Here is a 115,343-nt window from a genome sequence, read left to right as displayed (position 1 = left end):
CGTTGGCAGCACTGTTAAATGATCATTTTATCTCAATTAAGGTGGATCGTGAAGAACGACCCGACCTTGATTCAATATACATGAGTGTATGTCAATCCATGGCAGGACGTGGAGGCTGGCCGCTAAATGTCTTTTTGAATCCAGATCAGACACCTTTTTACGCAGGTACTTATTTCCCCAAAGAATCAAGGTACGGACGGCCAGGATTCATTGATGTCATTACACAGCTTTCGGATATCTTCAAAAACAATCCTGGAAAAGTGAATCGAATCGGGAAACAGGCAGTAGAAGCCCTTCAAAAAAACCAGGAAATCCTTCGCAAAGCAACAGTTCCAGAAAGTGTTATTCATAATGCTTACAGGCAGCTAGAAAGCAAGTATGATCCTGTAAATGGCGGGTTTTCAGCTCCTCCTAAGTTTCCATCTCCACAGAACTTCTTATATTTACTAATGTATTACAAACAATCAGGAGAGAAAAAAGCCCTTGAAATGACAGAAAAATCTTTAGAAAACATATATAGAGGGGGCATTCATGATCTCTTAGGTGGAGGATTTGCCCGTTACTCTGTTGATGAAAAATGGCTTGTCCCACATTTTGAGAAAATGCTTTACGATAATGCTCTTCTTGCCTCTGCTTATGTTGAAACATGGCAATTGAATAAAAAAGAGCTTTACAAAGAAGCTGCCGAGGATATTTTTTCTTATGTCCTAAGGGACATGAAAGGAGCAGAAGGAGCGTTTCATTCGGCAGAAGATGCAGATTCTGAAGGAATGGAAGGAAAATTTTACGTCTGGACGCCAAAGGAAGTGAAAGACGTACTGGGGGAGGAAGAGGGGAAACTGTTTTGTAAAGCATATGATATAACAGAGGAAGGGAATTTTGAAGGGAAGTCGATTCCTAACAGTCTTCGCTTCGATCCTCAGTATCTATCAGATGAATATAACATCAGTAAAGAGGAAGTAAATGAAAGACTGAATATAGCTCGAAAAACTCTCTTTGAACACCGGAATAAAAGAGTGCGTCCCCACAAAGATGATAAGATACTGACCTCCTGGAACGGTCTGATGATTGCAGCCTTGGCGAAAGCTGGACGTGCTTTTGGAGAAAGTAAATATACAAAGTCAGCTCAGGAAGCTGCTGTCTTTCTTGATGAGAATTTATTTGAAGATGGTCGTCTGAAGGTTCGCTATAAAGACGGCGAGACAGCTAATCTTGGTTTTATCGAAGACTACGCTAATCTACTATGGGGGTATATTGAACTGTATGAATCAACCCAGCAGCTTCAATGGCTGGCCAAAAGCAAACAGCTTGCGGATGATATGATTGAATTATTCTGGGATGCTGAAAACGGTGGTTTTTTCTTTTATGGTAAAGACCAGGAACAGCTTCTTGTAAACCCTAAAGAAATGTATGATGGAGCAATGCCGGCAGGTGGAAGCGTAGCTGCAGTACAATTCCTCAGGCTTGCCAGACTGACCGGGGAAACAACTTACGAGAAAATTGTAAGTGAGCTTCAGGAAAGTTTCGCCCCATCCCTGGCAAGGTACCCAGCCGGTCATGCTTACTTTATGATAAGCGTTCTCCTTCCTAGGATGCCCATGAAGGAAATAGTACTTTTTACCGGGGAAAGAAAAGAGGACTATGAGCCATTAATTAAAGAGCTTCAGCAAAATTATCATCCTGAATCTACCTTTCATATCGTAGGACAAAAAGAGCCCTTAGGGGAAGTGGTCCCCTTTATTCGGGATTTTGAACCTGACAATGAAAAGCCCACGTTGTATGTTTGTGAAGACTTTGTCTGTAAACAACCAATAACTTCTGTGGAAGAAGGAATCAAGATGATTACCAAAGATTAATTTGGTATTTCCTAAGGGGTTGGAGGCGTGCCGCTCCTTAGGACAATTTCACTTACAAATATCAGAATATTCTGTTGTTTAGAGGAGTAGAATGAGACAGGAAGAATAATTTTCATAGGAGGCGAAAAGGTGAAAACGATCCAGCGTGAAGATATGGTTTCTTCCCTTGAGATCTTTTGCGGCATACCCCGTGACCTGCTCATTCGGCTGAACAATCAAGAATTACTTACTCTTTATGAAGAAAGAATAGGATTAAAACAGCTTTCTCTAGAAAAAGAGAAAGGTCCAAGAACGATTAGAATGAAGACTGCAATGAACAAAACTAGAAACCCATCATAAAAAGACGCTGTTCTTAGTGGAAATGCTGAGATTGGCGGCTTTTTTTTGTTTTAGAGAATCAATATAGAAAAAGATCGATAGATTAAGATTTTTTCTTTTTTTCATAGAAAGTCAAACATATATTCGCTACAATAAAAGCATTAGAGGTGAGCGGTATATGAGAAAACAAACATTACGTGAATTAATCACATATATGAAACAGACAAAAGAAATTAGTGAAAACATTGCCTACTGGCATACGATTGATGAAACTCCGGCCCAAACGGAAGATTTTCCCCAAACCATTGATTCAAGGTTAAAAAAAGCGCTGGTAAACAGAGGAATTACCCAGCTATATACTCATCAAAAATCAGCCTATGACAAAGCGGTAACAGAAGGTGAAAATTTTGTGGCGGTGACTCCGACAGCTTCAGGAAAAACGCTGTGCTACAATCTTCCTGTGCTTCAATCGATTCTTGACAATGAAGACAACCGGGCGTTATATATTTTTCCAACAAAAGCACTTGCCCAGGATCAAAAGAGTGAAATTAATGAGATCATTGATGAAATGGGCGTACAAATAAAAAGCTATACCTATGATGGTGATACGGCCCCCAATATCCGCCAGATTGTAAGAAAAGCCGGCCATGTCGTCATTACCAATCCTGATATGCTTCATTCAGCGATGCTTCCTCACCACACAAAGTGGGTATCTTTATTTGAGAACCTGAAGTACATTGTGATCGATGAACTTCATACGTACAGAGGAGTGTTTGGAAGTCACGTAGCAAATGTCATTCGACGCTTAAAGAGAATTGCGAACTACTATGGCAGCGATCCTGTATTTATCAGTACGTCCGCAACCATTTCCAACCCAAAGGAGCTTGCTGAAACATTAACTGGAAAACCGACGGCTCTTATAGATAATAATGGAGCGCCAAGGGGAAAAAAACACTTCGTTTTTTACAATCCCCCCGTAGTCAACGAAGCTCTTAATCTTCGCAAAGGTGCTACTTCTGAAGTGAACAGGCTGGCAGCCATGTTTTTAAAAGAAAAAATTCAAACGATTGTGTTTGCCAAAAGCAGGGTTAGAGTGGAAATTATTTTAAGTCATCTCCAGGAGCTGGTGAAAAAGCAGCTGGGACCGAAAACGATCCGTGGCTACAGAGGAGGTTACCTGCCGAAACAAAGGCGGGAAATCGAACATGGTCTTCGCCAGGGAGAAATTATGGGAGTAGTGAGTACGAACGCCCTGGAACTAGGTGTCGATATTGGCCAGCTTCAAGTTTGTATCATGACTGGATACCCGGGAACCATTGCCAGTGCCTGGCAGCAGGCAGGCCGAGCAGGCAGACGGAAGGATGAATCTTTGATTCTGCTTGTGGGAAGTTCCACGCCGATGGATCAATACATTCTTCAGCATCCTGATTACTTTTTTGAAAAAAGTCCTGAGACCGCCCGCATTCACCCAGATAACCTTGTTATATTGGTAGACCACTTGAAATGCGGGGCTTTTGAGCTTCCTTTTCAGGAAGGAGAAACCTTCGATGGCGTGGAAATTGAAGAGGTTCTTGAATACTTGGAAGAAGAGCAGGTCCTTCACCACCGGGGTAAGAAATGGTACTGGATGAATGACACTTTTCCGGCTCACGGAATCAGTCTTCGCTCAGCTTCCCAGGAAAACGTCATTATTATTGATCAGTCTGATGTGGCAAATGTGAAAGTGATTGGGGAAATGGATCGTTTCAGCGCAATGACTCTTCTCCATGATGAAGCCATTTATCTTCATCAAGGGATTCAATACCAAGTAGAAGAATTAGACTGGGAAGAAAAGAAAGCTTATGTTAGAGAAGTACAGGTTGAGTATTATACCGACGCAAATTTAGCTGTTGAGCTCAAGGTGCTGGAAATGGATAAAAACTCCCTCTCTCCTTCTTTTGAAAGCGGATTTGGAGATGTGATGGTGAACGCCAAAGCTACCATTTTTAAGAAAATTAAGCTTTCTACCTTTGAAAATATTGGTTCGGGTCCCATTCATCTGCCTGAGGAGGAGCTTCATACCAGTTCCTGCTGGATAAGCTTTTCAAAAGATGTTTTGGAAAGATTTGGAAGGGAGCCTTTGGAACAGGGGCTGATGGGGACAGCAAATGTATTAAGGCACGTTGCTCCTGTACATGTCATGTGCGACCAAAGTGACCTGCATGTTGTTCCTCAAATGAAAGCTACTCATTCAGAGCTTCCAACCATTTTTTTATATGACCGTTATCCTGGAGGTATTGGTTTGTCTGACCAGGTATATAAGGATTTTGACACGATTCTTCAAGAATGCAGGGTGCTGATTAAGGCCTGTCCTTGTGAAAGCGGGTGCCCATCCTGTGTGGGCTCAGATTTAAACCTTGGGGAAGATTCCAAAAATTTCACTCTTCGTTTACTGAATTTACTGCTCAAGGAGGGCATCAATGGGTCTTAAAAACAAGTTGAAAAGAATGCAATCTCATCTTGGTGCCAAAGAAATAAGTAGCAAAGATAACCAGCGATCTGTTTTCTCTCGTGAAGAAACCGACAAGGAGGATAAGGAAAAAAAGGAAGTCTCTCACCGGGAAATATGGGAGAGATTTGATACGTATCCTCGTTTTTTGGATGGAGAATACATGCTGTTACGGAAGGTCGTCTATCCGTTGTCTCATTTCCATGGAAAATATCAGTTTAAAGAATTGTATGATGTTTTTCAGCAGTGGAAGACGACAGCATGTGAGCACCCTTTAAATCCTTCTTTTATGAATCCTGAAGAGCTGTTATTTTTTGATACGGAAACGACAGGCTTAAGCGGAGGAGCGGGAAATACTATCTTTCTTTTAGGGACAGCATGCGTCCAAAAGGACCAGGTCACAGTCAAACAATATTTTCTCCCCGGACCGGAAGCGGAGGTTGCTTTGTACCATACGTTCCTGAGTGAAGTATCCTCGTTAGATCATCTGGTTACCTATAATGGCAAGTCCTTTGACTGGCCTCAGGTTAAAACGAGACATACATTTGTCAGAAATGAGGTTCCAAAGCTGCCTTCTTTTGGACATTATGATCTTTTACATGGAGCGAGGAGGCTTTTTAAGCATACTCTCGAATCATGTAAGCTGTCTCAGGTTGAAAAAGAAATCCTGCAATTCAAAAGGCTGGATGATACTCCTGGATACCTTGCTCCAATGCTGTATTTTGATTATTTACAAGAAGGGCACCCAGAGATTATAAAAGGAATCCTGACTCACAATGAGTGGGATGTTTTATCTTTAATTTCTCTGTATATTGATATTTCCAAGCGAATAATCAGCAAGGGAACGGATCAACGTGAGGCTTTGGAAGTTGGACGCTGGCATGAGAGTACTGGAAATATCGACCACGCCATACAATGCTTCCATAAAGCAGAAAAATTCAGCAAAGGCGAAAATGCTGAAGCTTTATATTACCTTGGAAAGCTTTATAAAAAGAAAAAAGACCTGGAAAACGCAGTGTATTATTTCCACAAGGTAGAGGACCGTAAAGGGCTCTTTGTCTCAGAAGCCTCTATAGAGCTTGCAAAAATTTACGAGCATAGCAGAAAAGACTATGAAAAGGCTCTTTATTATACCTGGCGCTCCCTTGAATATTGGAAGGAAAGACAGCGAATCGTAAAAAGTCATAAGGCACTGGGCAATAAAGAGGAATTTACGAAACGGATCAACAGGCTTGAAGGAAAAATAAAAAAGAGATAGCAAGGAAATATTTTGGAGGCAAGCCCATTGATATTTCCCGGGTAAGCGCAAAAAAAGTGTTATTTCCCTTTAATCATTCTTTAATTGACAAAGAAAAGTCAATTTTTAGGGAAAAACGTAGTTTTTGTCGCTCGCCGAATGAAGAAAGTGTTGAAAATAGGTGAATTCCCTAGTACAAGTTCACCGGCTCCTACATAGGTTGATAGTAACTTGATATAGGAGGTCAATGAACATGTTTGGAAGACACCACAGACCAAGACCAAAAGTTTTGCCGACTGTTATGCATCCAACTAAGTGTCACGTAAAACATCATTGCTGTGAGTATATTGTTCCAGAAGTGCACCCAAGCCACACGACGAATGTAACGCATCATAACTATAAGCATCTTCATTCGTTCCCGCATACTGAATCTGCGGTAGATCAAATTACTCATCAGCATTTTGTTGCCGGACCAGGTGCGCCTGGCCCTCAAGTAGCCGGAGCCCATATGCCAGGGCCAGGGATGATGGGACCGCAAGTAGCCGGAGCCCACATGCCAGGGCCAGGGATGATGGGACCACAGGTAGCTGGAGCCCATATGCCAGGGAAAAAAGGACCAATGGGACCACAGGTAGCTGGAGCCCATATGCCTGGACCTAAATGCCATAATAGGCCAAAGTTTTTTTAAGTCATACCAACAAGCCGGCATAATTTATTTCTATGCCGGTTATGTTTCCTTTACTTTGTAGACAAGCTCAGGAGGAGAAGGATGGACGTTTTAGCTGTAAGTGGTTACAAGCCTCATGAATTAGGTATTTTTAAGCAGGATGCAAAAGAAATTCATTATATAAAAAAGACTATTGAAGGGAAACTCATCTCTTTCATTGAGGAAGGACTGACATGGGTAGTTATATCAGGACAGCCGGGAGTTGAGCTGTGGGCAGGAGAAGTGGTGAGTGAGCTGAAAAGGGAGTACTCGCATATTAAACTGGCCATTCTGGCTCCTTTTTATAACCAGGAGCAGATATGGAATGAGCATCAGCAAGAACAGTACCAGCTTTTATTGGAAGAAGCTGATTTTGTTGACGTCATCTCTAAAAAAGAATATGAGGGTCCGGCCCAGTTAAAAGCCAAAAATGACTTTATTATTACAAAAACAGACGGCCTTTTACTCCTCTATCATGAAGAACAGCCTGGTACGCCTTCCTTTTACTTAAAGGCGGCTGAAATCAAAGCTGCTCATAAGGAATATCCCATTTACTTTATTACGCCTGATGACCTCCAGCAAACGGTGGAGGAAGAAGATGAAAGACTACGTGATTATTGGGAATAAAGATATAATGTGAAAGATAGGGAAAGAGCAAATTGACTTTTTTTCATTCTTTTGAAAAAATATAAAGTGAACGTTTTATGATTAAAACAGGGGCGGGGGAAACGATATGCAGCCGATTAAATTAAGCGCAAAAGATATTTTAGATAAAGAATTCAAAACAAGCATGAAAGGTTACAACAAAGATGAAGTTGATCAATACTTAGATACCATTATCCAGGATTATGAAGCTTTCCAGGAAAGAATTGATGAGCTTGAAAAAGAAGTAAGTAAGTTTAAAAAGCAGCCAGTTTCAGAAGGGCCTGTACAACAAGCAAAACAAGAGCCAGCTCAGACTACCGGAAGCACGAATTATGATATTTTAAAACGGTTGTCAAACCTGGAGAAAGAAGTGTTTGGCAAAAAGTTATATGAATAAGCTTCTTTCTACTGCCATGGTGCAGATGAATGTGCAGCCAGGAGAAGTGGAGGAAAATGTAAGGACATGCATTCAATTTATAGAGGAGGCAGCCTCAGCAGGGGCTGACCTTATCCTTTTTCCTGAACTCGTGTTAAGCGGGTATCATTTATCTCAAGATGAGTTTTCCAGAGCAGCTCTCCCGGAAAGAATCTCTGATGCCCTGGATAAACTGGCAGTGAAAAGCAGGGAAGTGGATGCAGGACTCGTTATTTCTTATCCCGAGCAGCAAGAAAGCGGTTTGTACATAACGAGCTCTTTTATTGACGGGAAAATGAAGCAACTTTTCTCAATCCAAAAGACGATGCTCTGGGGAAAGGAAAAAGATATCTTTAAAGCAGGTTTCGGGAACTTCACTCCCTTTGATACAAGGTTTGGAAAAATAGCTTTACTAATTTGTTATGACTTAGAGTTTCCCGAACCAGCAAGAGCTGCTGCTTTACAAGGAGCAGAGCTTATTATCTGCCCCTCTGTATGGAGCCAGGAAGGAAAGAAAAGGTGGGAAATACAGATTCCTTGCAGGGCTCTGGATAACCTTTGCTTTGTGGCTGGAGTGAACCGGATAGGGGAAGGAGCGTGCGGTTTGTCACAAGCTGCTGCTCCTGACGGCTCCATTCTCGTCAAAGCACAAGAAGCACAAGAAACGATTTTGTACGCTGATATGGATCTTTCATTAATAAAAAAGACAAGGGCTTCTATTCCATACTTTCATGATTATCCTGATTCCTTTGCTCCGCAGGGGCTTTCAGGAAACTCCTGGCGGGAGAAGAGCATGTAATGAGGAATGAGAAGGATGTAAGGAGGATACACTTTCTTTGATCAAGCTTTTTATTGATGGTGCGAGCGCCGGTAACCCTGGCCCTGCCGGTGCAGGTGTCTTTGTTAAAAAAAACGATGGCGAGGTGGAACGCTACAGTATCCCACTAGGCCAGGCAACGAATCACGAAGCCGAGTTTTATGCCCTTATTGAAGGATTAAAGCTTTGTGTCGCTAATCAGTGGCATGTTGTTTCGTTTTCAACTGACTCAAAGCTCGTTGATGAGTCATTCGAAAAAAGATACACTAAAAAAAGCGAATACCGCGACTTACTTGAAGAAGCATTACAATTGAGCGATCAGCTGGATTTATGTTTTGTCAAATGGATACCATCGACAAAGAACAAAGCAGCCGATCAATTATCAAAAGAAGCGGTAAGCAAATCCAAGGGAAACAAATGATCGGTTTCTCTTGTTTTGTTTTTCAGGATATGTTATATTTATATCTGTCACAAAAAATGATGCTCAAAGTGTTCGGGCAATCGCTGCGTAATTTGCGCAGAGGAAAGTCCATGCTCGCACAGCCTGAGACGGCTGTAGTGTTCGTGCCTGACCAAACAATAAGTCAGGGCAGTTTGGCTGTTAGCTGAACTGACGGCGGAGAAAACACCTACGTTCTTGAAAATGAATAAGGTGTGAATATCCTGAAAGTGCCACAGTGACGGAGTCTTGCCAGAAATGGCAAGAGTGGAACGAGGTAAACCCCGCGAGCGAGAAACCCAAAATTATGGTAGGGGCGCCTTCCTGCAGGAATTAAACTAAAGGGAAGGGCAAAGGAAAAGCATTTCCTTTTGCAGATAGATGGTTGCCCCCTGAGTGCAAGGTGATAAACCGTAGGAGCACAAAGGGACAAAACATGGCTTATAGAACACTTTGGGCCTCTGGCTGACCCCTTTATAGGGGTTTTTTGTGTATAAAGACTTTTTCATGAGTAGAACAAAGGTTTCTTCTTTACAAAAGAAGAAATCTTTTTTGTGTACTCTTTTTTCTAACGTTTATAAGTAAGATTAAGACGGGAATTGATAGCAATACCTAATTCCCTGGCGTAAGGAAAGGAGATGCTTTATGGAAAGGCTGAAAGCGTTATATATAAACACTTCTTTAAAAAGAAGTAATGAACCTTCCAATACAGAAGCGTTAATTGAAAAGTCTTCAGAATGGATGAAGTTAGAAAACATTGAGACTGAAGTGGTTCGTATAGCGGACTATACCATTATAGCGGGTATAAGCGATCACATGGGGGATGGCGACGAGTGGCCTCTTCTTATGGAAAAGGTGAAGGGGGCAGATATCATTATACTTGGGACCCCGATATGGAACGGAGAAAAGAGCAGCTTAGCATCCCTGGTCATGGAACGTTTATATGCTCAAAGCGGGGAAACGAATGAAAAAGGACAGGCGATCTATTATAACAAAGTATTTGGGTGCTTAGTAACTGGAAACGAAGACGGAGCAAAAGAAGCGGGTAAGTCCATTTTATTTGGAATGGCGAATATCGGCTTTACGATCCCTCCTAATTCCCTTGCCTATTGGGTTGGAGAAGCCGGGCCGGGACCGTCTTATATGGAAGCCGGACAAGACAGCGAATTCACGAAAAAAAATACAAAAATGATGGCGTATAACCTGATTCACTTTGCTCGTATGTTTCAACAATACCCCATTCCCGCTGTTGGAAATACGTAAAAAAGGATGAGCAGCTGCTCATCCTTTTTTAGTCATGGGAAAGATAAATCATGGCGTCATATATGAGCATGAAAAGCTCCATACAACAACCTCTCTGTCAGAAAAGAAATCGAAATAGGAAAATCAGTACAAAAAGCATACAGCCAACCTTTAAACATTTTAAACAGATATTCTTATTTATCCCGAAACTTCATTTAATTCTTTTTCCAAATCCCCTTTAATATCTTTTTTAATTTCTTTTACTTTACTCTTTGATAGTTTAGCTTTCTTTCTCGCTTTATCGATACGGTCAAGTCTGTCACGAAGGCTGATGATCTTTCCAAATTCTTTTTGTATGTCCTCATATTCATTTACTTTGTCTTCATACTCTCCATCTTTCATTTTATTAAGAAAAGTGTATAAAGAACGCAAATGCTTTGCTTGCACATATACGCCTTTAATCACTGGCAGGCCATTTTCTAAAGAATCGTCTTCTTCTTTCGCTTTTTTATATTCTTCAAGTTTTTTATGGAATTTATCTTCTTCCTCTTTAAGTTTCTCATTAGTATCGATTCCTCTTACATACTCAGGAAGGCCTTCATTCAGAAACGTTTCCCACTGTTTCTTTAAGTCATTATTTACCGTTTTTGGAAGCTTTTTATTCAGCTTTTCTTGAGATTCATTACGCTTATTTTGCGCAAAAGAAGTTAACTCTTCGTAGACCTCAGGAATGTCCTCATCACTTTCTTCCTTATTTTCATTCATTTTTTCCAGGTCTGTAAGAAAGACATCATACTTCCCTACATCTCCTAATAACTGATAAGACTTTTTAATTTGCTCAAGAAGCTCATTGTCATCCTCTACGCCTATAAATTCCAGGACTGTCTTCAAGCGTCTTCCATCCATTCTTGCCTGAAGAATGTGTTTGCGATTTTCTTCATTTTCTATACTATCGTGACAATGGTCAAAGTAATTCTCAAAGATTGGGTTAAGGTTTGTCTTCCATGCTTCTGTCGCTTCCTCATTTCCCATTACCAGACATTCTTCACATAGTAGACGCTGTTTTACTGGATAAAGATAGGCATCGCTGCGCCCACATATAATACATTGTTCGTTAGCCTCCTGGAGAATCACTCTATCCTTGTCTGTTGAAAATTTTATTTCTACGCCTTTTTGCCACCCAATATAATCTCTTAGATCGCTTGGGAGAAGGAGACGCCCTTCATCATCAAGGGTTTTTACGTGCTTTTCTTCCGTTTCCTCTAAATTTGTTTTTATTACTGATATTCGTCTTTTTTCTTCTTTTATACGAAGCTGCTGGTCATTTAGTTCTAATTCTTCTCTAATTTCTTTAGGTATGACGATTCTGCCGGAACCGTCTAACTGTCTTATTAGTTCTTTACTCACGATTAACACCTCACACGTCTTATTTAACAAGGGTTTTCCCTTTTCATAACTACTTTAATCCTTTTGCTTCAATCAGGAAGGTGGAAGGTAATGTTATAGAAAATATGAGGAAGGGTATAGACCATTATTTATTAAGAATAGAACAAGCAAGGAGGTCTATATGAGTACGAAACAAGTATTTATGACCAGTGAAGTTAGCACCCTTATAGGCAAATATACTGAAACCCGAAAAGAAACAATGAATCTTGTAAGGCCTCTTGAAATTGAAGACTTTGTGATTCAGTCCCATGAAGATGTGAGTCCCCCAAAATGGCATCTTGCCCATACGACCTGGTTTTTTGAGCAGATGATTTTAACCGCATATAAAAGGGAGTACGAAGTCTTTTCAAAAAATTACCACCGGTTGTTTAACTCCTACTATGAATCACTCGGCACCCCATTTCCAAAACATCAAAGGGGGCTTCTCTCAAGGCCAACCGTACAAGAAATCATAAACTACCGAAATCATGTTGATAGAGCAATTGTAGAGATGTTGACCACGGAGGAAATTTTACCAGATAAAATAAAGGAATTAATGATTATAGGGATCAATCATGAACAGCAGCACCAAGAATTACTGGTAACAGATATAAAATATAATTATTCTATTCACCCGCTGGAGTACCCATACTTACAGGAAGAGACGCAGGAGAGACCTGCATTAACTCTTCCGCCAATAAAATGGCACAGCTTTGAAGAAGGAATAAGTGAAATCGGCACGAATAACGAAGACTTTTCCTTTGATAATGAAAGGCCGGTCCATAAACATTGGCAGCATGCTTTTTCTATTGCCTCCCGCCCTGTATCAAACAAAGAGTTTATGGAGTTTATAGAGGACAGAGGATATGAGCGACCTGAACTCTGGCTTGCAGAAGGTTGGGATCTGGTACAAACTAATGACTGGAAGGCTCCTCTTTATTGGCGAAAAGAAGAGGGAATATGGCGTACTTATACGGTGCGTGGAGTAGAGAGCGTGAATCCAAGTGAGCCTGTCACTCATATAAGCTATTTCGAAGCAGACGCCTACGCAAGGTGGGCAGGGTACAGACTTCCGACAGAACAGGAGTGGGAGTGGGCTTTCAGAGATAACGACTATGAAGGCAACTTTTTAGAATCTGGACTGCTTCACCCCTCATCTTTTGGAGAGAAGGAAAGTGGAAAAGAGTTTGGAGATGTGTGGGAATGGACAAGAAGCCCCTATACCCAGTACCCAAGAAGCAGCCCTTTAGAAGGTGCGTTAGGAGAATATAATGCAAAGTTTATGAGTAATAAAATGGTGTTAAGAGGCGGGTCTTGCGCGACCCCTGCCTCCCACATCCGTTTGACATACCGGAACTTTTTCCCTCCGGAAAAAAGGTGGCAGTTCAGCGGATTCCGTCTTGCCAAAGACGGACAATAGTTCAAGTGATGTAAAAAAGGGCTTCTTAGCAGGCCCTTTTCTTTTCTTTAAGGCAACTTAACAGCTTCAGAGTAAGAAATGTACCTTGATAGATATTTACATAGGAGAGAACAATAATGAAAAATAAAATACATTGGCCTGTTTTTCTTCCCACTTCAATTATCCTTATTTTTACTGTAATTCTTGGCGCATTGTGGCCTTCTTCCTTTTATGAATGGCAGACAATTATTGTGGATTTTGCCTTTATTCATTTCGGCTGGCTGTTTAATCTGACGGTGTTTCTATTAATATTTATTTGTTTATACCTTGGATTTTCAAAATATGGAAATATCAGATTTGGCGGAAAAGAGGCAGAGCCGTTTATTACCAAATGGCAGTGGTTTGCAATTTCTCTAACAGCTGGTATTGGAGTAGGGATTTTATTTTGGGGTCTTGCCGAGCCGATCACGCATTTCAGTGGTCCTCCACAAGTGCTGGGAATCGAGCCTTTCACTGAAGAAGCTGCTGTTTTTTCGATAGCTTCCAATCTTGCCCATTGGACACTAGCACCGTACTCTGTGTATGTCATAGCAGGAATCGCAGTCGCCTACAGCCATTTCAATCTTAAGCTTCCTTATACAATCAGTGCCACCCTTTATCCCTTTCTAGGTAAAAAAGCCCTGGGAACAGGAGGGACGATCGTAGACATTCTGTGTATCTTTGGAATAGCAGGTGGAATGGCCGCAGTTCTTGGTGAAGGAGTTCTACAGATAGGAAGCGGAATGGAATATATTTTTGGCATTGAGACAGGGGTCTTCCTTTGGAGCATCCTGGTTGTTGTCATAACAGCTGCCTATATTATTTCAAGTTATACAGGACTGAAAAAAGGGATACGGTTCCTGGCAGACCAAAATGCCAAAGTCTTTTTGTTCTTGCTCATATTTGTTTTTGTAGCGGGGCCGACGACATTTATTCTGAATTTAGGTGTTCAGGGTACCGGAGCTTTTTTAAGCGGGCTTCCAGAACGCTTCTTATGGACAAGCCCGATGGAAGGTTCAGAATGGCCGAGGTGGTGGCCGATCTTTCATTGGTCCATCTGGCTGGCCTATGCTCCAATTATCGGTATGTTTCTTGCAAGGCTTGCTTATGGAAGAACCATAAGAGAATTTGTGCTGTTTAATCTTTTGCTGCCTGCAGGATTTGGTATGCTTTGGTTTTGGGTATTTGGAGGAGCGTCCATTTTTTATGATTGGCAGGGAGAAGGACAGCTTTGGGAAATGATTTCAAATGAAGAAGGAGGGCTTGAACTATCCTTATTTGTATTCTTGGAATCCCTTCCTTTCACAGTAATCATTAGTATTCTCATGCTGGTTTCTATCTTTATTTCCTTTACAACACTTGCGGACTCCTTAACAACTACTGTTTCATCTCTTACAACCAAAGGCTATTCCTTTGACCACCCTGAACCTCCTGCCACAATGAAAGTGTACTGGGGAGTCCTCCTTGGGACTTTGGCTCTTTTAACAATCACAGCAGGTACTGGCGGGGAAATCACAGGCATTGAAGCAGTAAAACAAATGGCTACGGTGGCAGGATTTCCAATACTCTTTTTTATTATCTTTCAAACAGCAGCCACATTGAAATCTGTCATAAAAGGAAATTGATGGAAATTAGGAACATGTTCTTAAAAAGAAACAAAACAGTATGGCAGGATCATTTTCCCTTTCCCTTTGTTTATGGTAAAGTTTGACTGGATGTGTAAAAGAGAACCATGTATAGTAAGAGTCTAGTCAATTTGAGTCGTGTAAGGAGAAATAAATATGAACAAGATTACATTAGTCGCTACAGCAACAATGGGACTGGAAGCTCTGGTCGCCCGAGAAGTGAAAGACCTGGGTTATGAAAATGTTGAAGTCGAGAACGGAAAGGTGACTTTTACGGCTGATCCCCTCGCTCTATGCCGTGCAAATTTATGGCTTCGCACAGCTGACCGTGTCAAAGTCCAGCTAGCTGAGTTTAAAGCCACGTCCTTTGAAGAATTATTCCAAGGAACCAAAAGTGTGCCATGGGAGCAGTTTCTTCCTGAAAATGCCGAGTTTCCCGTAATCGGCCGTTCGGTGAAATCAAAGCTCTATAGTGTTCCAGACTGTCAGGCGATCGTAAAAAAAGCAGTCGTTGAGCGCTTGAAGGAAACTTATAAAACAAGCTGGTTTAAAGAAGATGGCCCATTTTTCCGCATTGAAGTTGCTCTTCATAAAGATACAGCTGTGCTGACAATCGACAGCTCTGGAGAGGGGCTGCACCGCCGTGGATATAGGCCATTACACAGTAAAGCACCACTCAAAGAAACACTGGCTGCAGGCTTAATTAAGCTTACCCATTGGACCCCGGACAAACCTTTTGCTGATCCTTTCTGCGGGTCTGGCACTTTACCTATTGAAGCGGCACTGATCGGCCAAAATATAGCTCCTGGGTTTAACAGAGAGTTTGCCGCTGAAAGCTGGGATTGGGTTGGCAAGGAAAATTGGGAAAAAGCTAGAGAAGAAGCTGAGGATCTTGCGAATTATGACCAGCCTTTGGATATCCAGGGAAGTGACTTAGATCCTAAAATGATTGACCTGGCCAAGGATAATACGATGGAGGCAGGTCTTCATGGATTGATTGAGTACAAACAGATGCAGGTAAAGGATTTTACCTCTAAGAAGGAGTACGGCACGCTCATCTGTAATCCGCCGTATGGTGAGCGGCTAGGGGAAAAGCAGGCGGTGGAAGAGATGTATAAGGATATGGGCAGGACTTTTTCTGCTCTTGAAACGTGGTCTGTATATGTTATTACTTCCCATGAAGGCTTTGAAAATTTATACGGAAAAAATGCCACGAAGCGAAGGAAACTTTATAACGGAAATATTAAAACCCAATACTATCAGTATTGGGGACCAAAGCCGCCAAGGCGGTAACACTCATGATATGAAAAGGCTGTTGAGAATAATCTCAGCAGCCTTTTTTTGGAACACTTCTAAAGAGATCAAGCCAATAGAGTAGAACAGGGTGCAAAACTATCGGAAACGCTCAAAGCGACTCCCGATAACGAATTGGATGAAAATAACAGGTTTCGATGGTTGTTATGTCTGCTGTCTTTTATATTTCCACATCATGTAACGGTATCTGATTGTGCATCCGATACAATAGCCCGTTAAAGCGATGCCTGCTGCCAGAAGAACCATAACGGAAAATGCTATGCTGATGGCAGGGAAACCGAGAAAATAAAAAAGCAGAGATAATCCTAAACATACTGTGGCAATCCATTGGTTAAAACGCTGCTGCTCAGGGTCCTCCAACACATACTGGATCGGCTTTTTCTTTAAAAAATTTCTGCCCAGCCTGATGACGGGGTTTGAATTTGTAATCAAACTAACCATTCCGTTTATGAACGGAAGAAAAAGAATCCATATGGAAAAAATAAGAGAAAGAAGAACTGTGCTAACAATAAACGCTTGGTTTGCCTGTACAAGTGGTTTTGGGATACCCACAAATAATCATTCCTTTGTCATTTATCTTCTTCCATTGTACCATTTAGCATGCAAGTGTTTAAGAAATTCGTTTTGATTCGTTGGAATAAATGATGAGCTCTCTGGATATGCTGTAGGTATATTCTTTTACTTGCGAAGGGGGCTTCTCATTGACTCGATCATATGACGAAAATCAATATAATGATTTAATGCAAGTGAAAATGTCGATTAAGGCAGCGGAGCGTGCAGTGGGTCATGCCACTGAGAGTCTCGATGAAGATCAGCTGGAAGCTGCGTCCAATGCAGTCAGGTTTGCCAAACAACAGTATCAACAAGCCTTTACTCACCAGACAGGGGTAGATTCTCATTTTTTAGAGGTTTCCGAAGAATTGCTTGAAAATATCGACCATCAGCTTAAAGAAGCGAAAAAGAAATAAAATAGATTTGTTAGGCGCGAAGACGTTCTTCGCGCTTTTTTTGATGAACCAGGAAACGTAGAAGGGGTCTATACAGTACCATGTTTGAAGAAGAGGAAGCTTTGTCAGGGAGTATACATACAAATATAAATGGATTCTCCTCTGAAACTACACGTTACCGCCCGCTCTGAGACCTTGGGGCAGAAAGAATCACCGAGGGTAAGATCCGACTCCACCCTCGTTTTGAAAAACAGCATGATACTTACATATCAAACAGTTCACTTATTCTTAGCTTGATCATTCTGCTGGTAACAGGAAAGTGATGAGTACATGGGTTTCTCAAGCAAAAATAGAGGAGTAATGGAAGCGAATATCGAAAAATATAGAAACCTGGTGTTAAAGAAAAGATTCGCTGAGAACGATTATACGACTTGGGGGAGGAATCTACTAATGAGAGAAGTAGTGATTGTAAGTGCTGCACGCACACCGATTGGCAGCTATGGGGGAAGCTTATCTTCCGTCAATGCAGTAGATTTGGGTGTGGCAGCTGCTAAGAGCGCGATTGAGAGAGCGGGAATACAACCATCAGACATTGATGAGGTTTTAGTTGGGAACATTTTATCCGCAGGCCTTGGTCAAAACGTTGCCCGTCAGGTTGGAATATTTTCTGGCCTGCCTGATACTACGCCTGCTGTAACTATTAATAAATTATGCGGATCAGGTTTGCGTACGGTAAGCATGGCTGCCCAGTTTATTTCGTTAGGGGATGCTGATGTCGTGCTTGCCGGTGGAGTAGAAAGTATGAGCAATGCTCCGTATGTCGTTCCTTCTGCCCGTTGGGGTCAGCGGATGGGGGATGCAAAAATGATTGATACGATGCTTAATGACGGGCTAATGGATAAATTTCATGGCATCCACATGGGTATTACTGCAGAAAATATTGCTGAACAATGGAGCTTTACGCGAGAAGAGCAGGATGAATTTGCCCTTGAGAGCCAAAGAAGGGCAGAGAGAGCTCAACAGGAGGGGTTATTTGCTGAGGAAATCACACCGGTTTCTGTGCCGCAAAGAAAAGGAGACCCTTTGGTTATAGACAAAGATGAATTTCCTAAACCTGGTATGACAATGGAAAAGCTCGCTAAACTTAAGCCGGCCTTTAAAAAAGAAGGAACAGTGACAGCCGGAAATGCATCGGGGATTAACGACGGAGCGGCTATGCTCATTGTTATGGCAAAGGAAAAAGCCGAAGAGCTTGGAGTGGTACCGTTAGCGACAATTAAATCTTATGGAAGCGCTGCCCTGGATCCTAAAATCATGGGATATGGCCCTGTACCTGCTTCTGAACAGGCATTAAAGCGAGCAGGGCTTAAGGCTGAGGACCTGGACCTTATAGAGGCTAACGAGGCGTTTGCGGCTCAGTCGCTGGCAGTGGTGAAGGATTTAGGACTGGATAAAGAGAAAGTAAACGTAAACGGTGGAGCGATCGCTCTTGGCCATCCGATTGGTGCATCAGGTGCACGCGTGCTGACAACCTTACTATACGAAATGAAACGGCGGAAAGCCAGGACAGGCTTAGCCACCCTGTGTATTGGCGGTGGACAAGGTACCTCCTTAATCGTGGAAAGAGAGGGAGAATCCTTCTAATCTTTTGATATTACTAATGAAATGAAGAGTCCCGTCTTCACATACAGAGACATAAAGAACCCTGAGCTTGGCTGATGTGCCTTACTCAGGGTTAATTACATCTTTTATTTTTGGGTTTTCGAAATGGAAATAGTCAATGCCAGGTTCATAGGAAATGGTCATGCCATCGACATACCATTGGTCTTCTTCAGTAACAAAGAACGTGACTCCTTCCTTGGTTACCTGAAAGGATGTTGGAGATGGTGTTTCTTTTGCTACACCAATGGAAAATCCTCCTGAACCGACTCCTCCTACTCTTACAAACAGCCTGACAGCATCTCCCTCTTTTAATTCCATTTCTTTTTTGTAATGTTTTGCAGCTTCAGAAGAAATTGTAAAGTCCATAGAGATGCCTCCTTCTTTACGTTTATAACACGAGTCAAAGAAAACATCAAAACATACAAATGGTTTTACTTAACATGACATATAATATCCACTATAATAAACGTTACATTTCTATAGGCGAAACAAATGCTTTTACTACATAACAAGAAGGGGTTGTATGAATGTCTGACGTAAAACAAAGTGAACAGCAGCTTCATGAGCTGATGAGGAAAATGACAGCTTATCGTCAAGCAATTGGCTTGATGAATTGGGATGCCAGAACTGGTGCCCCTAAAAAAGGGATCAATCAAAGATCAGAGGCTCTCGGTTATTTATCTACAGAGGTATTTAAACTTACAACCTCAAATGAAATGGGAGAGCATTTAGAAGCTGTTCTAAGTGATGAAGGCAGGGCGCAAGTCTCAGAAATTACTAGGAAGTCAGCTGAGGAACTTAAGAAAGAATATGACCGCTTTAAAAAGGTTCCAGAAGAGGAGTATAGAGAATATAACATTTTAAAATCTAAGTCAGAAGCACAATGGGAGCAGGCCAAATCAGAAGCCGATTTTGAAACCTTCCGTCCCAATCTCGAAAAGCTGGTCGAATTCAAGCGAAAGTTTGTAAATTACTGGGGCTATGAAGGTCATCCATATAATACGTTATTAGATGACTATGAACCCGGCGTAACCGTGGATATTCTGGATGATGTATTTGGTAAGGTTAGAGAGGGACTGATCCCTTTAGTCAAAGGGGTAAAAGAGTCCGAAAACAAACCGAAAACAGGGTTTTTATTTGAGCATTTTCCAAAAGAAAAGCAGCGGGCATTCAGTCTTGAAATCCTTAAAAAAATGAACTATGACTTTCAAGCAGGCCGTTTAGATGAAACAGTACATCCCTTTGCCATTGGGCTTAACACCAATGATGTCAGAGTTACAACGAAGTACGATGAAAAAGACTTCAGAACAGCTGTGTTTGGCACCATCCACGAAGGCGGCCATGCTCTTTATGAGCAAAATATATCAACTGATCTTGAAGGTACAGTCTTAAGTGACGGGACCTCTATGGGTATTCATGAATCTCAGTCCTTGTTTTACGAGAATTTTGTAGGCAGGAATTATGCTTTTTGGGAAAACAATTACGACTTGCTTAAGTCATACTCAAATGGTCAATTCGACAATGTGAGCATTGATGCTTTCTACAAAGCGATCAATGAAGCAAAACCGTCTTTAATTCGAATTGAAGCCGATGAAATGACGTATGCTCTTCATATTATTCTTCGATATGAGATTGAAAAAGGTTTAATTACCGGAGATATTCAAGTCAAAGATCTTCCTGCCATCTGGAATGACAAAATGCAGGAGTTTCTTGGCGTGACTCCTCCCCATGACGGAGTAGGAGTCTTGCAGGACGTTCACTGGTCTTTTGGAGCGTTTGGTTATTTCCCTTCCTATGCTCTTGGTTACATTTATGCAGCCCAGCTGAAGAAGTCTTTAGACCGTGATCTTCCTGACTTTGATAACCTTCTTCGTGAAGGCGAGCTTTCCCCGATCAAAGACTGGATGACCAAGCACGTCCATCAGCACGGTTCCTTGAAGAAACCCGTAGAAATTCTAAAAGATACAACCGGAGAAGGAATTAATCCAGATCATTTATTATCTTATTTAACAGATAAATATAAGGAACTGTATAAATTCTAATGTCCCGATCGTAATTCAGTCGCTGGGGTCAAATTGTATACTGGAAACAGCCTCAGGGAATACAGCTACTACACGTATTCTTTTAGCAAGGAGGTTTTCCCATGAACAAAAAAATATTATATAAAGGAGCCGCTGCCATGCTCGCGGCAGGTATGATCGCAGGCTGCGGGGAAGCAGAAGATGACCTCGGTGATAACGGCGGCGAGGAACAAGAAGAACCTGCCGGAGGCGAAACCGATGTGGACGGTACAGGCGGTGACGATGATCCTTTATATGAGGATGACATTGATGTAGAAAATGAACCAGACGGCACAGAAGATGAAGATACAGGGATTGAAGAAGAAGATGAAGGCATGGAAGGCCATGGATGATGATGTAGATGCTGAATTAGATGATACAGATCAAGAAGTAGATGATGATCTAGACATTGACCTAGATGAAGATGAGGAAATGGAAGAAGAAGATGACTCTTAACAAGTAAGGCTGGCCATTGGGTCAGCCTTTTCATGTAGAAGGAAAAAAAGACCATTGAATTTATAAAAGCTGGAAAATAAAATATGTAAGTATAGAGATTTTTTTGTTTAGTGCTATAGTATAAAATAGATGTTAAAGGTTTGGAAAACTTTGAGTAACAATGAATAATAGCTATGGGGGTTAGCTCTTTATGAGCATTGATGTTAAAAATTCAGTGATTACAGATATCTTGCAAATAGCAAGTGAATTAGTGGATACGAAGACCTTTTTTATAGGATCATTAGAAAGTGACTTTTCAGTTCTCCGGGTGCTTCATACAAGCACAAACCAGAGCTGCAGTATTTCTCAAGGAATGGTTCTGCCTCTTGAAAAGTCTTTATGACATATTATTTCTTGTAGTGGTCGGGAACCACTTATCATAAATAATATACAAACTGACGAGCGGGCAGCCCATGTTAAAGAAGATCTAGAAAGCATTTCGCTTGCTTCTTATTTAGGGGTGCCGATTATTTTGGAGAATGGTGAGCTGTTTGGCACGCTCTGTGCAAGTGACACGGAACCATATGATTTTACAGAAAAAGAAATTGAGAGTGTAAAAAGGCTTGCTAACGTATTATCCTCGGTGATCTCTCAAGAGCAGCAGGTTACTCTGCCAGTTATTGAGGACAAAATGAAGCTTTTAGACAAGCAGGCGATGGTTGGGAAGTTGGCAGCAGGTCTGGCTCATGAAATTCGTAACCCTATGCAGACAATTAAAGGATTTATTGAGCTGTTGTTTGCCGACAACAAGGAAATGGCTCATTATCATGAAATAGTAATTGAGGAGCTTAACCGCTTGAACAAGCTGGTCAGTGACTTTTTACTTACAACACAGCCCAGTGCACCCAAAAAAGAAAAGATCTCTCCTTATGAATTGCTGCGGCAGACAATGTATTTCATGGAAAGTGAATTCCATCTACACAATATTGAATTTAACTTACTGGCAGGAAATGAACCACCCTCCATATATTTAGACCCATCGCAAATGAAACAGGTTTTTCTTAATATTTTTAAGAACTCCATTGAAGCAATCGAAGAGAATGGAAAAGTAGATATAGAACTTACTGCCGATATCAACTGGGTTACCGTCTTTGTAAAAGATAACGGCAGGGGAATACCCCTTTCTTTGGTAAATAAAATTGGTGATCCATTTTTCTCTACAAAAGAGGAAGGGACAGGTCTTGGTTTATCAATATGTAAAACCATTATTAAAGAACACCAGGGATCTCTAGATATTGAAAATCACCCGGAAGGCGGTACGCTGGTATCCGTTCGATTGCCAATCAATGCAGGCAAGTTTTAAGATAATAATGAAGGATCTTGGACCAATCCTCCTAATAGAAAAGGGACTTACTATCATAGGTGAGTGCCTTTTCTTATTTTCAGAGTAGGACTCCTTATTACTTCTTAAATAGTTACAGTTATTATTTTTGTTCCCATAAAGTTTTGAAGTGAGCCAGATCAATTTCCACTTACGACTCCTTTCACAAACTTGAAATTTTATAGGTGTTTTCCAAGACAGTGGTTGTTCACATCTATCGTTTGAAAAAACAAATCATAGATTTGTGTCAGCCAATAGGTGAAATACAGAGGACATGCCCCTGTCTACTACACAGACCTAACAACTTACCTTTCACGCCATCTCTATCACTGGTTACAGTTTTTTGATCATACTCTTTTCCATACGCTGTCTTCCCTGTATCCGATATTATCAGAAATGCTGGACTGAACAGTTAATGTTATGTAGCCCGGGGGAGGGGCGTCATGGTGCAGGAATTGTTTTACTTCTACAAGACACTTAGAGGGAAAATTTGTAAAAAGAGACTTAAAGAAAATTGTGTAAGAAGAAGGGCAAACTTTTTGGTGAAAGGTCAATCCCTGTCAATGATTCCTTTGTTAAGACCAATGCTAATAAACCTAACCTTAAATAATCTGCAAGTGTTTGTTGATAAGGTACAGAAAAATTGGGGAAAAGGTGTATGAAAGAACACCCTAACTCTTACAGGTCAGGGTGCTTTTATAAAAGAGCTGTTTTAGCTCCTATAGGCATGGGGTCCACACCAGGCATATTGATTGTAGATTCCAAACGGACGAGGGTATATATCAAGTCGAGGGTCATAAGCATGAACAAAATCATCATCTGTTTGGGAGATCATTACTTGGCTCCATGGTGGGGTAGTCTCTCCAGGCTCTTTTGTATCTTTTGGCATACGGATGCCAAATAACCTTCGTGTTTCTGCTTCTACTACATCAGTTAATCTCATGCCGAGGCGTAAACTTTCAAGAAGACGTTGATGAACTTTCGTTGAAATTAATTGCCTGGCTTCTTCAAATTGATTGTTCTGCCACAAGGAGAGAAACCTTTCTTCTAAACTTCTTCTTTCCAGAAGCATAATTTGTTCGAAACACTCTATGTTCCCTGTCACGTAAGGTAGAAAACACAGAGGGTGTTCACTAGTAAAATACATCAGTCTTTTAAATTCTCTGAATGCATACCTTGTCGCTTCCTGAGGAGCATAATCTTTACTTAAAAATTCCGAATCAGAGTATTTGGTCATGTACCGATGTTGAACAAATTCCGGTGGAACCGCTAGGGAATTGGTAACAATTGGGATTGGCACATAAGGTGTAGTAACTGCTCCGGTAATAGCGATCCATAAGGTCTGCAGTTCATTCGGGACGTTCTGTCTAAGATGGGCGACTTGGCCATAACCTGCACGATCATTAGACCAACGCGGATCCCTAACCAGTGCAAGCATATCTTCAAGACTTATCGGTACAAGTGACATTAGCTCTTCTTCTCTTTCTGGAGGGACACGAGCAGCTGTATAGTGATCTTCTTGTTTCTCTACGCCTTCTCCGGGAAAAGGTTCTCCATAAACATCTTGCAGGTTTAAATATTCCGGGTTATCAGTTTCAGGATCCCACCATCCTTGTTCTCTTGCAAATTCTACAATATTATCTGACCCCATGTAGTTCTCATTGCTCTGAAAATCGACAGGGAAATTGTGTATATACCCAGGGTAAGACACTCGTACCTCGTCAGGTCCTAACCGCTCGGCTGCCCATAACCCCTGTCCACCGGCATATTCGATAACTACCCACCCTTCGTCTTTATCCGCAAAGAGATGGGAGTTACCGCCGTATGTCGAATAACCATAGGTGGCAATAAGGTCACCGATAATTTCTACAGCTTCCCGGGCTGTTTTCGCTCGTTCCATGACAATACGAGCCAGGTCACTGTAATTTGGACCCTGCTGCGGTTCGGGTGTCATTTCCACTAATTCTTGGCGGGAAGGTGACCAAATGTCACGCCCGGCCACACCGTACTCGTTTAGGCCACCATTGGTTAACGGTGGAGGAAAGCCTGCATATTCGGAATAAGTTGAACTAATATACTTATTTGTATATTGAACCTGGGGAATATCAATAATCCTTCCCGGAATATTTGCCTCCTCCGTCACACCGACCTTCATAGTTGATCCAGGTGGGTGGTGCTGCCCCGGTACTATATCAATCCAGTGACTAGAAGGCTCATGTCCAAAACCACCAAGTAACGTCGAACCATCTTTTGTTAATTGGCTTCCCACGAAAAATCCAATGCTCATTAAAACACCCCTCCCAAAAGCAATATCCTTTCATTTTATGAATCATAGCTTATTCCTTATGTAGCAAATATAGGGGAGGGTTTGAGAGCATCAATATATTAAGAATGAAGACATTGGTAAGGAAAATCCAATAGGGGGGACGTTTGGAGTCAGAGTAAAGTATATTGAAGTGGTATAGTTCTTATATTCTTCTACACCTCAAAACCATAGTTCTCATACTTTATAATAAAGAACCTTAATTATTGAGAAGGGGTTGAAAAGATGGAGAAGCAAAAGCCCTGGTCTATTCCTCCTAAATGGTCGGAGTTGAGCAGGGGTGGTTTTGGAGGAGTAGAACCTGAAGCGGGCTCGTGGCCAATGTTCTTTTTTAAAAAGCACATGTTTAGAGGGATGATTACCTTATACGGAGAGCCTGTTAGCTTAGATCCAGTGGATCCATATACAATTGATTTTAAAGGAGAGCAATTAGAGGTTGTTAAACAAACTCTTCGAAACCTAACACCCCAACAAATAAAAATGGCGAAACTGTATGCAGAGACCACCCCAACAGAGGATTGGGCCTTTGTAATAAATGAGTTAATAGAAAAGTATGATATTAACCCTCCTCGCGCAGCACGAATAATGGGGATTTGTAAAGCTGCGTTGAACGATACAATGATTGTTACTTGGGATATTAAATATTCTACTGATATTGCCAGGCCAGATCAAATTGATCCAACAATACAAACTGTTATTCCTACACCCCGTTTTCCTGCCTACCCATCAGGACATTCAACAATGGCCGGTTGCGCTGAAGTAATATTAAGTCATTTTTTTCCTGAAGAAACGGTAAGATTAACACAAAAAGCAAATAACATCGCTCAATCAAGGTTATATGCAGGAGTCCATTTCCCAATCGATAATGAAGAAGGTCTTCGATTAGGCAGGCAAATCGGGAATCATGTTATAAAGTTAATATAATATGGTGTATGCAAATATTAAATATTTGCATAAGGAAATTAGTTTATGAAACCTAATCCGTTTTTCCCGACGATGATAAAAGTAGGTTTTAAATGACTACAGAATTTCGTGAAGGTATTATAATATTATCGTGACAAAAATAGAATAGTTTTCATATATAGTTAATACACACCGTGCCTATCCAAAAAGGGGTTATCTCAAAAGTAAGAGTTTTGAGGCAGCCCCTTTATGTATTACTCGGATTTTTCACATTTAATCTAAATCAGACCATTACCCTGATGGGTCTTCAGCCTTACTTTACTATCAGGTCTCGTTTTAACGTTTGCTTCATTTCATCATTTACGTTATTTCCAAAATTTCACATACCGTAATATATATACATTTAAAACTTGATTAATTAATAAATAAAAAGGGAAAACAGACAAAGAGTACTTATTGGAAATAATAAGAAGGAGGAATATAACAATGGCTTATGAGCAACCAACAAAAGAAGAAATTAAGGAAATTTTCGATCATGCTAAACGTATAGCGGTTGTAGGATTATCCGAGAAACCTGAAAAAACTTCATATGAAGTAAGTAAAGTCATGCAGGAAGAAGGATATGAGATTATACCCGTGAACCCTAACGCAGAAGAAGTTCTAGGTGTGAAGGCAGTCAATTCTTTAGAAGATATCGATGGTCATATTGATATTGTTAATGTATTTAGACGTAGTGAACACTTACCTGAAGTAGCCAGAGAAGCAGCAAGCATAGATGCAGACGTATTTTGGGCACAGCTTGGTTTGGAAAACGATGAAGCTTACCAAATAGCAAAAGAAGCAGGTATGAAAGTAGTCATGGATCGCTGCATTAAAGTAGAGCATGCAATTACACGATCATAAAAATCTAAGGCTTCTCTTTAAGTACCGGTGTTCAAGGGAAAAAAAGGGAAGTCTATTTAAGTATGTTGACTTGGTGTTCTTCCTCTAAATAAAAAAAAGCCTCGTTGAAGTTATTTCGGCTTATGCTTTGCATTCTGCGGACGCCCTGCAGGAAAATGTCCTGACGGTACATCCCGCTTTGAAAGTCCTGGGTTACGGCACCTTCAGCAAAAGGACCCTGCATGTACTCCCTTGCGTTTTGTCCGTATGATCCGGCTAATTGTTTGTCAATATAATAAGGTACTCCTAATGTAATTGCGCCAGGACCAAGGTCGTCTTCGGGGAAAATTCTTTCAAACGCTGCACTCAGCACACGAAAATCTTCCTGACGTTTAAAAAACATTCTTGCTTCTGTGTAGTCATTGGCCGGAGCGTGATCATGCGCTTGATCATCATCGGTTTGTGTGTCAGTTTCCTGGGCTGTATCATGTGTGCCCCAGAACTGGCTGCCCAACAAACCGCCTAAAAAAGTCCCCCCACTACACTATCAGCAACCAAGCGCCTGGTCATCCCATCGTCCTTGGTGGCGTTATTTGGGTTGTTTTCATCGGCCATTTGAATCCCTCCTTATTTAATATAAAATCACCTCTTTAGTAATCTTTTGCCGAAATGCATGTAAAATGGTAAAAGAGGTCCTATACCTAGTACCCAAGTAAGTGGAGGTTTCACACGTAAAATTTCATATTTTTTATAAAGAATTATGGAAATCGGGGAAAATGGTATAAAATAAGGAATATTGTATAGTTACTTGCGTAAAGAGATAGAAACGTATGTTCTCTTATGATATGTTATAGTGAGAGATGGAAAGTGTTTCATGCAGAAAGGGGATTAAGCAATTGGCACCGAAACAAGCTTTTGATTATAACGATGATGCCATACAAGTACTAGAAGGGTTGGAAGCTGTTAGAAAAAGACCTGGAATGTATATAGGAAGTACTGACAGCCGGGGGCTTCACCATCTGGTTTTCGAAATTGTTGATAACGCTGTCGATGAAGCTCTTGGGGGCTTTGGCGATCAAATAGAAGTAATTATAAATAAAGATAACAGCATTTCTGTCCGGGATGAGGGCCGGGGGATGCCGACAGGAATGCATAAAATGGGGAAACCAACGCCTGAAGTCATCTTTACAGTGCTCCATGCCGGCGGAAAGTTTGGCCAGGGAGGCTATGCGACTTCTGGCGGGCTTCATGGGGTTGGAGCTTCTGTTGTTAATGCTCTTTCAGAATGGTTGACTGTTACAATCCATCGGGACGGCACGATATTTAAGCAGGAATTTGCGAATGGCGGGAAAGCGGTCACAACCTTAGAAAAGACAGGAAAAACAAAAAAGACTGGAACAGTTATTCAATTTAAGCCTGATCCTGTTATGTTTGGAACCACTACGTTTAACTATGAGGTGCTGGCCGAAAGACTTCGTGAAGCTGCCTTTTTATTAAACGGAGTAACCATACAGCTTGTTGATAAAAGAGAAGGAAAAGAACAAACGGATTCTTTTTCTTATGATACAGGAATTCAAGCTTTTGTGGATTATTTGAATGAGGACAAGGAATCTCTGCATCCTGTTGTGTTTTTTGAGGGATCCAATCAAGACATCGATATCGAATTTGCTTTTCAGTTTAACGATGGATATACCGAAAACATACTTTCCTTTGTAAATAATGTTCGAACAAAGGATGGAGGCACACATGAGTCTGGCGCCAAAACAGCAATGACAAGAGCTATCAACGAATATGGGCGGAAAATGAATTTCCTGAAAGAAAAAGATAAGAATCTTGATGGGTCTGATATCCGGGAAGGATTTACTGCTGTGATATCTATCCGTGTACCAGAAGAAAAACTCCAGTTTGAAGGCCAGACAAAAGGAAAGTTAGGTACTCCGGAAGCACGGTCTGCGGTAGATGCGATTGTTTCCGAAAAGTTAACTTACTTTTTTGAAGAAAACCCTGAAACAAGCTCGATGCTAATCAAGAAAGCTATTAAAGCCGCTCAAGCTCGGGAAGCTGCCAAAAAGGCAAGAGAAGAAGCCAGGAGCGGAAAGAAAAGCAGAAAGAAAGATGTGCTCTTAAGCGGAAAGCTCACCCCAGCACAATCAAAGAATGCAGCTAAAAATGAACTGTACCTGGTAGAGGGGGATTCTGCTGGAGGCTCAGCGAAACAAGGCAGAGACCGGAAATTCCAGGCAGTTCTGCCGCTGCGGGGAAAAGTAATCAATACAGAGAAGGCAAAGCTTGAAGATATAATGAAAAATGAAGAGATCCGTACCATTATTTATGCAATCGGTGCAGGGGTGGGGACAGAATTTGCTATAGAAGACAGCAATTATGAAAAAGTTGTTATCATGACTGACGCCGATACTGACGGAGCTCATATCCAAGTTCTCCTTTTAACATTTTTCTACCGTTATATGACTCCACTCGTCGAGGCGGGAAAAGTTTACATTGCACTGCCCCCTTTATATAAAGTAAGCAAAGGGACGGGGAAAAAGGAAAAGGTAGAATACGCCTGGGATGAAGACGGTCTTCAGAGTGCGATAAAGAAGATTGGCAGAGGCTATACGATCCAGCGTTATAAGGGGCTTGGCGAAATGGACGCAACACAGCTTTGGGAAACTACGATGAACCCAGAGTCACGAACTCTTATTCGAGTGACAGTAGATGACCTTGCCAGAGCCGATAAACGGGTATCCACGTTGATGGGAGATAAAGTAGAACCACGAAGAAAGTGGATTGAATCCCATGTAGAATTTGGTATGGAAGAGGATGACAGCATCTTGGAAAATGAGAACTTATTTGTCGTAGAGGAGGAGTAACCTTGGGAGAAGCAGAAAAATATTTAGACCTTCCACTAGAAGATGTACTAGGAGACCGCTTTGGACGTTACAGCAAATATATCATCCAAGAACGAGCTCTTCCCGACGCCAGAGACGGGCTTAAGCCCGTTCAGCGCCGGATATTATATGCCATGCTTAAAGATGGCAATACGTCGGATAAGCCTTTCAGAAAAGCAGCAAAAACCGTAGGGAACGTAATCGGGAACTATCATCCTCATGGTGATAGTTCTGTTTATGAGGCTATGGTAAGAATGAGCCAAGAGTGGAAAGTGCGTAATTTATTAATTGAAATGCATGGGAATAATGGCTCCATTGATGGTGACCCACCGGCAGCCATGCGTTATACGGAAGCCAGGTTATCTTCTATTGCCCAGGAGCTTTTGCAGGATATCGAGAAAGAAACTGTAGAATTCATTCCGAATTTCGATGACACACAGGAAGAGCCGGTAGTCCTGCCAGCTATGTATCCTAATTTGCTTGTAAATGGCTCAACGGGTATATCGTCTGGATATGCTACAGACATTCCACCTCATAACTTAAATGAAGTCATAGACGCTGCAATCATGCAGATCGATGATCCGGAGTGCACAGTGCAAGAATTAATGACTGTTTTGCGTGGGCCTGATTTTCCTACTGGAGGTATTGTGCAAGGGGTAGATGGAATTAGAAAAGCCTACGAAACAGGTAAAGGTAAAGTGGTTGTCCGGGCGAAAACAGATATTGAGGATATTCGCGGCGGGAAGCAGCAAATTGTCATTACCGAAGTTCCTTATGAGGTTGTGAAAGCAAATCTTGTAAAGAAAATGGATGAGCTTCGATTTGATAAAAAAGTGGAAGGAATAGCTGAAGTCCGTGATGATACCGACCGGACAGGACTTCGAATTGTTATTGAAGTGAAAAAGGAAGCAGACGCTGAGGGTATTTTAAACTACTTGTACAAAAACACAGACTTACAGGTTACTTATAATTTTAATATGGTCGCTATTCATAACAGGACACCTCAGCTTCTTGGCCTTAAACAGCTGCTGCACTCTTATATCACTCACCAAAAAGAAGTAGTTACAAACAGATCCAGGCATGAACTGCGGAAAGCAAAAGAAAGACAGCATATCGTAGAAGGATTAAAGAAAGCTATTTCCATTCTCGATGAAGTAATCGAAACCATCCGAAGCTCTAAGGATAAAAAAGACGCAAAAAACAACCTTATCAGCCGCTTTGAATTTTCAGAACCACAAGCAGAAGCAATTGTGACGCTCCAGCTTTATCGTTTAACGAACACTGATATTACAACCTTAGATAACGAATCAAATGAGCTTGCTAAAGAAATTGAAAAGCTCGAAAGGATTCTTTCCAGTGAAAAGAATCTTTTTGCTGTCATAAAAAAAGATTTAAAGAAGATCAAAAAGACCTATGGAGACGAACGGAGAACGGTCATTGAAGAGAAAATCCAGGAGTTAAAAATCGACTTAGAAGTTATGGTCCCTTCAGAGGATGTCATTGTCTCCGTAACAAAGGAAGGGTACGTAAAACGCACAAGTCTCAGATCCTATTCTTCCTCTAAAAATGAACGCCCTGGAATGAAGGAAACAGACGATCTTATTTACTTTAATGAATTAAACACTACAGATACCCTTTTATTATTTACCAAGAAGGGGCAGTACTTGTATATGCCAATTCATGAATTACCTGATATTCGGTGGAAAGATAACGGTCAGCACGTTGGCAATATTGTTCAGCTCGACCGGGAGGATGAACTGCTTAAAGCGATTGCTGTGAGAGAATTTACAGAAGACAGTAATTTATTATTTTTTACAAAAAACGGAATGGCCAAGAAAACAAGCCTGCAGGCATATAAGGCCCAGAGATATTCCAAGGCCCTCGTTGCAGTTAAGGTGAAAGAAAATGATGAAGTCGTGAATGTAGAAATGACCAATGGAAACGAAGAAGTCTTTATAGGCACAAAACTTGGTTACGGACTTCGTTTCCTTGAATCAGAAGTTAGTTTAGTCGGGCAGCGTGCTGCCGGGGTCAAAGGAATAAACCTGAAAGATGGAGATGAAGTAATTAACGGATTAACATTTGATCTGTCAAAAGAGGAACAGGCAGTAATTGGACTAATTACACAAAGAGGGTCCATGAAGAAGATGCCTATTCAGGAGTTCGAAACTTCTACGCGGGCAAAACGGGGTCTTGTCATGTTACGAGAGTTAAAATCCAAGCCCCATCAAGTGGTAGGTTTAGAAAAATTCGAAACAAACGATGTAATTGCAGTGCAAACTGAAAATGAAGAAGTTACACATATAGAAACCAGCATTTTAAGAAACACTGACAGGTACAGCAACGGCTCTTTTGTCGTGGATACAAAAAAGAACGGAGACGTTTCTGAAGCATGGAAATATACTAGCCACATAAAGACAGAAGAACAAGAGTAGTACAGGCAATCTTAAATGAGAAAGAAGATCGCTAAAGAAGCGGTCTTTTTTCATGCTACCCAACATTATAGAATTCACCATAATATAATTATGTTAACTTAAACAAGGATGGTACATATATGAGATTAGGAACACACTTAATAGGAGCCACTGCAGCTGCCACTGCCTATTATACAATCAGTCCATTATCTTTTACTGATATAGCAACAGTAGGTGGCGTTTATTTGGCTAGCAGCATTGCAGGCGGATTATTGCCTGATATCTGCAGCCCGAGGTCCTGGATAGGGAGAAGGCTGCCCCTGATTGCCACCATTATTAGCAAAACGTTTGGACACCGGACCTTTACACACAGCTTTCTGTTTTTATTTATTATTTATTTCTTTACTCAATCAATAGAAGGGGAGTGGGGGCTTGCAGTTCAAACAGGTCTGTTAGTTGGGATAGCAAGTCATTTGCTTCTTGATATGATGACTTCTCGAGGAGTTCATTTATTTTTTCCAATTAAATTTCCAGTTCGTTTTCCTTTTTTCACTAAAACAGGCTCAACGGTAGGAGAAGGGAGTATTGCTGTACTTCTTACACTTTGGGTGGTTTATTTTGCTGTTACTTATTTGTAATGTTCAAGTTAGTTTTAACCTTCTACCAACGGGGTAATTCTATTTCTGAAACGAATTAACTTCGAGGAGGCGATTTATTTGAGTACACACACATTGCTACGCACAGATGAAGAAGTTATGGAAAAAGTTGAATCGTTAAAAAGCCAGGGAATAAATGAAAACAATATCTATGTCCTTTCCCATGATAAACAGCATACTAATCAGCTTGCAGATGAAACGGATGCAAATACAGTTGGTACTACAGAGACTGGATTAGATACTACAGTGAAAAACCTTTTTAGAAAAAAAGGTGATGAACTGAGAGCAAAAATGCAGGAAATGGGAATTGATGAAGCAGAAGCAAATGAACTAGAGGAAGAACTTGATGAAGGTAAAATACTGGTTGTTGTAAAAGATGAAGGACCAGATGCAAATCTTTAAGTGTGAAGTTCTTTAGAAAGCTACACTTATATTGAAAAGTAACCTGGATAAGGGCGCTTTAAAAGCGTCCATTATTCAGGTTTTTTATATGTAATGATAAAGGAATATATTGAGGGGAAAGTATTAGTATAAAACTTGTAAGGTAAAACCTTAATTATGGGGGGTGATGATATGAAGATACAAGGTAACATAATTGCAGGTGAGTTTGATGAAAAAATGAATGAGTTTACGTTGCAAGAGATCAAATATTTTACCACCCAATCCACACTAAGAGTAAATCAATTTACTACACTTTATAATTTTTTGTCTAAACACCAAAATGAAAGCGACCGGCAAGTTTTAACCCTATATGATCAAATGCCAGTATTTTTAACAAATAAAGAAATAGAGCAATTAATAGAGGACTTAGATAAAATAAAACCATTATACAATTAAGTTATGGGGATTATACTGCTTACAGGCGCCTACAACACTGACTCAATTTCAGTAAGTTTTTTAGGAGTGGCAGCTGGGCTTGCTGCTGGCCTTTCTTATGCATTGTTTATATTCGGGTTTAAAAATGCTTCTTCTATCGGAAAGCCGCAGACCACATTAACCATCGCCTTTTTTTCGTTTTGTCTCCTCCTTTTTCTTTTTGCGGACAATGGGGAAGCAGCTTAGTGTGATGACATCAAGTGATATAGGATGGTTTCTTCTATTAGGGATCGCAGGGGCTGGAATTTCATTTATATTCTATGTGATAGGTATTCGGTGGACTGCTCTCACAACTGCTTCGATGGTCGCCATGGTAGAGCCGGTGACAGCTTCATTATTTGGCTTTCTACTTACTACCATTCAACTTCTTGGAATGGTGGTCATCTTAGGTACAGTCACCGTGCTTAGTGTGAAGCAGTCCAAATAAGAAAGTTGCTATCCAGCAATTAACTTAACATACAGTCACTAAAATAAAAGGAAGAGACTTATGGGACAGCCTCTTCCATTTTATTTTGGTCTATTTATTTGTTTGTCAGATATAACACTTTTCAGATACTCATGGAATTCCAGAAACATTTCTGTGGGAGTTATTTATTATCGAATAAATAAGGTTCTATCAATGGCGGCCGTATAGTCTCCTATATGGAACAACTTGGAGCTGTCATGCACTTCTTTCTTTCATTGTTTTTAGTGCATTATTTATATTCTTTGAAATATAGCTTGGTGGGAATTATTAATGATTTTCCTATCCACATTCTTTTTTTCTTGCGGATGTCCTGATTTTTGTGCCCTTTGGGAGGCCTTCTTTATTGCTATCTTAAGGGTAAGGATAGTGCAAAACTTTATTTTAACTTATGATAAAATATGTTGTCAATAATAAATTTGTGATTTTTTCAAAAAAATGTTATAATAGTCTTGCTATTGTTTTTTCAATCGTATTCTGAATTTCGCTGTATTTTTCTGCAAATAAAATTATGGATACGTGTCTACAAGGAGGACTTGAATAATGAATCTAATCAATAAGAAAGTTACCCACAAGCATTTTGGTATGGGTAGTATCGTTAAACATAATGACACTATTATAGAAATACATTTCGCATCGGAAAATAAAAAGTTCGTTTTCCCCGATGTATTTGGAAAGCACCTAAAACTGCATGACAAAAGTGATGCTAATTCACTTGATGAAATTATACAAAAAAAGGAAAACGAACGAAAGAAGGAAGAATGGAAGAAGGAAGAGGAAAGAAAATTACAACGAAAAAATCAGGAACTGCGCTTGGAACATAATAAACTTATGAAAAATCATAAACTTCATTCCGAATCACAAATGGTGTTTTGGTGTGACTCAGAAGAACAGAAGAGTTCTTTGTCAGAGTGGAAGGTTTTTGCAGGCGAAGTAAAAAGCGGTAATAACAAAGGGAACCCAAACAAACCTATCCGCTTGCACCAAAATAGCGCTGTCCTGTTAACAGCAGTAGATTCCAGTGAAAAAGACAGACGTATTTTAGGTGTTTATATGGTGAATGAAGATTTTATTGGTAAGCTTTGTGAAGATGGATATATTCCTGCTCATTCAAAATACAAACTCCTACTTACAGAACAAGAATCGGAGCAAATGTATTTCTGGAAATATTATGCAAATGAAAAATCCCCCCATAAAATGACATGGAAGACAGGTAAATACCGTTATTTTGAAAATTCATTGATGGCACAAATTTTGCTTGATATAGTTGCGTTAAAAGATAACTCAAAAGACCGAGAGCTGGCACAACAATTCTTTGAACATTTTTGTAAAATGAATCAGTTAACAGAACAAGATTTACCAAAGCCTAATGGTGCATTAATGCGTATATAGACACAAGCCCAAAGATAATAAGAATGGCAGGGACTTACACATGTTCCTACTATTCACCAATACAAACAGTGTCAGGGCACTGTTTGCTAATAAATCACTAACCAGTTTTGTATATATGAGAACTGAACTGTTTGATTTATCCCCTTTAGGTAGACATGAAAAAAAGAGAGCATGATATTATGTTCTTAATCGTCTACCTGGAGGGGATTTTTCTGTGGAAAAAATAAACCTTTAAAGCATATACAAAGGGTTTAATGCGTGAAGTGGTTCGTTTGAAGATGGAAGAGGGATGGTCTTACAGATGACTCCGTGAACGTTTTGAAAGTAGAGTGATGCCCAGATTGCTGAGTGGGTAAAGAAAGTTCAGAATGAGGAATCCTTTGATGATAAGCGAGGTCAATGGAACAAGAAGAAATGTAAAACCATGTAAGAGGGTTAAATAGGAATGTTTCTTATTTATGCAACAATAAGAGGGGATGCAAAGATAGGATTTAAAGGGTAATAGCAAGAATAAAACAATTGTATTATAAGATTTATTGAGATGATTTATTGAGATCAAGTAAGCAGAATAACAAAGAGCTGTTTTAGCTGAGGCTCCATTTAGAAAAAGTCAACGATATTTAAAGGCCTGCAACTAAGTTCACGATAATAACAAAAAAGTTAAAACCTCAATAAAAAGTGTAAAAAATAAAAAATCGTTACTTAAACAAGGAAAATTTTATTTAGAAAGTAGGTTAGAAAGTAGCTTTACTAAAACAAATTTTTAAATTCTGTCTCAATATCCTAAGATTACTACTTTAATGAGACATGAAAACAAACAATTATTTAACTTCCTATAATATATATTATGTAAACTAGAAAAATCAATTTAACCATCCTAACTACCGGTCATCTTCCACCCTTGTCATTATGTAACTTATTTGTATTAGGCCTGATTAAGGGTTCCTTTTATTACATTTTTCCTCCTGCCGTAGGAATCACGGTTTGAGTGACCAGGGCTCAGTTTTTCCTATGATAAAGCGGCTGCCTTTGTTATTGTAAGCCCAAATCACTCCATCACATATTTCCTTCTGGGTTAACCACCGTGAATGGTTATTTTCAAATTCAAATCCCAGAATGACTTCCTTATAATTTAAGTTAGGATAATTTTTGGCTCATGAGTTCTTCCCCCTTGAGTATTGTTATTTTCCTCCAAACACTCCCCGGTACGTAGACAAAGTGTATGGCATTTGATAAACAATCGTTTGGTTGGTCATAGGATGGTATGAAAGATTCCACCCTTCGAGAAACGATCCTTTTTCTAATAGTTCTTTCTTTAAAAAATCTCCAACTCCTCTTTTGTAGACACCTCAAATACGTCAACACCCCATGTGTTCAAGACAGTCATTTGAGAGCTTATCTACGCCCAATATAAGCAGGATGGAATAGCTCCGCCCCCCCACAACGGCCCACACGAAAGGAGTCGGTCACGCAAGGTTCACCGTTGAAATAATCTGCCCCTCGTGTCAACATTTTTTTTAAAAAAATAAGTCTTTAATTCTCCGGTGCTATCTTTTCCCTCTCCGTTAGAACCGGATAGAATAAAAAACTACGAAACGTTCTAATAAGTTCATCAAGGATACCTATAAAAGGTTATCCTTGAATACTTAAATTCACCCTTCTTTTTTACACTTTATTTTTCTGAAAATAAATGCAGAAAAGCAAATAATACAACCGACAAACATAATAACAAGACTTATGTAATAGGTATTAGATTCAGTCACTAACTGTAAAATAAGACCAGATAATACAATAAAGTATCCTATCCATTCGTACAATTTGTAATTCATTTTCACACCCTCAAATCATCAATTTATTACTTTATATTTTCATTTATCAACGCTTTATTAACCGCCGTGATATCGATATCTGTAGTATAAAACCTGTCTCTTCAATACTTTTCAAAAGTTACTCCTTCATAGCTGCTTTCCAAGAACAAGATTATAATCCTTTAAGTTATCTAACATTCTAACGTATTAATGAGGTTAGGGATTGGAAGTACATCCTCGTTGATTCCAGACAAACAAAAGAATGGATTTATCGCGGATGGTGAAACACGGAAAAACCTTTCGGCTTCACTATGTATATGAAGACGAAAAAGGATTTTTGAATAAGTGTTTTTACTATTGTTATAGACTATACTAGCATCCTATGGGAGGAAGTTAGATGAATTTTTAAGTTTCTTTGGTTGTTGTGGGATTTATAATCCTAACAATAAAACAATAAAAGAACACAAAAAAGGTATATCTGATCCCAAAGAAAAACCGTAAAAGGTCTTTGTTGAAATATAATGTGAAAAACATTATACTTCTCATTTTCTCCGTTATGATATTTACCTTTAACCTGCCGCTAGGGACCTTTTTCATATTAGCAGCAGTTACGTTTGTGAGTGTTGTTCTTCATGAGTTGTTTGGCTTAACTGATAAGGATCGCTATAGAAAAGATCAATAAATCTGAGTTTTTTTGTATCGCGCCACTTCCCCCTTCCCTCTTAGGCTTCCGTAACTGCAATTCGGTGTATGAATCAAGTAAGTTCTCCTCCTTGGGAAAAAGAACTATCTGCTTATTATTATAACTAAAAGAATTATATTAACACTCTAATGGTAAAACAAAGAGAGAAATGCATTTCTTATTTAAATTAGACCTCTTATTGAGGTAAGGGTACTTTGTATATTCTTTTAGTATTATCATATGCTCAGCTTAAGCTGAACCTCTTCCAGGAGTTACCTATGTCCACTTCCTGATATGTATTTATGGGATCTATCTTTTTTATTAATTTATGAAAGGTGGAGGTTATGGCAGTTCTTTATGTAATCTCTCTATTTTATTTATTTGTTGTAGCATGCTTTTTCTTTGACTCCTTTGGGTATTTTATTGCTGCAGGTCTCTCCTCAATATTAAGTCACGTCAATCCTACGTATTTTCTAGAGGTTAAAAACATACCGGGGATTGGCAATACTATCCTATTTGCACTTGGTTTAAGTTTACTTTTTATCTGGCTTATGATGATTCCAATTCTATTAAATAGTGCAAAAGTGAAAAAACAAATCACTTATAAAAATACTGCAAAACAAGAAGTAGCAGCTGCCAAGAAAAAAAATCAATAGAAAATACCAATATATCGTTACATTATTTTAAAGAGTGAAAGTGGGGAACCATAATGGAATATTTTTTAGGCGGGGTATTTGTTGTATGGGGAGCCTTTGTTCTTTATTCAGCAATATTTAAGTTAAAGAAATACAGAGAAGAACATTTAGGGGCCAGTCATGATCCACTCATTGATGTTGTTTTAACTCCTATATTTAAAGTCTTTCCTCCAATAGTTGCTAAAATTTTTGTAATAGTGTTCGGTGTTGGATTAATAGGACTTGGTATTTACATCATTTAATAAATTTTACTAAATATACTATGAATCAGTTCTACTTGATTAGTAAATTTGAAATAACCTTAGGAGGACTCCTATGGATTTGAGTATCTATGCATACATCTTTGCAATCATTCTGGGCATTATTATTTGGAGCGGCAAGACCCCTTTTTTAATTTATGGATTTGTTGAAGAAGAGGGAGATCAAGGACGATGGCTCGGAATAAAAGTTAGCCGCTATACGATCTCTAGGATTGTAGGAGGGATTGTTTTTTTGATCGGTGCTATCAATATAGTTGTCAGAGTGATATAAACAAACTTGATTGCCTTGAAAGTCATGCATTGGTTGTCTGTGAGGAGGTTATTTTTGTTTCTATTGGGTTTCCTCTCCTTAATTAATGTAATAGTAAAGGTTCAAAGTGAAAAGACAGCAATTATTACCACATTATAAGTCAGCATTTTACTTTTCATAAGCAGGGCATTAAATTACATAGAGAGTTACAGAAAGAAGAAAAAGCTCCTTTCTAGTGAGCCGCATGGTTGACAACTCACCGAATCTTATTGATTGTCTTCCCATCAATTGAGAAATTACCATCTTTTATTTTTCTATTCCGTTCACTTACCCCAGTAATAATTTATTGATCAAAAAGCGGGTGCGTTTTTTGGGTAAGTACACGATACATTTTTGGTCCCTATAACCAGGAAAAAGAAGCGAATTTTCTTTTCATCATCCTCCTCTTTTCAATGGCTTATCTTACAAATATGATAACGTTGCAAAAGATAAAGAAAAAAGAGAGTCCATAGCATGGATTCCCTTTTTATTATACCCCTATTTTCCAGAATGTTCGCTGAAGCTGCATGCAGAGGAATCATATGCTCTTTTATGAGTGGCCATCTGACTCGCCTGCTTTCATCATATTTCTCTAGTGCATAGAATGAAGTGATTTTTTAGCTGCTCTTTTTTTGATTTCCCACCGAATAAAGGATTGCAAGGTGGCTTAAAAACTGATGGATACTCTCTTCGTCGATTTTCCTGTCTTCGATTATCTTTTTAATATCTTCTAGCTCTTCTGGAGAACTGTCTAATATTTCATTAATTATAAATTGGCTGTCCATCAAATGAATGGTGTTTTTCACAGTGAAGCAATATCTCTTATTCTCTTTTACATGCAACTCAAAGAAATTTTTTAAATGCAATCGGTTATTCATTTAATACCAAACCACTTTCTTTTTTTATTAAAAGTAGTACGCGTTACTTCCTTGTTTTCTATTTGTATTTCTGCCCATCTGTATTTATGAACGCAGTCACATGCTATTGGAAATTTTATAGGTTAAGTTCCTACTATTATTCAATGCATCACCTGAATACTACTGTTAATCCGAATTTTAATCGCAATCGTAATCATTACGATATTCACTCCTATTATATCGTAATGATTACGTTTTGTAAATGCGCCCTCTCCTACTTAGTAATAGCAAGGATCATACTCCCACTATCCTTCTCTTTTATACCGCTACCCACCGATGACAGCTATTTTGCACTTTATTAGGCTATTACCATTGATTTCACACTTAGCTTACTTTTTTATAATTAAAAAAGTTCACCACCTATGGATGAACTCTTCGTTTATTGATTATATGCTTTTAGAAAAAGGTTTATTCCTTACTACGAAGCATTTGTTTAAGCTGCTTCGTCTGTTCGGTTTGTTTTAGAAATTTCGAATGAACTCTTTTTTGAGGCGTCGTGGGCTCACTGTCATTCCTTAGTGAATTTACTAAGAGGAAGTGTGAATTATTGAATAAGTTTTACAAAGAATGTGAGGGGTATAGAGAAGAAATTGATACTAATTTCTGCTCACTATCCTTTTAAGTCCGAATAACTCCTTCTTCTTTTCTCCTTCTTTCAAGTAGAAAGAAAGACTCCATACAATAGGTCATACAGTTAATCACTTCACCATATCATAAGGATGATATTTTCTATAAATGTTTACAGATCTTCTTGTTCCCTTCCCTCTCCTCTGCTCTGCTCTAAAAATACCTCCTGGAGTCATTTAATAACTGTCTATTTCCTACCTGAGTAATTTTTAAGTATTTTTAAAGCATATTGTTTTTAATTAAAGAAATAATTTATTATAATTACAATGTAATAATGAATATTACTTCCGTAATATAGTTTCATAAATAGGAAGTAGGAAGGTTGTTCATTTTGTAAATTCAAAATAGAGAGGGGAAACGTTTATAATGAAAGACAATGAAAACATGGAAAAATGTCCGTTTTCACATGGAAGTTCTACGAGAAATTCCTCCAGCGGAACGACAAACAAAGACTGGTGGCCAAATCAGCTGAATTTAAACATTCTTCATCAGCATGATACGAAGACAAACCCACTGGGAGAAGATTTTGATTATGCAGAGGAGTTTAAAAAGCTGGACTATCAAGCTCTGAAAAAGGATCTTCTAAATCTCATGACAGACAGTCAAGATTGGTGGCCTGCCGACTACGGTCATTACGGCCCATTCTTTATTCGTATGTCATGGCATTCAGCTGGTACTTACCGCATGGGAGATGGCCGCGGAGGCGGTGGCAGCGGTTCGCAGCGTTTTGCGCCTCTAAACAGCTGGCCGGATAATGGTAACCTTGATAAGGCCCGTCGACTGCTGTGGCCTATAAAACAGAAATATGGCAACAAGATCTCCTGGGCTGATCTTCTTGTTTTAGCTGGGAATGTAGCAATTGAATCCATGGGTGGGAAGACTATTGGCTTTGGAGCCGGTCGAGAAGACATCTGGCACCCGGAAGAGGATGTCAATTGGGGTCCTGAAACAGAGTGGCTTGGGGATAACCGCTACTCTGGCGACCGAGAGCTTGAGAATCCTCTGGCTGCCGTGCAAATGGGCTTAATCTATGTAAATCCTGAAGGTCCAAACGGGGAACCTGATCCTGTTAGAAGTGCCCAGGATATTCGTGAAACATTTGGACGGATGGGAATGAACGATGAAGAAACTGTAGCCCTTACAGCCGGTGGTCATACGTTTGGGAAGGCACACGGTGCAGGAAACGCTGACCTTGTAGGTGCAGAACCAGAAGGATCTCTTATTGAAGAGCAAGGCTTTGGCTGGAAGAGCACACATGGCACTGGTCATGGCCCTTATACCATCACAAGCGGAATCGAAGGGGCATGGACACCAACTCCGACAACATGGGATAACAGCTATTTTGATCTTTTATTCGGATATGAATGGGAGCTGACCAAGAGTCCGGCAGGTGCTCATCAGTGGAAGCCTGTTGATCAGGATGAGGAACATATGGCTCCAGATGCAGCAGATTCATCCAAACGTGTTCCTACTATGATGACCACAGCGGACATGGCCATGCGAATGGATCCTGATTATGAAAAGATTTCCCGTCGTTTCCATGAAAACCCGGATGAGTTTGCTGATGCATTTGCGCGTGCTTGGTTCAAGCTTCTTCACCGTGACATGGGTCCTCGTGACCGTTATCTTGGACCGGAAGTTCCAGATGAAGAATTTATCTGGCAGGACCCTGTTCCAGCTGTAGACTACAAGTTAACAGAGGCAGAAATTGAAGAACTGAAAAAGAAAATACTTGAAACTGACCTTACAGTGAGCGAACTTGTCACTACAGCATGGGCTTCAGCAAGTACCTTCCGTGGTTCTGATATGCGTGGTGGTGCGAATGGAGCACGTATTCGCCTTTCCCCTCAAAAGGACTGGGAAGTCAATGAACCTGAAAAGCTTTCTAAAGTGCTGAACGTGTTAGAAGGCCTGCAAAGCCAGCTTGATAAGAATGTCAGTCTCGCCGATTTGATTGTATTAGGCGGAACGGCGGCAGTGGAGAAAGCGGCAAGGGATGCAGGAGTTGACGTGATCGTTCCGTTTACACCAGGACGAGGCGATGCTACCCAAGAGCAGACGGATGTAGAGAACTTTGAAGTGCTAGAACCTTTCGCGGATGGTTTCCGAAACTACCAGAAGAAAGAGTATAGTGTCAGCCCAGAAGAACTCTTAGTAGACAAGGCACAGCTGTTAGACTTGTCAGCTCCAGAAATGACGGTCCTTGTCGGCGGGATGCGTGTGTTGGGAACTAATTACGGCGGCACAAAGCATGGCGTCTTTACCGACCGTGTCGGAACACTTACGAATGACTTCTTTGTGAACCTTCTGGACATGGGAATTGAGTGGAAGCCTGTAGACAGCCTCATTTATGAAGGCCGTGACCGCAAAACAGGTGAGGTTGTTCGGACTGCTTCAAGAGTGGACCTCGCATTTGGTTCCAACTCTATTCTGCGTGCCGTTGCAGAAGTATATGCGCAAGACGACAACAAAGAGAAGTTTGTGAAAGACTTTATCGATGTCTGGGTTAAGATGATGAATGCCGATCGTTTTGACCTTAACTAGAATGATTGCTGAATGTTAATAGATTGTACTCCCCCCTCTTACATACGAACCGCTCATGTAAGAGGGGTTTTTTTACAACTCCCCCGCTCTCTACTTTTCCTTACAAGTGATAGACCAACTAAAACCCAACAACCCTACCTGGTCTTCCTCTATCGTTTTATTATTTTCTATACATTCATTCTTGGTTTGTAGATAACCGTTGTAACTGAAAATAGGAGTAACAAAAAATAGTGACAAGAGTGAAATCGACAAAACCCCTATTATAAAAAATCGCTTCCTCTTACTCTGTTTCATTTTACCGCCCTTTTCTTTTGTTTTTTTTACGATCATGTGATACCTGCAGCTATTATATTTCTCGGCCATAGTTTTTTTAATAATATATTGAAGGGCTTATGATACACTTTGTCTGAGTATATATTTGAGTTATTTTCTTAGAGGAGGTATAAAATGCCAACTTGTCAAAACTGTTACGCAAAGTGGGCATGGAAAGAAACGCTAAAAGGAAGTTTTTCCATAAAAAATACTGCCCTGATTTGCCCTTACTGTAATGCAAAACAGTATCCTACAGCTAAGACAAAAAAATTGTCGTTTGTCATGTCACTTTTCACCCTCTCACCCATGGTGTTGAATATGGTTTTTCCTTTAGGGTACTTAACGATTGTCATCATGTTATTAATTGGTGTGTCCATGATTCTGATATCACCCTTCCTTACTAAGGTATCAAACATGGAAGAATCAATAATTTGAAAAATAAGTTGAAGTTTTAAAAGGTGAGCATTCTTCGACATCTAATGCTGTTTTATTTCAGCTGAAGATATGTATGTTACACTCAGAGCAAATGCGTGCTGGAGGGGTACATAAATGAAAATTTTCATTACTATTCTATTGCTTTTAGCCATTATTATGGTTTTAGTTGGAGTTAGAAAGAAAGACCGTAAGATAATAACGATTTCCTCTATATCTACCGTCGGACTTCTTGTACTGTATATGTTTTTATTTCAATTTTAAGCTTATTGAAAGAGTACAAGCCTTGGGATTCTCCAGGGCTTGTTTTCATTTCCTCCCAAATAAGGTAATAAATCTTATAGAGGATCTCTTAACTCTCTTTTCTGGATATTGTATAATCACACCCAAAGAAGAGTAATAACCCGAAAACAAGGATAACAAAGGAAGAAGACAGGATAACATTATATAAAAATATATTGAGAATAGCATCAATGAACAACGCTGCAGCAAAAAATAAACAAGTTAATGAAGTTGCTTTCTTTGACGACCGACTGATCTTTTGTGAGGGAGGATCTTCCTCGAAAAACACGCCTAGCACATTCATTGTTAACCCTCTTAGATTTCTCATTCTATCGCTCCTATGAAAGTTCGGGATCCATACTCGGCCATAAACGTTTGACTGATTAAACACTCTACCTTCTTTTAATCAAAAATAAAGAACAAATGAGACTATAGAAAACCCAGCTGTAAAAATTATATTAGTTAAAACAATTACTTTTTTTCTAATGCTAAGTCTTTTTTCCATATGCTTAATATATGCGACGGTAAGCAGGAATCCAAACATAGATATTACCTGCCCCTGCCCATCTTGTAACACAGCTATATATCTCATTGTGGCAAGACCCATAAGAAAAAGACCGGTATACCCTAGCACCATATAGAAATAGAGTTCTTTTCTCTCTTCACTCATTCAACAATCTCCTCTTTTTCCTGCCTGTTTAGCTATCACAATACCATTACCCACTCCTTGCACTTCCTTTAGTTCTAATAAAAAGATTTGTTCTACCTGAGGATGAATTGTAAAGAGTGAACGTACCCATACACTTAATCCAAGTAAAAACTGGCTGCTGAAGTAAATGAAATACCCTTAATATGAGTAATATTACTATAATTGTAAATACCCCCCTACAGAGTGTACGGGATCCCTTCCTTCTTCGTTTCATTGAATTTTTCAGTTTCAAAGACTGAGAACCCCGCATTTTTTATCAAGTGAAAATAGCATGCTCCTTACTTTTTTCAAAGGTGCTCCCTTACCTTGTCCTTAGTAAAACACTTATCACTGTTTTATTTGCCTATTCATATGATGGCCTAGGTTCTTAAAATATTATGAAAGAAGGGAAGAAAGGAAGTGTCGTCTCCTATTGATTACACGTCACCAACAGCTCAGTATACATTTGATGTCAATACCAGCCACTTGTTTAAGAAAGATCCCAATAATTATATAAACGTCTTAGGAGTTAACCAATTAAATACTTTGGAAAATGTCTCACTTCTTGACATCTTCTTAAGCAATGGTAATGTGGTTGAACCTCATTACCATCAAAATGCAGCTGAACTTGTTTATTGCATCTCCGGGGCTGCCAATGTTTCCATGTTAAATCCATTTACAAAACAGCTACAGACGTATTCTATAACGCCAGGTCAAGTAACAAATGTTCCACAGGGGTGGTGGCATTACGAAATAGCAACTATGAATAATACTCACCTGTTAGCCATTTTTGACGCACATACTCCTGAAGTGATTCTTGGTTCTGACCTTTTAAAATTTACCCCCGCTAACATAATGGCTCATACCTATTGCATGGATCAGCAGGAATGGAAAAACGTAACTGCACCTGTAAAACCAAGTACGTATATAGGCCCTTATACAGACTGTAACAAGGAAGGATACTCGAACAAGCAACAAACATCCCTTCAGTATTCCCACCCCTACCAACACTCCTCTGGTTTGCCTTCTTACTATTGGACACAAAGCAATAGTTATGGCAATAGAACATAGACTCTCTCTTAAACACATGTAGATAATATAGAATTCGTTTTGAACAATGTTAATTCAAAGCGAATTCCCTTATTTATAAAAAATGAATGCTATATAGGGATCATAATAGCATTCATCCTCCTCAATTTTCATCTTAGTACATACAACATTCAGACCCTTAGCGAGCCACGAAAACCTCTGGCAGCATAATAGGATTCAGCACCATTGTGGTACACAAAAACATGATCGTAGCGGCGGTCACAAAAGATGGCACCGCCAAGTCTTCTAATGCTAGCAGGTGTCTGTACCCAGCTGGAGGTTTTCATATCGAAATTTCCAAGTTTCTGCAAATACCGGTATTGTTCTTCTGTTAAAAGTTCAATGCCCATGGAAGTTGCCATATCAATAGCATTATTTTCTGGTTTGTGTTTTTTTCTTGATTCCAGCGCTTCCTGGTCGTAACAAACACTTCTGCGACCTTTAGGACTTTCTGTTGTACAATCATAAAATATGAATTCGCCTGTTTTTTTATCCTGACCTACTACATCCGGTTCACCGCTAGTTACTTCCATTTCATTGAGTGACCATAGTTTTTCAGGATTTTCTTCTAGTCTGGCTTGAACTTTCGTCCATTCAAGATCTTTATGCCTGTTCATATTTTTTTCAAAACGGGATTTCAAAGTGCTAAGTAGTTCTTCGCGTTCTTCCAGTGACAACTCCCTCTTTTTCTTTGTCATAGTAAGCCCTCCTTGTTTGTGCTCCTGATATTATAAGAAATAGTCTGGAACTAGTGGAAACAAGTAATAATCTGCTCCACTAGCATTTAAGAAAGAAACGACTCTTCCTTTCAGCAATCAAACTCTCTACTGTTATGAGGAATCAAATACAACCGTTTCAGGTATTATGTACGATCTACTATCCCTCAAGATTATTAACTGGCCATCTCTTTATTCTTCAACACATAGCTGGCCGCAGCTAACAAAGCAATGACCGACACTAATGTTACAACTAAGACGAGAGCGAAGCTTGTATCTAATCGGCCTTCCATTGCCATCGTTCCTACAAGGTCCAACGCCATTGCCGGGCTCCATGTCATCCATTGTTCAAGAACACTTGTAGTGATTGAAAGCCCGATGACCGAGGTAAGAGCCGCAAATGCGACAAGACCAGAAACCTTGAAAAGGGCATTAAAAAATACGGTCAATGTAATAATAAAAGTAAACCAGAGCCCGTAAAGGAGGAAGCTGTTTAACATGACCCCAAACGAAAGGGATCCAAACAAGAGGTTAGTATAATACCAACTGGCCAAATACCCCAAAAATAATGATAACCACCCCAGCACTATCATTCCTGCCCATTTTGCTGTTACATAAGATGCATGGGGAACAGGCCTGACCAGAATAAGTCCAGCCACTCCACTACGTCTTTCTGATGAAATCAATCCCATGGAAGCCAATACAATTACCAGGATGCCCAACATATTGAACTGCGATGTAGTCATTATCAGGACTTCGCCTGGGGAAGGCATAGGCATTTCAAAAACCGCTCCTTCAGGCAATCCACCTACACTTTCCATTATAACTGGTATGTAGTATGTAGATAATGGTTCTGTCAGACCTAATATAATAAAAACAAGCGGCACCCATATCCATTTGAAATTTCTCCACATTTCCAGGCATTCTTTTTTCCAGAGCTGGATCCACTGGTTCATTGATTCACCACCTCCATGAACAGGTCTTCCAATGTAGTCCGGGCAACTTCAAAGCTGATAAGAGGAATTTCCTGCTGAACAATCTTCTTCAACATGAGTTTTTTTGCCTGCTCGAGATCATTAACACGAATCTTTGCTAGATCATCCTCAAACTCAATATCCTCAACCTGAGCCCATGCCCGCCATTCTTGTAACCAATCAGCTGCCATACCTTTCACCTGAACATGAATCTTGGCTTTTTGTTGCTCAGTGCGTAGGTCGTGAATATTTCCTTCGGCAACCTTCAATCCTTTCCTGAGAATTAGTACATCGTCGCTAACCTCTTCAGCATCGTTCAGAATATGAGTAGAAAAAAGCAATGTGGTTTCTTTTTTCAAATCTTTCATCATCTGCAAAATTTCACGGCGTCCAATAGGATCCAGTGCAGATACGGGCTCATCCAGCATTAGCAAAGCTGGCCGGTGAATCATGGCCTGAGCAATTCCCAGCCTCTGTTTCATGCCACCCGAATATTTACCTATGCGTTGATTTCCCGCCTCTTCAATACCAACACGAGTTAACAACTCGTCTGCTCGAAATTTCGCCTCATTAAATGAAAGGTGTGATAGTCGCCCAGCATACATTAAAAATTCACGACCAGTCATCCAATCATAAAATACAGGATGCTGAGGAAGGAAGCCGATGTATTTCCTATTATCTTTCCTGGCCTTCGTTTTAGTAAAATGAATCGTTCCATCCGTAGGCTTCAATAGACCTGACAACATTTTAAGAATTGTGGTTTTTCCTGCGCCGTTGGGACCAAGCAAGGCAGTGCACCTGCCATTTTCCAAGGCAAAAGAAACGTCACGTACAGCATGTTCCTTACCATAACTTTTTGTTAACTGATTCACAGTAACTAATGACATCGCTAATCCTTCCTTCCAATAACAAAATAAAGGATAGGACCTAATATGTTGACAAAAATAATAATCAAGATCCACATCCATTTTGGGCCATTAGTTTTATCCCTCTTGAGGCAATCTGCAAGCGCAGTGATCATCAATAGTAATTGAATGACAACTATTGGTGCGAGCAGTTGCCAATTAATCATTTTCAAACCATTTATCAGCTCACTCACTGATTATCCTCTCCTCTTGCTTTTATCCTATATGTCTATCTATTCTATTTCTTTACCATTATCCTCTATTTCCCACAGTGGGAGAGTAAAAGTAAAATAACTGCCTTTTCCAACTTGACTATCAACATGAATTTGACCGTTATGAGCTTGGATGATGGATTTGGAAATGGCGAGTCCTAAGCCTGTGCCACCATTGTCTCCAGATTTTGAATGCTCACCACGAAAGAACCGATCAAATACATGAGGAAGATCTCCCGATGCAATACCATATCCGTTATCTTGGACTTGAACCACCAGTTGATCCGTCTCTTCGTCTACATCGAAGGAAACTTCCGTTTGATCTGCACCATACTTTAGAGAGTTATAAATCAAATTGCTCATTACCTGTTCAATCCGTGCCTGGTCAACAGCAATATATTCAGAAGGAATTTGCTGTCCTTTCACCTCGAGTGTAAACTGCTTCTCCTTTAGGTCCAATTGCACAGCATATAGAATTCGAGTAAAAAGTTTTCTACTATTGACAACCTCTTTCTTCACAGACATTTGCTCCACGTTGATCTTTGAAAACTCAAACAGGTCTTCAATCAAATGATCCAGCTGATTTGTCTTGGTTTCAATCACATTCAAATATTTTCTCTTCGTTTCCTCATCTCGGGCAATATCATCCTGCAGTCCTTCCACATACCCTTTGATAGAAGCTAAGGGTGTGCGTAATTCATGAGAAATACTGGCAACAAGTGCCTTTCTGTTCTGTTCATACTCCTGCTGTTTATCAATGGACTGTTTAAGGTAGTGACGCATCATATTGAAACCGCTTATGAAGCGTCCAATTTCATCTTTTTTTCCATAAGGAAGCGGGTAATCAAAATTCCCCTCTCTAATTTCCTCCGTCGCCTGATAAATCTGTTTAAGGGGAATGACAACGGTTCTTGAGATATACCACGTCCAACCTATGATAAGGCAAAATAGCGTCAATAGTCCGCACCCTATAATAAATAAAAGGAGCGATAGCGCCTGATTCAACGTATGAAAAGGTTCTGTCCCCATCGTTTGTCCTTTTACCAGTACGGTCCATACCTCACCTGTGTCCAACATAACCTGGAAATCAAGCTGGTTTAGGTCAGGAATAATGCCTGCCGACCATTCGTCCTCAATGAACAAACGAGAGTGAAAAAGTTCTTCTTCCCCTTCACCACGAATCATCAGATCAATTTCATACTCATTGAGTAAAGGTTCTATACGTGTATAAAACTCATTACGATCCTCGATATATGCTGCGTGTCTGAATACCTCCGTTCGCACTTCATTCATCATCTTCAAGAGTGTCTGATCCGCCATATGATCTGCTTCTTCTAGGCGCTCAGAGTACAGGAACATGAGAACCGCCATCACCAGGATGGGAATAAGAATGATTGATGAAAAGGCGATAATTAATCGTGTCTTGATCCCCATGATGAATCATGCGCTCCCGTCAAATTTGTAGCCTACGCCCCAAACCGTCTTGATATAAATTGGTTCTGCAGGATCGGGCTCAATTTTCTCTCGTATTTTTCGAATATAAACCGTTACTGTGTTCAAATCACCGTAATGGTTATAACCCCAAATCTGATCGTATAATTGCGATTTTGAAAAAACTTGTCCCGGATATGTAGCCATAAATTTCAAAAGCTGAAACTCTTTTGCGGATAGATTCACATCCTCCCCTGCCAGCATGACAGTGAACCCTTTCTCATCAATCTCCAACTCATTAAAGCTGAGCGTGTGCCTTCCTTCAGAGGGATCTCCGTAATACTTGTACCTGCGCAGCTGTGCCTTGATCCTGGCAACTAATTCTCTGGGACTAAAAGGTTTGGTGATGTAATCGTCTGCTCCGATACCAAGCCCTATAATTTTATCCGTTTCACTTTTTTTGGCAGTCATCATTAATACCGGAGCAGTGGATTCCTTCCGAATCATACGTAATACTTCGATCCCGTCTAGTCCAGGAAGCATGATATCGAGGACTATAAGCGTGGGTTTGCTCTTGTGAAACAAACGAATACCTTCCTCACCATCCGTTGCAATAAGGACTTCAAATCCTTCTGATAACAAATAATCTTTGACTAGATCCCCGATCTCTACCTCATCTTCAACTACGAGAACCAGGTCTTTTTTCATTTCCAATAATCCCTCTTTTTTGTTCGAACTGCTCAACTGGCAACCCCCAATCGGATACTAAACGTTCATCCTGCACCCTTTATTTTTTCATATTGTATCATTGGAAGAGTGAACAATACCTATTCTCTAAGAAAAATCTTAAGGAGGCCTTATGTAAATATTAAAAAAGTATTAAAAATGGATTGTAATAACATCTACAAACACAAAAAAAGGTAGCCAAGGATCTTACCAATCCTTGGCTACTTTTTTCATACATGACTCTTGTCTCCTATGTATCACACAAACCAAAGCAGCCAGGTCAGTAGCGTTTGGCCAAGACAACAAATGAAGAGAATACAGTAATGATTGTTAATGCTGCTAGCAAACTTACCGACTGATATCCAGTTAAGGTAACAAGTTCAAATTGTAAAAGCGGCATGAGAATAATCATATAACCTAGAATAAAGAAGTAACTAAAAAACATTCCTCTTTCTCGTATTCTTTTTGACCGTTCATCATTCTCTTTAAATTGTGGATAGAGATATGAGAGAGAAAAAGTCATAAGCGTTGTACCTGCTAATACCAGTTCATGCCCAACAAAGAAATTCCCAGTTGATATGCTGGCATAACAAATGAGCACACTGTAAATCAAAAGTACAAAGCCGGTGATTAAGAAAAACATTCTCCCTGCTTTATTACTCATTTGCATAAAAATCCCCTCCTAATGAAAAAATGGCTATCCTTCATCATCGTCTAATAGAAATACTCTTTCTACAATGGTGTCAAAACAACGTGCAATCTGAATAGCGAGAGGCAATGAAGGATTATACCGTTCCTTTTCAATTGAAATAATTGTCTGTCGCGAAACACCCAGCATTTCTGCCATTTGTTCCTGAGAAAATCCTTTTTCTTGCCTTAATTGCTTCATTCTATTTTTCATATAAGCACACATTCCTCTCTATACATTATGATAATGTAAAGGAGACTTTACTGTAAAGTTTATTTTACACTAGACTCTATAATGCCCGCCGCCATTGGGGCATAAATCCATTCAAAATACACCATTTATGCAAACAAGGATTATAGATATGATAGACATGGAAAAACAAATGGAAGCAATGGATGAATATAAGCAAGCCTAATAACTATAAAAGCCAAGGACTTTATATGTCCTTGGCTCCGCCCCGTGATAGTATTGAGTAATTTTATATATTACTTTAATGATTCCTTCTAATAATTTACAGGCTTGAAAAAAGCAGGTCTATTCTTTGTGTGGGTCGGGTCCTAACCCACTTTTCCATTTGTTCAATATGGTTTAATGAATTTTGAAAGAGATAGTAACCATATTCTAAAGGTGTTTTATATATCTTAATTGTGGAATCTTCATCGTCTAATTTCGTTATTATCTTTTTCTGCGGTTGACCGTTCGCTTCAATGATCCAGAGTCTGTTTTCTTTATCTAACGCAAAATCTATGCTGAGCTCCCCGAGCAAGCCAAAGGTTCCAAATCTATCTAAATATTCTGCTGCTTCTATGCTTACTTGCTCGAGCTCTCTCATTAGCCTTGTAAGCTTGGCAGGAGGCAAAGCTTTCTGTTTCACATTCTTTCCCAGGTGTCCCCACCGCGGTTTTAAAAACAGGGTTTTATGCTCAGTAAATAATGCATCAAAGCTATTTTCATCAAATAAAATGGTTTTAGGAAGGTATCTTTTAATATTGGAGATAGTTTCAGTCTGGTATAGCCAGGAATTTTTTGAAAGATCTCATCAGCTAGCTCCTCGTTATAGGTCTGTATTGTTAGGTTTCGGTCATTGACCATGTGAAGAGCCAGAATGGTTTCTTCCTCATCTAACAGTCCTACTTCTCAACTCGAACGAATAACCCTTTTAGGGGAACCTAAGTCTACTCCTTCAATATCTCGTAAATATTGTTTTCCTAATTTCCATATGCTTTCATACGTATATTCAAACCGTTGGATAAAGGCATCTCTCTCGAGTGGTTGGGATGATCAAACGCATAGATTTCTTCTAAGGTTTTTAACGCTTTGTCTGAGGTTTCGAATCGTTGAAGCAGTCGTTCCATAGGATCCCCTCCTTAATTACTTTTGTGCGAAATGAAGAATCTGCCTTTGTAAGGTCCACCACGTCTACGTTATAAGGAATGGTTGACTCCTCAAGATTATCTTGTAGGCTTGCTAAGCATCCTGCCTTCAGCGCACCTTTATAGTCAACCGCTATATCAATATCTGAACTTGGTTGTATCGCTCCTTTGGCCCAAGAACCAAACAAATAGATACAAACATCTTCCCTATTCATATGGTTTGTCACAAGAGTCTTTACTTCTTCTAGGACTTCTTTTTGAAGAGTCGCCCACGTCATGAGGGATCTTCTCCTTTTGTGGTTTTTTACTACCTATAAGCAGGGCCTCTTTTTTTACCGTTCTCTTATATAAGATTCCCATCTAACCAACATATAAAGCATGTGAGTGATGAATCGAACAAGGGGAGCTTTCGGAAAATATTAACCTACAGATAAATACTCATAAAACTGATCCCTTCCTATATGGTGAGTATTGCTACCCTGTATGGCTTCTTTCTTACAAACTACTTTTTATAAGGTAATTTTACCATAATTTTTAAATCTACCACCCTCCCATTACAACACACTATACAGCACTGTTATCCTAGGATGGACTTTGCTTATGATCCCTACAGAAGTCTCCTTTTATTCTTAAAGTTGAAATGTCACTTTCCTATAAGTCTGACTGGTAGAATAGAAAAATTTTTGAGCCCAAGAATCATTTAAATAAATTATTGTGAAATTCCAAATACAAACCTATAATGGTCTTGTGTTGTTGCTACCCTCCAATAGGAAGATATTCGGCGCAAAAGGATGGAATTAAATATAAACCAGCCATGTTATGGACGATTTGCATGTGCATTTTGGATAAAATGCACCTACCTTTGTTCTCAATTAACTCCTAAATAAACTATTGCCTCTTTTACTGTAGCCATTGTAGGAATGTCAGTTAAATTAATGTTTAACTTTGTTGCCTCTATAGCTAATTGAGGTCTTAAACCAGTTATAATAGACTGTACTCCAAGGAGAGATAAGACTTGTTTCATTTTAAAAAGATAATTAATCACGATATCATCCAACTCGTACACCCCAGAGAAATCCATAATTACATAATTGAGTTTTTGAGCCTGTACTTTCTCCGGTATAATTTCTAAGATAATCCTTGCCTTCTCCAAACCTATCTTACCTACTAATGGAAGAACTGCTACATCGCTCATTATAGGCACTATGGTTGCGGATAATTCATTTATTTCCTTCATCATTTCGTCCTGCTTTTTTTCGCTTTCTTTTCGGGTCGTAATATCCCGTATATATGTCTGAATTGCCTTATTGTTGTTCCCCAACATAACTGGATGACAATATAATTCAACCATTACAGTTGTTTTGTCCATTCTATATATAGTTTCTTCAATAACGGCTGCAGGAGCTTGGTAAGCAGATTGAATTCTTTGCTTAATCGCAACCTTCGAGGATTCTTGAAAGATATCTAGTGGACTTGCTCCGATAACACTTTGTTTATCGGTTCTAAAAAAATCCTCAGCAGCCCTGTTTATATAAAGAATTTTATAGTCTGTATGAATAATAATCGGATCAAGGGAATATTCGATTACTTGACGATAGTCTATATCTGAGATACTATCACACATTTTTTCACCCCTATATTAATAAGATACGCCTCTTAGCATAACACAATACGGGATGAACCCTCGCTCTCCATTATTTACAATGTCTATAATCCGTTTCATGATGACCCCCTACATGGTATTTGCTCCGAGGTATTGCCCGATATTAATAAACAGTTTAGTCTATTGGAGGAGCACCACGAAAATATTTCCATTGCGGATGCATATAATGGATTTTACGAAAATCAAGCAGACTATATTATCGAGGGAGATATTCATCCAACAACTGAAGGACAGAGAATCCTTGCCGACGTTGGAATTGAGGTTCTCAAGCCTTATTTTGAAAACTAATAAAAGCTGAGTCTTATGGACTCAGCTTTTGCTTTTTCTTCTATATTTTCTATGAATTTTTTTTATAACCTTACATAAAATTAATTTTCCTTTAGGACCGACTGGTTATTATAACTGACTAAATAAAGATAATGATTATTTTTATTTTTAAACTAGAATGGTGTCCTTCTTCAACAATACGCCCATTATTGAAACACTATATTCCGTGTTAGTTCCTTTTTAAGTTTTCGCTCACTCCCACTTTTGGCATAAAGAAGCATGGATTACTCTTTAAAATCTCTAAGGTCAAGCCGGTAGACATCATCACCTCTATCATTTGAAATGACAAAGTGACTCTCTTTTGCATAGTCTCTTAAGGCTTCAAGTTCTGCCTTCTCGGGCGAGCCTGAAAGTTGAGAAGTCCTGTTCTCTGTTCCTAGTATGTATTGCTGTATGTAAACAAGGGTTCCGTTTTCTCTAATCGGACCTTTTACAGGGATAAAGAAGCCCTGCTCTATTTGTTCTTCGTCGTTAAATATGTTGTGACCCACGCTCCCGCGAACAAAGGTGTAAAGGGACTCCAGGGGGAGTATTCTAGGCGTGTATTGATTTTCAAGTAAAGATTTGGAGCCTTCCTGAAGGTAGATACGGTATTCAAGCTTGGATAGTGTAACCTGTGTATCGGGCTGGCCGTGATATAAAGACATTTTATGGTCTTCAGATATGATGTTTACGTCTACTTCTTTCACTTTAATATCGTTGGTAAGTGGATTGAGGGAACAAGCAGTGACTAAAAGAGATAATGACGCAGCCAGCGATAAGATGATATAGGTGCCGCGCAATTAAAAACCCCCTTTCTAAAAAGCATTTTTGTAAAATATGGTGTTACATTATCATATTTTTTGGAATTATTTAACCACTAATACATTATTTTCTTAAATATAAAAAGGGTTACTGCTTCGTAGTTTCTATATTTATACCTTTAATCTACCCCCTTGAAGAAGAATTCCTCACTTGTTTCATTGGCAATCAGGTTTCAAGAACCTTTATCACCTGAAAATAACTTCCATCAGGTTTCTTTCCAGCTCCTTAGTTGAGGATAGCTCTTATTGTCATTCTTTTTTCCGCATACGCTTCATACCAAGTAATATAAGAAGAATAAAGCTTGCTCCCATAATTATAAACATTATTAAAAAGCTTGCTCCTGCTCCATACGTAATTGTATCTTGAAACGTCATAATCGGTGGTGCACCATATTCTGTTGGCATGATCAAGAAACGAGATATTTCTAAGTATCCTAAATGAAAGCCTATGGATGCCCACAAACTATCTGTCCAGAGTCGCATTAGAGCCAAAGCTATGCCGAAAAAGAACAGTAAAATCATAGAGGGAATAATAAAGATGTTTTCAACTGGTACCATTCCAACGATTACTTGTAATACTGAAACCCCAATGGAAACCCCCACAAATAAAAGTGTCTGTATGAACACAGAAAACCAGACGGTGAAACGGTGACGTAGCACATCGTAGACAAATCCGCGCAAGGCGAGTTCCTCAGGCAAAGCTTCGTAAAAAAACGCAATCAACATATTAAAAAGGAATGCACCGATCCAATACTGGGGTGCGTGCCATTGATCAATGGTAAGCCAACCTAATGAGCTGGAAATGAATAACCCAACGAAGAAGAGTCCGATCGCAAGAAAGAAGCCCGTAAAAAAGTGATGTGCTCTTTTTAAAGAATAGACGGGTCTTGTCGGCTTGCCCGTGACCCTATATAGTCTCTGATAAAAATATAAAATGGATGGCACAACGATGAGACTCATCACGACTGCTTGAACGATGAATCTACCATCTCTAGTCATTAATAACTGATCTTCGACAATACTCCCAGCAAATGTAGCCAGGAATAATCCGAGAGTGACTATTCCCCAACCACCAAGTAACATAGAGAACATATTTTTCAACTTCGGTTCCTCCCCCCTCCCTGTCTTCTTTTCAATAGTATGCTTACAATAATTATTTATAGGTTTATACAAATCTAAATGCCCCTGCTTAGAACGCTTTTCTCTGGTAAATAATAGTGGTAATTCCCCACGAAACAGCATAGAAGAACAACACAATCACCGTCGCTCCTGTATATATAAAAGGGGTAGATAAACTGGAAATAAAATCAGTAATTGCTGTTAAATTCTCTGCTAAAAATATGAAAATAGGTGGTCCAATACCTGCTAATAGAAGAAAGGTAATGAGAACAACATAAGATATATAGCCAGGCTTAAATATATAAAACAGAGGAAAGGTGAATGCAGAAAACAGCAGGAATAAACCACTGGCAATAGCAATATCTGTTGCCGAAAACAGAGTATTCGAAACAAATAATGCCAGACTAGTCACTACAATAGCTAAAATCATATAAACAATAGCACCAATATAGCGCGACGCGATAATTTCTTTACGCGTATAAGGTAAGGAGTTTAATAAGATATTCGTCTGCGCTTTCTCATCGTAAGCAAATGAATTAAACGGAATAAAAACACTGGCAACGAGAAAAATCAAAGCAGGATGAGAATCCATAATAATAATAAAAGAGATGAAAGGAAGATAGATCCATAGTTGCCGTTTTTGTAATATGACATCACGCCTGATTAAATTAAACATTTTGTTTGCCTCCTTTCATGTAATACATAATATCTTCCAATGATGCTTGTTCAATGACAACAGAGTCTCTGAACGTATTTTTCACTGCTTGAATATTGTCTGTTAATGCCTCAAAGCCTGTTGGGGCACGATGAACATGAATGAAATCCGATTCCGTATCTCTATCCAAGAGATCAATGCCTCCTTTCACAAGTGCATAGTTTTCAGCTACATCGTGAATGGAGTGATTAAACATTAATTTCCCTTTATTAATAAAAGCAATATAATCTGCGATACGATTTAAATCGGTCGTAATATGTGTGGAGAAAAAAATTGTTCGGTTGCCATCAACCATTAATTCTTGCAATAAATTCAGCAGTTCCCTTCTGAAAATAGGATCCAGCCCTGCTGTCGGTTCATCCATTATCACGTAATACATTTTTTGTTTCCTTAACCCAATCGTCTGGAGCTTGTTCGCTATACCCATCATGGTCATGAAAAATAGGATACGTGGCTGTCGTTTCACCTGCTACATTACCTTTTTCATCTACAAGTAAAGCTTTTACACTACTTGTTCCTAGATCTATGCCAATTACATATTCCATCCATTCCACTCCTACATTTTTATTGAATTTTAGACCTCTAGGTAATTCCCTCTATAAAAAAGGAGCTGCTTCTTGCCTGCAGCTCCTGCTTTTGTTTTACACCTTTGCCGGCACTCCGGCTTTCAGAATATATTGATTCAATATTCCTTTTATCATTTCCTGATGTCCGGATTCATTTTTAATAGTGTTCTCCATTGCATACTCTTGAAGTTCCTTAAAGGAAACTTTATTTTCGATGATAGCTTTTCCAACGCCTTCCTCGAAGCTAGAGTAACGCTTAGCAATGATATTTTCAAAGACTTGATCTTCTATTAATTGTTGAGCAACCTTGCAGCCATAGGCAAAAGTGTCCATTCCTACGATATGTCCATGCACAAGATCAATCGGTTCAAAAGAAGGTCGACGAACTTTGGCGTCAAAGTTGAGTCCCCCGTTACCTAAACCTCCGTTTTTGAGTATCTCATACATAGCTAACACAGCACTGTAAATGTCAGATGGGAATTCATCAGTGTCCCATCCTAAAAGCATGTCTCCTTGATTAGCATCTACAGAGCCTAGGATACCGTGCTCTCTAGCATATCGTAATTCATGTTCAAATGTATGTCCTGCCAATGTTGCATGATTGGCTTCAATGTTAACTTTAAAGTGATCTGTCAGATTATAGTGCTGTAAAAATGCATAAGTTGTTGCCGTATCAAAATCATACTGATGCTTTGTTGGTTCTTTTGGTTTTGGCTCTATTAAAAATTGACCTTCATAACCTATTTCTTTCGCGTAATCAACTGCCATATGATAAAAACGCGCCAGATTATCAAGCTCAAATTTTGTATCTGTGTAAAGAAGTGTTTCGTAACCTTCACGCCCGCCCCAGAATACATAATTTTTCGCATCAAGCTCTTTTGCTATCTCTAATTGCTTTTTTACTTTAGCTGCTGCATAAGCATAAACATCAGCATTGTTTGACGTAGCTGCCCCAAACATAAAGCGGGGGTGGCTAAACATATTAGAAGTATTCCATAGTAAAGACACATTCTGGGCTTTCATTTGTTTTTCTAGAAGACTAACAATTTCATCAAGATTTTGATTATACTCTTTTAGGTTACTTCCTTCTGGAGCCACATCTACATCATGAAATGCAAAGTAATCAAAGCCAAGCTTATCGATGAATTCAAAATTTGCTTCAACTCTAACTTTAGCCTGATCCATCCCACTATACTGATCCCAAGGTCGCTGCATGGTAGGAGACCCAAAAGGATCGGAGCCATCCATGGTAAAGGTATGCCAGTAGGCAACTGAAAAACGAAGAAGTTCTTTCATTGTCTTTCCTGCAATTGATTCATCGGGATTATAATGTTTAAAGGCAAGAGGGTTATTACTGTTCATTCCTTCATATTTTATTTTTTCTATATTTTTGAAATAATCCATTTCTTACACCTCTTAGTGACGTAATATTTTTATTCTTCAAAAAGATTTACTGATAACTCAGACCCTTCTCTTAGAAAAACTGGTATAGACTCTAGTGGGGCAGAACATTCTATAAATTGGCCGCCTTCATAGGTCTTATGAGTGTTTACGTCTTTCCAAACCTGTCCTTCTGGCAAATACAACTTCCTTGAACGCTCACCTTCATAAAAAATAGGAGCTACTAAAATATCTGGCCCAAACATATAAGTATCTTCTATGTCCCATGCTTCTTTATCTTTTGGGAAATCATAGAAAAGGGGCCTCATAGGTGGTGTTCCATCTTGATGTGCTTCAACCATCAACTTTGTGATATAAGGACGAAGGTTCTCTCTGATGGTCATATACTTTTTGAATATGTTATATGCTTCCTCTCCGTAGCTCCAAACTTCATTATCAGCGCCACTATCCCTGAGACCTCCACCGCTAGTGCCTAATGGTTCGGAATGCGGTTCTCTATCTCCATGAAGCCTGAATACAGAACAGAATGCCCCAAATTGAAACCAACGAACAATACATTCTCTAAAAGAAGGGTCATCCGGGTAACCTCCATGAAATCCTCCTATGTCTGTAGTCCACCACGGTATACCGGCTAAGCCCATGTTCAATCCAATAGAAAACTGGTTTCTAAGAGATTTAAAACTTGAATCTATGTCACCTGACCAGACTAAAGCTCCGTATCGTTGACTTCCCGCCCAGGCAGACCTAACTAAATTAATAATCCCTTCATGACCTTCTTCTTTCATTCCGTCAAAAAAAGTTTTAGCGTACATAGCCGGATAAATATTACCTACTTGAACATTGGGACCTTTATGGTACCTATAGTTATCAAAATCATATATAGAGTATTCTGGTTCAGCTTCATCTAACCAAAATAAATTAGTACCTTTATCGTAGTAGTTTTTCTTTGCTTTTTCCCAAACATATTTCCTTGCATCTGGGTTTGTTGCATCAAAGAATACCGTATTCCCTAGAAAATCCATAGTTGTTCTTATTCCTCTATCAGTTCGAACAAGCAACCCTTTTTGAAGCATCTCTTCATAATTTTCACTAGTTTTATCTACAGTCGGCCAAATTGAAATCATTAATTCAATACCCATCTCTTTTAACTCTTGGATCATCCCATCAGGATCAGGCCAGTAATCTAAATCAAACTTCCAGTCCCCTTGATTTGTCCAATGAAAATAATCTATAACGATCACTGAAATAGGAAGGTTTCTTCTTTTATACTCTCTAGCAACATTTAACAACTCTTCTTGTGTTTGATAACGTAATTTACATTGCCAAAAGCCCATCGCATAATCAGGCATCATAGGAACAGTTCCTGTAGCTTTTGCATACTGTTTTTCTATCTCTGCTGGAGTGTCACCAGAGGTAATCCAGAAATCCAACTGTTTTGTTGATTGGACAAACCACTCAGTGATATTTTTACTAAAAGCAACTTTCCCAATAGCTGGATTGTTCCATAAAAAACCATAACCTAGACTAGATAAGGCAAAAGGTACTGTTGACTGAGAATTCCTATGAGCTAGCTCTAATGTACAATTCTTTAAATCTAAATTTGATTGTTGATATTGACCCATTCCAAAGATTTTTTCGTTTGGGTGCGACTCAAACCGAAGAGTTAACTGGTAATCTCCACCGAGGATTGGCTTGAATTCTCTAGCTTCGATATTCAAGGCACTTTTAAACTCCTTGACATCATCTCTTTTATCCCTTTTTCGTACGAATTCTTCTAAAAGTATTTCTCCTTTACTATTAAAGAAAGTTATTTTTCCGCCGTTTGTAATTTCAGCACTGATTTTTCCATTCTTTATTACCGCTTTCTCTTCATAAATTCTAATATCTGCCTCAATGTCTTCAGGAGGAAGCAATGCCCAATCTTCATTTTGCATGGCTTCCATATGAGTGGCACGCACTCTAAAACTATTTTCTCCCCACGGTTCTACCCAGAGCTTCTCACTGTCATATAACCTGACTAACCTTTGATTTTCTACTTTAAAGTAATTGTTCAATTTCTATACCTCCAATTTTCTGTATGCTAGTAAAGGGTGGTTTATCACTTTTCAGACCCAGCTGTAATACCGCTAACAATGTACTTTTGCATAGCTATAAACAATATGATTATAGGAAGCGCTGCTACGGTGGCCACAGCCATTAAGCTTTCATACTGCGTTCCATATTGCCCTATAAACTGAGTAATCCCAACTGTTAAAGGTCGAACACTCTCATCTGAAGTAAGCGTTAATGCAAAAATTAGATCTCCCCAAGCAAATAAGAAACTAAATGTCCCAACGGTTAAGAGCATGGGACCCGTCAGTGGTAACACAACTCTTATAAATGCTGTAAAACGGTTACAACCATCAATTAGAGCAGATTCTTCAAGTCCTTTAGGGATTGAGAGAAAAAATGGTCGCATGATTAATACAGCAAACGGGAGCGCTATTGTAGTGTTGCCTAGTATTAAAGCTGGAAAGCTATTGAGTAAATTCAAATTACTAAAGAAAATAAACAAAGGCATTGCCATCATGATTCCCGGAACCATTTGCGTGACAAGAAGGATAAGCAAGAATGCTCCAGTCCCTTTTAACCTGTACCTTGCCATCGCATACGCAGCAGGAAGAGCTAGCAAGAGAGTCAAAATGGTAGTTCCTATAGCTACTATGAAAGAATTGCGCAAATACATTAGAACACTTTGATCTTCAATAACGTTGTTTATATAAGCACTGAAATCAAGAGTGTCAGGAATAATGACTGGAGGGATAGCAAATATATCTGATGATGGTTTAACGGAAGTGGCAATCATCCAGTAAATTGGGAAGAGAAAAATACCTGTTATAAATATTGCTGCTACAAATAACAAATATTGTTTAAGTGTATATTTCTTCACTCTGTCTCCTCCTTTCTACTTAAATAGATGTAGATTAGAGCCACAAAAGTTAAAATGACTAATATAACAGTTGATACAACCCCACTTAGACTAAATTCATAATTTACAAAAGCCAATTCATATGCATAAAAAGGTAGAACATAAGTTGAATTTACAGGACCGCCGCCAGTCATAATTAAAATTAAATCAAACACTTTAAAGGTATAAATAATACCTAGTACAAGAATTACTAATAGAGAAGGTTTTAACAGTGGCAATGTAAGAGAGAAAAATGATCTTATTTTTGAAGCCCCGTCTATTCTAGCTGCTTCATAGATATCTTTTGGCAAGGATTGAAGCGCTGCCAGGATTAAGATCATGTTAAAAGGGATTCCTATCCAAACATTAGTTACTATCACTGCGAACAAAGCTGTACTTTGCTGACCTAACCAATTAACTGATTGATCAATTATCCCCAATTGTATTAGTAAGTAATTGATAATTCCGTAATCAACATCTAACAGCCAAGTAAACAATGTTCCTGTTATAACCATTGGTGTCATCCAGGCTAACAATAAAATAGAACGAAAAAAGTTTCTAAAAGGGAAATCTTGATTAAAAAACAAAGCTAACAAAAATCCAATCCCAAACTGCAATACGATACAAGAAACAGTATAAATAAGCGTGTTACCTAGAGCTGTTAAGAATAAAGGGTTCTGTAATACTTGTACAAAGTTTTCAATTCCAATAAATGATCCACCAGCTCCTAAATTCATTAAGGTTACATCTTGAAAACTAAGTATTATGTTATAGGCGATAGGGTAAATCATGAATATCAAGACATATAATAGAGCTGGTAAAAGAAACAAATACTTAAATAAGCTTTTTTTAAAAATCAACCTTGGAAGAAGCAAATTATTGCTCCTTCCAAGTTGAGTTACTCTTTTTTCCATCTTTACCCTCCTTATAGTGACGAGGTGATACTTGGTTAAGGTAACAGAGGAGTAACGCGTTCATCTGCTTCATTTAAAACTTCCTCAACATCTTCCCCCATTAAAGATCTTTGAAGTGATTCTTGAATGATTGTTGAAATTTCAGGATAGTTGCTTCCGTATGCCCTTGGTTGAGCCGTTTCTAGCTGATCTATAAAGACTCTTAATTGCTCATCTTGATTCCAAATGTAATCATCGTCATCGCCTACATCAACTCTGCTTGGTAATCGCCCTCCATCCTCATGAGTTGGACCTAAAACTTCTGGCTGCTGAGTATACTTTAGAAATTCCCAAGCCTCTTCTTTATGTTCAGATGTCGAAGTAATCGCCCAATTTTCCCCACCCAGGATGGACGCTTCCTGATTTCCTGCAGGCATAGTAACCACGTCCCAATTTAAATCTTCAGCCTCGTTTCTTATATTTGGAACTTGCCAAGGGCCATTAACCATCATGGCTACGTTTTCAAGCTGGAAATGAGTTCTTAAATCTTGTTGATCCCAGTTAATTACGTTTTCAGACATTGATCCTTCATCGATCATTTGTTGCAGAAACTCCATAGAAGATATAGCCTCTGCACTAGACAAGCTGTCTAAATCCGCTCCTGACTGCCAAAGAAAAGGAAGGTATTGGAAGGTGCCTTGTTCATCTCTTACAGCACTAAATGCAAAACCGTACGTGTCATCAGTGGTTAACTGATCAGCCACGTCTTCCAGTTCTTCCCAAGTGGATGGAGGTTCAGTAACACCAGCCTCTTCCAACATATCAACATTATAAAAAAGAGCTAATGCATTACTATTATTAGGGATCCCATAGTTTCTTCCATCAAATATAGTAGATTCCCATGCTCCTTCATAATAATGTTCTGCCTCTCCCCACTCTTCCACTTCCTCTGTAATATCTGCAAAAGCACCAGCTTCAGCAAACGCTTGGTGAGCAGGATTATCTACTAAGACTATATCTGGTAATTGATTACCTGCTATTCCTTGTGATATACGTTGATTAAGATCTGCATTTGGTACATAAGTACGTTCAAAGGTTATGTGGGGGTTTTCTTCTTCATATGCTTCAAGCAACTCAATTTGTTGTCTACCATGGGCAGCATCGTTCTCAAAATAGTCCCAAACAGTCAAGGTAATTTGGCCATTACCCTCATTACCCGTACTACCTTCTTCCGCTCCATTTCCACAGCCTGCCAATAATACTAAACTTGAAACTGACAAAACTACTATTTTTTTTGTAGACGCTTTCAAAAAACACACCATCCTTTAATAAAGTAATTAAAAACTATAGACACTGTCCTTCAATTCATTAGTTTGTTTACTGTATAAACTAATTGCAGTTTAACTTATAATCCGGGCTTATGTAAATAGTTTTTTTAATATTTAGTTATTTATTGATCAGTTTTTTCCTAGAATATATAACCTTTAGTGTTGTTAAATTATTTTTAACATCTAATACCTTGCTTTTTAAACTAAAAGAAAACCTATAACTTTGTTATATTATTAAACTAAGTTTATTGATTATTTCGTAATGGTTAAGGTATTATTACTTTAAACTTATAAATTATTTTTCAATTTTTTCAAATTCATGCTACTTTTTTCTAAAATTGTTGTTACAGGAGGGATACCTATGAAAACGGGAGATCACAGCCTTGTAAAAAAAATAAATAAATCTATCGTATTAAATAAGATCCAAAATAATAGTCCTATATCTCGAGCTCAAATTTCTAAGTTAACAGGTTTAAATAAAGCTACTGTTTCCAGCCTTGTTAGCGAATTATTAGAAGAACAATTCGTTCAAGAAATAGGGTCTGGCATATCCAGTGGTGGTCGTAAACCTGTTATGCTCTACTTTAATAAAAACGCAGGCTTCTCAATTGGAATTGATCTTGGTGTTAATTATGCTCTTGCTATTCTTACTGACTTACAAGGAAACATTCTTGAAAGAGAAGAAATTACTATTACTGATAAAGAACCAGCAGCTGTGTTCCAACAATTAAAAAGCTTAATTGAATCTATTGGAGTAAAATCTCCAGACTCACCCTACGGAATTATTGGTATTGGAGTTGGAGTACCTGGAATTATTAACAATGAAGGAAGAATCCTTTTTGCTCCTAACCTCGATTGGCATGGCGTACATTTAAAAGAATATCTGGAAGAACATTTTAACGTACCAATAACAATTGAGAATGAAGCAAATGCAGGAGCTCACGGAGAGAAAATTTATGGTGGAGGGAGAGACTCTTCAAATTTAATTTACGTAAGCATCGGGGTAGGGATAGGAGCGGGTGTAGTTATAAGAGATCAGTTATATAGAGGGGCTTTAGGAATCTCTGGTGAAGTAGGTCACTTTACAATTGAATCTAACGGTAAACGATGTGAATGCGGGAATAAAGGATGCTGGGAACTTTATAGCTCAGAAAGTGCAATAATCAACAGATTAAACCCTCACTTTTCAGACGAAGATCTTACATTAGAGGTACTAATTAAGAAAGCTCAACAAGGAAATATGGAGGTAATTAATACTTTCTCTCAAGTTGGTGAATTCGTTGGGATAGGATTAGCTAATATAATTAATTCTTTTAATCCTGAACAGATTATCATTGGAAATAGGTTCTCAAAACTAGAGAAATGGTTGCAAAATCCTATAAAACTGGTATTACAGCAAAGGCTTCTTCCATATTTTTATGAGACTACTTCTGTTACCTTCTCAAATCAAGGTATATATTCATGCGCTTTAGGGTCTTCTGCTTTTGCAATAGAACGTTTTTTATCCGCTAACAAAGTTACAGTAGTATAAAACGTCCTATGTACTAAAGTAGTTCACCTTTCTGTTATACAACCTGCACAAACTATGAAACTTATTTTGATGCAGATGTAATATATTAAAACGCTTACATTGATTTTATACTAGAAACATACTTACACTTTAAAAAGGAAGTGAGAATATGGCTAAAATCAAACTTAATGAGATTTATAAAATTTACGGTGGAGATGTCACAGCTGTAGAAAATTTTAATTTGGATATAGAAGATAAAGAATTTATTGTTTTCGTTGGTCCATCAGGCTGTGGAAAATCTACTACATTAAGAATGATTGCTGGGCTCGAGGATATTAGTAATGGAGACTTGGTTATAAATGGAAAGCGAATGAATGATATCCCTCCTAAAGACAGAGATATAGCTATGGTCTTCCAAAATTACGCTCTTTATCCTCATATGAGTGTATATGATAATATGGCTTTTGGTCTGAAGCTTCGAAAGTTTAGCAAAACAGAAATTAAAGAACGAGTGGATAATGCAGCAGACATTCTAGGTTTAAAAGACTATTTGAATAGAAAACCAAAAGCTTTATCTGGAGGACAACGACAAAGAGTTGCGCTTGGAAGGGCAATTGTACGAGATCCCCAAGTTTTCCTTATGGATGAGCCGCTTTCAAACCTTGATGCAAAACTACGCGTGCAAATGCGTGCTGAAATAATTAAGCTCCATCAACGCCTTCAATCTACAACGATATATGTAACCCATGACCAGACGGAAGCAATGACTATGGCAAGTCGGATAGTCATAATGAAGGATGGAGTTATCCAACAAGTAGGTACTCCAAAAGAGGTTTATGAAAAACCAATAAATGTATTTGTTGGTGGATTTATAGGCTCTCCGGCTATGAATTTCATTGAGGGAACATTAAAAAATAACAAATTTGTAACAGAAAACACAGAAATAACTATTCCAGAAGGAAAGCTTAAGCAATTAAAACAAGAATCTTTGCCACATAATAAATTGATTTTAGGGATAAGACCTGAAGATGTTCATGATGAGCTTGTATTTATCGATTCTTCACCAGATTCAAAGATCACTTTAGATATTGAGGTCGCAGAGATGAATGGAGCGGAAACATTACTTAACAGTACCATAGACGGCCAAAAATTGATTGCAAAGATTGATTCCCGAACGAATATCGCTAGTGGCAGTAAATTAGAGGTTGCTTTCAATATGCATAAAGTACATTTCTTCCATCCTGATACAGAAGAAAGGCTTACTTACACTTCCAATAAAGAAGAAAAAAAATCAGCTATAAGCGGTTAACCATAACCTTTTCTTTAAAAGATTACGTTTATTAAGATAGACCCAAGAAAAGATCACTTGGGTCTTTTTATTTAGCTAGATTAGAATCAATAGAATAAGCTATACTTCCATGTAATATTTTAAAAGTTCCCCAAGAAGAAATTATCAAAAAAAAGGTACAACAAAAAGTTGTACCTTCCCTCGATTATAATTTTATTTTAGCAAATTTACGTTTTCCTACTTGTACGATTAAGCCATTACTTAAGGTAATAACAACTCCCGTATCTTCTATTCTGTTCCCATCCACCTTGACACCTCTATTTTCAATCATACGCCGGGCTTCACTTTTAGATTTCAAAAGATCCAGCTGAACAAGGAGATCTATTACGGATACTTCGGGGTTGCCCTCCCATTCATACTCTTGAATGACTTCTGGTGTTTTCCCTTGTTGAAAGACAGAGACAAAGTGCTGCTCTGCCTGTTCAGCTGCTTCCCTTCCGTGATACATCTCAACAATCGTTTTTCCTAATAACATCTTGGCATCTCTTGGGTGAAGCTCCCCTGACTGTACCTTGTTCTTTATCGTTTCAACCTCAGTTGGGGATAAATTTGTAATGAGTTCAAAGTATTTGATGAGCAATTCATCTGGAATGGACATTGCTTTTCCGTACATCTCATTTGGACTTTCATCAATACCAATGTAGTTTTTCTTTGACTTTGACATCTTTTCTACACCATCAATGCCTTCCAATAGAGGCATTAACATCGCTACCTGCGGTTCTTTTTTAAACCTTTCTTGAAAGTGCCTGCCCATAAGAACATTAAAGTGTTGATCGGTTCCCCCAAGTTCTATATCACTTTCTAAAATGACAGAGTCATATCCCTGCATGACCGGGTAGAAAAATTCATGAAGGGAGATCGGTTTACGAAATGCCATCCGCTCCTCAAAATCGTCTCTTTCAAGGAGCCGGGCAACAGTGACCTTCCCGGCCAGGTTGATCACCTCTTCAAATTGTAAGGGACTGAGCCATTTTGAATTATAGTGAAGTTCTACTTTCTCCATATCAATTACTTTTCCAAATTGTTCGAAGTAGGTTTTTGCATTTTGTCGTACTTCTTCATCGGTCAACTGCGTTCTGGCAACAGACTTCCCTGTAGGATCTCCGATTTTTCCAGTAAAATCACCAATAATGAGCTGAATGGTATGGCCATTCTCTTGGAACTGTCTGATTTTATTGAGTACCACCGTGTGGCCAAGGTGAACATCTGGAGCCGAAGGATCTAATCCAAGCTTAATTTTTAATGGCTTGCCTTCAACAATAGATTTCACCAATTTGTTTTCCAGCTCTTCGGTTGGTATTATCTCACGAACTCCCTGCACATAAAAATCTAATTGTCTTTGGACTTCTCTTGCCTGTTCTTCTGTTAATTGCTTTTCACTTGTACTCATCATCGTCTTCCTTTCTCTAAATAAAATATAAAAAACCACGCCCCTGCTAAAGGGACGTGGTTATTGTTGTACGCGGTACCACCCTTTTTGAAGAGCATGAACTGCTCTTCCACTCATTTCGTTAACGGTATCACCCGTTCTTTGCTGCTGCACATTCACAAAGACATCTCTAGGAGGTAATTCATAGCTGCCTTTATGTCAGTTCACACCAGCCACTGACTCTCTGCAAAAGGGAGGTAGACTACTACTAAGTTCCTATCATCGATTTTTTTTATTTACTTTTACTTAAAAGTTGTTCCCTTTAATGACTTTTCGCAACAGTTCAGAGACTTGCTTTTTTTCCTCTTCCCGTAAACTACTGACAATCTCGACTTCTCCCTGATGGAAGCGAGGATATAGCTCCTGCATGACTTCCCTGCCCTTTTCGGTGATCGAAAGGTACGTCATACGCCTGTCGCGATTATCTGTACTTCGCTGGCAAAGATCCTTTTTCTCCAGTGTTTTCGTAATGTTGCTAACCGTCGCTTTGCTCACTGCTGAGAGTTCTGCAGCTCTTTTTGTTTCAACGCTTTTCCATACCCACAAATCATAAAGGATGGAAAACGCAGTCCAGGAGAGTCCGTAATCTGCAAGGACTTCACGCTCCATTTTATTTCTCAAGCCCTGTGCAATCCGATAAATATTTGTAACCACTGCGATAGATTCTAAATGTAACGATTCGATAGGCAGTTTCGTTAAATGATTGATCGTATCAATTTCTTCCGGAAGCAATTCACTATCATTATCAAAGGAATGGATGACGGCCACCTCGTTTACATAATCATTAGCTATGAAACGATTTTAGCAAAGACATTAGCAATTAACAATACAAAGATATAAATAATAAACACAAAATGCTGACAGTTTTTGATCGGCAAGGATCTAAAAACTTCGTATAATTGTTTTCGTTCACTAAACAAATGGATTCATCACCATATTTCTCAATAATAAACCTGTTGTTAATGTATTAATAACTGGAAACCATGTAACGTTGTGAACCTCAAAATTTAGTTGTCTGAACTAATAAAGTACAACCTCAATAAAAAGTTTACTAGTAAAATTAATCAAAAATTTGGAATGGAGTGTCACTTCTTTTATACATCCATAAATTATTTATATTACGGGATTATTTATTGAGGTGGCTAACATGGAAAAAAATACGCTAATTACTGGAGTTGCTGGATTTCTAGGTTCTAGCTTGGCAAAAGACCTTCTTCGTAAAGGTTTAACTGTTATTGGCTTAGATAACTTATCAACTGGCAAAATTCAGAACTTAGACAGTATTATGACTCATCCTAACTTTTTTTACTTTTATGCAGATGTATGTTCTCCAGAAATTTTCGAGATGAAAGAACTGGTAAAAACAGAAGAGATTTATCATTTGGCTTCTCCGGCTTCACCGAAATTTTATCAAACAACTCCTTTTAAAACCATTGAAGTAAATACATTAGGAACAAAAAACATGTTGAAATTAGCAAAAAGGAACTCTGCGAAGATAGTTTATACGAGTACAAGTGAAGTATATGGAGACCCGGAAGTCCATCCTCAGAATGAGCAATATTCCGGATCAGTAAAAACCTGGGGTCCAAGAGCTTGCTATGATGAATCAAAACGTTTAGGAGAGGTATTCTGCTTTTTGTATTACACCCAACATGGGGTAAAAGTTAAGGTTGCCAGACTTTTTAACACCTACTCGTTTGGATTAAGGAATGATGATGGAAGAGTCATCTCTAACTTTGTCACTCAGGCTATTAATAATGAAGATATAACCGTATACGGTGATGGAAAACAAACCCGTTCCTTTTGTTATGTCTCTGATACTGTAAATGCTCTACAGTTAATGATGGAAAAAGAAGAAGCAAATGGTGAAATTATAAATGTTGGAAATCCGGATGAATTTTCCGTTCTTGCTATAGCAAAAATGATAAAAAAATTGGCAAACAGTTCAAGTAACATTACATTTAATCCCCTACCCCTTGATGATCCTAGAAAAAGACGCCCCAATATCGATAAAGCAAAGCGATTGTTAGGTTGGGAACCAAAAGTTTCGTTAGAAGAAGGGTTGATAAATACAATAAATGCCTATCGCAAAAATAATAACAATGGATAGTACATCCATTTTGACGCCCAGCTTCCATTAAATGGGCGTTTTTTCTTTATAGCTTAGAAACTTAGTCAAAAATAAAACAATACTTTGAAGCATAAAATACTGCAATTATGTCTATTGGCTTTTTTGCCCTAAAAAAATATTCCATGTGTAGGGGGAGACATATTTATGAATAAGTTCGAAACGATTACTGTAATGAGAAAAGGTGAAAAAACGTACATTAATAATCCAACAAAATTTTGTCTGATTGGGAAAGGCCATCAGGGAGCCGTTTTTAGAGTCTCCTACGATCGTTGTGTGAAAATATATGTAAAAGAAAAATATTGCACTCGTGAGAAATATGCATTAAAGGCAGCCCAGGATTATAATATAGTTCCAATCATTTACGAAGCTGGCTCTAAATATATTGTTATGGAATATCTCACCGGCGGAACTCTGGCTGATTACCTTTTACAATATCGCACCTTTCCAGAAGAGACAGTAAAACAAATTCTTTATATTTTTAAAATGATGGAGAAAATTGGTTTTTCTAGGATTGATGCAAAACTGCGTCACTTGCTTATGAGTAAAGAAGGTGAAGTTAAAGTTGTGGATCATGTAAATTCATTTAGAAAAAAGCATTTCTTCCCTGTTGATTTTTTTAAAGATCTTAAAAAGATTAATCTTTATGACTCATTTATAGATCAAGCCAAAAAGATTGACCAAGAGCAAATAAATAAATGGAAAAATCAAATGGATAATCAGGCGTAAGCATGATTATGCCTCTCAATAATAAAAAACAAAAATTAGTGTCAAACACTTACTTATAACAATAGACTACAATAATCAGTTCAAAACCTTTTCCGTCAGCGACAAATCAATAGAAAATAACATTTAATCCAAGAAATACTGAGTGGTGTCTAGTCTTTAACAGGGTGGGATCGAATATGTTAATATCAGTTGTTATGGCCGTGTACAATGAAGAAACTTATGTTGCTGAAGCTGTAAGCAGCATACTAAATCAAACCTATAAAAATTTTGAATTTATAATTGTAAACGACGGTTCAACTGATAACACAAAATCAATTCTCGAACAGTATAAAGATAGTAGAATTAAAATTCTCGAATTGCCTAAAAACATAGGAGTTGCAAATGCAAGAAATATTGGTGTTAAAAACGCAATAGGAGATTGGATTGCGGTCCAGGATGCTGATGATGTTAGTTTACCTAATCGTCTGGAAGAATGCGCATCATTTATAAAAGAACATCCCCGTATTTCAGCTGTTAGCTCGTTAATTGAGTGTATTCCAGGATCCTCGCCACTTACAGCTGAAAAAATTGAATTTGAAGAAAATATCTATAATCGCTTTGACACTGGTGAAAAGGTGAAGGATGCTCTTTATTATGGCTGTCCTATTTGTCATGGATCAGCAATTTTCTCGAAAGCAGTTTTTGAAAAAGTAGGCGGTTATAATTTGAGCTACAAAATAGGTCATGATTATGATTTATGGATTCAATTATCAAAAATTCTGCCTATTGAAAAACTCCCTAAAAAGCTCTACCAATTTCGCTTTAACGAAAATTCCGTCTCCCGCTCAGATGTTAAGGCAACTTGTAATGAAGTTATCTTAATTTCAAGTGTTAATATTTGCGAGTATTTAAAAATAGAACTTGACTCCCCTCCCACTATCCTTGTTTTTGGAACAGAACAAGCTAATAAAAATTTCAAAAAAAGAATTAAGCCACAAATCCCAAAAAAGTACGGGTCTTTCAATTATATAAAACATGAAAAGGCCAGTGACATAACCAAAGCATATTCTTTATTTAGAAAAAAAAAATTTAATGCTTTACTCATGCTGGATCACGAGCAGGCCTATGAAGCTAAAAGATTCTTTAAAAGACAGGGTCTAAAAAAGAATCAAGATTTTTTTGTCGTTTGGAATATAACCAATGATTGAGCTTTGTCCAATTTTATCTTACACATTTTTATATCAAAATGTTGATGGTAAAAGCTTTTTGGGGGGAGATACTTAATGATTATAGGAACGATAGTTACAGCAGCTCATTTGCATAAAACAATGATACTTGCACAATCTCTAAGAAGGCATATGGCAAATTGTAAAATCATTGTTTGTTTACTTGAAAAAGATACACCAAAGGACTTCAAAGAATGTCCTTTCTTTGATGAGCTTGTTTTAGCAAAGGATTTAGGATTTGAAAATTTCAATCAATTTATTTTTCAATATAATATGGATGAAGGAACTTTGGCATGTAAACCCCAGTTAATGAAATACTTACTAAGAAAACATCCTGAGAAAGATTATTTTATATTCATGAATAGCGAGATGAAAGTGTATAATTCTTTCGATGACTTAATGTCCCTGCTTGACGTGTACCCCATCATTCTTACCCCTCATCATATTAATTTTCCTGAAGAAATAAATGAGGATTTACCAAAATGGTATAGTAAATACGGTTTATTTAACTCTAGCTTTCTAGCGATTAGAAGACATCAAAAAGCAGAAGATTTTATCTTATGGTGGGAGAGACGATGTAACAGGTCTTGTTATGCAGATCCTAACAAAGGGATATATTATGATCAAAAATGGTTAGATTTTGCTCCATGTTATTTCCCAACTTTCTCTTTAGACCACCCTGGATATAATGTTGCTTTTTGGAATTTAGACGAAAGAAGAATTAATAAGGATAGTTCAAACAGTTATCAAGTCAATGACCAAAGACTCTGCTCTTTTAACTTTTCCGATCATAATTCTTTTTTAACCGCAAAAATTAACAAACTTATTCCAGAAGAGAAAGCATTATTACATGCCCTTTTAAATGAATATCATGAAGAGCTCAAGAATAGTGAAAATAAGAATACAGAAATAACAGAATGGGACTATAACTATTATGAGAATGGAATGTTAATAGATAAAGAACTTAGAGAAAAATATAGACATTCTCACCTTTTACAAGATCAATTTCCAGACCCGTTTCAAATGAGTAACGTAGCAATTCACAGTTTGAAAAAAAGAAAATAGCTGGAGGGGGCCAACAATGAGAATTGACTTAGAACATTTTCCTCCACCATCTGGGTTTTACTATTCCACAAAAGAGTATTGTGCTCAAGAAACTCTAAACAATAAGAAAACAACTTATTATTCAGAGTTTACTTTTGATCATTCGTCAATACGTTCGATGCCAAAAAGTATTCATTCTAGTATTCCTTGGGAATTTAAAAGAGCTTATTATAATATCCCACCGAAGGAATTTGTAGCTGAAATACCAAGGGGAAGAATTGTAGAAGGGTGTCACCTCGTTACTGAAAACAATAAAATATTATGGGATGTTTCCATCCACTATGGACCATATTTAACAGTGGAACCTAATAACCACCCTCTTTTACAAATGAAGCATTTACCTCCTATGAAAGAAACAACTGACAAAGCAGCAGCCTTAACATTTTGTGCAAGTCAGTATTATTACCACTGGATGTTCGATATCTTACCACGAATTCGTTTACTTTCTCTAAAAGGGATTAAAGTTGATAAATATATAATTAACCGTAATGGTCCAAAACAACCTTTTCAAGATGAAACCCTTCATAAATTAGGTATTAACTCCGACAAAATTATTGAAGCTGATAAAAAATTTCATATGAGGGCTTCAAATTTAGTTGTTTCATCATTATCTGGTTATAAGGGGCAAATGCCAAAGTGGACTTGTGATTTTTTAAGAGAAAGCTTTTTAGACAACGACGAGATCGTTGAAAATGATTCAGGCAGTAAATTAATTTACATCACAAGACAAAATGCTAGACATAGGAAAGTGATAAATGATTTAAAAATACAAGAATTCTTAAAGGAAATCGGATTTAAAATTATAAAATTAGAAACTTTATCTGTTAAGGAGCAAGCACGCTTATTTAATAATGCAAAAGTGATTGTTGGTGCACATGGTGGTGGATTTACAAACCTTGTTTTTTGCCAACCCAACACAAAAGTAATTGAATTATTTTCACCAACTTGGGTGGCTCCCTTATATTGGATACTAAGTAACCATTTAGATTTGGATTACTATTTCTTGATAGGAGAGGGAGAACGTCCCCCTGATTATGTTGATGTACCGGGCTGCTTTAATGATATTGAAATAAAAATGAAAAAGCTAAAGAAAACTTTAAAGTTAGCAGGCGTTTATTAGTATTAGAAAGGGGGAAATTGTTCTTGCCTTTTTTATCACATTTAAATATATAAAAATAGGTGGTTTCTCTAATGACCTCGGATAAAAGCAACCTTCTCTCAAGCAGAGAAATTCAGTCTATACAGTTGTGGATTTCCAAATTAAAAAGATATAAAGACTTAAGTACAGAAGAAAAGGTTATTAAGTGTAAAAGAAGATTAAAATTTAGCTACAATGTTATTGGATTTGGTAAACATAGGATTGTATACGACTTAAATAATGGTTATGTATTAAAAGTGGCTATAACACGTTGGGGAATTGAAAATAACAAGACAGAGTACAACATTTATTATAACTGTCCTGAGCACCTGCAAATTAACCTTTGTCCAGTATTAGAACACGGAGATGGTTGGATAATAATGAAAAAAGCCGATACGAATATCCCTGTTGATTCAAGATTTAAGGATAAAATAAGAAAACTAAAAAAAGAATTCATTAACCATGGAATAGATCCGAAAGATCTTTGGAGCGCAAATTTAGCCCTCTCGGAAAAGCTGGAGATCATTGTAATTGACTATGGAAACTTTCAAAAAAAGGATGAATAGAAACAAACTTCAGCTCTAGTTTTGCTATTTTTGTGTTGATTTTCGAAAAATATAAAGGGTGTCTTAAAACTACCAAGACACCCTTGTATAAGGTCGCTAAATTGAACTCCAAAAATCAAAGAGATTTTCATTCTTTTTCATACCATTTTTTATTAGATATTCTAATAAAATTTTCTTATCTTTTGGTTTTCCCAGTACTATAACTCCATCTACATTTTTGTTTTTAAGTGTTTCAATAATCAATAACCCTGCGTTATTTCGGTCAATGTTAATTTTTTTCTTAATTTTTAAATTTGTAACAGACATAAAAGTATTGCAGCCATTTTCTGTTCCTACTAAGATAAAGGATGGCTTTTTACTTTTGTTAACAAAATTATTCGTTAAAAGAAAAGTCGAAAACGAATTAAACAACTCAATACATGTTTGTCTATCGTTTTTGTGTGATAGTGATTCGTCATAAATTCTATACCTGTATAAGACTTTCGGAACGTTTTCAATAGATCCTATATTTATAAGTCTACACCACAACTCATAATCATAGGCAATCTTATAGTTAGGATTATATTGACCAGCTTCATAAAACGCCGATTTCGAAAACATCATGGAACCATGAGTTAGAGGACAGCCATTGTATAATAATGCTTTTATTTCTTCATGACTCGTAAAATTATTTCTCCCTAATGTCCTTGTTCGTTTTCTATTGGATTTGTCAATACACTCTATAAACGTCCCAACTGCGACTAAGCTTTTATTACTTTTAATATGTGCTACTTGTTCCTCAATTCGCTCAGGAAAACTAATATCATCAGCGTCATGGATAGCGATCCACTCCCCTTTAGAGTGGTCAATCCCTATATTAAGAGCATTTGCGGCTCCTTGGTTTCTATTTAAATGAATAATACGCACACGCTGATCATTTATTTCATCTAAAATTTTCTTTGTTTGATCAGAAGAACCATCATCTACTATAATAACTTCAATTTCGGAATATGTTTGTGACAGGATTCCATTTATAGCATCTTTCAAAAACAACTCTCCATTATAAACAGCCATTACAATTGAAACTAACATAACAACTCTCCTTTTAAAGTATATATTAGAATAAAGTATGTATGTTAAATGTCTTTGCCACGGTTTCTATCCTTGTCATTAGAACATGATATTTGAGTGGTATGAAAAAAGACAAAAAATTGGAGGAGAATATGATATTAGTAGTAGGTGGCGCTGGCTATATCGGCAGTCATGCAGTAAAGGATTTACTCGAGCTTAATCAAGGTGTAGTGGTGCTGGATAACCTGTCCACAGGCCACAGGGAAGCAATTGACAGGAAGGCGGTATTTATAAAAGGCAATATTAAGGATCGAAAACTCTTAAAGAACATTTTTGAAAACTATAAAATAAAAAGCGTTATGCATTTTGCTGCTAATTGTTATGTTGGGGAATCAATAATTTCACCTTTAAAGTACTACGAAAATAATGTAACTGGAACGATTTCATTACTTGCAATGATGAAAAAATACCAAGTTAATAATCTCGTATTTTCCTCTACGTGTGCCGTTTATGGGAACCCAAAAGTAAAAAAAATTAAAGAATCAACTCCAACCTTCCCCATTAATCCATACGGTCGTTCAAAATTAATGATTGAACAGATTATTAGAGACTTTTCAAGAGCCTACGGTTTAAAATACGTAATTTTACGCTATTTTAATGTGGCAGGTGCAGATCCACTTGGAAGACTTGGAGAAGACCATCAACCTGAAACACATTTAATTCCAAATATCCTCTTCCATTTACTTAACCGATTAGAAAATGTAATAGTTTATGGAAATGATTACAATACACCTGACGGCACTTGTATTAGAGATTATATTCACGTTACTGACTTAATACATGGGCATATTTTAGCGCTTGAGTATCTTTTAAAAGAAAAAAAGAATAAAGTTTATAACTTAGGTAATGATGAAGGTTATTCAATAAAGGAAGTCATAACAACATGTGAGAAGGTTACTGGAAAAAAAGCTACTGTCTTCTATAATGAAAAAAGAAAAGGAGACCCCGCTCGATTAATATCTTCTTCAGAAAGAATTTCTAGGGAATTGAAGTGGCAGCCTAAGTACACATTAGAGGACATGATTGAAACTGCCTGGAAATGGTATTCTAATTTTCCAAACGGTTATAAGAATTAATAACGTGCTTGTTGACTTTTAATAGAGGCCTCAACATAATAAAAATCGAATAGATTCAGCCCTACTTCTCGTTTTTCAACACTCTCCTTGCCCCCCTACCCTAGATTAATGTATTCAAAAAAATAAATAAGGGTATAAACTAAATATATTATTCTAATTTTATAAAACTATTTTACCTTCAGTTCCTTGACGTTACCTAAAAAAATTAAGTAGCTTTGCACTTTTCAGATTTAATACAATAAAACAATGCAGTACATTACTGCTTTTTTCTGCTTATCTTTTTCTAATGCAGCTGATTTAACGGCAACAGCTGCTCATACAGCAATGACCACGTGCTTTCTTTTTACAATAAAGCATACTGCGGCAGTTTTTTATAAGAAAGGTGTATAGAGGAGTTTTTTGCCGGAGGAATACATTAGTACCATTATTTTTTTGAGGTGAGGCACATGATTAAAGAGCTTCCCATAAGTGAGAAAGAGATTGTGGCCTTTGAGGCCCAGGAAACACTTACCGAAGAAGAATTCAAGCAGGTAGCCGAAACTGTTAAATCCCGTATTAATAAGTATGAAAATGTCCGGCTCATGATTGTTCTTCCCCACTTTGTGTTTCGGAAAGTTACTACGATAGAAAGCCGGATCAGTTTTTTAAAAGATCATCTGGGTTATATTGAAAAGTTGGCCCTCGTAGGTGATGAAGACCAGAAGCTTTTTGATGCTGTTTCTAAAATTGTGGATATGGTTAGCGACACGGATATCCGTCGATTTACTTTATCAGAGCAGGAAAAAGCAAAGGAATGGATCGCTGGGTAGGCAGGCGGTGAGACGAAAAGTCCTCCCGCTTTCCCATCTTTTTAGATCATCCTCACTAAGGGGTTCTATCTCCTGTAAATTTTTCCTAACATTTATAATCATAGGATTTTTTCATAGAGCTTGTATTTAGTTCAGGATAATGGTAAGCTATTATTACTTAAGATTGTTCACTGCTTCAAGAAGAAAAAGGGTAACCCGCTTCGTCTTAACACCAAGTAGAGCAAGTTTAAGAATTATCGTGCTTAAAAGCACTAGGAGGATTTTTTCCATGGAACAAGGTACAGTTAAATGGTTTAATGCAGAAAAAGGATTTGGTTTTATTGAGCGTGAAGGTGCTGACGATGTATTCGTACACTTCTCTGCTATCCAAGGCGACGGATTCAAAACTCTTGAAGAGGGACAAAACGTAACGTTTGAAGTTGTAGAAGGACAGCGTGGACCACAAGCTGGAAACGTTGAAAAACAATAATTAAATTCACAAAGACGCTGCTTACCGGCAGCGTCTTTTTTATGTCTCTATTTTGGACAACGACTATGCCCTATGGTTTTCCCTTTCCTATGAAAAGACTTCACCTTTTCACTCCATTTTCAAAGAAAAAACGGCCTTTCTTTAGATAAGAAAGACCGCTATACCAATATTTCCTACAGCAGAACAGAAGTCAGGAGAAGACCTTTTTGAGGTCCCATTTTTTAGCGACAAAGCTGCATTTGTGACTGGATCCGAAAGTGATCTCACTATTCTTTGGATCGGGAAAAAATCTTGCCGAAAAAGTTTCCCTTCCCTCATTGATAAATACTTCAATAGAAGAGATGTCAACAAATACTTGTAAGGATTCCAAATCGTTTAATTGACACTGGCGTCTCTCCATGGTGCCGTCCACGTAGCTTTTTCTCTCAAGGGTAACCAATTGTTGTTCCGAGGAGTAAACCAAACGAGCAGCTCCATGGATGTTTATTTCAAACCAGCCCTTTTCAATGACTATCTCCTCAAGCATCAATTCTATTGTTTTACCGTTTATTTCTGGTAAAAAGATCGTCTCCCCGTTCAGCTGTGCCTGGTGTATTACACCACTTCCTTCACGCAGCTCTTCAAGCTCTCTTGCCGGCTTTTGAATAACCTTGTGATCTACAATCGTCAGCTCTCTTGGAAGAGTCATAATATGGAGCCATTTATAATCTACCGTCGGGTGAGCCTGTTCATCCTGGTCAGGGACACTCATCCATGCAAATAAGATTCTTCGTCCCTTTGCGTCAACAGTGGTCTGAGGCGCATAAAAGTCGAATCCCCGGTCCAGTTCTTCAAACTCACCATGGTCAAAGGAAAAGGTTTCAGGATCAAATTTCCCGATAACGTAGCCTGCCTGGTAGACGTTTTGATATTTCATGCCTTCTGCCTCTAACCCTTGCGGGGAAAAGATAAGCACATCCTGTTCATCCAGGGAAAAAAGGTCAGGGCATTCAAACATATAGCCAAAGTCCTTTATCCTTCCTTTATCCCCTCCGGCAAGGATTCCTTCGTGAGTCCATTCGGTTAGATTGTCAGAGCTAAAAAGAGCCACAGCTCCTTTCAGGTCCTCTGTCTGAGCTCCGACGACCATATAATATCTGTCACCCTGCTCCCATACCTTCGGATCCCGAAAATGAGCCGTATACCCTTTCGGCACCTCAATGACCGGTCCTTTTTTCTCAAAAGTAAGACCATCATCTGAAACGGCCAGACATTGATAGGATTCTCGATTCCCTTCTTCATCCTTTACATTTCCGGTATAAAAGGCATAAATTCTTTCTTTATGTTCAATAGCACTTCCAGAATAGCAGCCATTTTTTTCAAACCATTCAGAAGGGGCCAGGGCAATTTCTTCTTCCTTCCAATGGACAAGGTCTGTTGAAGAGTAATGGCCCCAGAATTTAGCTCCGTGTCCTGTTTTAAATGGCATCCATTGATAGAAAAGGTGGTAGGTACCTTTCCATTGTATAAAGCCGTTTGGGTCATTCAGCAGGCCAACAGGAGGCATCATGTGGTAGTGAAGGCGGTACGGGTCACTAACGACTGTATTCTTGTGTTCACTAACAGCTTCTGCAGCCTCTTTTCGCAGTTGCTCATCACGAGTCATTCCTTACATCCCCGCTTTCTTCAGATGTTTCTTTACTTCTTCCAGAACAGGAAGTGCAGTCATTGCACCTTTGGTAGATGCCGCCAGTGCTCCGGAAACCGATGCAAATCTTGCCATGGTGACAGCTTCAGTTAGCGTTATGGAGTCAACGGATCCTTCATGTTCGTTCAATGAATAGAGCATTCCGGAAACAAAAGCATCTCCGGCGCCTGTTGTATCCACAGCTTTGACTTTCAGAGCGTCTACATGAGCCTTCCCATCCTGTGTAAATACATAGCTGCCTTCAGCACCTAAGGTCACTACAATTAACGGGATGTGATATTGGGATAACTTTTCGACGCCAGTATCTATATCTTTCTCACCTGTAATAAATTCAAGCTCTTCCTCTGAGATCTTTAGGACATCAGCCTTACCGAGCATGGATATGATCGTATCTTTTGCCTGCTGTTCAGAGTCCCAAAGCCCTAACCGAAGGTTTGGATCATAGGAAATGATCATTCCTTTCTGTTTGGCAAGTTCGACAGCATGAATAGTGGCCTGTTTTGCCGGATTGCTTATCATGGAGATCGAGCCAAAATGAAGAATTTTATGATTATGTAAGTCCCTTTCTGAAATTTCTTCTGGCTTTAAAAAACGGTCCGCACTCGGATTAATATAAAAATCAAAGCTCCGTTCCCCGTCTTCCGTGTTTGTCACAAAAACAAGCCCGGTTCTTACATCCGCTGAAAGAAGCATATGATCTGTTCTTACTCCGTACTCGCTGAGTGTCTCCTGTAAAAAACGACCTAATACATCATCACCGACTTTCCCCACAAACGTTGATCTTGCTCCCAGACGAGCCAGTCCTACTGCAACGTTGGCAGGTGCGCCTCCTGGGCTTTTTTGAAAGTTCACATTCTCCTTGTCAAGAGGAATAAAATCAATTAACGCCTCACCAAGTGATACAATCCCTTTTTTCATTTGTTAACCTCCTGAATTTTTTTACTATTAGACCTTTTTATTAATAAAAGCACAACCCGGGCAAGCCACAAGAGGCCTGCCGAGGTTGTGCCTCAAACAATAGTTATTTATTTGGTTCATCATCCCATCCGAGCAGGAGGGTAGCGATTATGGCACCAATAAGAGCAACAATAAACCCAATGCCATAATTAATAGGGTCCTGGGCAATAGCAAACATTGGTAGTCCTGTTAGACCGATACCATTTGCCATTACTTGAGTGAAGACGACATATGCTCCGCCGAGAGCCCCCCCGATCGCCGCGCCAATGAATGGTCTGCGGTGCTTTAAGTTAACCCCAAAGATAGCAGGTTCCGTAACACCAAGAAACGCAGATACAGCAGCTGGAACAGCAACTTCTTTTGTTTTCTTGTTTTTTGTCTTAAAGAAGACAGCCAACGTGGCCCCGCCTTGGGCAACATTTGCCATCGCCCAGATTGGAAGCAGGTAATTTCCTCCAATTTGAGTAAGGAGCTCGGCTTCTATTGCATGAAAGCTGTGGTGAACACCAGTTAACACAATGGTAGAGTACAAGCCTCCAAATATCAAGCCTGCTACAGGCCCTGCGGTCTCATAAAGAAACCCTAGTGCTCCTGTAATCGCATCACCGAGAATACGACCAAGAGGACCGATAAATAGTAAAGTGAAAAATCCGGTTAAAATGACTGTTAAGAATGGCGTAAGCAGTAAATCTACTACGTTTGGAACGATTCTGCGCAAAACTTTCTCAATTTTCGCCATGACATAAATAGCCAAGAGAACTGGTATAACGGTACCCTGATAACCAAGCATTTCAACTCCGAGGCCAAAGAAATCCATAGTTTCCGGCTGAGCATCTGAAAGACCCCATGGGTTAAGCAGTTCAGGATGCGTCATTATTCCGCCTATAACAGCCCCAAGATACGGGGTTGCACCAAACTCTTTCGCCGCACTAAAGCCGATTAATATGGGCAGGATAATGAAGGCTGCAGAAGAAAACATATCGAGCATAATAAATAAAGCTGTATCCTCATCGACCCAGTTATACGTGCTCATTAATCCGAGAAGCCCCATCAGCATACCTGATGCCACTATGGCAGGAATGATCGGAACAAAGATATTAGACAGCGTTCGTGCAAAACGAGCAATAGGGTTCATTTTTTTATTAGCAGCTTCCTTATGTGTGCCTGAATCTTCTTTTTCCCCTGACCCAAGACCTGCAAGAGGAGCAAAATGAGAGAATACTTTATTTACTGTACCTGTCCCAAATATAATCTGAAACTGCCCGGAACTGGAAAAAGCCCCTTTTACTCCTTCAAGCTCTTCAACGGCACCTTTGTCAATTTTGCTTTCGTCATCAATTACCAAGCGAAGACGGGTCGCGCAGTGACTGCCGCTGATAATATTATCTTCACCGCCTAAAAGCGGGATTAAATCTTCTGCGATCTTTTTGTGATCCATTTTATACCCTCCCCTGTATTTTTTCGCAAACAAAAAAGACCTAAAGTATATAAAAGTACACATGTCCTGTCTAAAAAAAGACAGACTTCTTGTGTCCCTTTACATAATTTAGGTCTTGCCTGCACTACCAGTCACAATCCTGCGATATGAAGTTTAACTTTTTTTAGTTTACAACATGAAAGCGCTACCGTCAAGAAGAAACAAAAAGAATAAAACCAAGAATTTTGCTACTTTTTGAGACGCTGAAGATGAAGGGAAAGATACGCTATTTCTGACGATGGAAAAGTAATGCCATATTCCTTCTTAAGGTATTCAGCAGCTATCTTGGCACAGTGGTAGGCTTTCTCATATTTTTCTTTAATCAGCTCTGCCATTTCTTTTTCAACAGGTTCGAATTCGCTTCCCTGTTCCATGCGATTCAAGGCAAATCGCAAATGAGTAATCAATCTTTGGTAATTAATGCTCTCTTCATCAATTTCAAGGTTCATCTCGTTTTCCACCTGGGCGATAAAATCATGAATCACCGTTGCTTGCTTCATTGTATCACTCATCGTAGCATTTTCAGGCTTGGCTGTATGAATATGAAGAGCGATATGAGCCGCTTCATCATCCGGAATCTCTATTCCAAGTTCCTTCTTAATTTCTTCTTTAGCCCATACCCCAACCTCAAATTCTTTTTTGTACAAGAGCTTGATTTCGCTTGTCAGTTTATTTTTTATTGGAATTCCCTCACTCAATCTCTCTAACGCAAAAGAAAGATGATCGGTAAGAGCAATATGGATATGGTCATTTAAAGGAACTTCCAGATGCCCTTCAGCATAGCTGATAATTCTTTCTGCCAATTCTATATGTGTTTCCGGCAGGGTGGTAAGGAGCTGCTGGAATTTTTCTGACGTATTCTCCTGCAACAAAAAGACCTTTTCAATTTTATCCTTTGGAATGATATCATTCTTTCTTTTCTGAAAAGCAATCCCATTCCCCATTACGATCTTCTCTTGCGGCCCGTCTACAACCACTACAGCATTGTTGTTTAATATCCTGAAAATACGCATCATCCTGTTCCTCCATAAAAGTAATAAGAAATATTACCGTGAAAGGACTTAATTTTACCAGTATAAAGTGATTAAGGTCAATTGAAAGGGTGCCATGAAAAAGAAAGAAGTCTTAGTTGATGTAAGTCTCCAACAAAAGCCTTTGTTGATTGAATCAATTTACTATTAAACCAGCTGCCTGATCATTATGCAAGTTTGACGGCTTTTTCTGACGGGTACTATTTCATGGTTATCTTTACCAGGGGATGAAGGTAATACCCAAAAAAAATCTATGATTTTCGTTCTGCGTTTTGGGGAAATGCAAAGAAATAAGATGGTTGCTTGCCTTCTTGGTTACTTTGAGAAAAAAAGGGTGAGGAGAGATGAGTTCACAGGAAAAAAAGATAATTCAATACTTTCGCCAGATGAATAGAAGCTTTTACATGAATACAGATAAAGATATGGCACACATGGACCTGGCTGTATCCATTGGCCATGGCCAGACCATTTCTCAGCCTTCCCTTGTAGCGAAAATGACACTTACCCTGGACCTTGAGCCTCATCACCGTGTACTGGAGATAGGGACAGGATCTGGTTTTCAAACCGATCTATTAGCTGCTTTTTCTAACGAAGTATATACAGTAGAACGGATTGAAGCTCTCCATGAACGAGCTAAAGAAAAATTAGCTCAAGCTGGGTTTGAAAACATTACATTTAAGCTCGGAGACGGCAGTGCAGGTTGGAAAGAACATGCTCCCTTTGACCGGATCATGGTCACAGCTGCAGCGTCTGTTATACCGCCGGCATTGCTTGAGCAATTGGCGCCCGGTGGAAAAATGGTGATCCCCGTAGGTTCGACTAACAGTCAGGAGCTCACTCTGGTGGAAAAAGATGCAGATGGCTCCGTTTCGTCAACCGTTTTAGGAAGCGTTGCATTCGTTAAGCTCCACGGCGCATATGAACAGGAAGATGACCTTGAAGGGTGAAATCAATAATTAATTATAAGTTACACAAAGGCTGACTTGTAAGACAGCTTTTATATGTTTCCCTACTCCTGCCTGGCTGCATCTTAGAATATAAATCATAGAATGAAGGAGAAATTGGATGAGTTCGAAGAAAGTAAATAAAACAGAAAATGATTCAAAACTGAAACTAATAGATTATAAGATATTTTTACCCGCCTTATTCATCATTATCGCAATCAGTATCCCATTTGCAATCAATGAAGAAGGATCTCTTGAAGTATTAAACGCAGTGTTTGACTCTATTGTCGGGGCATTCAGCTGGGGGTATCTCTGGTACGGGGCAATCCTGGTTGTGGCAGGGCTGTATTTATCATTTTCAAAGTATGGTAACGTCGTTTTGGGAGATCCCACAGAAAAGCCGAGGTTCACTCTTTTTGAATATGCTTCTATTCTCGTAGCCATGGGGGTAGGTTCAACACTCATGCGGACGGGCATGCTTGAATGGTCCTCCGTGGCAATAGACCCACCACTTGGTGTAGACCCTCAGTCCACCGAAGCCATACTGTGGGGGAATGCCTACAGTATGTTCATGTGGAGCTTTCAGGTGTTTGCAATCTTTGTAATGATTGCCCCGGCTATGGGCTACATTTTACATGTGAGAAAGCGCCCCCTTATGAGAATTTCTGAGGCCTGCCGTTCAATTTTCGGTGACCGATTTACAGATGGTTTTGGAGGAAAGCTCCTGGATATTATTTTCCTCATTAGTATTCTTGCTGGTGCAGCTGTAACTCTTGGATTAGGAGCTCCGATTGTCACTTATAATTTATCAGCTCTTCTTAATATCGAAGTAACGTTTGGCTTAACCCTTACAGTAACGATTATCTGGGTATTGTTATTTTCAATCAGTGCCTATGTGGGGATCGAAAAAGGGATAAAGCGTCTAAGTAAATTCAATATGTACCTTGCCGGCGCCTTTGCTCTCTTTATCATGATTGCAGGGCCTGGAATTTTCATCCTTGATTACTTTACGGAAAGTGTTGCTTTCCTTCTTTCCAACTATCTGCAAATAAGCTTCATGACAGAGTCCTTAGCCGGCGGTGACGTAAGTCACATCCAGAGCAACACGGTTTTCTGGTTTGCCTACAGTGCTACATGGGCCATGCTTCACAGTGTATTTGCCGCTAAGATTTCCCGGGGCCGGACCATTAAAGAAATGATCCTCACGTACTTCCTTGCTCCCACGCTCATTTCATGGGCAGCAACAGGGGTTCTTGGCGGACTTGGTGTATACAAGTACCTGACTGGTGAAGTGGCTGTTCTTGATATCGTGCAAAATGGAGATGAGATGGCAGCCATTCCTGCGATACTCTCTTCTCTTCCACTTCCTGAAGTGGCTTTAATCGTCTTTATGGTTGTGGCGTTAATCTTCTTAACTACAACACTAGATTCAACTACGTACACGATTGCAGCGTATACAAGTACAGAAGATATGAGTAAGACTGAACCCTCGAAATTTCTGCGTATCATGGTAGCTGCTATTATTACGGCAGTAGCTTTGATTTTGATGAGAGTGGGCGGACTCGCTCCCCTGGAAGTCATTTCGGGGCTTATGGGCTTGCCGGTGATTATCATTCAGTTCCTGTTAATCTATGCTGCTATAAAAATGATGAATGAGGACCGTGCTTGGGTCTACAATGTAAGAAAATAAAAAAGATGTCTACACGTAAAAAACCGAGCTGGAGTTATTCATTCCAGCTCGGTTTTTTTGTTCAATTACTTGTCTACAGAAGACGCGTAACATCGATCAATGTTGGTTTGTTATTAAAATGGATACTCTCTGTAGCCAGACATTACGCTCACAGTTTGTACGGTAGTAAATTTATCAAGGGCCCATTCTCCGCCAAAACGGCCAAGCCCTGAATCCTTTTCTCCGCCAAAGGCAACGTGGGCCTCGTCATTGACGGATTGATCATTTACATGGATCATCCCTGTTTCAATTTGACGGGCAACCTCCATACCCCGGAAGCGGTCCTTTGTAAAGACAGAGCCGCTAAGTCCGTAAATTGTATCATTAGCCGTTTCAATGGCTTCTTCCTCTGACTGTACTTTAACAATAGAAACAACAGGCCCAAACAATTCATTTTGGAAAATATCCATGTCCTTTGTCACGTTACTTACAACTGTTGGCTCAAACACGTTTCCTTCATGTGATCCGCCGGTTAGAAGGTTTGCTCCCTCTTTTACACTGTGGTCTACTTCTTTTTGAATGCGCTCCACTTGTGAGTGATTAATGAGCGGTCCTACTACCGTAGATGAATTTGTTGGATCTCCATAAGGAAGCTCTTTTACTCTTTTTACAAATTTCTCTACGAATTCATCATGAATAGAAGCATCCACAATAATGCGATTGAGGGCCATGCAAATTTGGCCCTGATGAAGGAACTTGCCAAAGATAGCCGCATCTACGGCACGGTCAACATCTGCATCATCGAGGATGACCATCGCGTTATTGCCGCCAAGCTCAAGGGCCGTATCCTTAAGAAGCTTTCCTGCCTCGGATGCAAGGTGGCTTCCTACCTCTGTGGAACCTGTAAAGGAAATCAGTTTAGGCACATTATGCTGGACGAAAGCATCACCTATTTCAGAGCCCCGGCCGACAACCACATTCACGACTCCTTTTGGAAAGCCTGCTTTTTCAAACAAATATCCAAATAATAGTCCTGATGTCATTGGTGTATCTGATGCCGGTTTGATAACGACTGTATTCCCTGCTGCAAGCGCAGGTGCAACAGAGCGCATAGATAGATGGAACGGAAAATTCCACGGGCCGATGACTCCAACGACTCCTTTGGGACGACGGTATACGTAATTCTCTTTATTTGGCACATTAGAAGGTAGAATTTGTCCATTCATCCGTGAAGGAAAGGAAAGGGCTTCTCTTGTTACTTCATAAGCTGCCCCAAACTCAGCTTCTGCTTTTATTCTCGTACTGCCTGATTCTTTTATCAGCCACTCTGTAATCAAATCTTTTTCTTCTTTAAGTACCTGAAGCAGTTTTTCAAAGTATCCTTGCTTTTCTGCTGGTGTATAAGCAGCCCATTCCTTTTGAGCATGGGCTGCAGCAGAATAAGCTTCATTTACATCTTTTTCTGATGCTGATTTTATAGTGGAAATTCTTTCATTTGAGAAAGGATTATTGTTTTCTATCGTTTTCTCACTGCTGCCTTCTTTCCAGAATCCATTGATGTATTGTAGATCTAGGTGCAAAGTCAAGGTTACTCATCCTTTCAATGTATAGAAGATATTTAAGTTTTTATTTTAACACCACTGTATTTTGAAACAAGAAATATGCTCACCCTCCTCTTTTTCCACGTTGATCACTTTGAAACGGCTTGTTATATTTTCTAATAATAATTATGCTACTATAATATTCGTTACATAAATTGAAAGCAGGGGGACGCATGATGGAAAAGAAATGGCTAACCTTTGGACTGTCTGCCTTAGTCCTGTTAACAGCGTGCGGGGACAGCAGTTCTGAAGAAACGGCAGCAGAAGAAAGGGAAAGTGAGGAAACCAGCTCCTTTCAAGTGAGCGAAACAGGGAGCATCGGTGATGGAAAAGAAGTGTTTGATGAGAATTACGGGGAGCCCACACAGGAGGGTGATACGCTGACCAGTTACCAGGATGATTACATTCTCGTTTCTTTTCTGGAAGGCCTAGCAAATTCAGTCACCGCCCAATTTGAAATGACTGATGAACCAAGAAGAACGGAAAGTGAAGTGCTTGAGGAACTTAGCGGTATGATTCCTGAGGATGCAGTGAAAGTAGATGCTTATGAAGAGCCTGATTATTTCAGAAAAGTCCTTGTTTACCAAAGTGATTTGGTGGCAGATTCCTTTGAGAAGTTGGAAGACTACGACCCCTTCAGGGAAGAGGAGGCCGGTACCTTTATTCTCATTTTAGAAGGCGAGCCTGAAGATGACAGCTACTTTGATGCATTAATCGCTCCAGGCCATCATCCATAAACGAAAGAAAGGGACACTTTTTTACAAGAGGAAGTGTCCCTTATTATTGGATTGCAGGCAGCTACTTGTTAAAAGCCTGTTTCAAAGAAACAGCTGCCTTCTCAATACTTTTCTTTCCCTGATCTATAACCCCTGGCATCCAAAAGAAGCCATGCATCAGCTCGTCATAATGAGCCTCTTCCACATAGACACCGGCGTGCTTCAGACGCTCAGCATACGCTCTCCCCTCATCGCGAAGGGGATCATATCCGGCAGTAACAACTAAGGCTGGAGGCAGCCCCGTTAGATCTTCTGCAAGCAAAGGGGAAGCATATGGCTCCCTTCCTTCTTCTGGGCTGTTTAAGTAATGATCCCAGCACCATTTCATCGTGTCTTTTGTCAAAAGGTATCCGTCACCGTTTTCTTCATAGGACTTTGTAGTATAGGCGTGATGGGTTACAGGAGAAATTAGCATTTGAAACTTCAAAGACACTTCTTGTTTGTCCCTTGCCATTAAAGATACAACGGCAGCAAGATTCCCGCCGGCACTGTCCCCGCCTACAGCTATCCATTCCGGGTCAGCTTGTATAGTGGGCCCTTGCTCAGCTGTCCATTTTACAGCTGCGTAGGCATCTTCCACGGCTGCAGGGTATTTATGCTCAGGAGCAAGCCTGTAGTCTACGGATATGACTATGCAATGAGCGCGATTAGTAAGTAAACGGCATGACACGTCTACTCCATCGAGATCCCCTGCTACCCACCCCCCACCGTGAAAGTAAACTAAGGTCGGAAAAGGTCCCTCCCCTACTGGAGTGTAGATACGTATGGGTATCTGCCCTTCAGGGCCTGGTATCAATTTGTTTTCTACCTTCCCTACATGCTCTGGCTCCCCGGAGAAACTTGAGAAATCAGTCTCTGCCCTTGCCTCCGCAGGTGTTAAAGCATGTGTCGGCGGTCTGCCAGCTGCCTTTATCTGTTCTAAAAGATCTTTAGACTGTGGATCCAGTGCCATCCTTCATTCCTCCCCTCAATGTGTGTTATCTCCTTTTTACTTATATCTATCACATCTCCTTCAGGTCTCTTTCACCCTGAGAAAAATATATGTTCACCCCCTTCTCCTAGAACAAGAAATAAAAAAATACCAGGCAAAGAAATTCAGCCTGGTATAACAAAGTGATGTAACTGTCTGTGGCTCCTCGCTGCCCTTACGCAAATACATTATTATATGTAGTAATTGTATAAGGCTCTTCAAGCAATTCAGGAACTCTTTCTTTAAACCGTGCAAAATGTTCTGTTTCACGGTGCTTTGCCTGGTCTTCAGGTGTTTTATAGACTTCAATAATTAAAAAGCGGGATGGTTCCTCCTTTTCTTGAAATACATCAAACTGAACAATTCCTTCTTCCTGGATACTGTGCTTTCGGTTGTCTTCTACCACCTCAATAAAATTGTTGACTGCATCTTCTTTCACTTTCATGGATACATGGACGATATACATCATTTACCTCCTCGTTTTTTTATTTGCTATTGCTTATAAAAAAGGAAACTCCCTTATATTCGGAGTTCCCTTCACATGGTTATTATACGCTTCCTGCTCTTAACTTTCTATGGCTTCTACCACTTTATGGGCGGCACTTTCACTGGACATAGGGTTTTGTCCTGTCACCAGGTTTCCATCGCGGACAGAGAAATCCTTCCAGCTTTCCCCTGAAACAAATTCTCCTCCTTTTTCACGGAGCTTTGATTCAAGTAAAAATGGCATTTCTTTTTCCAGCTTCATGTCTCTTTCTTCCTCATCTGTAAAAGCATTCACTTTTTTCCCTTTAACCAGCGGGGTGCCATCCTTATACGTGACATTCACCAAACCAGCTGGTCCGTGGCATACAGAGCCAATCACTTTATCTTCTTCAGCAAATTCCTGAAGAACCTGCTGCAGGGTTTCATTATCCGGGAAGTCAAACATTGTTCCATGTCCTCCAGGAAGGAAAACAGCGTCAAAGCCATTGGCATCGTCACTGCTTAATTTTGCAGTGTTCTTTAATTCCTCTTCAGCCTCATGCCATTTTTCATTTTTCTCTTCAGGAATACTGTTTGGGTCAAGAGGCACCTCTCCGCCTTTAATGCTGGTTACCTTGACCTCGTAACCTTTTTCCTTAAAGACATTATACGGCACAGCAAACTCCTCTAACCAAAGGCCGGTTTTGTGATCGTCTGAGATCGTTGTATGATTTGTTACTACCATTAATACTCGTTTATTAGCCATGTGAATAGACCCTCCTACGTGTTTTTTAACGTTGCACCCTAATTTTACGACCTTGGGAAAAGAACCGACAAATAATATGCTTATATTTAACAGTTAGACGGGGTTAGTTTACACCCAAGGAAGAAGATTATTCTAAGGTGCCTTTATTATGGTGCCTGGCACCACAGTCCTCTGTAACATAACTTCCCCATTACATCACAGGATCTTCTGGATTTCTGTTACATCCAGCAGCGGTGCCTGGCACCATAATTCTCTGTAACATAACTCCCCCACTACATCACGGGATCATCTCGATTTCTGTTACATCCAGACAGCGGTGCCTGGCACCATGTTGCATCTGTTTTTTCTAGGGAAATAAAACTTTTAAGCTCTATTTACTGGTTAACGTAAGGTTAAATCCTAACAATCTTTCAAAAAGGCTTTGACATCTTTCGTGAAATGAGGTAAATTACCTAAGGGACGAACAATTAAAAGTCCCTTACTCTACATCATTCGTTTTTAGGAGTGTAAATTATGGACAATGTATTTGATTATGAAGACATTCAATTAATTCCTGCAAAATGTGTAGTTAACAGCCGTTCTGAATGTGATACAACCGTTACTCTAGGCGGGCATAGCTTTAAGCTGCCTGTTGTACCAGCAAACATGCAGACAATCATAGACGAAAAGATTGCCAGGTTCCTAGCTGAAAACGATTACTTTTATGTAATGCATCGTTTCGAACCAGAAACTCGGATAGATTTTATTAAAGATATGAAAGAAAATGGATTAATTGCCTCAATTAGTGTTGGAGTCCAGGAGGAAGAGTACTCTTTCATTGAACAGCTAAAAGCGGAAGAACTTTCTCCTGAGTTCATCACCATAGATATTGCTCATGGCCATTCAAACTCTGTCATCAATATGATTCAGCACATTAAAAAGCACCTCCCTGAGAGCTTTGTCATTGCTGGAAATGTCGGTACACCGGAAGCAGTAAGAGAATTAGAGCACGCCGGTGCAGATGCGACAAAAGTGGGGATTGGCCCAGGAAAAGTATGTATAACCAAAATTAAAACAGGGTTTGGAACAGGCGGCTGGCAGCTGGCAGCCCTTCGCTGGTGTGCTAAAGCTGCAAGCAAGCCAATCATTGCCGATGGCGGGATTCGGACTCATGGTGATATTGCTAAATCTGTACGCTTCGGTGCAACAATGGTTATGATCGGTTCTCTATTTGCTGGCCATGAAGAATCTCCTGGGGAAACAGTTGAAAAAGACGGAAAGCTTTACAAAGAATATTTTGGTTCAGCTTCAGAGTACCAAAAAGGGGAAAAAAGAAACGTGGAAGGCAAGAAAATGTACGTTGAGCATAAAGGATCTCTGCATGATACATTAACTGAAATGGAGCAGGATCTTCAATCAGCAATCTCCTATGCCGGAGGAAATAAGCTGGAATCAATTCGTACTGTGGACTATGTAATTGTAAAGAATTCTATCTTTAATGGTGACAAAGTATTTTAATAGCTACGTTAATATCTCCCTTTTTAGGAGATACATTAGCTTACGATATATATCTAATTTTCACTTTTAACGAGCACGGGCTCCATTTTGGAGCCTTGTGCTCTCTTTTTTTACCGAATTTCCCCCGTTTGGCTTCGTTTCTGTTTAAATAATGAAAGCCTGAGGGTAAGGTAGTAAGAGCCACTCATTTCCAGCCGACATTTACCTTTTCCTGATCTGGCGTTTCAGGAATGAAATGGTCATATTGGGGTAAAGATAAAGGAATGGAAAATTTCACTAAAGGAGGCTTATGAATTGGATCAGCAAATAGATCAAGTATCACAATGGCTTGAATCCCAAAAAGGAAATGTCCTTTTTATCAAAAAAGAAGAACTGGAAACTGGGAAAGATGAAGTGATGAATACAGATAATGTGCGGTTTACGTTAGATTCTGTAGACGTCAAAAACAATAAAGCGTCCATTGATGATTACATTCCATCTAAAGAAATCATTCTTCATGGATCCGGTACAGTTCAAACTGATGATGGACCAACAGATCTCCCTAGTGATGTATACGAGATTCCATTAGGTGGAGAGATAAAAACCGAAAAAGACAGCAACGGAGTCAAGGTGGAGACAGAAGACGTAATTTATACCATCTTTGCCCAAAGCAGATAATTCTCACTTTCCCTGTCAAAAAGAGCGATCTCTCTAAAGAGGATCGCTTCTTTACTTATTCCTTATGAAGTCCACATTCTGTTTTACCGCTGCCGCTCCATCTTCCGCTTCTTGAATCCTGCCCATCAAGTACAGCTGACGTACAATGAAAGCAGCCGATGCTTGGAAAGTTCTGGTCATGAAGAATGTTGTAAGGAAGGTTATTTTCTTTAATATGCTCCCAGACCTCATCCCAGGTCCAATGGATCAGAGGAGCAATTTTTATGGATTGAAAACGATTGTCGATGTTAACAAATTGAGTATTTTTTCGGGTGGGAGACTGTTCCCGCCGCAAGCCGGACATCCAGGCTTTATGCTTGGACAACTCTTTTTCCAATGGTTCCAGCTTTCGCAAAGCGCAGCATTTATCAGGAGCTGTTTCCCAGAGTTTATCCCCGTACTGTTCAGACTGCTCCTTTACGGAAAGCTCAGGCTTAATGGACTCTATCGAAAGATCCGGAAAATGTTCTCTCACTTTTTTCAGTAGATCGTAAGTCTGCTTAAAGTGAAAGTCGGTATCAAGAAAGACTACTCTTGCTCCCGGTTTCACTCGATTGATAAGATCAAGGAGGACCATCCCCTCGGCTCCAAGGCTGCATGCGTACACCAGATCGTCACCGTACGTTTCATATCCCCATTTCACAATGTCCAATGCATTCCTGCCGTCTAATTCCTCATTAACTTTTTCCACTTCTTCTTGTGTGGTTGTCGGGTAATCTAAAATCAAACCCTCACCTCCGTTTATCGTTCAGCACCTGTCTGGTTGTAAGGATTTGCAAGCCACTGATGAAAGATAACATTTTTCCTTATAATAATTCCTTTTGGTCTTTTTTCTTCCATTCTGCAGAAAGCTCTAAGAACCATTCTTCATCTTTCGTTTCTAAAGCCAGATCTATAAGAAATTCAAGCTGTGTTTTGCTTTTTTCAAATGAGCTCGGAATTGTTTCGACCCAGTGGTGAAGCATTTCAATTGTATCTCCCACTATATCATCATTATCAGAGTTGACTACAGCGACTCTTACAATGTCCTTTGCCGGGTCAATCTTGTCAATATACCCTATGATCAGCTCTCCATTAGGTGTCTTTCCTGTAACCCAGCTGCTTTCTTCAACAAATGCTTTACTTACTGTAAACAATAGCATTCACCTTCCTGTGGTATTTGTCCGATCTGAATCAGTCCATTCTGATTCCATCAGCGGCTCTTATTCATTGACACGTCGGCCGTTACCCTCACTATTTATATATTGTATTTCCGTTTTTCACAAATTGCTAACGTATATTTCGTTCTCTATGGTCTTCAATAACTGTAATCATTTTTGTTACATTTAAAAACTGAAAAGAAAGCGTTGCGCTTCCTCGAAGTTTATTATCTTAATACATTTATTTCCCTTGTCAATTACTTTTGTTTGATATGGATAAAGTTAACAACTTCTCTGATTGTATAATCTTTTAAATACTCACCAAGGTGCTCTTCTGCTCCTAAAAATATATGCAGCAGGACATTTTTCATGTTCGCCCCAACAATACAGTCCTCATTGGAATCGGGACACTTAGGCTGCAAAGCTCCTTCAGAGGTAACTTGGTAAATATCCCACAGTGTTATCTGACCAGGATCAAGGGCAAAAATAAATCCACCGCCAGTACCTTCCTTGGAAGTAATAAACTCATGCTTTCGCAGTAAACTTAACACTTTCCTTATCCGTACTGGGTGCACGCACGCACTTTCTGCAATCGCCTCGCTTGTAGACATTCGGTCTGGTTTCAAGGCAAGAAGCGTAAGGCTGTGTACGGCTAGTGTAAAATTACTGTTCATTTCCATGGCCTCCTGCAAACATTCATTAAATGGGAAGTGAGCCATCAACATTTTTGTTGACCTCTAAATGTAATAATATATATTACAGTTATGAATGTCAATGATTTTACCACTTTTTCATTACACGATTGTGTTGCTAAGAAGGATGCCCGTTATTTGTTTGAAACAGGCTGCGTTTATGGCAATTGTTTTTTCAGATCTTTATTTAATAAAGCTGTCCTGACGCCTATTCCCTAAATGAAAAGCAGAAAAGGTCTTACACAGATCCCAGAAAAAATAATTTGCTGCCCTTTACCCCTTCGTAATCAGTTGCAATTTGTGTTCTCAAACAAAAAAAGCACCCTTTGGCTGCTTTTTAAAGGGAAAATTTATTATCTTTTTTCATATTTATATCCATCGATCACTTTAAAAGGCTGATACCCCCATTTGCGGTAACACTTTAAAAGACCCATTTCCTTAGGCTTGTAGTAAACGGATAAAAGCTTTTTGGCAAGCAACAATTGAAATTCCTCCTCACAGTGATGGACGATCGTAAGATGAAATAATTCTTTGTTATCCAATTTTATTGATTTCCCGTTTTAATTTTCGTTAAACATATAAATCTTATTCTTACCCCATCTTCCTTCTCATAACTTTTTAGCTTTTTCAACTATCTGCCACTTTGTTTGTTATATTCCTAACAAATTTTGAGAGAGAAACAAAAAGCAGAGGAATAAGGAGCATTTATTCGTTTTATTAGGAAGAAAACATACCAAACATAACAAATAAGATATAGAGTGATTTGTCAGAAAATTTAACAGTATATCGCTTTTGTTTTACTATTACCCTTCGTGCTACGATTATTACTGTCAAAAAAACATTTTGAAAGGGTTGATCGGACATCCATAGGATAAGCTCCAATCACACAACTGAAATGGAAAAAGCGATGTACCAATCCCACGGGTTTGGGTACGCGGAATATGACAGATGCCTGGATAAACGAATGATCGTTGAAGCCTCACGAGAAGAAAACTACAAAAAAGGCTGTGAGATTGCGGCTGAGTTTCAGTAAAAACATAAAATAAAGACAAAAGAACCGGCAGAAAGCCGGTTCTTTTTCTATTTCAAGTCTGAGCGAGCCCCCTATCCTAGTTTACTGTCTCCCGGTTACTCGAGTTACCGGATGTATTCACCCGTTTTCCTTCTCTGGTAAATACTACTTCCGATCCCACAGCTCTAATCCTGTGCCAAACCATTCACATCGATTGATGGATATGTCTCCCTCATGTTTTACGTAACGTGTTTCGAGCTGGCCGCATTTCTTTCCTTTAGGGGACTGTGCTTAAAATAGAAGCTGGCAATTTGAATCTTTAGTTTTATTTATATTCTTTTTTAATTCTCATACGATTAGGGTAGCAGGGACTAGGGAAATAGTTTACTCTTACCTTACTTACTATTTTTCTATTGACTAAAAAGGCAAGAGGAAGATTTTACAGAATATCTATTATATCGGGCGCAGGATTCTTGCTAACGACGTGTTATTGTTAGTCTTACTATATGAAAGAAAGGAACATCGATATGGGGAAAGTAATTTGTATATATAATAATCAGAGTGAAAGTTTAAAAACTACAACAGTTATCAGTTTAGCCAGAAACTTAGCCAAGGAAGGAAAAAAGGTTTTAATCATAGACACCAATTATGAAGCAGATGTCTCCCTTTCTTTTGTCAGCACAATTGATAATTTTTTAACAAGCCTTTATGAGGTAATTATGAAAGACGTTGATCCTTCAAAAATCACAGCTGCTGTTCATCGCTATATTGATCTCTTGCCTGCAAACGATGATTTAATTGGAGTGGATATTGAAGTCATAGGCAATCCAGAAAAGTACCCTGCCCCCTTTAATTTAATAAAGGAAAAGTGCACCAAGCTGCGGGAAACCTATGATTACATATTACTGGACACGCCTTCAAACTTTTCCTTGCTGTCAGGGAACGCTATCCAGTTCGCTGATCAGGTACTCATCCCATACGCGCCCGATTCATCCTCGCTGCGATCTTTACAGCGGGTGATTAAAACAATCAAAGACTTTAGCAAGAGATATCATCCTTCTCTTGAAATTGCAGGTGTATTTGCCGTCAAAGTAAATTTTGAAACCACCCTTCACCAGCAGATTATGCAGGAAACAAGGCGCTATTGTGTAACTGAAAGTATTCCTATGTTTGAAACATTTGTGGCCAACACCCCGAAAACTTCCGGGTCCCTCTCGCAAAAGCCTGAACACCTTTCTGTATACCAGGAACTTTTAGAGGAATTAAAAAAGGCAGAGTGAAGCATCTTCCGTTTGGATTTCTCCTGCCTGATGAATCCAGCCTTGCTGATTCAGGCTGTTGAGAAGCTCTTCTCAACAGCCGTTTTTTACATCATTAACCTGATTACTCAGATAAGAATAGTTAACTTAAAATAACTATTACACTAGGATGCCAAATAAGATAGTCCAAATTTTAAAGTGTAATTTTCCCTATGCTGTGCATCTTAATAGTGAGAACTTATTTGGCAACTGAATTTTGACAAGGAGAGGCTGTTATGGTCCAATTGTGTAGATCTGCAGACAACCTTCATAAAAGGCTCTATATCCTTCTGCTTTGTGCCAATATCCTCACTCTGCTTCTTTGCACTGTATATCTAGCAACAGCTCCCCTTCATACCTGGTGGAATGCCCTTGGGGTCCTTCTTCTGTTAACTTTGCTGGGCAATATAGTCGCAGCAATTACGCCAAGCCCCCATTCATGGATCGATTATCTTTATTTACTGGCAACCGCCGGATTCTTTGTGGCCATTCCTCTCTTAAACCGGGCCGCTTCAATAAATATTAGCCATTTGTCGTCTCGAAGCACGCTTACAGTTGTATTGCTCTTTTCTCTTCTCTTTCTAGGTTTAATAGTAAATTTCATGAAATTACATAAGCGTTCATCAAATTCTGAAAAGGCAATACCAGACAGCCTGACTGTAAAAGGGATAACAGTACTGCTGACCATCACCATTTTCATTGGTGTATACGCTTCGGTTCATTTAATTATCGGGAAAAGTGCAGGAATTATCGAAATGACATTTCCCCAGTATGCCGTATTTTTCAGCCTTATCTATCTTGCTTTAACAGGCCTCCTCTTAAAAATGCACAGAAACAGAAAAAGCTCTTTTTTCTATAAATCAGTACTCATTGGCGGGGTTTGGTCTGCATCCGTCTTTTTGATCCCGCTGGCCGTGACCCCCTTCTGGCTGGTTGATGCAGAGGGCACCTATACACAAAACTTTGGAATAACCTCTGAGCCTTTAACTTCTTTAGAAGCAAAACCTCAAACGATGATGAACATACCTTTTTCCCTTCCTGACTATTTTTTTGGAAAACGATCTGGGGAATACCGTGTGATCGAAAACATCCCTTATTATGAAGGGACAACCGGTCCTGACAAAGGTATCAAGCTGCAATTTGATGCCTATCTTCCTCCAGAAGGGAAATCAAACCTTCCTGGTAAACAGTCTGTACTGATCAGGATTCATGGCGGCGGGTGGACAGCCGGAGATAAAGGTTCTTCTAATAATCCCCAGGTAAATAAATATTTTGCAAGCCAGGGCTTTGTTGTTTTTGATGTTCAATACGGTCTCAGCCACGAAGAGAAACTCTTTTCCTTTTCCCGGGTGCCCGAAAACATTGTGGCCGGTTTTTCCATAGATGATATGGTCCGCCATATTGGGATTTTTACAGACTACCTGGCTGAGCACCACCAGGAATATGGTGCTAATTTGAATTCTGTCTTTGTTTCAGGAGCTTCTGCCGGCGGGCAATTAGCCAATGCTGCAGGACTTGGCGCTAATGGAGTGCATGAATTTATTAATCCATCACTTCATGTGAAAGGGATTATTTCTGTCTACCCTGCAAATGGGTTAGCCCCTTATTTAGAGATAGAAGGAACAAAGGAACTGACAGATCCGGCTCGGCTTATCTCTGAAAAAAGTCCACCGGCACTTGTTTTCCAAGGAACACACGATGGTCTGGTACCTCCATTTGTTGCCCAGGCTTTTGACCAGACTTACAAACAATACAATTTACAATCAGTACTTTTGTTGGCTCCTTTTGGGGGGCATGCCTGCGTTTCCTATTTTCCTGGCTACTATAATCAGACGTTTCTTTATTATATGGAAAGGTTTCTATATCAATTTCAGTAAAAAACTGGTGGAAGTTATACCACGCTCTTATGGAATCTGTTACTCTAGAAATAGGCGCGACAGCTTGCTTTCTCCTTTCTTATAAGCTGGAAAAAAGCTGTTGTACGAGTAATTGGTGTACAAAGGAGTTAGAATATACTCATGTTTCAGGATCTTTTTAATAAAATACAAATTCCTCTTATGATTACAAATTCAGATGGGAAAATTGTTTTTATAAATGATGCAGGGAAAAAGGTTGCAGAAGATGTAACCGGCAGCAGTCTCTATCAATATTTACCTGCTGCTTATGAAAGCATTGTTAAAGAGTACACATTATCGCCTAAAGCTTTTATGTCAAAACAAGCTGCTGAGAAAGTGGAAATCATGGTTAATGGCAGCCTCAAAACAGCTGATATGACGGTACTGGATGAACAGCACCTCCTTTTTCAATGGAACCATTCTCTGACGACATTTGAAAAACTTTTTGATATTAAAGAAACGATGACAAATAGAATATTAGATGGAGGTTCTCTCCTTGACATTCTTACAGCCCTGTCTGATGTGGTGAAACGAGAGCTTTGGATGAGCCCCCACTACTCTCTAGTCCTTTTAGAAGACAAAAATAAAGCAGCAGATGTTATCTCCCCTACTCTTACAGAATGCTTGTATCCAAGGCTTAATGGACGAAGGCTCACAAAAGAAGACGGCCTCCATGGAGAAACTGTACATGCTAATAGATCTTCTTTTGTTTATGACCTTTCGGAAAATGAAAAGTTGAGAAATTATTACCACTTTCTTTCTTCATACGATATACGTTCAATTTGGTGCGAACCCATAATCGTAGACGGAAACATCGTGGGCATATTTACAATGTACCATGATGCTCCTTCAGCACCAACGGAGCACGATATAAAACTGTTAAATGTCTGCAGCTGTCTAATTGCTCTTGCGATCAGGCATACAAAAATGAAAGAGAAATGGGAACAGGTAGAAAAACAGGAATATGAAATGATTGCTCATTATGCCGGAGACGCTATTACCGTTCTCAACAAAGAGGGCTGCATTATTTATGCGTCTCCTTCCCACTTGCCCATTACAGGGTATTCTGGAAATGAATTAGAACAAAAAAATGTACTTGATTATATTCATCCAGACGATCGTTCAGAAGTTGAGGAAAAAATCAGCTGCTTACATGAATCAAAGCAAGAAGGCTATCTAGAGGTGCGATTCAGGAAGCAGGACGGAACATACATCACCGTAGCCTGCAATGCCAAGCCCGTCCTAAAAGGAAATAACCACAGTGATATATATCGATTCATTGTGATAAGCAGGGATATTACTGAGCAAAAAATCGCTGAAAAAAAGCTCGAAGAAAGCGAACAGCATTATAAGTCTCTCTTTCATTATAATGCTAACCCTGTTGCTCTTTTAGACTTGGAGGGGAAGATTACCTCGACCAATGGCCCACTGGAAAAATTGCTTTCTTTTCATAAAGCAGCAGAATATAACGGAAACTACCAGCAATATATTCATCCAGATTATATCGAAAGTACAGACTGGTATTTTCAAAGAGCCGTTAATGGCGAGGCTGTTTCCTATGAAACAGTTGGTCTTGACAAAAATGGGCATCCCGTTTATCTCCTTATTACGAATATCCCTGTTATCCTTGACGGAAAAACTATGGGGGTTTATTGCATAGTAAACGATATTACAGATAAAAAACTTGCACAGGAGCGCTTAAAAGAAAGTGAAGAGGAGCTAAGAGCTCTGCTGAATTCAATGCCTGAATTTGTAATTTTCCAGGATAAAGACGGAAGGCTCATTGAATTAAATGAATCGGCAAAGCAATTGCTCAGCTATACGCAAACAGGTTCTCGAGGCATGTTAAATACAGAATGTCTCTCTCAAGTAGAGAAGACGGAATGGGAGAAAAAAGATAAAGAAGCCTGGGAAAAAGGAGAATTTATTCAATATGAACAACAGATGGTCCATTCTGATGGCGAGCCACGAACCTATGAAATTGTAAAAGCTCCCCAATTTAGTGATAACAACGAGAAAAAGTATATGGTCACTATAGGACGAGACATCTCTGTTCGCAAGGAAATGGAGGGGGAATTAAAAGAAACTAAAGAACTTCTTGAAGCTGTTTTTAATAACAGCGCTGATGCCATTCTTATTATTAAGCTAAACGGAGAACTGCTGAAAGCAAACCCTGCCTTTTACTCTCTCTATGGTTACTCACCAGATGATTCTAACATTCTTCAAACGAATTTAATTCCCGAAGAATTGCGAGAGGAAACGAATGCGCTCCTTGAACGAGTGAAAAAAGGCGAGAAAGTAGTCGACTATGAAACAAAGAGAAAAACAAAGAATAGAGAGTTATTTGAAGTCAGTATAACTTATTCCCCTATCAGAGATAAACACGGCAACATATCCGGCATTTCAGCTATTTCAAGAGATATTCGCGACCGAAAGAAAACAGAGGAGCTCCTGCGCAGATCAGAAAAACTGTCAGTTATAGGCCAGCTAGCAGCAGCTGTGGCCCATGAGGTACGCAACCCTCTTACTTCAATTAAAGGCTTCACTCAATTATTCGAGGACAAAATTGAAAAAGAATATACAGAGTTAATGCTTTCAGAATTAAGCAGAATCGAAATGATTATTAATGAGTTTCTTACATTGGCTAAGCCGCAGGCAGTCAACTTCAAACAAGAAAACATTATCACCGTACTGAGAAATATTCTTTCTATCATTGAGGCCCAGGCGCTATTAAATAATATTAATATACAGACAAGCTTTCATGCTGAAAATGTTCTGATAAACTGTGATCAAAACCAAATGAAACAGGTATTTTTAAATATCATCAAAAACGCAATGGAAGCGATGCCAACAGGCGGGATTTTGTCTGTAAATACCCAGATTACTGATTCATGTTTGGAAATAGGAATTACCGATGAAGGTGTCGGCATACCTCCTGAAAGAATACAAAGACTTGGAGAACCCTTCTTTTCCAACAAAGAAAAAGGCACAGGCCTTGGGTTAATGGTCTGTTTTAAGATCCTCGAAGACCACGATGGCCGAATTGACATAAACAGTGTGGAAGGACAAGGCACCACTGTCACGATCAAACTCCCTTTGCAAGAGGAATGATCAAGAAAGAAACTTTACCCTGGCAAATGTTATTTTCAGAAGAAAAACCTCCCTGGCAGGGGGGGTTTTCTTCTTTTTCTTCCAATAATTATGGATAATCCTTCCTTCCGTCGCACAACCTAGGGGTAAAACGTACAAAGGAGGAGCCTCCAATGTCTTTACACCATTTTATCCATTGGCTTCGGTCACGGTTTTGGTACCTTCCTTTGGTGTATGGTTTGTTTGCATGCCTTTTTGCATACGTCAGCTTACAGATTGATGTGAACCTTTACCGGTTTGACATGATAAATCAGTTTCTTCCTGACTTATTGTTTTCGGATCTTGATCGGGCAGAAACCATTCTAAGCTCTATTTCTGCTTCGTTGCTTACCATGACGACCATTACCTTTTCTACCATTCTTGTCGTCTTGACCACGTACTTATCTGAATTCTCGCCTCGTGCTCTGCATAATTTTATCACTGACCGTAATACTCAGCGTGTACTTGGCGTATTTTCAGGAGGCTTTATTTATACCATCCTTCTTTTGCTTCTTCTTCATGAACCTGGATCAGAGGCCGGCTATATTTCCCCGGCTATCGCTGTCGTCTTTGCTATTGTATGTTTAGTTGTATTTATATTTTTTGTGCACCATGTAAGCAGCTGGATTCAGGTCAGTAATTTAATTCATACCATCACTCTGGAAACAATGGAGAAAATCGAACATGACCTAAGCAGTTTAAAGGAATTCACTGAGGATTCACCGTGGCAAGACTGGGAAAGCGGTGAACTCACCCATCTAGATCCAATCTCCCTAACTGGAAATCAAGCGGGATATATCCAGGATGTGGACATACTCGGCTTAGTTAAGCAAGCAGAAAAAGATGATACAATTGTAAAAGTATTACGCAAAGTCGGAGAATATGTAGACCAGGACACCCCCATACTTTCTATCTATACTTTAGAGCCACATGAAATTCATGGTGCCTATCAAAAATACATCTCCATAGGCATACGTAAAATTGCTTATGATAACATCGAGTTTGGACTGACCAAACTGGTTGAGATTGCCCTGCGGGCTCTTTCCCCGGGTGTAAATGACCCCAATACCGCCATAAATGGCATTGATAATCTAGGTAAAATCCTGTCAAAGCTGGGCAAGAAGCACCTCCCTCATGCCTACCACAACGACAAAGAAAACAATTTGCGAGTGGTATATGATAAACCATCTTTTCTGGATTATTTATATAAGTCCTTTTACCAGATTCGCCAATACGGAACGAATGATATCTCTGTTCTTTCTTCCCTTCTCGGTGCGTTAACTTTAATAGCTGAAAGCAATCATTCTTCAATAAAGAAGAATGTATGGGAGTTTACGCAATACATTATTGAAGGAGTAGATCATCAGGCTATGCTTTCCTTAGACAAACAATTTATTAATAAAAAGCTCCATAAGCTAGCCCAAGCTGCAGGGTTTTCAAAAGACTACAAACCCTTTGTGTAAAAGGGTTTTCCTTTTATTTACAACGAACACACTGTGGAAGTTTGGCATTAAATATGCAGGCAGGCTTTTAAAGGCAAATGATCTGATGCTTTTGGGTGAGTGGTCACTACTTCTGCTTCGGTAACCTCTATATTATTACTGGTAAATATATAATCTAATCTCAACCTTGGTTGTAAAGAAGGGTATGTATGCCCTTTTCCATTCCCGGCAAAATGCCAAACATCCTGTCCCTTTCTTGTTATCTTTCTCCATCCTTCTGATTCTGGTCTCATATTAAAATCTCCCATTATTATGGAAGGTGGGTTCTCAGTGAGCTGATTCATTATAAACTTAGTCTGCATGCGATGAAGAAATGGATTCAGACTAAGGTGTGTTATGTTAAAATAAACGACCTTGCTGTTTACTTGGATTGATGTCTGCATGAGTGACCTGCCTTCAAGTAAGCCGGGGACAAAATCAAATTGGTATGTTTTTTTAGAAAGGATCGGAAAGCGGGATAAGATTGCATTTCCATATTGCCGCAGTGAAGTGCTTTTTTTAGATTTTAGTGTAATAGAGGCACTAAAAGCCTCATACATGTTTAATTTTTCAGCTAATATGCTAATTTGGTCCATATGATTGCTGCGCCTGGAAAAGTGTTTGTCTACCTCATTAAGACCAACAATATCTATGTTACTTTGAGCGATGACATCTGCAATTCTGTTAATATCTACTTTTCTATCCATGCCCTTGCCATGGTGAATGTTATAGGTCATTACCTTTACTTCCATCTTATCTCCTCTCTGACCACATAATGAATGTAGAACTTTGTGGATTACAACAAAAGAGCAAGCATATAGATTGCTCAGTCGATGGCTGACTTATTCCTTAAAATTAAATAACGCCGGCTTCGTTTAAGAAACCGGCTTTTTGCTTTCTGCTCGTACTTATGACTGCGGAGTAGGCTCTCTGTCCGGAAGAACACCTTCCGCGATAAATTTATGATAGAACCACTCTCCTACAGCGATGACAACAGATGAAATAACAGCAACGGTGAAAGGAACGCCAGTACCATACACTAACGGCCCGATCAGCCAAATCGCTACAGCGGCCAAAGCTATATCCCCAATGGTTGCGACAGTATTATTAGAAACGCGAAGAATTCCTAAGTCACCAACTAAGTAGCTGAGTCCTGCAATGATAAGGCTTAAGCCAAATGTAGCTCCAGCTGGGTATCCATAAATGCCCGTCATAACAATTAATAAAACAACAGCAACCATTAATACTTTGATAATAAGTGCAACAACATGCTTCAAGAGAAATTCCTCCTTTTTTCATCTCCACCCATAGTCTTTACAAAAAGTTTTTTTTCACAATGAATTTCCCCATGTAGTATTTTCCATAACTGAAAACACATGTAAAAGGTGTCCTTAAAGAAAGTTTCCATTCCTCTTATGCTGTGATGACCCTGCCGTTAAAAGCACCAAAAAAACAGAGGACCCGCCTTTTTAAATACACGGGACCTCTCACTTTGAATTATGTTACTTTTTATGCCGATAACGTTTTTTCATTCTGAGTTGAATGTCCTCCTTTTGGATAAAGACCAAGCTTTACAAATACATAAGGGGCGCCAAGGAGTCCCCATAAGCCAATAAGCCCGTATCTTATAAAATCATAAGTAGCTGTTTCTGGAAAGATTATTTTCACCCCCGATTGAAAGGCAATGATACCAACAAAGCCAACACCAAATGCAATACTTTTTTTGAGCCAGTTTTGCGGAATTTTCATTTGGACATGCTGTTTTTCGAGTAAATATCCAATCCCCGCTCCTAAGAGGAACCCTGCGTATTTTAATCCCTCTGAATGGGGGAATATCGCAGTCAGCAGAAATGGAAAAGCGATAACCAATCCCCAATGCACACCTGCTGGCAGGCTGGCAATCTTCTCTTGAAGAAAATACCCGGCCAGAATGACTGCAAGCCCAATCCCTATTCCAGTTAATACATCTGTTGGCCAATGTACTCCAGCATATAAACGAGAAAGAGAAATACTTAATATAAGGAGAACTGCAAATAACGAGAACCACTTGTTTCTTATAATTAAAGCTAAATATCCCCAAAGGGTCATTGATCCTTGCGCATGGCCGCTTGGAAATGAATCGTATGGGTAATGGCTCCCCACTTCTGCTGAAGAAACAAACAGAGAGTTGATTCCTTCGATCCCGATCGGCCTTTGAACAGCAAATTGAATCTTTAAAAAGGCATTGATAAAGATTGATACTAAAAAAACATAAAAAAGCCGAAAGCCTATTGGTTTGGATATACACCAATAAACAAACGGAAGGATAATAAAATAGAATTCTTCATTTCCTAAAAAGGTGAAAATCGTTGCAAAGAAAGTAAGTATGGGGTTTTGCCACTCTGTAAATGCTTCTAAAATGTCAATTTGATTCATCTTCTGCTCCTTTATGTAAATTACAAGTAAATACTTTCTGCACAAAAGCACTATTTCCTTGTACCTGTTAGAATAAATTACAATTTATAAGAAATAAAATAATTTTGAATATTATTTGAAGTTTATTGGCAAAGTTTGTCATTGGGGGTATAATTGAATTGTAATCTTCATACGAAGGGGTGAGAAGCATGAATGAAATCCCAAATATTTATTTGGCATTGGTGGAAAGCTATGACAACGCCTACGACGTCTATCTTGTGAATAACACGGAACATCTTATCGATCAAGCTAACAGATCTATAGGAGGCCAATATGATGATGATTTCAAAACAAGCTCCGACAACTTAATTTTTGAGTTCGGCTCCCTTGGCCCCTACAGTTCTGTTAAAATAGATCGTTTAGAATTCTTCGACTTTCAATTTGTAAATCCTTATCGAATGACTTTTGTACAAGCGGGCCAGGAAACGAAGAAAACCTTTATTGTTTCCAAATACCTTAACGAACATCCTTCAAGCCCATATATTCTTCCTGAAGAACAAAAGTCCGGGTATCTTGTAGAATAATCCTGTAATTAATTATTTTGTTACTCTAATGAAGACCACTTTTAAGTAGTTACCTTCCTTAAAGTCCGCTGTTGTTTTGAAGTCTGAAGGCAATGAAAATTCCTCTTCTAGTTTAAATTTTCTGCCCATTTCTTTGAATGCTTTTTCAATAAATCCTTTGAACTTTTCCATTCCAAAGCCGCTGTAATTAGTTGAAGCTACAATAACGCCATTTGTTTCTGTAATAGCTACCGCATCTTTGACCAGATTTTTGTAATCTTTCGCTGCGCTGAAACGATTCTTTTTTGAGCGGGCAAAGCTTGGGGGATCAAGGATAACCATACCAAACTTCAATTGTTTTTTTACCGCGTATTTAAAATAATTAAATACGTCCATCACTTTAATGTCATGCGCTTCATGATCGATGCCATTTACACTGAACTGCTCTATTGTTTTAGGCAGGCTGCGGTTAGCAAGGTCCACACTGGTTGTCTTTTCTGCTCCCCCAAGAGCTGCGTAAACGGAAAATGCGCCCGTATATGAAAACGTATTTAATACGGTTTTGCCCGATGCATACTTGTCTCGAATCTTTTTTCTCACTTCCTTTTGGTCAAGAAATATCCCGGTCATTGGTCCTTCATTTAAATAAACGGCGAAGCTGACTCCGTTTTCCTTTACTACAAGAGGAAACTCGCCCCGCTCCCCTTTTATAAAATCATCATCTTCAATGTATTTTCCTTCTGTATTGAACCGTTTCTTTTCATAAATACCTGTATATTCTACAAGCTTCTCAAGAGCATGGAGGATTATACTTTTAAATTGATATATTCCTTCACTGTACCAGCTTATTACGTAATACCCATCATAATAATCAATTGTCAGCCCGCCAATCCCGTCACCTTCCCCGTTAAACACGCGGAAAGCTGTTGTATCATCTTTATCAAAGAATATGGCTCTTTGGTTTAGAGCTGAGCTGATCTTTTTTTCAAAAAAATTAAAATCAATGAATTCCTTTTCTTTTCGAGTAAGCACCCAGCCATACCCTTTATTTTGGCGTCCATAATAGCCTCTTCCAATAAAGCTTCCTCTCTCATCTACAAGGCGGATCAAGGAACCCTCTTCCTTAAGGTCTTGTATATTAACAATGGCTTCCTTTGTTATCAAAGGATAACCGCCTTTCATTTTTCCTGCCTGCTGATTCTCGATGGTAAGGGTAATTTCCTCTGCCATGTTATATCATCCTAACGTAGAGTTTTATGTATAGGTAAGTTCTAAGCTCGGGTTTCATTATAATATAACTTCTGTGATCACTTCCACTTCGTTACATTCCCTTTTTTTCACACTCAAACAAAAGCGTGCGACTAGTTAATGGAGAAAGGCAATGTTTTAGAATACTTAAAGAGGCAGGAAGCATAAGGAGGGGACCACTTATGTTACTAGATATTTATATCGGTACATTAGATGATAGCAGTTTCTCATATGAAGGTGGAAATTGGAGCGGCAATATTCCTAAGAAGATAAGCCCATGGTTTCCAGAAGGCCACAAAGCATTTAGACTCCTTTTGGAAAAAATAAAAAATAATGAGTTCGTAGGAAGACAAGTTGATTGGGGAGGTTGGGCTGCTATTGTCACTCCAGACATAATCTGTCTGTTCCTTAACGAGCTTCCAGCCAGTGAAAAACGGAGCCAGTTACTCAGGTTTGCAAAAGAGCAGCTAAACCAGCAGAAAGAGTATGTACTTGTTGGCATAGAGTCGTAGCCATGCTGAAAAGCCCTTGTTTCTTTTAAGGAATCAAGGGCTTATTATGGCATTACGCCTGCACTATTTTCAATACGTTGCTTTGGATTCTTTAATTCATGTAAGTACCCTCTACCTTGTATTCAATATCTCCGTTATCTAACACTAAAGCCGAAATTTTTTTGATCCGAAGGTTTACTTTTCTATCTTCGATTATAAGTTCGCACTGATCATTATGATTTATTTCAATTCCAGAGACAAATTCAAGTTCCACAGTTCCCGGTACTAATTTTCCTTTTCCATAAATCGCTCCTCCGCCAAGCTGGAGCTGATAAAACTTTTCTCTATAGGGCACCGTGTGCTCAATGACCTTACCTTCCACGATCACGTTTTTATTTTTGAATAATAGTACAGACATAATAATAACTCCTTCCTATTTTTCAAAATATTCTTCTTGGTAGCTCTCTTATTCCCTGATTAAAACAGAATATAACATTATTCGTTTGACAAAATAACACAAGAATTTTCGCAGTTATTTTTTGGATGTAAGATGATCTCGTCCTTTTTGTTTAATGATTCTTTTTTAAAATAATTTTTTATTACGGTAAGTGAAATTTTTTAAATGAGAACCTCTCCTAGGCAATACCTCTTTTAAAAGCTATAAGCAAGCACTACCTTTGGTTTATTTTTCCTCTCAGTGCTTTTAAAAACAAAAAAACCGGGAAAGGAGCTGTATCCAGAAAAAAGGAGGAATACGTAATGAAATCAATTAAACTGGCAGCAGCTTCTTTCTTTGCATTGTTGTTCTTTGTTTCATCCGCTAACGCTTCCGATGCCTGCGCCTGCAGTGAACCTTATGAAGTGAAGCCCGGAGACACGCTCTATTCGTTAGCCCAGCAATACGGAGTGACGGTCGAGCAAATCCAAAATAAAAACTCTATGGGAACATCTACTTATATTATTGCTGGAGAGGATATTCTCCTTCCTCCGGAACCAATAGAAGATGCTGAGGCCCAGGAACCTTCCGCTGAACCAGATTCTGCGGTATATGTTGTCGAAAGCGGTGATACCCTTTATAACATTGCCCAGTCAGAAGGCACGACAGTACACGCCCTGCAAACTAACAACGATATAGAAAGTGACGTAATTTTCCCCGGCCAGGAATTAACTATTCAGTAAATGATAAGAGGAGGTCCCCAAATACTTGAGGACGTCCTCTTTTTTGTTTGAGCGCCCCTTTACACCCTGACACACAAAACATAACTTGCCCCTTTTGGACATACATTGAGGTAATGGAAGGGGGGCTGTTATGAATTTTTTTTATGAATATGGATGGCTGCTGTTCCTAGCGGCCGAAGTCCTGACATGGGGAGCTGCCCTGTCATTATTTTTCAGCCGCTATTTCCTTTCATCGAGGTTTCTTACTCATGTCTCGATTGTCAGTATTCTTGCGTTAACTTCTTTTCAACTTTATTTAGTAGGAGTCGATTACTATATAAATCAAGAAGTTTCCTTTACCCAGGTACTCATGATCCTTTTTATTTTTTATGCGGCCACCTTTGGAAAATCATACATTTCACGCATTGATAGGTACATGAAGCAGAAGTTTGAAAACAGAGATACATCCTGGAAGACTTATCTGCCATTTTCTCTGAAATTTCAGCCCGAAAGAAAACGGCAGCAACTGTTTTACCTCCACACAGCTGTATTTCTTTCTCTCCATTTATTATTGCTTCCTATGACAAACAGCTCTTTACCGGCCTGGGAATGGTCTTTCTATACTGGATGGTTGAGCCAGCCTCACCTCGGGTTCTATCCCCATTACTCATTTAATATTTTCAGTTATGTCTGGAGAATCATCTATATGATTGATGCTTTCTTTTTTCTTTGTTTTTCATGGTTTCCTGCGCTGACTCAAAGACTTGGATCTCGCTTATAGAAGGGTCGGCGAGCATTATCCCGGCATCATAACACCAATCAGTCAGTATGATTTAACAGCCTTAAAACCCCTGACAAATCAGCGCTTTCTATATCAGGTCTTACGTCAAGCTCTTCAAGGGGCAAGTGCTTCCGGTTCACCCAGGCTGTACGAAATCCAAAGGCGGACGCTCCAATGATATCCCAGCCATTTGCAGAGACAAATAATACTTCATCTCTTTTTACATTCAAGTTCCTGAGAACTGACTGGTAAGATGCGGGCACAGGTTTATATTGTTTATAATCATTTACACTGATAATTTTGTGAATAAGAGAAGAGATCACAGATTGGCTTACAAGAGGTTCAATCATATCCCGGGAGCCATTGGAAAAAATCACACGCTGATAATCATTCAGCCCTTCGAGCACCCCTTTGGCTTCCTGAAAGACGTCTAGATTCAGATATTCATTGCGTAATGCCTGCTCGTCACTTTCACCTAACTCAAGCTCTAATTCTTTACACGTATATCGCAAGCTATCTGTAGTGACTTTTGAAAACGGCTCATAGATACCCATAAGCTGACGTAAAAACGTGTATTCAATTTGCTTTTGCCTCCATCTTTCACTTATCTCCCTTCCGTTTCCCGGAAATAATTGCTCTGCCTTCTTTTCCACTGAGTGTACATCAAAAAGAGTTCCGTATGCGTCAAAAACAATCGCTTGAACCATATTACTCTCCCTCCATGCTGTTTCTTTTCCTCGCGTTCAGAAATTACCTTTTACAATGTTCGAGTCTTTCCCGATAAAAACCTTCTATTGGATGTGACCATCACTCCATAAGAAGGTTTTCTTTGTTTTTTGTTTGCTTGCTTACATATCACGATACCTGTGAAAGGACTGGTTCGTTTTCACATGAAGTCATCTTTGTTTTCAAATCTTACATGATCGTTTTGCTTAGCTTTGGAGGTGTTCTCCAACAGTTTTCCGGCTTTTCAAAAGCCCTTCGGATGAATAGGGGCTTAAGTATGGTCCCTGTCCTATTCCACATTTTAATTCTTTTACTTTTTTGTATTGATAGCCAGTCTTAATCCCATCAGCCTTCACTGTTAAATGAAGTCTTTGACAATGTAAGATAATCGTTTCCATAATCAGTAAGTTGCGATTATTTTCTTCCATTCCTCCTATAATAAAATCGGGTATTTTGACGCCCTGGATTGGAAGGTTTGATAGTTGAGTTAAAAAAGTAGTTCCCGGCTTAAAATCTGTAATAAAAATATTAACTCCCAGGGCTTGAAGTGCTGAAAGCTTCAGCTCAGCTTCCTTTAGATCTTTCATTACGGTGGTGTGCGACAGGTTTATTTCTAACAGCCAGGGACTCAAACCCGTTTGAAAAAAGCTTCTTGTACTTCGTCGACAAATGTACTCTCCTTAAAATGTTTGCTTTCGATCGTCACTATATTTTTTTTACTGCAGCCTTGTTCCTCGCGTTCTTTTCCCAGTGCGCACACTTCCCTCAACATCCAGCGGCTGAAAGGAACAACCACATGGGAGGCAACGTCCTCCTGAAAAAGAAATTGTTCAGGAATTTCTCCTTTTGAAGAGTGACTCCATTCAGGTGTAAACTCTATTCCAATTATCATGTCCGTCTGTAAATTCATGACAGGCACATGTTCAAGAATAGTTTCTGTGCTTTCCAAAGCATTCATTATTTCTCATCCCTGCTTTTCCAGCTCCCGGTCTTGCATGCCAATCTCCTCATCGTAAACAGAATATTGGTTTCTTCCCTTTTTCTTCGCTTCATACATCGCAAAGTCTGCTTTTTTAATTAGCATTTTTACCGTTTCATGCCCATCCTCCCTGGGGAAAGCAATCCCGATGCTTGGTGTGGAAAAGATATTGTGTCCCCTTATGGTATATTTCTTGCTTAACGTTGAAATCATGCGATTCACAAGTGCGAAGGCATCTTCTTTTGTTTTAAGGCCTGTTACCAGGATCGTAAACTCATCTCCCCCTTGCCTTGAAACCATATCATGGGGACGAATGCTGGTTTGCATCCGTTCAGCAGCTGCACATAACAGCATGTCTCCTATTTCATGGCCCAATTTATCATTAATGCATTTAAACCTGTCTAAATCAAGGTACAGGACAGCCATTATTGCTTTTTCCTTTTCAATTTGGTTTAACGCTTCCTCAACTGCCTTCTCAAACTTTATTCGATTGGGAAGACCTGTTAAAGGATCATGGTAGGCCATGCGGGCCATTTTTTCTTCGGATTCTTTAAGGTTTGTTATATCTTTCATAATGCCGTGAATACCTACTACTTTTTCTTCAACAAAAATAGGAATAAAGGTACAGCTTGTGATATACCCTTGATTAGCCTGATTTCGAAACGTCGTCTCAAAATTTTGTGACGCGCCCCCAGCAGCTTTTTCAAAATGAATATAAAAAGCATCTTTTGAAGCGGCCTCTATAAACATGAAAATAGGATTAAGAAGAAGAGATTCTTCCTTTTCACCCGCCAGCCTGGAAAAGGAAGAATTTATCATCGTTATTTCTCCTGATAGATTTAAAGAATAAACTGGATCAGGATGATTTTCAAAGATGGAACGGTACCTCTGTGTACTGATTTCTAACTGTTTGTTCTGCTTGTTAAATTCATGTAAAAGTTTCCGGCTTCCTAACAGAGCGAGAACCTGTCTTAGCATTATTAGAGATATGACCAGGCTGATTCCTATGGTAAGAGAGTTTACTTCTGAACCGTCTGAAGCGATAAAGACAATAATAAGTATGACAGTACTTCCATATGGAAGTATCACTTCCCTTATAATAAATTGACTTTGAACCCCTTGATGGATTGCACTCTCCTTCATCCTGTCTGTTCTGTACATATAAGCTGAATACCCTATTAAGAACAAAGCCAATGTAAACAAAGGATCAATCAGGCTTCCTGTCATATACGCTTCTGCAGCCATCAAATATAATAATAAAGCATCTGCAAGTGTAAAGAGGACTATGCCTGTTGTTAAAACATGTAGACAAATCCTGAAATACGAATCCTTCGAACGGAAATACACTAAAAGGACTCCAAACAAAATCGCCAAATCAGCTGCCGGATAGCCTATATAAATAAGAAGAAAAAGGTCCCCGCTTTCTCGAGTTGCAATAATATCTCTAATGATAAAATGATAGGTAAAAGTAAAGGCTGTTATCATTACAATCGTCATCTCTATTAAAAAGCGAGCATTATGGACAATTTTATTCTTTTGAAGCAAAAAATAAACAAATGCGGTTATAAAACAAATGACCTGCAGGAAATAAAAGTAGTCAGCTGGCCCGGGAAAAGTGATGCCCTCTTGCAAAACTGATTCCACGTAAAACCAGTAGACCTCTCCAATAAAATAAATAAATGTGCCGGTTCCAAGAAAGAACCAGAAGGGTTTTATCCAGCGTTCACTTCTCGTGTAGGCATGAAATATTGTTAGTGCTGCAAGGAATGGTCCAACCATTGCAAAAACACTTTGGATGAGCAAGGATGAATGGGAACCAGGAGTCAAAAAAAGTATCGCTACGTAGTATGTTATGATATACACTGCTATGAAAATGATAGGGAAGACGTGAGCAGATCTTATCATTGGCACCCCCACCCTTTCTTTTATAGGTAATTATTACTGTGTCTTTATTCCCATTATACAATATATGGTTATGACAATGTAAAGCAAATTTTCTATTATTTTTGAAAATAAAAAACACAGCAGCCTGAAGGACGCCGTGTTTTTATTCTGATCGTTTTTCCTGCCTATCCAGTGGCAACTGCGTATTTCCCTCCTGGTACAGTTAAGTGATTTTGCACGGCGTGCATAGAAAGCCGGAAGCTGATTAGCCTTATAAACCTTGCGGCCATCCTGAACTCTTCCTGCGCTAAATCCCCCTTGGCGTCTGCCCTTTTCCCTTTTTATCATGATCTCATCTTTTCTTTTTTTGTTTTTCTTTTTAAAGTGATTTCTATCACAAAACCTTTGTTTTGTGATTGCTATACTTTTCTTATGAATAAAGTACAGGATAAAGGAGAGTGATAAGCATGTTGATGGACTTTCTTTCTCATTATCAAATAAATGCTTATGACCTGATCACCTTAAAAGCAAGCAACCAGACTATGAGCATAGACGAATTTATCACTTATATAGAAGATGTAAACAAAAGCAACGCTATAAAAGAACGGTTATTAACTCTCGGGATGTTAATAGATAAAGACAGGATTCTGGCTTATT

General features: G+C 39.1%; 111 protein-coding genes, 1 other RNA gene, 5 pseudogenes and 1 other annotated feature (2 of these 118 cut by a window edge). Of the genes and pseudogenes, 64 read left to right on the top strand and 53 right to left on the bottom strand.

Translation table 11 applies throughout. The features are described from left to right. The 11 genes from ACFPU1_RS03470 to ACFPU1_RS03420 form a co-directional block, all read left to right on the top strand. Positions 1-1,856: the 3' portion of a thioredoxin domain-containing protein gene (locus ACFPU1_RS03470; protein ID WP_385938661.1), read on the top strand. 217 nt of this gene lie to the left of the window's left edge; only the last 1,856 of its 2,073 coding nucleotides appear in the window; its start codon lies off the left edge, out of view; its stop codon occupies positions 1,854-1,856. 129 nt (positions 1,857-1,985) lie between these two features. Then, complete coding sequence (locus ACFPU1_RS03465) at positions 1,986-2,195, top strand: hypothetical protein (protein WP_054637040.1); 210 nt, start codon at positions 1,986-1,988, stop codon at positions 2,193-2,195. Between the two features lie 157 nt (positions 2,196-2,352). Beyond that, complete coding sequence (locus tag ACFPU1_RS03460; RefSeq protein WP_385938658.1) at positions 2,353-4,644, top strand: DEAD/DEAH box helicase; 2,292 nt, start codon at positions 2,353-2,355, stop codon at positions 4,642-4,644. Further along, positions 4,634-5,920: a ribonuclease H-like domain-containing protein gene (locus ACFPU1_RS03455; protein ID WP_385938655.1), complete on the top strand. Its 1,287-nt coding sequence runs from the start codon at positions 4,634-4,636 to the stop codon at positions 5,918-5,920. The genes ACFPU1_RS03460 and ACFPU1_RS03455 overlap by 11 nt, the downstream gene beginning before the upstream one ends. 232 nt (positions 5,921-6,152) lie before the next feature. Continuing rightward, entirely contained in the window at positions 6,153-6,587 is a 435-nt protein-coding gene (locus ACFPU1_RS03450) for a spore coat protein (RefSeq protein WP_385938652.1), read from the top strand. Between the two features lie 81 nt (positions 6,588-6,668). Then, positions 6,669-7,232 (top strand): SLOG family protein, encoded by a 564-nt coding sequence (locus ACFPU1_RS03445; RefSeq protein WP_385938649.1) that lies wholly within the window; start codon positions 6,669-6,671, stop codon positions 7,230-7,232. A gap of 106 nt (positions 7,233-7,338) precedes the next feature. Continuing rightward, complete coding sequence (gene gpsB, locus ACFPU1_RS03440) at positions 7,339-7,647, top strand: cell division regulator GpsB (RefSeq protein WP_054637044.1); 309 nt, start codon at positions 7,339-7,341, stop codon at positions 7,645-7,647. Beyond that, positions 7,625-8,464 carry a carbon-nitrogen hydrolase family protein gene (locus ACFPU1_RS03435; protein WP_385938646.1) on the top strand — a complete coding sequence of 280 codons (840 nt, stop codon included), beginning with the start codon at positions 7,625-7,627 and terminating at the stop codon, positions 8,462-8,464. The genes gpsB and ACFPU1_RS03435 overlap by 23 nt, the downstream gene beginning before the upstream one ends. Positions 8,465-8,501: 37 nt before the next feature. After that, positions 8,502-8,903 (top strand): reverse transcriptase-like protein, encoded by a 402-nt coding sequence (locus ACFPU1_RS03430; RefSeq protein ID WP_054637046.1) that lies wholly within the window; start codon positions 8,502-8,504, stop codon positions 8,901-8,903. A 68-nt stretch (positions 8,904-8,971) separates the two neighbouring features. Beyond that, positions 8,972-9,370: RNase P RNA component class B (gene rnpB, locus ACFPU1_RS03425), an RNA gene on the top strand. Between the two features lie 196 nt (positions 9,371-9,566). Next, positions 9,567-10,184 (top strand): flavodoxin family protein, encoded by a 618-nt coding sequence (locus ACFPU1_RS03420; RefSeq protein ID WP_385938643.1) that lies wholly within the window; start codon positions 9,567-9,569, stop codon positions 10,182-10,184. A gap of 177 nt (positions 10,185-10,361) precedes the next feature. Here the strand turns inward: ACFPU1_RS03420 and ACFPU1_RS03415 are convergent, their stop codons facing one another. Beyond that, positions 10,362-11,570 (bottom strand): CHAD domain-containing protein, encoded by a 1,209-nt coding sequence (locus ACFPU1_RS03415; RefSeq protein ID WP_385938640.1) that lies wholly within the window; start codon positions 11,568-11,570, stop codon positions 10,362-10,364. A gap of 160 nt (positions 11,571-11,730) precedes the next feature. Between ACFPU1_RS03415 and egtB the strand changes: the two genes are divergently transcribed. From egtB to ACFPU1_RS03400, 3 genes are all read left to right on the top strand, one after another. Further along, entirely contained in the window at positions 11,731-13,008 is a 1,278-nt protein-coding gene (gene egtB / locus ACFPU1_RS03410) for an ergothioneine biosynthesis protein EgtB (RefSeq protein ID WP_385938637.1), read from the top strand. A gap of 116 nt (positions 13,009-13,124) precedes the next feature. Continuing rightward, positions 13,125-14,651, top strand: a complete 1,527-nt coding sequence (locus ACFPU1_RS03405) for a BCCT family transporter (protein WP_385938634.1) — start codon at positions 13,125-13,127, stop codon at positions 14,649-14,651. A gap of 156 nt (positions 14,652-14,807) precedes the next feature. Next, positions 14,808-15,944, top strand: a complete 1,137-nt coding sequence (locus tag ACFPU1_RS03400) for a THUMP domain-containing class I SAM-dependent RNA methyltransferase (RefSeq protein ID WP_385938631.1) — start codon at positions 14,808-14,810, stop codon at positions 15,942-15,944. A 165-nt stretch (positions 15,945-16,109) separates the two neighbouring features. Here ACFPU1_RS03400 and ACFPU1_RS03395 read toward each other — a convergent pair whose 3' ends face one another. Continuing rightward, positions 16,110-16,517, bottom strand: a complete 408-nt coding sequence (locus ACFPU1_RS03395) for a DUF4395 domain-containing protein (protein ID WP_385938628.1) — start codon at positions 16,515-16,517, stop codon at positions 16,110-16,112. A 149-nt stretch (positions 16,518-16,666) separates the two neighbouring features. Here ACFPU1_RS03395 and ACFPU1_RS03390 point away from each other — a divergent pair, with 149 nt between their 5' ends. Both ACFPU1_RS03390 and ACFPU1_RS03385 read left to right on the top strand, forming a co-directional pair. Next, entirely contained in the window at positions 16,667-16,933 is a 267-nt protein-coding gene (locus ACFPU1_RS03390) for a DUF2564 family protein (RefSeq protein ID WP_232725459.1), read from the top strand. 429 nt (positions 16,934-17,362) lie between these two features. Beyond that, positions 17,363-18,556 (top strand): acetyl-CoA C-acetyltransferase, encoded by a 1,194-nt coding sequence (locus tag ACFPU1_RS03385; protein WP_385938625.1) that lies wholly within the window; start codon positions 17,363-17,365, stop codon positions 18,554-18,556. An 81-nt stretch (positions 18,557-18,637) separates the two neighbouring features. Here ACFPU1_RS03385 and ACFPU1_RS03380 read toward each other — a convergent pair whose 3' ends face one another. Further along, positions 18,638-18,940 carry an iron-sulfur cluster biosynthesis family protein gene (locus ACFPU1_RS03380; protein ID WP_054637708.1) on the bottom strand — a complete coding sequence of 101 codons (303 nt, stop codon included), beginning with the start codon at positions 18,938-18,940 and terminating at the stop codon, positions 18,638-18,640. 161 nt (positions 18,941-19,101) lie between these two features. On the opposite strand from ACFPU1_RS03380, the gene ACFPU1_RS03375 reads away from it, so the two are divergent. The 5 genes from ACFPU1_RS03375 (at position 19,102) to ACFPU1_RS03355 (ending at position 22,432) form a co-directional block, all read left to right on the top strand. Continuing rightward, a complete protein-coding gene (locus tag ACFPU1_RS03375) occupies positions 19,102-20,616 on the top strand; it encodes a carboxypeptidase M32 (protein WP_385938621.1) in 1,515 nt (504 codons plus the stop codon). Positions 20,617-20,717: 101 nt separating this feature from the next. Beyond that, positions 20,718-20,987 (top strand): hypothetical protein, encoded by a 270-nt coding sequence (locus tag ACFPU1_RS03370; protein ID WP_385938618.1) that lies wholly within the window; start codon positions 20,718-20,720, stop codon positions 20,985-20,987. Further along, positions 20,962-21,090: a hypothetical protein gene (locus ACFPU1_RS03365; RefSeq protein ID WP_385938616.1), complete on the top strand. Its 129-nt coding sequence runs from the start codon at positions 20,962-20,964 to the stop codon at positions 21,088-21,090. Before ACFPU1_RS03370 ends, ACFPU1_RS03365 begins: the two co-directional genes overlap by 26 nt. Positions 21,091-21,280: 190 nt before the next feature. Further along, entirely contained in the window at positions 21,281-21,472 is a 192-nt protein-coding gene (locus ACFPU1_RS03360) for a 3'-5' exonuclease family protein (RefSeq protein ID WP_385938613.1), read from the top strand. A gap of 3 nt (positions 21,473-21,475) precedes the next feature. After that, positions 21,476-22,432, top strand: coding sequence for a GAF domain-containing sensor histidine kinase (locus ACFPU1_RS03355; RefSeq protein ID WP_385940445.1), 957 nt, complete (start codon positions 21,476-21,478; stop codon positions 22,430-22,432). Between the two features lie 730 nt (positions 22,433-23,162). On the opposite strand, the gene ACFPU1_RS03350 is transcribed toward ACFPU1_RS03355, so the two are convergent. Next, positions 23,163-24,737, bottom strand: coding sequence for a C69 family dipeptidase (locus ACFPU1_RS03350; protein WP_385938610.1), 1,575 nt, complete (start codon positions 24,735-24,737; stop codon positions 23,163-23,165). Between the two features lie 261 nt (positions 24,738-24,998). On the opposite strand from ACFPU1_RS03350, the gene ACFPU1_RS03345 reads away from it, so the two are divergent. Together ACFPU1_RS03345 and ACFPU1_RS03340 are read left to right on the top strand one after the other, a co-directional pair. Continuing rightward, on the top strand, positions 24,999-25,697 hold the full coding sequence (locus ACFPU1_RS03345) for a vanadium-dependent haloperoxidase (RefSeq protein ID WP_385938607.1): 699 nt from the start codon (positions 24,999-25,001) through the stop codon (positions 25,695-25,697). A 465-nt stretch (positions 25,698-26,162) separates the two neighbouring features. Beyond that, positions 26,163-26,579, top strand: coding sequence for a CoA-binding protein (locus ACFPU1_RS03340; RefSeq protein ID WP_385938604.1), 417 nt, complete (start codon positions 26,163-26,165; stop codon positions 26,577-26,579). Between the two features lie 52 nt (positions 26,580-26,631). Here ACFPU1_RS03340 and ACFPU1_RS03335 read toward each other — a convergent pair whose 3' ends face one another. Continuing rightward, positions 26,632-27,072: a gluconate 2-dehydrogenase subunit 3 family protein gene (locus ACFPU1_RS03335; RefSeq protein ID WP_385938601.1), complete on the bottom strand. Its 441-nt coding sequence runs from the start codon at positions 27,070-27,072 to the stop codon at positions 26,632-26,634. Positions 27,073-27,418: 346 nt separating this feature from the next. Between ACFPU1_RS03335 and parE the strand changes: the two genes are divergently transcribed. The 11 genes and pseudogenes from parE (at position 27,419) to ACFPU1_RS03280 (ending at position 38,963) form a co-directional block, all read left to right on the top strand. Beyond that, entirely contained in the window at positions 27,419-29,428 is a 2,010-nt protein-coding gene (gene parE / locus ACFPU1_RS03330; protein ID WP_385938598.1) for a DNA topoisomerase IV subunit B, read from the top strand. A 2-nt stretch (positions 29,429-29,430) separates the two neighbouring features. Beyond that, positions 29,431-31,881, top strand: coding sequence for a DNA topoisomerase IV subunit A (parC, locus tag ACFPU1_RS03325; RefSeq protein WP_385938595.1), 2,451 nt, complete (start codon positions 29,431-29,433; stop codon positions 31,879-31,881). Positions 31,882-32,000: 119 nt separating this feature from the next. Next, positions 32,001-32,498: a metal-dependent hydrolase gene (locus ACFPU1_RS03320; protein ID WP_385938592.1), complete on the top strand. Its 498-nt coding sequence runs from the start codon at positions 32,001-32,003 to the stop codon at positions 32,496-32,498. Positions 32,499-32,576: 78 nt separating this feature from the next. Then, positions 32,577-32,918 (top strand): YflT domain-containing protein, encoded by a 342-nt coding sequence (locus ACFPU1_RS03315; RefSeq protein ID WP_385938589.1) that lies wholly within the window; start codon positions 32,577-32,579, stop codon positions 32,916-32,918. 171 nt (positions 32,919-33,089) lie between these two features. Next, a complete protein-coding gene (locus tag ACFPU1_RS03310; RefSeq protein ID WP_385938586.1) occupies positions 33,090-33,353 on the top strand; it encodes a hypothetical protein in 264 nt (87 codons plus the stop codon). 229 nt (positions 33,354-33,582) lie between these two features. Next, positions 33,583-33,819 (top strand): hypothetical protein, encoded by a 237-nt coding sequence (locus ACFPU1_RS03305; RefSeq protein WP_385940443.1) that lies wholly within the window; start codon positions 33,583-33,585, stop codon positions 33,817-33,819. Positions 33,820-34,398: 579 nt separating this feature from the next. Continuing rightward, positions 34,399-35,247, top strand: a complete 849-nt coding sequence (locus ACFPU1_RS03300) for a malate synthase (protein WP_385938584.1) — start codon at positions 34,399-34,401, stop codon at positions 35,245-35,247. Positions 35,248-35,501: 254 nt separating this feature from the next. After that, positions 35,502-35,659: pseudogene (locus ACFPU1_RS03295) on the top strand (IS3-like element ISBth8 family transposase); the annotation flags it as partial. 2,422 nt (positions 35,660-38,081) lie between these two features. Beyond that, complete coding sequence (locus tag ACFPU1_RS03290) at positions 38,082-38,393, top strand: hypothetical protein (protein WP_385938581.1); 312 nt, start codon at positions 38,082-38,084, stop codon at positions 38,391-38,393. A gap of 53 nt (positions 38,394-38,446) precedes the next feature. Continuing rightward, positions 38,447-38,674, top strand: coding sequence for a hypothetical protein (locus ACFPU1_RS03285; protein WP_385938578.1), 228 nt, complete (start codon positions 38,447-38,449; stop codon positions 38,672-38,674). Positions 38,675-38,747: 73 nt separating this feature from the next. Further along, entirely contained in the window at positions 38,748-38,963 is a 216-nt protein-coding gene (locus tag ACFPU1_RS03280; RefSeq protein ID WP_054636118.1) for a hypothetical protein, read from the top strand. A gap of 635 nt (positions 38,964-39,598) precedes the next feature. On the opposite strand, the gene ACFPU1_RS03275 is transcribed toward ACFPU1_RS03280, so the two are convergent. Further along, a complete protein-coding gene (locus tag ACFPU1_RS03275; protein ID WP_385938575.1) occupies positions 39,599-39,859 on the bottom strand; it encodes a hypothetical protein in 261 nt (86 codons plus the stop codon). Positions 39,860-40,891: 1,032 nt separating this feature from the next. Here ACFPU1_RS03275 and katG point away from each other — a divergent pair. Next, positions 40,892-43,069 carry a catalase/peroxidase HPI gene (gene katG / locus ACFPU1_RS03270; protein ID WP_385938573.1) on the top strand — a complete coding sequence of 726 codons (2,178 nt, stop codon included), beginning with the start codon at positions 40,892-40,894 and terminating at the stop codon, positions 43,067-43,069. A gap of 447 nt (positions 43,070-43,516) precedes the next feature. Further along, a complete protein-coding gene (locus tag ACFPU1_RS03265) occupies positions 43,517-43,816 on the top strand; it encodes a TIGR04104 family putative zinc finger protein (RefSeq protein WP_385938570.1) in 300 nt (99 codons plus the stop codon). 349 nt (positions 43,817-44,165) lie between these two features. On the opposite strand, the gene ACFPU1_RS03260 is transcribed toward ACFPU1_RS03265, so the two are convergent. Next, a complete protein-coding gene (locus ACFPU1_RS03260) occupies positions 44,166-44,423 on the bottom strand; it encodes a hypothetical protein (RefSeq protein WP_385938567.1) in 258 nt (85 codons plus the stop codon). Positions 44,424-44,501: 78 nt separating this feature from the next. Beyond that, the gene (locus ACFPU1_RS03255; protein ID WP_385938564.1) at positions 44,502-44,765 is read right to left on the bottom strand and encodes a hypothetical protein; all 264 of its coding nucleotides are present in this window, start codon (positions 44,763-44,765) and stop codon (positions 44,502-44,504) included. A 438-nt stretch (positions 44,766-45,203) separates the two neighbouring features. Here ACFPU1_RS03255 and ACFPU1_RS03250 point away from each other — a divergent pair, with 438 nt between their 5' ends. Beyond that, positions 45,204-45,854 carry a cupin domain-containing protein gene (locus tag ACFPU1_RS03250; protein ID WP_385938561.1) on the top strand — a complete coding sequence of 217 codons (651 nt, stop codon included), beginning with the start codon at positions 45,204-45,206 and terminating at the stop codon, positions 45,852-45,854. Positions 45,855-46,003: 149 nt separating this feature from the next. Here the strand turns inward: ACFPU1_RS03250 and ACFPU1_RS03245 are convergent, their stop codons facing one another. From ACFPU1_RS03245 to ACFPU1_RS03190, 12 genes and pseudogenes are all read right to left on the bottom strand, one after another. Then, a complete protein-coding gene (locus tag ACFPU1_RS03245; protein ID WP_385938558.1) occupies positions 46,004-46,570 on the bottom strand; it encodes a DUF4256 domain-containing protein in 567 nt (188 codons plus the stop codon). Between the two features lie 194 nt (positions 46,571-46,764). Beyond that, positions 46,765-47,544: an ABC transporter permease gene (locus tag ACFPU1_RS03240; protein ID WP_385938555.1), complete on the bottom strand. Its 780-nt coding sequence runs from the start codon at positions 47,542-47,544 to the stop codon at positions 46,765-46,767. Further along, entirely contained in the window at positions 47,541-48,449 is a 909-nt protein-coding gene (locus tag ACFPU1_RS03235) for an ABC transporter ATP-binding protein (protein WP_385938552.1), read from the bottom strand. The genes ACFPU1_RS03240 and ACFPU1_RS03235 overlap by 4 nt, the downstream gene beginning before the upstream one ends. Before the next feature lie 2 nt (positions 48,450-48,451). Then, positions 48,452-48,583, bottom strand: a complete 132-nt coding sequence (locus ACFPU1_RS03230; protein WP_385940441.1) for a PLD nuclease N-terminal domain-containing protein — start codon at positions 48,581-48,583, stop codon at positions 48,452-48,454. A 117-nt stretch (positions 48,584-48,700) separates the two neighbouring features. Continuing rightward, complete coding sequence (locus ACFPU1_RS03225; protein WP_385938550.1) at positions 48,701-50,113, bottom strand: sensor histidine kinase; 1,413 nt, start codon at positions 50,111-50,113, stop codon at positions 48,701-48,703. Between the two features lie 6 nt (positions 50,114-50,119). Continuing rightward, positions 50,120-50,854 (bottom strand): response regulator transcription factor, encoded by a 735-nt coding sequence (locus ACFPU1_RS03220; protein ID WP_385938547.1) that lies wholly within the window; start codon positions 50,852-50,854, stop codon positions 50,120-50,122. Positions 50,855-51,116: 262 nt separating this feature from the next. Next, on the bottom strand, positions 51,117-51,506 hold the full coding sequence (locus ACFPU1_RS03215) for a hypothetical protein (protein WP_385938544.1): 390 nt from the start codon (positions 51,504-51,506) through the stop codon (positions 51,117-51,119). A 27-nt stretch (positions 51,507-51,533) separates the two neighbouring features. Then, entirely contained in the window at positions 51,534-51,737 is a 204-nt protein-coding gene (locus ACFPU1_RS03210; protein WP_385938541.1) for a helix-turn-helix transcriptional regulator, read from the bottom strand. Positions 51,738-52,035: 298 nt separating this feature from the next. Then, a complete protein-coding gene (locus ACFPU1_RS03205) occupies positions 52,036-52,398 on the bottom strand; it encodes a YheC/YheD family protein (RefSeq protein ID WP_385938538.1) in 363 nt (120 codons plus the stop codon). Between the two features lie 263 nt (positions 52,399-52,661). Next, a pseudogene (locus ACFPU1_RS03200) lies at positions 52,662-52,787 on the bottom strand (nucleotidyltransferase substrate binding protein); the annotation flags it as partial. Positions 52,788-52,833: 46 nt separating this feature from the next. Continuing rightward, complete coding sequence (mntA, locus tag ACFPU1_RS03195; protein ID WP_385938535.1) at positions 52,834-53,175, bottom strand: type VII toxin-antitoxin system MntA family adenylyltransferase antitoxin; 342 nt, start codon at positions 53,173-53,175, stop codon at positions 52,834-52,836. 590 nt (positions 53,176-53,765) lie between these two features. Beyond that, positions 53,766-54,521 (bottom strand): PAS domain S-box protein, encoded by a 756-nt coding sequence (locus ACFPU1_RS03190; RefSeq protein ID WP_385938532.1) that lies wholly within the window; start codon positions 54,519-54,521, stop codon positions 53,766-53,768. 162 nt (positions 54,522-54,683) lie between these two features. Here ACFPU1_RS03190 and ACFPU1_RS03185 point away from each other — a divergent pair, with 162 nt between their 5' ends. Further along, a complete protein-coding gene (locus ACFPU1_RS03185; RefSeq protein WP_157049822.1) occupies positions 54,684-54,848 on the top strand; it encodes a hypothetical protein in 165 nt (54 codons plus the stop codon). Positions 54,849-55,111: 263 nt separating this feature from the next. On the opposite strand, the gene ACFPU1_RS03180 is transcribed toward ACFPU1_RS03185, so the two are convergent. From ACFPU1_RS03180 to ACFPU1_RS03135, 10 genes and pseudogenes are all read right to left on the bottom strand, one after another. Further along, positions 55,112-55,669 (bottom strand): hypothetical protein, encoded by a 558-nt coding sequence (locus ACFPU1_RS03180; protein ID WP_385938529.1) that lies wholly within the window; start codon positions 55,667-55,669, stop codon positions 55,112-55,114. Between the two features lie 270 nt (positions 55,670-55,939). Further along, positions 55,940-56,782 carry a CPBP family intramembrane glutamic endopeptidase gene (locus ACFPU1_RS03175; protein WP_385940440.1) on the bottom strand — a complete coding sequence of 281 codons (843 nt, stop codon included), beginning with the start codon at positions 56,780-56,782 and terminating at the stop codon, positions 55,940-55,942. Positions 56,783-56,879: 97 nt separating this feature from the next. Next, positions 56,880-57,485: an ABC-2 transporter permease gene (locus tag ACFPU1_RS03170; RefSeq protein ID WP_385938526.1), complete on the bottom strand. Its 606-nt coding sequence runs from the start codon at positions 57,483-57,485 to the stop codon at positions 56,880-56,882. Then, positions 57,478-57,894: pseudogene (locus ACFPU1_RS03165) on the bottom strand (sodium ABC transporter ATP-binding protein); the annotation flags it as partial. The gene ACFPU1_RS03170 and the pseudogene ACFPU1_RS03165, both read right to left, overlap by 8 nt. Continuing rightward, positions 57,893-58,069, bottom strand: a pseudogene (locus ACFPU1_RS03160) (FGGY family carbohydrate kinase); the annotation flags it as partial. The pseudogenes ACFPU1_RS03165 and ACFPU1_RS03160, both read right to left, overlap by 2 nt. Before the next feature lie 96 nt (positions 58,070-58,165). Beyond that, a complete protein-coding gene (gene xylA, locus ACFPU1_RS03155) occupies positions 58,166-59,494 on the bottom strand; it encodes a xylose isomerase (protein WP_385938523.1) in 1,329 nt (442 codons plus the stop codon). A 29-nt stretch (positions 59,495-59,523) separates the two neighbouring features. Beyond that, positions 59,524-61,545, bottom strand: a complete 2,022-nt coding sequence (locus ACFPU1_RS03150; RefSeq protein ID WP_385938520.1) for a glycoside hydrolase family 31 protein — start codon at positions 61,543-61,545, stop codon at positions 59,524-59,526. Positions 61,546-61,589: 44 nt separating this feature from the next. Continuing rightward, positions 61,590-62,420 carry a carbohydrate ABC transporter permease gene (locus ACFPU1_RS03145; RefSeq protein ID WP_054635855.1) on the bottom strand — a complete coding sequence of 277 codons (831 nt, stop codon included), beginning with the start codon at positions 62,418-62,420 and terminating at the stop codon, positions 61,590-61,592. Then, complete coding sequence (locus ACFPU1_RS03140; protein WP_385938516.1) at positions 62,417-63,352, bottom strand: carbohydrate ABC transporter permease; 936 nt, start codon at positions 63,350-63,352, stop codon at positions 62,417-62,419. Before ACFPU1_RS03140 ends, ACFPU1_RS03145 begins: the two co-directional genes overlap by 4 nt. A 35-nt stretch (positions 63,353-63,387) precedes the next feature. After that, positions 63,388-64,641, bottom strand: a complete 1,254-nt coding sequence (locus tag ACFPU1_RS03135; protein ID WP_385938513.1) for an ABC transporter substrate-binding protein — start codon at positions 64,639-64,641, stop codon at positions 63,388-63,390. A 379-nt stretch (positions 64,642-65,020) separates the two neighbouring features. On the opposite strand from ACFPU1_RS03135, the gene ACFPU1_RS03130 reads away from it, so the two are divergent. Both ACFPU1_RS03130 and ACFPU1_RS03125 read left to right on the top strand, forming a co-directional pair. Then, positions 65,021-66,190: an ROK family transcriptional regulator gene (locus tag ACFPU1_RS03130; RefSeq protein WP_385938510.1), complete on the top strand. Its 1,170-nt coding sequence runs from the start codon at positions 65,021-65,023 to the stop codon at positions 66,188-66,190. A gap of 148 nt (positions 66,191-66,338) precedes the next feature. Then, positions 66,339-67,478: an ABC transporter ATP-binding protein gene (locus ACFPU1_RS03125; protein WP_385938508.1), complete on the top strand. Its 1,140-nt coding sequence runs from the start codon at positions 66,339-66,341 to the stop codon at positions 67,476-67,478. Positions 67,479-67,662: 184 nt separating this feature from the next. Here the strand turns inward: ACFPU1_RS03125 and tyrS are convergent, their stop codons facing one another. Both tyrS and ACFPU1_RS03115 read right to left on the bottom strand, forming a co-directional pair. Beyond that, positions 67,663-68,907, bottom strand: a complete 1,245-nt coding sequence (gene tyrS / locus ACFPU1_RS03120; RefSeq protein WP_385938505.1) for a tyrosine--tRNA ligase — start codon at positions 68,905-68,907, stop codon at positions 67,663-67,665. A 47-nt stretch (positions 68,908-68,954) separates the two neighbouring features. Continuing rightward, positions 68,955-69,178: a binding site (T-box leader), on the bottom strand. A gap of 14 nt (positions 69,179-69,192) precedes the next feature. Continuing rightward, a complete protein-coding gene (locus ACFPU1_RS03115) occupies positions 69,193-69,705 on the bottom strand; it encodes a MarR family winged helix-turn-helix transcriptional regulator (RefSeq protein ID WP_385940438.1) in 513 nt (170 codons plus the stop codon). Positions 69,706-70,093: 388 nt separating this feature from the next. Here ACFPU1_RS03115 and ACFPU1_RS03110 point away from each other — a divergent pair, with 388 nt between their 5' ends. From ACFPU1_RS03110 to ACFPU1_RS03085, 6 genes are all read left to right on the top strand, one after another. Further along, a complete protein-coding gene (locus tag ACFPU1_RS03110; RefSeq protein ID WP_385938502.1) occupies positions 70,094-71,056 on the top strand; it encodes a GDP-mannose 4,6-dehydratase in 963 nt (320 codons plus the stop codon). Between the two features lie 165 nt (positions 71,057-71,221). Beyond that, complete coding sequence (locus tag ACFPU1_RS03105) at positions 71,222-71,803, top strand: hypothetical protein (protein WP_385938499.1); 582 nt, start codon at positions 71,222-71,224, stop codon at positions 71,801-71,803. Positions 71,804-71,979: 176 nt separating this feature from the next. Further along, positions 71,980-72,990, top strand: a complete 1,011-nt coding sequence (locus ACFPU1_RS03100) for a glycosyltransferase family 2 protein (RefSeq protein WP_385938496.1) — start codon at positions 71,980-71,982, stop codon at positions 72,988-72,990. A 75-nt stretch (positions 72,991-73,065) separates the two neighbouring features. Further along, positions 73,066-74,073, top strand: coding sequence for a hypothetical protein (locus ACFPU1_RS03095; protein ID WP_385938493.1), 1,008 nt, complete (start codon positions 73,066-73,068; stop codon positions 74,071-74,073). A 16-nt stretch (positions 74,074-74,089) separates the two neighbouring features. After that, on the top strand, positions 74,090-75,232 hold the full coding sequence (locus tag ACFPU1_RS03090; protein WP_385938491.1) for a glycosyltransferase family 61 protein: 1,143 nt from the start codon (positions 74,090-74,092) through the stop codon (positions 75,230-75,232). A 71-nt stretch (positions 75,233-75,303) separates the two neighbouring features. Continuing rightward, positions 75,304-75,816 (top strand): hypothetical protein, encoded by a 513-nt coding sequence (locus ACFPU1_RS03085; RefSeq protein WP_385938488.1) that lies wholly within the window; start codon positions 75,304-75,306, stop codon positions 75,814-75,816. Between the two features lie 96 nt (positions 75,817-75,912). Here ACFPU1_RS03085 and ACFPU1_RS03080 read toward each other — a convergent pair whose 3' ends face one another. Then, positions 75,913-76,887: a glycosyltransferase family 2 protein gene (locus ACFPU1_RS03080; protein ID WP_385938485.1), complete on the bottom strand. Its 975-nt coding sequence runs from the start codon at positions 76,885-76,887 to the stop codon at positions 75,913-75,915. A gap of 131 nt (positions 76,888-77,018) precedes the next feature. Between ACFPU1_RS03080 and galE the strand changes: the two genes are divergently transcribed. The 3 genes from galE to ACFPU1_RS03065 all read left to right on the top strand — a co-directional run bounded on the left by galE (position 77,019) and on the right by ACFPU1_RS03065 (position 79,280). Further along, a complete protein-coding gene (gene galE, locus ACFPU1_RS03075) occupies positions 77,019-78,002 on the top strand; it encodes a UDP-glucose 4-epimerase GalE (RefSeq protein ID WP_385938482.1) in 984 nt (327 codons plus the stop codon). Positions 78,003-78,448: 446 nt separating this feature from the next. Continuing rightward, on the top strand, positions 78,449-78,811 hold the full coding sequence (locus ACFPU1_RS03070; protein WP_385938479.1) for a SpoIIAA family protein: 363 nt from the start codon (positions 78,449-78,451) through the stop codon (positions 78,809-78,811). A gap of 268 nt (positions 78,812-79,079) precedes the next feature. Further along, positions 79,080-79,280, top strand: coding sequence for a cold-shock protein (locus ACFPU1_RS03065; RefSeq protein ID WP_054635849.1), 201 nt, complete (start codon positions 79,080-79,082; stop codon positions 79,278-79,280). A gap of 190 nt (positions 79,281-79,470) precedes the next feature. Here the strand turns inward: ACFPU1_RS03065 and ACFPU1_RS03060 are convergent, their stop codons facing one another. From ACFPU1_RS03060 to ACFPU1_RS03045, 4 genes are all read right to left on the bottom strand, one after another. Continuing rightward, positions 79,471-80,925, bottom strand: coding sequence for a glycoside hydrolase family 32 protein (locus ACFPU1_RS03060; RefSeq protein ID WP_385938476.1), 1,455 nt, complete (start codon positions 80,923-80,925; stop codon positions 79,471-79,473). Between the two features lie 3 nt (positions 80,926-80,928). After that, on the bottom strand, positions 80,929-81,885 hold the full coding sequence (locus ACFPU1_RS03055) for an aminoimidazole riboside kinase (protein ID WP_385938473.1): 957 nt from the start codon (positions 81,883-81,885) through the stop codon (positions 80,929-80,931). 103 nt (positions 81,886-81,988) lie between these two features. Continuing rightward, positions 81,989-83,362, bottom strand: a complete 1,374-nt coding sequence (locus ACFPU1_RS03050) for a sucrose-specific PTS transporter subunit IIBC (RefSeq protein ID WP_385938470.1) — start codon at positions 83,360-83,362, stop codon at positions 81,989-81,991. Positions 83,363-83,589: 227 nt separating this feature from the next. Continuing rightward, positions 83,590-84,414 (bottom strand): PRD domain-containing protein, encoded by an 825-nt coding sequence (locus ACFPU1_RS03045; RefSeq protein ID WP_385940436.1) that lies wholly within the window; start codon positions 84,412-84,414, stop codon positions 83,590-83,592. 362 nt (positions 84,415-84,776) lie between these two features. On the opposite strand from ACFPU1_RS03045, the gene ACFPU1_RS03040 reads away from it, so the two are divergent. Both ACFPU1_RS03040 and ACFPU1_RS03035 read left to right on the top strand, forming a co-directional pair. Further along, positions 84,777-85,379 carry a protein-L-isoaspartate(D-aspartate) O-methyltransferase gene (locus tag ACFPU1_RS03040; protein ID WP_385938467.1) on the top strand — a complete coding sequence of 201 codons (603 nt, stop codon included), beginning with the start codon at positions 84,777-84,779 and terminating at the stop codon, positions 85,377-85,379. Positions 85,380-85,497: 118 nt separating this feature from the next. Next, a complete protein-coding gene (locus tag ACFPU1_RS03035; protein WP_385938464.1) occupies positions 85,498-87,066 on the top strand; it encodes a BCCT family transporter in 1,569 nt (522 codons plus the stop codon). A gap of 113 nt (positions 87,067-87,179) precedes the next feature. Here the strand turns inward: ACFPU1_RS03035 and ACFPU1_RS03030 are convergent, their stop codons facing one another. Continuing rightward, positions 87,180-88,625: an aldehyde dehydrogenase family protein gene (locus ACFPU1_RS03030; protein WP_385940434.1), complete on the bottom strand. Its 1,446-nt coding sequence runs from the start codon at positions 88,623-88,625 to the stop codon at positions 87,180-87,182. Positions 88,626-88,822: 197 nt separating this feature from the next. Between ACFPU1_RS03030 and ACFPU1_RS03025 the strand changes: the two genes are divergently transcribed. Beyond that, on the top strand, positions 88,823-89,383 hold the full coding sequence (locus ACFPU1_RS03025; protein ID WP_385938461.1) for a hypothetical protein: 561 nt from the start codon (positions 88,823-88,825) through the stop codon (positions 89,381-89,383). Positions 89,384-89,444: 61 nt separating this feature from the next. Here the strand turns inward: ACFPU1_RS03025 and ACFPU1_RS03020 are convergent, their stop codons facing one another. From ACFPU1_RS03020 to ACFPU1_RS03010, 3 genes are all read right to left on the bottom strand, one after another. Continuing rightward, entirely contained in the window at positions 89,445-90,374 is a 930-nt protein-coding gene (locus tag ACFPU1_RS03020) for an alpha/beta hydrolase (protein WP_385938458.1), read from the bottom strand. Positions 90,375-90,567: 193 nt separating this feature from the next. After that, on the bottom strand, positions 90,568-90,858 hold the full coding sequence (locus ACFPU1_RS03015) for a putative quinol monooxygenase (protein ID WP_385938455.1): 291 nt from the start codon (positions 90,856-90,858) through the stop codon (positions 90,568-90,570). Between the two features lie 99 nt (positions 90,859-90,957). Beyond that, positions 90,958-91,623 carry a type 1 glutamine amidotransferase domain-containing protein gene (locus tag ACFPU1_RS03010; RefSeq protein ID WP_385938452.1) on the bottom strand — a complete coding sequence of 222 codons (666 nt, stop codon included), beginning with the start codon at positions 91,621-91,623 and terminating at the stop codon, positions 90,958-90,960. 513 nt (positions 91,624-92,136) lie between these two features. Between ACFPU1_RS03010 and guaC the strand changes: the two genes are divergently transcribed. Further along, positions 92,137-93,120 carry a GMP reductase gene (guaC, locus tag ACFPU1_RS03005; RefSeq protein ID WP_385938449.1) on the top strand — a complete coding sequence of 328 codons (984 nt, stop codon included), beginning with the start codon at positions 92,137-92,139 and terminating at the stop codon, positions 93,118-93,120. 294 nt (positions 93,121-93,414) lie between these two features. Then, a complete protein-coding gene (locus tag ACFPU1_RS03000) occupies positions 93,415-93,777 on the top strand; it encodes a protein YmzB (RefSeq protein WP_385938446.1) in 363 nt (120 codons plus the stop codon). Between the two features lie 55 nt (positions 93,778-93,832). On the opposite strand, the gene ACFPU1_RS02995 is transcribed toward ACFPU1_RS03000, so the two are convergent. The 4 genes from ACFPU1_RS02995 to ACFPU1_RS02980 form a co-directional block, all read right to left on the bottom strand. Further along, positions 93,833-94,543: a phosphoadenylyl-sulfate reductase gene (locus ACFPU1_RS02995; protein WP_385938443.1), complete on the bottom strand. Its 711-nt coding sequence runs from the start codon at positions 94,541-94,543 to the stop codon at positions 93,833-93,835. A gap of 79 nt (positions 94,544-94,622) precedes the next feature. After that, entirely contained in the window at positions 94,623-94,952 is a 330-nt protein-coding gene (locus ACFPU1_RS02990; protein WP_385938440.1) for an IDEAL domain-containing protein, read from the bottom strand. A 260-nt stretch (positions 94,953-95,212) separates the two neighbouring features. After that, positions 95,213-95,629, bottom strand: coding sequence for an RrF2 family transcriptional regulator (locus ACFPU1_RS02985; RefSeq protein WP_054635837.1), 417 nt, complete (start codon positions 95,627-95,629; stop codon positions 95,213-95,215). A 371-nt stretch (positions 95,630-96,000) separates the two neighbouring features. Further along, positions 96,001-96,189: a hypothetical protein gene (locus ACFPU1_RS02980; protein ID WP_157049784.1), complete on the bottom strand. Its 189-nt coding sequence runs from the start codon at positions 96,187-96,189 to the stop codon at positions 96,001-96,003. A 353-nt stretch (positions 96,190-96,542) separates the two neighbouring features. Between ACFPU1_RS02980 and ACFPU1_RS17085 the strand changes: the two genes are divergently transcribed. From ACFPU1_RS17085 to ACFPU1_RS02960, 5 genes are all read left to right on the top strand, one after another. Further along, on the top strand, positions 96,543-96,680 hold the full coding sequence (locus ACFPU1_RS17085) for a YuzK family famiily protein (protein WP_198508899.1): 138 nt from the start codon (positions 96,543-96,545) through the stop codon (positions 96,678-96,680). Positions 96,681-97,186: 506 nt separating this feature from the next. Beyond that, positions 97,187-97,939, top strand: coding sequence for a ParA family protein (locus tag ACFPU1_RS02975; RefSeq protein WP_054635836.1), 753 nt, complete (start codon positions 97,187-97,189; stop codon positions 97,937-97,939). 254 nt (positions 97,940-98,193) lie between these two features. Next, positions 98,194-99,834: an alpha/beta hydrolase gene (locus ACFPU1_RS02970; protein ID WP_385938435.1), complete on the top strand. Its 1,641-nt coding sequence runs from the start codon at positions 98,194-98,196 to the stop codon at positions 99,832-99,834. Positions 99,835-99,975: 141 nt separating this feature from the next. Then, positions 99,976-102,963 carry a PAS domain S-box protein gene (locus ACFPU1_RS02965; protein WP_385938432.1) on the top strand — a complete coding sequence of 996 codons (2,988 nt, stop codon included), beginning with the start codon at positions 99,976-99,978 and terminating at the stop codon, positions 102,961-102,963. Between the two features lie 152 nt (positions 102,964-103,115). Further along, on the top strand, positions 103,116-104,444 hold the full coding sequence (locus tag ACFPU1_RS02960) for a DUF2254 domain-containing protein (RefSeq protein WP_385938429.1): 1,329 nt from the start codon (positions 103,116-103,118) through the stop codon (positions 104,442-104,444). 47 nt (positions 104,445-104,491) lie between these two features. Here ACFPU1_RS02960 and ACFPU1_RS02955 read toward each other — a convergent pair whose 3' ends face one another. From ACFPU1_RS02955 to ACFPU1_RS02945, 3 genes are all read right to left on the bottom strand, one after another. Then, complete coding sequence (locus ACFPU1_RS02955) at positions 104,492-105,214, bottom strand: endonuclease/exonuclease/phosphatase family protein (RefSeq protein ID WP_385938426.1); 723 nt, start codon at positions 105,212-105,214, stop codon at positions 104,492-104,494. Positions 105,215-105,370: 156 nt separating this feature from the next. Further along, entirely contained in the window at positions 105,371-105,739 is a 369-nt protein-coding gene (locus ACFPU1_RS02950; RefSeq protein ID WP_054635830.1) for a DUF2512 family protein, read from the bottom strand. Positions 105,740-105,971: 232 nt separating this feature from the next. After that, positions 105,972-106,877, bottom strand: a complete 906-nt coding sequence (locus tag ACFPU1_RS02945) for a phosphatase PAP2 family protein (RefSeq protein ID WP_385938423.1) — start codon at positions 106,875-106,877, stop codon at positions 105,972-105,974. Between the two features lie 188 nt (positions 106,878-107,065). Between ACFPU1_RS02945 and ACFPU1_RS02940 the strand changes: the two genes are divergently transcribed. Then, on the top strand, positions 107,066-107,440 hold the full coding sequence (locus ACFPU1_RS02940) for a hypothetical protein (protein ID WP_054635828.1): 375 nt from the start codon (positions 107,066-107,068) through the stop codon (positions 107,438-107,440). A 12-nt stretch (positions 107,441-107,452) separates the two neighbouring features. Here ACFPU1_RS02940 and ACFPU1_RS02935 read toward each other — a convergent pair whose 3' ends face one another. After that, complete coding sequence (locus ACFPU1_RS02935) at positions 107,453-108,649, bottom strand: class I SAM-dependent rRNA methyltransferase (protein ID WP_385938419.1); 1,197 nt, start codon at positions 108,647-108,649, stop codon at positions 107,453-107,455. Positions 108,650-108,849: 200 nt separating this feature from the next. Between ACFPU1_RS02935 and ACFPU1_RS02930 the strand changes: the two genes are divergently transcribed. Continuing rightward, on the top strand, positions 108,850-109,179 hold the full coding sequence (locus tag ACFPU1_RS02930) for a hypothetical protein (protein ID WP_385938416.1): 330 nt from the start codon (positions 108,850-108,852) through the stop codon (positions 109,177-109,179). Positions 109,180-109,270: 91 nt separating this feature from the next. Here ACFPU1_RS02930 and ACFPU1_RS02925 read toward each other — a convergent pair whose 3' ends face one another. Then, on the bottom strand, positions 109,271-109,576 hold the full coding sequence (locus ACFPU1_RS02925; RefSeq protein ID WP_385938413.1) for a hypothetical protein: 306 nt from the start codon (positions 109,574-109,576) through the stop codon (positions 109,271-109,273). A gap of 341 nt (positions 109,577-109,917) precedes the next feature. On the opposite strand from ACFPU1_RS02925, the gene ACFPU1_RS02920 reads away from it, so the two are divergent. After that, positions 109,918-110,337 carry a LysM peptidoglycan-binding domain-containing protein gene (locus ACFPU1_RS02920; RefSeq protein WP_385938410.1) on the top strand — a complete coding sequence of 140 codons (420 nt, stop codon included), beginning with the start codon at positions 109,918-109,920 and terminating at the stop codon, positions 110,335-110,337. 130 nt (positions 110,338-110,467) lie between these two features. Further along, entirely contained in the window at positions 110,468-111,097 is a 630-nt protein-coding gene (locus ACFPU1_RS02915; RefSeq protein ID WP_385938407.1) for a hypothetical protein, read from the top strand. A 38-nt stretch (positions 111,098-111,135) separates the two neighbouring features. On the opposite strand, the gene ACFPU1_RS02910 is transcribed toward ACFPU1_RS02915, so the two are convergent. The 3 genes and pseudogenes from ACFPU1_RS02910 to ACFPU1_RS02900 form a co-directional block, all read right to left on the bottom strand. Next, entirely contained in the window at positions 111,136-111,804 is a 669-nt protein-coding gene (locus tag ACFPU1_RS02910; RefSeq protein WP_385938404.1) for a haloacid dehalogenase type II, read from the bottom strand. 225 nt (positions 111,805-112,029) lie between these two features. Further along, positions 112,030-112,733, bottom strand: a pseudogene (locus ACFPU1_RS02905) (EAL domain-containing protein). Positions 112,734-112,787: 54 nt separating this feature from the next. Continuing rightward, positions 112,788-114,707 (bottom strand): DUF4084 domain-containing protein, encoded by a 1,920-nt coding sequence (locus ACFPU1_RS02900; RefSeq protein ID WP_385938401.1) that lies wholly within the window; start codon positions 114,705-114,707, stop codon positions 112,788-112,790. Positions 114,708-115,153: 446 nt separating this feature from the next. On the opposite strand from ACFPU1_RS02900, the gene ACFPU1_RS02895 reads away from it, so the two are divergent. Further along, a protein-coding gene (locus tag ACFPU1_RS02895) for a hypothetical protein (RefSeq protein WP_054635819.1) crosses the window boundary here: on the top strand, positions 115,154-115,343 show its 5' portion. 65 nt of this gene lie beyond the right edge of the window; the window shows 190 of its 255 coding nt (coding positions 1-190); its start codon is at positions 115,154-115,156; the stop codon falls past the right edge of the window.

It is taken from the genome of Thalassorhabdus alkalitolerans, assembly GCF_042656525.1.
Taxonomy (GTDB): domain Bacteria; phylum Bacillota; class Bacilli; order Bacillales; family Marinococcaceae; genus Thalassorhabdus; species Thalassorhabdus alkalitolerans.
The sequence above is the reverse complement of the archived record's forward strand: the minus strand, read 5'-3'. Positions and strand labels throughout refer to the sequence as shown.

Bases quoted from the DNA above. Each gene is read 5' to 3' on its own strand.
- ACFPU1_RS03460 (WP_385938658.1), top strand. From the start codon at position 2,353: ATGAGAAAACAAACATTACGTGAATTAATCACATATATGAAACAGACA.
- ACFPU1_RS03455 (WP_385938655.1), top strand. From the start codon at position 4,634: ATGGGTCTTAAAAACAAGTTGAAAAGAATGCAATCTCATCTTGGTGCC.
- ACFPU1_RS03450 (WP_385938652.1), top strand. From the start codon at position 6,153: ATGTTTGGAAGACACCACAGACCAAGACCAAAAGTTTTGCCGACTGTT.
- ACFPU1_RS03445 (WP_385938649.1), top strand. From the start codon at position 6,669: ATGGACGTTTTAGCTGTAAGTGGTTACAAGCCTCATGAATTAGGTATT.
- gpsB (WP_054637044.1), top strand. From the start codon at position 7,339: ATGCAGCCGATTAAATTAAGCGCAAAAGATATTTTAGATAAAGAATTC.
- ACFPU1_RS03420 (WP_385938643.1), top strand. From the start codon at position 9,567: ATGGAAAGGCTGAAAGCGTTATATATAAACACTTCTTTAAAAAGAAGT.
- egtB (WP_385938637.1), top strand. From the start codon at position 11,731: ATGAGTACGAAACAAGTATTTATGACCAGTGAAGTTAGCACCCTTATA.
- ACFPU1_RS03405 (WP_385938634.1), top strand. From the start codon at position 13,125: ATGAAAAATAAAATACATTGGCCTGTTTTTCTTCCCACTTCAATTATC.
- ACFPU1_RS03400 (WP_385938631.1), top strand. From the start codon at position 14,808: ATGAACAAGATTACATTAGTCGCTACAGCAACAATGGGACTGGAAGCT.
- ACFPU1_RS03385 (WP_385938625.1), top strand. From the start codon at position 17,363: ATGAGAGAAGTAGTGATTGTAAGTGCTGCACGCACACCGATTGGCAGC.
- ACFPU1_RS03380 (WP_054637708.1), bottom strand. From the start codon at position 18,940: ATGGACTTTACAATTTCTTCTGAAGCTGCAAAACATTACAAAAAAGAA.
- ACFPU1_RS03375 (WP_385938621.1), top strand. From the start codon at position 19,102: ATGTCTGACGTAAAACAAAGTGAACAGCAGCTTCATGAGCTGATGAGG.
- ACFPU1_RS03370 (WP_385938618.1), top strand. From the start codon at position 20,718: ATGAACAAAAAAATATTATATAAAGGAGCCGCTGCCATGCTCGCGGCA.
- ACFPU1_RS03365 (WP_385938616.1), top strand. From the start codon at position 20,962: ATGAAGGCATGGAAGGCCATGGATGATGATGTAGATGCTGAATTAGAT.
- ACFPU1_RS03360 (WP_385938613.1), top strand. From the start codon at position 21,281: ATGAGCATTGATGTTAAAAATTCAGTGATTACAGATATCTTGCAAATA.
- ACFPU1_RS03350 (WP_385938610.1), bottom strand. From the start codon at position 24,737: ATGAGCATTGGATTTTTCGTGGGAAGCCAATTAACAAAAGATGGTTCG.
- ACFPU1_RS03345 (WP_385938607.1), top strand. From the start codon at position 24,999: ATGGAGAAGCAAAAGCCCTGGTCTATTCCTCCTAAATGGTCGGAGTTG.
- ACFPU1_RS03340 (WP_385938604.1), top strand. From the start codon at position 26,163: ATGGCTTATGAGCAACCAACAAAAGAAGAAATTAAGGAAATTTTCGAT.
- parE (WP_385938598.1), top strand. From the start codon at position 27,419: ATGGAAAGTGTTTCATGCAGAAAGGGGATTAAGCAATTGGCACCGAAA.
- ACFPU1_RS03320 (WP_385938592.1), top strand. From the start codon at position 32,001: ATGAGATTAGGAACACACTTAATAGGAGCCACTGCAGCTGCCACTGCC.
- ACFPU1_RS03310 (WP_385938586.1), top strand. From the start codon at position 33,090: ATGAAGATACAAGGTAACATAATTGCAGGTGAGTTTGATGAAAAAATG.
- ACFPU1_RS03305 (WP_385940443.1), top strand. From the start codon at position 33,583: ATGACATCAAGTGATATAGGATGGTTTCTTCTATTAGGGATCGCAGGG.
- ACFPU1_RS03300 (WP_385938584.1), top strand. From the start codon at position 34,399: ATGAATCTAATCAATAAGAAAGTTACCCACAAGCATTTTGGTATGGGT.
- ACFPU1_RS03290 (WP_385938581.1), top strand. From the start codon at position 38,082: ATGGCAGTTCTTTATGTAATCTCTCTATTTTATTTATTTGTTGTAGCA.
- ACFPU1_RS03285 (WP_385938578.1), top strand. From the start codon at position 38,447: ATGGAATATTTTTTAGGCGGGGTATTTGTTGTATGGGGAGCCTTTGTT.
- ACFPU1_RS03280 (WP_054636118.1), top strand. From the start codon at position 38,748: ATGGATTTGAGTATCTATGCATACATCTTTGCAATCATTCTGGGCATT.
- ACFPU1_RS03275 (WP_385938575.1), bottom strand. From the start codon at position 39,859: ATGAATAACCGATTGCATTTAAAAAATTTCTTTGAGTTGCATGTAAAA.
- katG (WP_385938573.1), top strand. From the start codon at position 40,892: ATGAAAGACAATGAAAACATGGAAAAATGTCCGTTTTCACATGGAAGT.
- ACFPU1_RS03265 (WP_385938570.1), top strand. From the start codon at position 43,517: ATGCCAACTTGTCAAAACTGTTACGCAAAGTGGGCATGGAAAGAAACG.
- ACFPU1_RS03260 (WP_385938567.1), bottom strand. From the start codon at position 44,423: ATGAGAAATCTAAGAGGGTTAACAATGAATGTGCTAGGCGTGTTTTTC.
- ACFPU1_RS03255 (WP_385938564.1), bottom strand. From the start codon at position 44,765: ATGAGTGAAGAGAGAAAAGAACTCTATTTCTATATGGTGCTAGGGTAT.
- ACFPU1_RS03245 (WP_385938558.1), bottom strand. From the start codon at position 46,570: ATGACAAAGAAAAAGAGGGAGTTGTCACTGGAAGAACGCGAAGAACTA.
- ACFPU1_RS03240 (WP_385938555.1), bottom strand. From the start codon at position 47,544: ATGAACCAGTGGATCCAGCTCTGGAAAAAAGAATGCCTGGAAATGTGG.
- ACFPU1_RS03235 (WP_385938552.1), bottom strand. From the start codon at position 48,449: ATGTCATTAGTTACTGTGAATCAGTTAACAAAAAGTTATGGTAAGGAA.
- ACFPU1_RS03230 (WP_385940441.1), bottom strand. From the start codon at position 48,583: ATGATCACTGCGCTTGCAGATTGCCTCAAGAGGGATAAAACTAATGGC.
- ACFPU1_RS03225 (WP_385938550.1), bottom strand. From the start codon at position 50,113: ATGGGGATCAAGACACGATTAATTATCGCCTTTTCATCAATCATTCTT.
- ACFPU1_RS03215 (WP_385938544.1), bottom strand. From the start codon at position 51,506: ATGCAAATGAGTAATAAAGCAGGGAGAATGTTTTTCTTAATCACCGGC.
- ACFPU1_RS03210 (WP_385938541.1), bottom strand. From the start codon at position 51,737: ATGAAAAATAGAATGAAGCAATTAAGGCAAGAAAAAGGATTTTCTCAG.
- mntA (WP_385938535.1), bottom strand. From the start codon at position 53,175: ATGACGTGGGCGACTCTTCAAAAAGAAGTCCTAGAAGAAGTAAAGACT.
- ACFPU1_RS03190 (WP_385938532.1), bottom strand. From the start codon at position 54,521: ATGTGTGATAGTATCTCAGATATAGACTATCGTCAAGTAATCGAATAT.
- ACFPU1_RS03175 (WP_385940440.1), bottom strand. From the start codon at position 56,782: ATGTTCTCTATGTTACTTGGTGGTTGGGGAATAGTCACTCTCGGATTA.
- ACFPU1_RS03170 (WP_385938526.1), bottom strand. From the start codon at position 57,485: ATGTTTAATTTAATCAGGCGTGATGTCATATTACAAAAACGGCAACTA.
- xylA (WP_385938523.1), bottom strand. From the start codon at position 59,494: ATGGATTATTTCAAAAATATAGAAAAAATAAAATATGAAGGAATGAAC.
- ACFPU1_RS03140 (WP_385938516.1), bottom strand. From the start codon at position 63,352: ATGGAAAAAAGAGTAACTCAACTTGGAAGGAGCAATAATTTGCTTCTT.
- ACFPU1_RS03130 (WP_385938510.1), top strand. From the start codon at position 65,021: ATGAAAACGGGAGATCACAGCCTTGTAAAAAAAATAAATAAATCTATC.
- ACFPU1_RS03125 (WP_385938508.1), top strand. From the start codon at position 66,339: ATGGCTAAAATCAAACTTAATGAGATTTATAAAATTTACGGTGGAGAT.
- tyrS (WP_385938505.1), bottom strand. From the start codon at position 68,907: ATGAGTACAAGTGAAAAGCAATTAACAGAAGAACAGGCAAGAGAAGTC.
- ACFPU1_RS03110 (WP_385938502.1), top strand. From the start codon at position 70,094: ATGGAAAAAAATACGCTAATTACTGGAGTTGCTGGATTTCTAGGTTCT.
- ACFPU1_RS03105 (WP_385938499.1), top strand. From the start codon at position 71,222: ATGAATAAGTTCGAAACGATTACTGTAATGAGAAAAGGTGAAAAAACG.
- ACFPU1_RS03100 (WP_385938496.1), top strand. From the start codon at position 71,980: ATGTTAATATCAGTTGTTATGGCCGTGTACAATGAAGAAACTTATGTT.
- ACFPU1_RS03095 (WP_385938493.1), top strand. From the start codon at position 73,066: ATGATTATAGGAACGATAGTTACAGCAGCTCATTTGCATAAAACAATG.
- ACFPU1_RS03090 (WP_385938491.1), top strand. From the start codon at position 74,090: ATGAGAATTGACTTAGAACATTTTCCTCCACCATCTGGGTTTTACTAT.
- ACFPU1_RS03085 (WP_385938488.1), top strand. From the start codon at position 75,304: ATGACCTCGGATAAAAGCAACCTTCTCTCAAGCAGAGAAATTCAGTCT.
- ACFPU1_RS03080 (WP_385938485.1), bottom strand. From the start codon at position 76,887: ATGTTAGTTTCAATTGTAATGGCTGTTTATAATGGAGAGTTGTTTTTG.
- galE (WP_385938482.1), top strand. From the start codon at position 77,019: ATGATATTAGTAGTAGGTGGCGCTGGCTATATCGGCAGTCATGCAGTA.
- ACFPU1_RS03070 (WP_385938479.1), top strand. From the start codon at position 78,449: ATGATTAAAGAGCTTCCCATAAGTGAGAAAGAGATTGTGGCCTTTGAG.
- ACFPU1_RS03065 (WP_054635849.1), top strand. From the start codon at position 79,080: ATGGAACAAGGTACAGTTAAATGGTTTAATGCAGAAAAAGGATTTGGT.
- ACFPU1_RS03060 (WP_385938476.1), bottom strand. From the start codon at position 80,925: ATGACTCGTGATGAGCAACTGCGAAAAGAGGCTGCAGAAGCTGTTAGT.
- ACFPU1_RS03055 (WP_385938473.1), bottom strand. From the start codon at position 81,885: ATGAAAAAAGGGATTGTATCACTTGGTGAGGCGTTAATTGATTTTATT.
- ACFPU1_RS03050 (WP_385938470.1), bottom strand. From the start codon at position 83,362: ATGGATCACAAAAAGATCGCAGAAGATTTAATCCCGCTTTTAGGCGGT.
- ACFPU1_RS03045 (WP_385940436.1), bottom strand. From the start codon at position 84,414: ATGCGTATTTTCAGGATATTAAACAACAATGCTGTAGTGGTTGTAGAC.
- ACFPU1_RS03040 (WP_385938467.1), top strand. From the start codon at position 84,777: ATGAGTTCACAGGAAAAAAAGATAATTCAATACTTTCGCCAGATGAAT.
- ACFPU1_RS03035 (WP_385938464.1), top strand. From the start codon at position 85,498: ATGAGTTCGAAGAAAGTAAATAAAACAGAAAATGATTCAAAACTGAAA.
- ACFPU1_RS03025 (WP_385938461.1), top strand. From the start codon at position 88,823: ATGGAAAAGAAATGGCTAACCTTTGGACTGTCTGCCTTAGTCCTGTTA.
- ACFPU1_RS03020 (WP_385938458.1), bottom strand. From the start codon at position 90,374: ATGGCACTGGATCCACAGTCTAAAGATCTTTTAGAACAGATAAAGGCA.
- ACFPU1_RS03015 (WP_385938455.1), bottom strand. From the start codon at position 90,858: ATGTATATCGTCCATGTATCCATGAAAGTGAAAGAAGATGCAGTCAAC.
- ACFPU1_RS03010 (WP_385938452.1), bottom strand. From the start codon at position 91,623: ATGGCTAATAAACGAGTATTAATGGTAGTAACAAATCATACAACGATC.
- guaC (WP_385938449.1), top strand. From the start codon at position 92,137: ATGGACAATGTATTTGATTATGAAGACATTCAATTAATTCCTGCAAAA.
- ACFPU1_RS02985 (WP_054635837.1), bottom strand. From the start codon at position 95,629: ATGAACAGTAATTTTACACTAGCCGTACACAGCCTTACGCTTCTTGCC.
- ACFPU1_RS17085 (WP_198508899.1), top strand. From the start codon at position 96,543: ATGGAAAAAGCGATGTACCAATCCCACGGGTTTGGGTACGCGGAATAT.
- ACFPU1_RS02975 (WP_054635836.1), top strand. From the start codon at position 97,187: ATGGGGAAAGTAATTTGTATATATAATAATCAGAGTGAAAGTTTAAAA.
- ACFPU1_RS02970 (WP_385938435.1), top strand. From the start codon at position 98,194: ATGGTCCAATTGTGTAGATCTGCAGACAACCTTCATAAAAGGCTCTAT.
- ACFPU1_RS02965 (WP_385938432.1), top strand. From the start codon at position 99,976: ATGTTTCAGGATCTTTTTAATAAAATACAAATTCCTCTTATGATTACA.
- ACFPU1_RS02960 (WP_385938429.1), top strand. From the start codon at position 103,116: ATGTCTTTACACCATTTTATCCATTGGCTTCGGTCACGGTTTTGGTAC.
- ACFPU1_RS02955 (WP_385938426.1), bottom strand. From the start codon at position 105,214: ATGGAAGTAAAGGTAATGACCTATAACATTCACCATGGCAAGGGCATG.
- ACFPU1_RS02945 (WP_385938423.1), bottom strand. From the start codon at position 106,877: ATGAATCAAATTGACATTTTAGAAGCATTTACAGAGTGGCAAAACCCC.
- ACFPU1_RS02940 (WP_054635828.1), top strand. From the start codon at position 107,066: ATGAATGAAATCCCAAATATTTATTTGGCATTGGTGGAAAGCTATGAC.
- ACFPU1_RS02935 (WP_385938419.1), bottom strand. From the start codon at position 108,649: ATGGCAGAGGAAATTACCCTTACCATCGAGAATCAGCAGGCAGGAAAA.
- ACFPU1_RS02930 (WP_385938416.1), top strand. From the start codon at position 108,850: ATGTTACTAGATATTTATATCGGTACATTAGATGATAGCAGTTTCTCA.
- ACFPU1_RS02925 (WP_385938413.1), bottom strand. From the start codon at position 109,576: ATGTCTGTACTATTATTCAAAAATAAAAACGTGATCGTGGAAGGTAAG.
- ACFPU1_RS02920 (WP_385938410.1), top strand. From the start codon at position 109,918: ATGAAATCAATTAAACTGGCAGCAGCTTCTTTCTTTGCATTGTTGTTC.
- ACFPU1_RS02915 (WP_385938407.1), top strand. From the start codon at position 110,468: ATGAATTTTTTTTATGAATATGGATGGCTGCTGTTCCTAGCGGCCGAA.
- ACFPU1_RS02910 (WP_385938404.1), bottom strand. From the start codon at position 111,804: ATGGTTCAAGCGATTGTTTTTGACGCATACGGAACTCTTTTTGATGTA.
- ACFPU1_RS02900 (WP_385938401.1), bottom strand. From the start codon at position 114,707: ATGATAAGATCTGCTCACGTCTTCCCTATCATTTTCATAGCAGTGTAT.